This is a genomic window from Streptomyces sp. NPDC045778 (assembly GCF_056431945.1).
Map to the genome: position 1 here is coordinate 1 of NZ_JBWKJZ010000016.1, position 112,275 is coordinate 112,275.

At 69.6% G+C, this 112,275-nt stretch carries 98 protein-coding genes, 1 tRNA gene and 13 pseudogenes; 43 read left to right on the top strand and 69 right to left on the bottom strand.

Features of this window, described 5'->3' with window-relative positions:
• Positions 1–752: 752 nt before the first annotated feature.
• From AC07GB_RS21235 to AC07GB_RS21245, 3 genes are all read right to left on the bottom strand, one after another.
• Positions 753–1,862, bottom strand: coding sequence for an alkene reductase (locus AC07GB_RS21235; protein ID WP_478847664.1), 1,110 nt, complete (start codon positions 1,860–1,862; stop codon positions 753–755).
• Positions 1,863–2,119: 257 nt separating this feature from the next.
• Positions 2,120–3,115: an Lrp/AsnC family transcriptional regulator gene (locus tag AC07GB_RS21240; protein WP_478847666.1), complete on the bottom strand. Its 996-nt coding sequence runs from the start codon at positions 3,113–3,115 to the stop codon at positions 2,120–2,122.
• Positions 3,115–4,065 (bottom strand): LysR family transcriptional regulator, encoded by a 951-nt coding sequence (locus tag AC07GB_RS21245; protein ID WP_478847668.1) that lies wholly within the window; start codon positions 4,063–4,065, stop codon positions 3,115–3,117. Before AC07GB_RS21245 ends, AC07GB_RS21240 begins: the two co-directional genes overlap by 1 nt.
• Before the next feature lie 93 nt (positions 4,066–4,158).
• Here AC07GB_RS21245 and AC07GB_RS21250 point away from each other — a divergent pair, with 93 nt between their 5' ends.
• Positions 4,159–4,908: an SDR family oxidoreductase gene (locus AC07GB_RS21250; protein WP_478847669.1), complete on the top strand. Its 750-nt coding sequence runs from the start codon at positions 4,159–4,161 to the stop codon at positions 4,906–4,908.
• A 486-nt stretch (positions 4,909–5,394) separates the two neighbouring features.
• Here the strand turns inward: AC07GB_RS21250 and AC07GB_RS21255 are convergent.
• The 3 genes and pseudogenes from AC07GB_RS21255 to AC07GB_RS21265 all read right to left on the bottom strand — a co-directional run.
• Positions 5,395–5,805 (bottom strand): annotated as a pseudogene (locus tag AC07GB_RS21255) (Tn3 family transposase); the annotation flags it as partial.
• Positions 5,806–5,926: 121 nt separating this feature from the next.
• Positions 5,927–6,664, bottom strand: a complete 738-nt coding sequence (locus AC07GB_RS21260) for a 5-formyltetrahydrofolate cyclo-ligase (protein ID WP_478847671.1) — start codon at positions 6,662–6,664, stop codon at positions 5,927–5,929.
• On the bottom strand, positions 6,664–7,920 hold the full coding sequence (locus AC07GB_RS21265) for a helix-turn-helix domain-containing protein (RefSeq protein WP_478847673.1): 1,257 nt from the start codon (positions 7,918–7,920) through the stop codon (positions 6,664–6,666). Before AC07GB_RS21265 ends, AC07GB_RS21260 begins: the two co-directional genes overlap by 1 nt.
• 627 nt (positions 7,921–8,547) lie before the next feature.
• On the opposite strand from AC07GB_RS21265, the gene AC07GB_RS21270 reads away from it, so the two are divergent.
• The 5 genes and pseudogenes from AC07GB_RS21270 to AC07GB_RS21290 all read left to right on the top strand — a co-directional run bounded on the left by AC07GB_RS21270 (position 8,548) and on the right by AC07GB_RS21290 (position 13,010).
• Positions 8,548–8,955, top strand: a complete 408-nt coding sequence (locus AC07GB_RS21270) for a class I SAM-dependent methyltransferase (RefSeq protein ID WP_478847675.1) — start codon at positions 8,548–8,550, stop codon at positions 8,953–8,955.
• Positions 8,956–9,039: 84 nt separating this feature from the next.
• Positions 9,040–9,647, top strand: a pseudogene (locus AC07GB_RS21275) (transposase family protein); the annotation flags it as partial.
• A 173-nt stretch (positions 9,648–9,820) separates the two neighbouring features.
• Positions 9,821–10,783, top strand: coding sequence for a quinone oxidoreductase family protein (locus AC07GB_RS21280; RefSeq protein WP_478847677.1), 963 nt, complete (start codon positions 9,821–9,823; stop codon positions 10,781–10,783).
• Between the two features lie 54 nt (positions 10,784–10,837).
• The gene (locus AC07GB_RS21285) at positions 10,838–11,440 is read left to right on the top strand and encodes a TetR/AcrR family transcriptional regulator (RefSeq protein WP_478847679.1); all 603 of its coding nucleotides are present in this window, start codon (positions 10,838–10,840) and stop codon (positions 11,438–11,440) included.
• A gap of 368 nt (positions 11,441–11,808) precedes the next feature.
• Positions 11,809–13,010: pseudogene (locus AC07GB_RS21290) on the top strand (IS110 family RNA-guided transposase).
• Between the two features lie 109 nt (positions 13,011–13,119).
• On the opposite strand, the gene AC07GB_RS21295 reads toward AC07GB_RS21290, so the two are convergent.
• Positions 13,120–13,431, bottom strand: a complete 312-nt coding sequence (locus AC07GB_RS21295; RefSeq protein WP_478847681.1) for a hypothetical protein — start codon at positions 13,429–13,431, stop codon at positions 13,120–13,122.
• A gap of 1,075 nt (positions 13,432–14,506) precedes the next feature.
• On the opposite strand from AC07GB_RS21295, the gene AC07GB_RS21300 reads away from it, so the two are divergent.
• Complete coding sequence (locus tag AC07GB_RS21300; RefSeq protein ID WP_478847683.1) at positions 14,507–15,826, top strand: aldehyde dehydrogenase family protein; 1,320 nt, start codon at positions 14,507–14,509, stop codon at positions 15,824–15,826.
• A 99-nt stretch (positions 15,827–15,925) separates the two neighbouring features.
• Here the strand turns inward: AC07GB_RS21300 and AC07GB_RS21305 are convergent, their stop codons facing one another.
• The 3 genes from AC07GB_RS21305 to AC07GB_RS21315 are packed head-to-tail and all read right to left on the bottom strand — an operon-like array spanning position 15,926 to position 19,679.
• On the bottom strand, positions 15,926–17,014 hold the full coding sequence (locus AC07GB_RS21305; protein ID WP_478847685.1) for an SDR family oxidoreductase: 1,089 nt from the start codon (positions 17,012–17,014) through the stop codon (positions 15,926–15,928).
• Entirely contained in the window at positions 16,993–18,561 is a 1,569-nt protein-coding gene (locus tag AC07GB_RS21310) for a flavin-containing monooxygenase (RefSeq protein ID WP_478847687.1), read from the bottom strand. The genes AC07GB_RS21305 and AC07GB_RS21310 overlap by 22 nt, the downstream gene beginning before the upstream one ends.
• Complete coding sequence (locus AC07GB_RS21315; RefSeq protein ID WP_478847931.1) at positions 18,558–19,679, bottom strand: SDR family oxidoreductase; 1,122 nt, start codon at positions 19,677–19,679, stop codon at positions 18,558–18,560. Before AC07GB_RS21315 ends, AC07GB_RS21310 begins: the two co-directional genes overlap by 4 nt.
• Positions 19,680–19,919: 240 nt before the next feature.
• Between AC07GB_RS21315 and AC07GB_RS21320 the strand changes: the two genes are divergently transcribed.
• The 5 genes from AC07GB_RS21320 (at position 19,920) to AC07GB_RS21340 (ending at position 26,794) form a co-directional block, all read left to right on the top strand.
• Positions 19,920–22,109 (top strand): MMPL family transporter, encoded by a 2,190-nt coding sequence (locus AC07GB_RS21320; RefSeq protein WP_478847689.1) that lies wholly within the window; start codon positions 19,920–19,922, stop codon positions 22,107–22,109.
• Between the two features lie 415 nt (positions 22,110–22,524).
• Positions 22,525–23,202, top strand: coding sequence for a hypothetical protein (locus AC07GB_RS21325; protein WP_478847691.1), 678 nt, complete (start codon positions 22,525–22,527; stop codon positions 23,200–23,202).
• Between the two features lie 215 nt (positions 23,203–23,417).
• Positions 23,418–23,675, top strand: a complete 258-nt coding sequence (locus tag AC07GB_RS21330) for an acyl carrier protein (RefSeq protein ID WP_478847693.1) — start codon at positions 23,418–23,420, stop codon at positions 23,673–23,675.
• A gap of 36 nt (positions 23,676–23,711) precedes the next feature.
• Positions 23,712–24,932: a beta-ketoacyl-[acyl-carrier-protein] synthase family protein gene (locus tag AC07GB_RS21335; protein ID WP_478847695.1), complete on the top strand. Its 1,221-nt coding sequence runs from the start codon at positions 23,712–23,714 to the stop codon at positions 24,930–24,932.
• Between the two features lie 137 nt (positions 24,933–25,069).
• Positions 25,070–26,794, top strand: coding sequence for a hydroxysqualene dehydroxylase (locus AC07GB_RS21340; protein WP_478847696.1), 1,725 nt, complete (start codon positions 25,070–25,072; stop codon positions 26,792–26,794).
• Between the two features lie 80 nt (positions 26,795–26,874).
• Here AC07GB_RS21340 and AC07GB_RS21345 read toward each other — a convergent pair whose 3' ends face one another.
• The 4 genes and pseudogenes from AC07GB_RS21345 to AC07GB_RS21360 all read right to left on the bottom strand — a co-directional run bounded on the left by AC07GB_RS21345 (position 26,875) and on the right by AC07GB_RS21360 (position 28,793).
• On the bottom strand, positions 26,875–27,009 hold the full coding sequence (locus tag AC07GB_RS21345; protein WP_478847697.1) for a hypothetical protein: 135 nt from the start codon (positions 27,007–27,009) through the stop codon (positions 26,875–26,877).
• 240 nt (positions 27,010–27,249) lie between these two features.
• Complete coding sequence (locus AC07GB_RS21350; RefSeq protein ID WP_478847699.1) at positions 27,250–27,570, bottom strand: 2Fe-2S iron-sulfur cluster-binding protein; 321 nt, start codon at positions 27,568–27,570, stop codon at positions 27,250–27,252.
• A gap of 168 nt (positions 27,571–27,738) precedes the next feature.
• Positions 27,739–28,244, bottom strand: a pseudogene (locus tag AC07GB_RS21355) (transposase family protein); the annotation flags it as partial.
• A gap of 252 nt (positions 28,245–28,496) precedes the next feature.
• Positions 28,497–28,793, bottom strand: a complete 297-nt coding sequence (locus tag AC07GB_RS21360; protein WP_478847700.1) for a hypothetical protein — start codon at positions 28,791–28,793, stop codon at positions 28,497–28,499.
• 369 nt (positions 28,794–29,162) lie between these two features.
• On the opposite strand from AC07GB_RS21360, the gene AC07GB_RS21365 reads away from it, so the two are divergent.
• Positions 29,163–29,459 (top strand): hypothetical protein, encoded by a 297-nt coding sequence (locus tag AC07GB_RS21365; protein ID WP_478847702.1) that lies wholly within the window; start codon positions 29,163–29,165, stop codon positions 29,457–29,459.
• A gap of 146 nt (positions 29,460–29,605) precedes the next feature.
• Here the strand turns inward: AC07GB_RS21365 and AC07GB_RS21370 are convergent, their stop codons facing one another.
• Positions 29,606–29,980, bottom strand: coding sequence for a cupin domain-containing protein (locus tag AC07GB_RS21370; protein WP_478847704.1), 375 nt, complete (start codon positions 29,978–29,980; stop codon positions 29,606–29,608).
• A gap of 67 nt (positions 29,981–30,047) precedes the next feature.
• On the opposite strand from AC07GB_RS21370, the gene AC07GB_RS21375 reads away from it, so the two are divergent.
• A complete protein-coding gene (locus AC07GB_RS21375; protein WP_478847706.1) occupies positions 30,048–30,488 on the top strand; it encodes a MarR family winged helix-turn-helix transcriptional regulator in 441 nt (146 codons plus the stop codon).
• A gap of 888 nt (positions 30,489–31,376) precedes the next feature.
• Here the strand turns inward: AC07GB_RS21375 and AC07GB_RS21380 are convergent.
• Together AC07GB_RS21380 and AC07GB_RS21385 are read right to left on the bottom strand one after the other, a co-directional pair.
• A complete protein-coding gene (locus AC07GB_RS21380; RefSeq protein ID WP_478847707.1) occupies positions 31,377–31,766 on the bottom strand; it encodes a hypothetical protein in 390 nt (129 codons plus the stop codon).
• A gap of 1,079 nt (positions 31,767–32,845) precedes the next feature.
• Positions 32,846–33,396, bottom strand: a pseudogene (locus AC07GB_RS21385) (hypothetical protein).
• 423 nt (positions 33,397–33,819) lie between these two features.
• Between AC07GB_RS21385 and AC07GB_RS21390 the strand changes: the two are divergent.
• The 3 genes from AC07GB_RS21390 to AC07GB_RS21400 all read left to right on the top strand — a co-directional run bounded on the left by AC07GB_RS21390 (position 33,820) and on the right by AC07GB_RS21400 (position 35,745).
• On the top strand, positions 33,820–33,969 hold the full coding sequence (locus tag AC07GB_RS21390; protein ID WP_478847709.1) for a hypothetical protein: 150 nt from the start codon (positions 33,820–33,822) through the stop codon (positions 33,967–33,969).
• A 921-nt stretch (positions 33,970–34,890) separates the two neighbouring features.
• Positions 34,891–34,964, top strand: a tRNA-Ala gene (locus AC07GB_RS21395).
• A gap of 124 nt (positions 34,965–35,088) precedes the next feature.
• A complete protein-coding gene (locus AC07GB_RS21400) occupies positions 35,089–35,745 on the top strand; it encodes a hypothetical protein (RefSeq protein WP_478847711.1) in 657 nt (218 codons plus the stop codon).
• 121 nt (positions 35,746–35,866) lie between these two features.
• Here the strand turns inward: AC07GB_RS21400 and AC07GB_RS21405 are convergent, their stop codons facing one another.
• Together AC07GB_RS21405 and AC07GB_RS21410 are read right to left on the bottom strand one after the other, a co-directional pair.
• Positions 35,867–36,484 carry a TIGR03086 family metal-binding protein gene (locus tag AC07GB_RS21405; protein ID WP_478847713.1) on the bottom strand — a complete coding sequence of 206 codons (618 nt, stop codon included), beginning with the start codon at positions 36,482–36,484 and terminating at the stop codon, positions 35,867–35,869.
• A 179-nt stretch (positions 36,485–36,663) separates the two neighbouring features.
• A complete protein-coding gene (locus AC07GB_RS21410) occupies positions 36,664–37,428 on the bottom strand; it encodes an ArsR/SmtB family transcription factor (RefSeq protein ID WP_478847933.1) in 765 nt (254 codons plus the stop codon).
• A gap of 381 nt (positions 37,429–37,809) precedes the next feature.
• Here AC07GB_RS21410 and AC07GB_RS21415 point away from each other — a divergent pair, with 381 nt between their 5' ends.
• Positions 37,810–40,026 (top strand): molybdopterin cofactor-binding domain-containing protein, encoded by a 2,217-nt coding sequence (locus tag AC07GB_RS21415; protein WP_478847935.1) that lies wholly within the window; start codon positions 37,810–37,812, stop codon positions 40,024–40,026.
• 95 nt (positions 40,027–40,121) lie between these two features.
• Positions 40,122–40,598: a (2Fe-2S)-binding protein gene (locus AC07GB_RS21420; protein WP_478847714.1), complete on the top strand. Its 477-nt coding sequence runs from the start codon at positions 40,122–40,124 to the stop codon at positions 40,596–40,598.
• Between the two features lie 459 nt (positions 40,599–41,057).
• On the opposite strand, the gene AC07GB_RS21425 is transcribed toward AC07GB_RS21420, so the two are convergent.
• Positions 41,058–41,924 carry a GNAT family N-acetyltransferase gene (locus AC07GB_RS21425; protein WP_478847716.1) on the bottom strand — a complete coding sequence of 289 codons (867 nt, stop codon included), beginning with the start codon at positions 41,922–41,924 and terminating at the stop codon, positions 41,058–41,060.
• A gap of 441 nt (positions 41,925–42,365) precedes the next feature.
• On the opposite strand from AC07GB_RS21425, the gene AC07GB_RS21430 reads away from it, so the two are divergent.
• From AC07GB_RS21430 to AC07GB_RS21440, 3 genes are all read left to right on the top strand, one after another.
• Positions 42,366–42,722: a hypothetical protein gene (locus AC07GB_RS21430; protein ID WP_478847718.1), complete on the top strand. Its 357-nt coding sequence runs from the start codon at positions 42,366–42,368 to the stop codon at positions 42,720–42,722.
• The gene (locus tag AC07GB_RS21435) at positions 42,719–43,033 is read left to right on the top strand and encodes a hypothetical protein (protein ID WP_478847720.1); all 315 of its coding nucleotides are present in this window, start codon (positions 42,719–42,721) and stop codon (positions 43,031–43,033) included. The genes AC07GB_RS21430 and AC07GB_RS21435 overlap by 4 nt, the downstream gene beginning before the upstream one ends.
• Before the next feature lie 261 nt (positions 43,034–43,294).
• Positions 43,295–43,444 carry a hypothetical protein gene (locus tag AC07GB_RS21440; protein ID WP_478847722.1) on the top strand — a complete coding sequence of 50 codons (150 nt, stop codon included), beginning with the start codon at positions 43,295–43,297 and terminating at the stop codon, positions 43,442–43,444.
• Positions 43,445–43,579: 135 nt separating this feature from the next.
• On the opposite strand, the gene AC07GB_RS21445 is transcribed toward AC07GB_RS21440, so the two are convergent.
• Positions 43,580–44,086, bottom strand: coding sequence for a hypothetical protein (locus tag AC07GB_RS21445; RefSeq protein WP_478847724.1), 507 nt, complete (start codon positions 44,084–44,086; stop codon positions 43,580–43,582).
• A 24-nt stretch (positions 44,087–44,110) separates the two neighbouring features.
• Complete coding sequence (locus tag AC07GB_RS21450; protein ID WP_478847726.1) at positions 44,111–44,701, bottom strand: hypothetical protein; 591 nt, start codon at positions 44,699–44,701, stop codon at positions 44,111–44,113.
• A gap of 600 nt (positions 44,702–45,301) precedes the next feature.
• Between AC07GB_RS21450 and AC07GB_RS21455 the strand changes: the two genes are divergently transcribed.
• The 3 genes from AC07GB_RS21455 to AC07GB_RS21465 all read left to right on the top strand — a co-directional run bounded on the left by AC07GB_RS21455 (position 45,302) and on the right by AC07GB_RS21465 (position 46,587).
• Positions 45,302–45,562, top strand: a complete 261-nt coding sequence (locus AC07GB_RS21455; protein WP_478847728.1) for a hypothetical protein — start codon at positions 45,302–45,304, stop codon at positions 45,560–45,562.
• Between the two features lie 72 nt (positions 45,563–45,634).
• A complete protein-coding gene (locus tag AC07GB_RS21460) occupies positions 45,635–46,015 on the top strand; it encodes a hypothetical protein (protein ID WP_478847729.1) in 381 nt (126 codons plus the stop codon).
• 158 nt (positions 46,016–46,173) lie between these two features.
• Positions 46,174–46,587: a hypothetical protein gene (locus AC07GB_RS21465; RefSeq protein WP_478847955.1), complete on the top strand. Its 414-nt coding sequence runs from the start codon at positions 46,174–46,176 to the stop codon at positions 46,585–46,587.
• A 43-nt stretch (positions 46,588–46,630) separates the two neighbouring features.
• Here AC07GB_RS21465 and AC07GB_RS21470 read toward each other — a convergent pair.
• Positions 46,631–46,798, bottom strand: a pseudogene (locus AC07GB_RS21470) (acyl carrier protein); the annotation flags it as partial.
• A 909-nt stretch (positions 46,799–47,707) separates the two neighbouring features.
• On the opposite strand from AC07GB_RS21470, the gene AC07GB_RS21475 reads away from it, so the two are divergent.
• The 5 genes from AC07GB_RS21475 to AC07GB_RS21495 all read left to right on the top strand — a co-directional run bounded on the left by AC07GB_RS21475 (position 47,708) and on the right by AC07GB_RS21495 (position 51,509).
• Positions 47,708–48,058 (top strand): hypothetical protein, encoded by a 351-nt coding sequence (locus AC07GB_RS21475; protein WP_478847731.1) that lies wholly within the window; start codon positions 47,708–47,710, stop codon positions 48,056–48,058.
• A 466-nt stretch (positions 48,059–48,524) separates the two neighbouring features.
• On the top strand, positions 48,525–48,911 hold the full coding sequence (locus AC07GB_RS21480) for a GerW family sporulation protein (RefSeq protein WP_478847733.1): 387 nt from the start codon (positions 48,525–48,527) through the stop codon (positions 48,909–48,911).
• Between the two features lie 134 nt (positions 48,912–49,045).
• Entirely contained in the window at positions 49,046–49,612 is a 567-nt protein-coding gene (locus AC07GB_RS21485) for a GNAT family N-acetyltransferase (RefSeq protein WP_478847735.1), read from the top strand.
• Positions 49,613–49,748: 136 nt separating this feature from the next.
• Positions 49,749–50,804: an FAD-dependent oxidoreductase gene (locus AC07GB_RS21490; protein ID WP_478847737.1), complete on the top strand. Its 1,056-nt coding sequence runs from the start codon at positions 49,749–49,751 to the stop codon at positions 50,802–50,804.
• A gap of 171 nt (positions 50,805–50,975) precedes the next feature.
• A complete protein-coding gene (locus AC07GB_RS21495; RefSeq protein ID WP_478847739.1) occupies positions 50,976–51,509 on the top strand; it encodes a GNAT family N-acetyltransferase in 534 nt (177 codons plus the stop codon).
• Positions 51,510–51,698: 189 nt separating this feature from the next.
• Here AC07GB_RS21495 and AC07GB_RS21500 read toward each other — a convergent pair whose 3' ends face one another.
• Together AC07GB_RS21500 and AC07GB_RS21505 are read right to left on the bottom strand one after the other, a co-directional pair.
• Complete coding sequence (locus AC07GB_RS21500) at positions 51,699–52,976, bottom strand: erythromycin esterase family protein (protein WP_478847937.1); 1,278 nt, start codon at positions 52,974–52,976, stop codon at positions 51,699–51,701.
• Entirely contained in the window at positions 52,915–53,559 is a 645-nt protein-coding gene (locus tag AC07GB_RS21505; RefSeq protein ID WP_478847741.1) for an nSTAND1 domain-containing NTPase, read from the bottom strand. Before AC07GB_RS21505 ends, AC07GB_RS21500 begins: the two co-directional genes overlap by 62 nt.
• A gap of 134 nt (positions 53,560–53,693) precedes the next feature.
• On the opposite strand from AC07GB_RS21505, the gene AC07GB_RS21510 reads away from it, so the two are divergent.
• The 3 genes from AC07GB_RS21510 to AC07GB_RS21520 all read left to right on the top strand — a co-directional run bounded on the left by AC07GB_RS21510 (position 53,694) and on the right by AC07GB_RS21520 (position 56,275).
• Complete coding sequence (locus tag AC07GB_RS21510) at positions 53,694–53,972, top strand: polyprenyl synthetase (protein ID WP_478847743.1); 279 nt, start codon at positions 53,694–53,696, stop codon at positions 53,970–53,972.
• A complete protein-coding gene (locus AC07GB_RS21515; protein ID WP_478847745.1) occupies positions 53,962–55,017 on the top strand; it encodes a polyprenyl synthetase family protein in 1,056 nt (351 codons plus the stop codon). Before AC07GB_RS21510 ends, AC07GB_RS21515 begins: the two co-directional genes overlap by 11 nt.
• A gap of 97 nt (positions 55,018–55,114) precedes the next feature.
• Positions 55,115–56,275: an oxygenase MpaB family protein gene (locus AC07GB_RS21520; protein ID WP_478847747.1), complete on the top strand. Its 1,161-nt coding sequence runs from the start codon at positions 55,115–55,117 to the stop codon at positions 56,273–56,275.
• A gap of 89 nt (positions 56,276–56,364) precedes the next feature.
• Here AC07GB_RS21520 and AC07GB_RS21525 read toward each other — a convergent pair whose 3' ends face one another.
• Genes AC07GB_RS21525 through AC07GB_RS21535 form a run of 3 tightly spaced genes read right to left on the bottom strand, consistent with a single transcriptional unit; the run spans position 56,365 to position 58,804 of the window.
• The gene (locus tag AC07GB_RS21525) at positions 56,365–56,718 is read right to left on the bottom strand and encodes an STAS domain-containing protein (RefSeq protein ID WP_478847749.1); all 354 of its coding nucleotides are present in this window, start codon (positions 56,716–56,718) and stop codon (positions 56,365–56,367) included.
• Complete coding sequence (locus AC07GB_RS21530) at positions 56,715–58,001, bottom strand: PP2C family protein-serine/threonine phosphatase (protein WP_478847939.1); 1,287 nt, start codon at positions 57,999–58,001, stop codon at positions 56,715–56,717. Before AC07GB_RS21530 ends, AC07GB_RS21525 begins: the two co-directional genes overlap by 4 nt.
• A 2-nt stretch (positions 58,002–58,003) precedes the next feature.
• A complete protein-coding gene (locus tag AC07GB_RS21535; protein WP_478847751.1) occupies positions 58,004–58,804 on the bottom strand; it encodes an alpha/beta fold hydrolase in 801 nt (266 codons plus the stop codon).
• A 300-nt stretch (positions 58,805–59,104) separates the two neighbouring features.
• Between AC07GB_RS21535 and AC07GB_RS21540 the strand changes: the two genes are divergently transcribed.
• The 4 genes from AC07GB_RS21540 (at position 59,105) to AC07GB_RS21555 (ending at position 62,321) form a co-directional block, all read left to right on the top strand.
• Positions 59,105–59,986 carry an SDR family oxidoreductase gene (locus AC07GB_RS21540; RefSeq protein WP_478847753.1) on the top strand — a complete coding sequence of 294 codons (882 nt, stop codon included), beginning with the start codon at positions 59,105–59,107 and terminating at the stop codon, positions 59,984–59,986.
• Between the two features lie 49 nt (positions 59,987–60,035).
• The gene (gene ligD / locus AC07GB_RS21545; protein WP_478847755.1) at positions 60,036–60,962 is read left to right on the top strand and encodes a non-homologous end-joining DNA ligase; all 927 of its coding nucleotides are present in this window, start codon (positions 60,036–60,038) and stop codon (positions 60,960–60,962) included.
• 69 nt (positions 60,963–61,031) lie between these two features.
• Entirely contained in the window at positions 61,032–61,568 is a 537-nt protein-coding gene (locus AC07GB_RS21550) for a cysteine hydrolase family protein (protein ID WP_478847756.1), read from the top strand.
• Between the two features lie 6 nt (positions 61,569–61,574).
• Positions 61,575–62,321 (top strand): maleate cis-trans isomerase family protein, encoded by a 747-nt coding sequence (locus AC07GB_RS21555; RefSeq protein ID WP_478847758.1) that lies wholly within the window; start codon positions 61,575–61,577, stop codon positions 62,319–62,321.
• 371 nt (positions 62,322–62,692) lie between these two features.
• Here the strand turns inward: AC07GB_RS21555 and AC07GB_RS21560 are convergent, their stop codons facing one another.
• The 4 genes from AC07GB_RS21560 to AC07GB_RS21575 all read right to left on the bottom strand — a co-directional run bounded on the left by AC07GB_RS21560 (position 62,693) and on the right by AC07GB_RS21575 (position 66,605).
• Positions 62,693–63,616 (bottom strand): SDR family oxidoreductase, encoded by a 924-nt coding sequence (locus AC07GB_RS21560; protein WP_478847760.1) that lies wholly within the window; start codon positions 63,614–63,616, stop codon positions 62,693–62,695.
• Positions 63,617–63,660: 44 nt separating this feature from the next.
• On the bottom strand, positions 63,661–64,083 hold the full coding sequence (locus AC07GB_RS21565; RefSeq protein ID WP_478847762.1) for a CBS domain-containing protein: 423 nt from the start codon (positions 64,081–64,083) through the stop codon (positions 63,661–63,663).
• Positions 64,084–64,537: 454 nt separating this feature from the next.
• Positions 64,538–66,148, bottom strand: coding sequence for a phytoene desaturase family protein (locus AC07GB_RS21570; protein ID WP_478847764.1), 1,611 nt, complete (start codon positions 66,146–66,148; stop codon positions 64,538–64,540).
• Entirely contained in the window at positions 66,141–66,605 is a 465-nt protein-coding gene (locus AC07GB_RS21575; RefSeq protein ID WP_478847766.1) for an SRPBCC family protein, read from the bottom strand. Before AC07GB_RS21575 ends, AC07GB_RS21570 begins: the two co-directional genes overlap by 8 nt.
• A 280-nt stretch (positions 66,606–66,885) precedes the next feature.
• Between AC07GB_RS21575 and AC07GB_RS21580 the strand changes: the two genes are divergently transcribed.
• Positions 66,886–67,908, top strand: coding sequence for an SDR family NAD(P)-dependent oxidoreductase (locus tag AC07GB_RS21580; protein WP_478847768.1), 1,023 nt, complete (start codon positions 66,886–66,888; stop codon positions 67,906–67,908).
• 97 nt (positions 67,909–68,005) lie between these two features.
• On the opposite strand, the gene AC07GB_RS21585 is transcribed toward AC07GB_RS21580, so the two are convergent.
• The 12 genes from AC07GB_RS21585 to AC07GB_RS21640 form a co-directional block, all read right to left on the bottom strand.
• The gene (locus AC07GB_RS21585) at positions 68,006–68,854 is read right to left on the bottom strand and encodes an NAD(P)-dependent oxidoreductase (RefSeq protein WP_478847770.1); all 849 of its coding nucleotides are present in this window, start codon (positions 68,852–68,854) and stop codon (positions 68,006–68,008) included.
• Positions 68,855–68,979: 125 nt separating this feature from the next.
• Entirely contained in the window at positions 68,980–69,903 is a 924-nt protein-coding gene (locus tag AC07GB_RS21590; RefSeq protein ID WP_478847772.1) for a DMT family transporter, read from the bottom strand.
• Positions 69,900–71,231 (bottom strand): ATP-grasp domain-containing protein, encoded by a 1,332-nt coding sequence (locus AC07GB_RS21595; RefSeq protein WP_478847774.1) that lies wholly within the window; start codon positions 71,229–71,231, stop codon positions 69,900–69,902. The genes AC07GB_RS21590 and AC07GB_RS21595 overlap by 4 nt, the downstream gene beginning before the upstream one ends.
• Positions 71,228–71,833 (bottom strand): HD domain-containing protein, encoded by a 606-nt coding sequence (locus AC07GB_RS21600; protein WP_478847776.1) that lies wholly within the window; start codon positions 71,831–71,833, stop codon positions 71,228–71,230. The genes AC07GB_RS21595 and AC07GB_RS21600 overlap by 4 nt, the downstream gene beginning before the upstream one ends.
• Positions 71,830–72,651 (bottom strand): hydroxyethylthiazole kinase, encoded by an 822-nt coding sequence (thiM, locus tag AC07GB_RS21605; RefSeq protein ID WP_478847778.1) that lies wholly within the window; start codon positions 72,649–72,651, stop codon positions 71,830–71,832. The genes AC07GB_RS21600 and thiM overlap by 4 nt, the downstream gene beginning before the upstream one ends.
• The gene (locus AC07GB_RS21610) at positions 72,648–73,892 is read right to left on the bottom strand and encodes a glutamate-5-semialdehyde dehydrogenase (protein WP_478847780.1); all 1,245 of its coding nucleotides are present in this window, start codon (positions 73,890–73,892) and stop codon (positions 72,648–72,650) included. Before AC07GB_RS21610 ends, thiM begins: the two co-directional genes overlap by 4 nt.
• Positions 73,889–75,100, bottom strand: a complete 1,212-nt coding sequence (locus AC07GB_RS21615; RefSeq protein WP_478847782.1) for an aspartate aminotransferase family protein — start codon at positions 75,098–75,100, stop codon at positions 73,889–73,891. The genes AC07GB_RS21610 and AC07GB_RS21615 overlap by 4 nt, the downstream gene beginning before the upstream one ends.
• Positions 75,097–76,122 carry a peptidase gene (locus AC07GB_RS21620; RefSeq protein ID WP_478847784.1) on the bottom strand — a complete coding sequence of 342 codons (1,026 nt, stop codon included), beginning with the start codon at positions 76,120–76,122 and terminating at the stop codon, positions 75,097–75,099. The genes AC07GB_RS21615 and AC07GB_RS21620 overlap by 4 nt, the downstream gene beginning before the upstream one ends.
• A 1,286-nt stretch (positions 76,123–77,408) precedes the next feature.
• Positions 77,409–77,807 carry a hypothetical protein gene (locus tag AC07GB_RS21625; RefSeq protein ID WP_478847786.1) on the bottom strand — a complete coding sequence of 133 codons (399 nt, stop codon included), beginning with the start codon at positions 77,805–77,807 and terminating at the stop codon, positions 77,409–77,411.
• A gap of 217 nt (positions 77,808–78,024) precedes the next feature.
• Positions 78,025–78,366, bottom strand: coding sequence for a hypothetical protein (locus AC07GB_RS21630; protein ID WP_478847788.1), 342 nt, complete (start codon positions 78,364–78,366; stop codon positions 78,025–78,027).
• An 8-nt stretch (positions 78,367–78,374) separates the two neighbouring features.
• Positions 78,375–79,817: a serine/threonine-protein kinase gene (locus AC07GB_RS21635; protein ID WP_478847790.1), complete on the bottom strand. Its 1,443-nt coding sequence runs from the start codon at positions 79,815–79,817 to the stop codon at positions 78,375–78,377.
• Between the two features lie 481 nt (positions 79,818–80,298).
• Positions 80,299–83,151, bottom strand: a complete 2,853-nt coding sequence (locus tag AC07GB_RS21640) for an AfsR/SARP family transcriptional regulator (RefSeq protein WP_478847791.1) — start codon at positions 83,149–83,151, stop codon at positions 80,299–80,301.
• Between the two features lie 429 nt (positions 83,152–83,580).
• On the opposite strand from AC07GB_RS21640, the gene AC07GB_RS21645 reads away from it, so the two are divergent.
• Complete coding sequence (locus AC07GB_RS21645) at positions 83,581–84,228, top strand: hypothetical protein (RefSeq protein ID WP_478847793.1); 648 nt, start codon at positions 83,581–83,583, stop codon at positions 84,226–84,228.
• A gap of 116 nt (positions 84,229–84,344) precedes the next feature.
• Positions 84,345–84,929, top strand: a complete 585-nt coding sequence (locus AC07GB_RS21650) for an RICIN domain-containing protein (protein ID WP_478847795.1) — start codon at positions 84,345–84,347, stop codon at positions 84,927–84,929.
• A gap of 406 nt (positions 84,930–85,335) precedes the next feature.
• Here the strand turns inward: AC07GB_RS21650 and AC07GB_RS21655 are convergent, their stop codons facing one another.
• Positions 85,336–85,878, bottom strand: coding sequence for a hypothetical protein (locus AC07GB_RS21655; RefSeq protein ID WP_478847796.1), 543 nt, complete (start codon positions 85,876–85,878; stop codon positions 85,336–85,338).
• Positions 85,879–86,841: 963 nt separating this feature from the next.
• Positions 86,842–87,172: pseudogene (locus AC07GB_RS21660) on the bottom strand (transposase family protein); the annotation flags it as partial.
• Between the two features lie 137 nt (positions 87,173–87,309).
• Between AC07GB_RS21660 and AC07GB_RS21665 the strand changes: the two are divergent.
• Positions 87,310–87,753 carry an N-acetyltransferase family protein gene (locus AC07GB_RS21665; protein ID WP_478847798.1) on the top strand — a complete coding sequence of 148 codons (444 nt, stop codon included), beginning with the start codon at positions 87,310–87,312 and terminating at the stop codon, positions 87,751–87,753.
• A gap of 50 nt (positions 87,754–87,803) precedes the next feature.
• Here the strand turns inward: AC07GB_RS21665 and AC07GB_RS21670 are convergent, their stop codons facing one another.
• The 16 genes and pseudogenes from AC07GB_RS21670 to AC07GB_RS21745 form a co-directional block, all read right to left on the bottom strand.
• Positions 87,804–88,247: a GNAT family N-acetyltransferase gene (locus AC07GB_RS21670; RefSeq protein WP_478847800.1), complete on the bottom strand. Its 444-nt coding sequence runs from the start codon at positions 88,245–88,247 to the stop codon at positions 87,804–87,806.
• A 66-nt stretch (positions 88,248–88,313) separates the two neighbouring features.
• Positions 88,314–89,849, bottom strand: a complete 1,536-nt coding sequence (locus tag AC07GB_RS21675; protein ID WP_478847802.1) for a UDP-N-acetylmuramoyl-tripeptide--D-alanyl-D-alanine ligase — start codon at positions 89,847–89,849, stop codon at positions 88,314–88,316.
• Positions 89,846–90,685 carry a GNAT family N-acetyltransferase gene (locus tag AC07GB_RS21680; RefSeq protein WP_478847804.1) on the bottom strand — a complete coding sequence of 280 codons (840 nt, stop codon included), beginning with the start codon at positions 90,683–90,685 and terminating at the stop codon, positions 89,846–89,848. Before AC07GB_RS21680 ends, AC07GB_RS21675 begins: the two co-directional genes overlap by 4 nt.
• On the bottom strand, positions 90,682–91,242 hold the full coding sequence (locus tag AC07GB_RS21685; RefSeq protein WP_478847806.1) for a M23 family metallopeptidase: 561 nt from the start codon (positions 91,240–91,242) through the stop codon (positions 90,682–90,684). Before AC07GB_RS21685 ends, AC07GB_RS21680 begins: the two co-directional genes overlap by 4 nt.
• Before the next feature lie 20 nt (positions 91,243–91,262).
• On the bottom strand, positions 91,263–92,570 hold the full coding sequence (locus AC07GB_RS21690) for an MFS transporter (protein ID WP_478847808.1): 1,308 nt from the start codon (positions 92,568–92,570) through the stop codon (positions 91,263–91,265).
• A 37-nt stretch (positions 92,571–92,607) separates the two neighbouring features.
• Complete coding sequence (locus AC07GB_RS21695; RefSeq protein WP_478847941.1) at positions 92,608–93,330, bottom strand: phosphocholine cytidylyltransferase family protein; 723 nt, start codon at positions 93,328–93,330, stop codon at positions 92,608–92,610.
• A 19-nt stretch (positions 93,331–93,349) separates the two neighbouring features.
• Positions 93,350–94,534 carry a pyridoxal phosphate-dependent aminotransferase gene (locus AC07GB_RS21700; RefSeq protein ID WP_478847810.1) on the bottom strand — a complete coding sequence of 395 codons (1,185 nt, stop codon included), beginning with the start codon at positions 94,532–94,534 and terminating at the stop codon, positions 93,350–93,352.
• Complete coding sequence (locus tag AC07GB_RS21705; protein ID WP_478847812.1) at positions 94,531–95,196, bottom strand: CDP-alcohol phosphatidyltransferase family protein; 666 nt, start codon at positions 95,194–95,196, stop codon at positions 94,531–94,533. The genes AC07GB_RS21700 and AC07GB_RS21705 overlap by 4 nt, the downstream gene beginning before the upstream one ends.
• Positions 95,186–96,289, bottom strand: a complete 1,104-nt coding sequence (locus AC07GB_RS21710) for a pyridoxal-phosphate-dependent aminotransferase family protein (RefSeq protein ID WP_478847814.1) — start codon at positions 96,287–96,289, stop codon at positions 95,186–95,188. Before AC07GB_RS21710 ends, AC07GB_RS21705 begins: the two co-directional genes overlap by 11 nt.
• Before the next feature lie 22 nt (positions 96,290–96,311).
• A complete protein-coding gene (locus AC07GB_RS21715) occupies positions 96,312–97,451 on the bottom strand; it encodes a phosphonoacetaldehyde reductase (protein ID WP_478847816.1) in 1,140 nt (379 codons plus the stop codon).
• Positions 97,448–98,569, bottom strand: a complete 1,122-nt coding sequence (aepY, locus tag AC07GB_RS21720; protein WP_478847818.1) for a phosphonopyruvate decarboxylase — start codon at positions 98,567–98,569, stop codon at positions 97,448–97,450. Before aepY ends, AC07GB_RS21715 begins: the two co-directional genes overlap by 4 nt.
• Complete coding sequence (locus AC07GB_RS21725; protein WP_478847820.1) at positions 98,566–99,423, bottom strand: isocitrate lyase/phosphoenolpyruvate mutase family protein; 858 nt, start codon at positions 99,421–99,423, stop codon at positions 98,566–98,568. The genes aepY and AC07GB_RS21725 overlap by 4 nt, the downstream gene beginning before the upstream one ends.
• The gene (locus AC07GB_RS21730) at positions 99,420–100,520 is read right to left on the bottom strand and encodes an Ldh family oxidoreductase (RefSeq protein ID WP_478847822.1); all 1,101 of its coding nucleotides are present in this window, start codon (positions 100,518–100,520) and stop codon (positions 99,420–99,422) included. Before AC07GB_RS21730 ends, AC07GB_RS21725 begins: the two co-directional genes overlap by 4 nt.
• Entirely contained in the window at positions 100,510–101,631 is a 1,122-nt protein-coding gene (locus AC07GB_RS21735) for a glycerate kinase (RefSeq protein WP_478847823.1), read from the bottom strand. The genes AC07GB_RS21730 and AC07GB_RS21735 overlap by 11 nt, the downstream gene beginning before the upstream one ends.
• Before the next feature lie 4 nt (positions 101,632–101,635).
• The gene (locus AC07GB_RS21740; RefSeq protein WP_478847824.1) at positions 101,636–102,520 is read right to left on the bottom strand and encodes a TauD/TfdA family dioxygenase; all 885 of its coding nucleotides are present in this window, start codon (positions 102,518–102,520) and stop codon (positions 101,636–101,638) included.
• Positions 102,521–103,022: 502 nt separating this feature from the next.
• A pseudogene (locus AC07GB_RS21745) lies at positions 103,023–103,275 on the bottom strand (transposase family protein); the annotation flags it as partial.
• Positions 103,276–103,366: 91 nt separating this feature from the next.
• On the opposite strand from AC07GB_RS21745, the pseudogene AC07GB_RS21750 reads away from it, so the two are divergent.
• Positions 103,367–103,771: pseudogene (locus AC07GB_RS21750) on the top strand (IS110 family transposase); the annotation flags it as partial.
• On the opposite strand, the pseudogene AC07GB_RS21755 reads toward AC07GB_RS21750, so the two are convergent.
• The 4 genes and pseudogenes from AC07GB_RS21755 to AC07GB_RS21770 all read right to left on the bottom strand — a co-directional run.
• Positions 103,724–103,888, bottom strand: a pseudogene (locus AC07GB_RS21755) (transposase); the annotation flags it as partial. The pseudogenes AC07GB_RS21750 and AC07GB_RS21755 sit on opposite strands and share 48 nt — an antisense overlap.
• A 548-nt stretch (positions 103,889–104,436) precedes the next feature.
• Positions 104,437–104,973, bottom strand: a complete 537-nt coding sequence (locus AC07GB_RS21760; protein WP_478847825.1) for an RHS repeat-associated core domain-containing protein — start codon at positions 104,971–104,973, stop codon at positions 104,437–104,439.
• A gap of 5 nt (positions 104,974–104,978) precedes the next feature.
• Entirely contained in the window at positions 104,979–106,127 is a 1,149-nt protein-coding gene (locus tag AC07GB_RS21765) for a hypothetical protein (protein ID WP_478847943.1), read from the bottom strand.
• A gap of 216 nt (positions 106,128–106,343) precedes the next feature.
• A pseudogene (locus tag AC07GB_RS21770) lies at positions 106,344–106,977 on the bottom strand (IS5 family transposase); the annotation flags it as partial.
• A 36-nt stretch (positions 106,978–107,013) separates the two neighbouring features.
• On the opposite strand from AC07GB_RS21770, the gene AC07GB_RS21775 reads away from it, so the two are divergent.
• Positions 107,014–107,643, top strand: a complete 630-nt coding sequence (locus AC07GB_RS21775) for a class I SAM-dependent methyltransferase (protein WP_030565738.1) — start codon at positions 107,014–107,016, stop codon at positions 107,641–107,643.
• A 699-nt stretch (positions 107,644–108,342) separates the two neighbouring features.
• On the opposite strand, the gene AC07GB_RS21780 is transcribed toward AC07GB_RS21775, so the two are convergent.
• The 3 genes and pseudogenes from AC07GB_RS21780 to AC07GB_RS21790 all read right to left on the bottom strand — a co-directional run.
• Positions 108,343–108,948 (bottom strand): hypothetical protein, encoded by a 606-nt coding sequence (locus AC07GB_RS21780; RefSeq protein ID WP_478847827.1) that lies wholly within the window; start codon positions 108,946–108,948, stop codon positions 108,343–108,345.
• 224 nt (positions 108,949–109,172) lie between these two features.
• Positions 109,173–110,348: pseudogene (locus AC07GB_RS21785) on the bottom strand (ABC transporter ATP-binding protein); the annotation flags it as partial.
• Between the two features lie 43 nt (positions 110,349–110,391).
• Positions 110,392–112,118, bottom strand: a pseudogene (locus tag AC07GB_RS21790) (ABC transporter transmembrane domain-containing protein); the annotation flags it as partial.
• Positions 112,119–112,275: the final 157 nt, after the last annotated feature.

The window sequence follows — 112,275 nt, forward strand, 5'->3', positions numbered from 1 at the left end:
GCCACCCGGTACGACAAGACCGCCGAGTCCTACCACGCAGCAGTCACCCTCGCCTCACTCCTGATGTGGGCGTGACATTTGACGACAGAACCTAGGCGCGGATGTGGACGGAGGCGTTCGCGTGGTCTGTGGGAGCAGGGCCACGATACCGACCGCGCTCTGGATGGAGGCCCCTGCCAGCTCCCCCGCACCCGGGCTGTCCAGCAGCCAGACCAATGGCGTCGAAACGATGCCCGCCGCCGCCAGCACCACGACCGCGATCTTCCGCCCCGCGTCATGCCCCCCGCACATCCCCCTAACGGACCGCCAGCCCAGCATCCCGCTGCGTCATACGGGATCGCCACCTTGCCGTCAGACCGTCAGCACATACGGGGTTGGGGAACATCGGTACAGCCATTGACGCTAAACACTTGATCATGGTCGGCGACGACCCCACCGGCTGAAGTAGGAGGTCATCACGCGGGCCGGGGACGTCCGGGCCTCTACCGTCCGCCGGCAGGATCGGCGATCCACTCAGGAGACACAGCCGACACGGACCATCGGTGTTGAGGTGGCTGTCGTGTCCGCACCGACGGCACGGACCCGGATCCGGGTGCATCCCAGTTGCGCAACGCGGCTTCACCCCCGCTGTGCTCGCCGGTCGCCACAACCGCTCGGACGCCCATGTTCGTGCCCAGGGCGAACAGCGTGAGCAGCAGACGGCGCTGGAGTACGCCGCGTTCGATGCGCTCGCTCCTGGTCTGACCCAACCGTCAGGGCGTCGCGTGCACACCGGGTTCGGTCAGTGCCGGATAGTCCGTGTAGCCGCGGTGGTCGCCGCGGTAGAAGGTCGCCTGGTCGGCCGGTGCGACGGCGCCGCCGGTGCGGAGCCGTCGCACCAGGTCGGGGTTGGAGATGTACAGGGTGCCGAAGGCCAGGATGTCGGCCAGGCCGTCTTCGATCAGGTGCAGGTCGCCCGGCCCAGCGGGCCAGGATTCGGGGGTCTCGTGCGGGTTGAGCATGAAGACCGACGGCCAGGCGGCGCGCAGGCGCCTGGTGAGCGCCCGGTGACCGGGGAACTCGAAGATGTGGAGGTAGGCCAGGTCACCCCGCAGCTCGGACACCAGGGCCGGGTACAGGTCATCGACGTCGGTCTCGGTGAGGCCGAAGGCGGGGCAGCCGGGTGAGATCCGCAGGGCCAGGCGTCGCGGACCGATCCGGGCGGCCACGGCGTCCACCAGCTCCAGCACGAAGCGGATACGGCCCGCGATGGAGCCGCCGTAGCGGTCGGTGCGGTGGTTGGCGTTGTCGGAGAGGAACTGCTGGATCAAGTAGCCATAGGCTCCGTGTAGTTCCACCCCGTCGAAGCCGGCCCGGATGGCGTTGTGCGCGGCCCGCGCGAAGTCTTCTATCGTCTCCCGCACCTCCGTGATGCTCAGTTCGTGCGGTGCGGGGTAGGGCTTGCGGACGGCGGGCTCGGCGCCGCTGATGCGCACCATCCCCTCGGCCGCCACGGGGGAGGGGGCGACGGGGTGCAGCCCGTCGCCGAGCAGTTCGGGGTGGCTGTTGCGCCCGGCGTGCATCAGCTGGGCGTAGATCCGGCCGCCAGCCGCGTGTACCGCGTCGGTGACCCGGCGCCAGGACCTCACCTGCCGCTCGTCGTGCAGGCCGGGGGTGTCGGTGTATCCCTGGCCCACGCGGCTGGGCTGGAGCGCCTCGGCGATGATCAGGCCCGCCGTGCTGCGCTGCACGTAGTACTCGGTCATCAGCGCCGTGGCGGACAGCCCCTCGCCGTAGGCGCGGCGGCGGGTCAGCGGCGCCATGGCGATGCGGTTGGGCAGCGTCAGCGAGCCCAGGACGATGGGGGCGAAGGCGGTGGTCATGAGGTGCGATTCCTTTACGGGTGGCAGAGCCGGTGCGGCAGTCGCCAACCCTGACAACCGGCGCGCTCCACGACCAGCCAGCCCGGGAGTTCTGGCGATATCCGATGACAGCGCGTCCGACCGCGGCGTTTTCTTCCTCGCCTTCATGGAACGGTTCGTCACGGAGGAAGGGCGGGGCAAGGGCACACGAGGTCTGACACACCGACGAGCAGGGTGTCGGAGGTTCACGGCAGGCTGTTTCAGGCGATCCGGCCGGCTCAGGGTCGCTGCTGTGGCGGGCGCCGGGCGGGGCCGCCCTCCTGCGGGCGGCCGACCTGCTTGACGGTGCGTGTCGCCGGTGCGGTCTCCACCGACCGGATGCCCGGGAGCTGTGCCACCGGGCCGGTCAGGTAGGCGTAGAGCGCCTTGGTGTCGCGGCACTGCACACTGGCGTACAGGTTGGCCGGGCCGGTCGTCGCGGCGGCGAAGCTCACTTCCGGGTGGGCGGCCAGTGCCTCCCCGGCAGCGGACAGCGCGCCCGGTTCCACCGTCAGCCACAACGAGGCCAGCGACCGCAGACCAAGCATCGCGGCATCGAAGTCGATGTCGAAGTACACCGCCGAGGTACGGCGCAGTTCGGCGAGCCGACGTCGCACCGAGGTCTGCGACCAGCCCGTGACGGCTGCCAGGGTCCGGTAGCCGACGCGGCCGTCCTCGGCCAGCGCGTCCAGCAGCGCCTGATCCTGGTCCGACCACACCGCGCGGTCGCGGTCCGGGGCCGTGGCGGGCGGCCGTAGCACGGCGCACTGCGCGGTGGTGAGCGGGCCGTGCTTGACCAGCGGGCTGACGGCGCCCCCGCAGAACGTGTACAGGACGCAGTGGGCACTGACGCCCGTCAGCCGGGGTGTGCGCGGTAGCTGGGCGAGGGCCGTGGAGGCCGGGCCGATCCGCAGCATGCTCAGGATCTCCGCACCTCCGGACATCTCCAGCACCCAGGAGGTGTCCGGTCGGCGGGCCAGAGAGCGCGACAGTGCGCCGGCCGCCTCCGGAGCACACTGCACGCGCACCAACCACACCTCCTGGCCGACCGCTTCGGGCCACGTCGTGCCCCGTACGTGCACCGCCCCGCCCGCGCGCAGCGCGCGGTAGCGGCGGGCGACCGTCTGGTCCGACACTCCGAGGATCTCCGCGACGGCGCTGAACGCCACCCGCCCGTCGATCTGGAGCGCCTGCAGCAGCCCCCGGTCGATCTCGTCCAGCCCTACCCCACTCATCACGAACCGCCGTCCGAGAAATCTTCCGGGTTGGGCAGCTGTCCCTGAGCGTTGGGCTGCCAGTTGCTTGAACAGGGCTGTCGTCGGGCGGCCGCCCCGCTCATCGGAGTGCAAAGACGTGTGGCCACGCGGATCAGGTCAGCGACTGCGCGAAGGCGGCTGTGCGGCGGCCAGGCGATCACCGTCGTCACGGGCGGAGCGTCCAGGACCGGCACGGCGGCGAGGTCCCGGCGCAGGTCGCCGCCGGCCGACTCGGGAAGGACCACGGTGGTACGGCCGAGCGCGATCAGCTGGAAGACCTGAGTCAAGTTCCGTACCTCTGGGCCCGGCCCTTCCGGGTAGCTGCCGCCGGGACCGGGCCAGCGGGCTGCCGGGAGCGTTGGCAGTGAGGCGACGTCGGCCATCCGGACCTGGGAGCGGCCGGCGAGCGGGTGTGAGGCCGGCAGGATCGCGACCTGTCCCTCGGTGTGCAGGGCTTCGGTGTCGAGGCCGACTGCTGAGTCGAAGGGCAGGTGCAGTAGGGCCACGTCGGCTTGCCCGTCCCACAGGAGCTGCTGATGCTGGTGTGCCTCGCAGAGCAGCAGATCAACGGTGGCTGCGCCGGGTTCGGCGGCGTAGGCGTCGAGGAGTTTCGTCAGCAGCTCGCCTGCGGTGCCGGATTTGACGGCGAGGACGAGGCTGGGATGTGTAGTTGCGGCCCGTTGGGTACGCCGCTCAGCTGCGGTCACCGCGCTGAGGATCGCGCGCGCTTCGTTCAGCAGTACGGCCCCGGCCTCGGTGAGCGTGACCTTGCGGCTGGTGCGTTCCAGCAGTGCGATACCGAGCCGCCGCTCAAGCTGGGAAATCGTGCGGGACAGCGGCGGCTGAGCTATCCCGAGGCGCTGGGCGGCCTTGCCGAAGTGCAGTTCCTCGGCGACGGCGACGAAGTACCTCAGCTCGCGTATCTCCATGAGCCCAGGCTAGTGACGGCAGCCGCCAGATCAATACCGTTCGGGTATCGCCGCACTACCGAGAGGGTGTTGGTACCCGGCAGCGGCGCGGGCATGCTCGCTGTCATGAGCGAGAGCACGAGTGAGAGCATGGTCGCGCTGGTCACTGGCGCGAACAAGGGGATCGGATATGCGATCGCGGCCGGTCTTGGCGCGCGGGGCTGGAGGGTCGGTGTCGGCGCCCGGGACGGGCAGCGCAGGGAGGACGCCGTGGCGAAGCTGCGCGCCGCTGGTGCCGATGCGTTCGGCGTACCCCTGGACGTCACCGACGACGGGAGCGTGAGCGCCGCGGTCCACCTGTTCGAGGAGCGGGTGGGACGCCTCGACGTACTGGTCAACAACGCCGGCGTGGCCGGCGGCTGGCCGGACGAACCCACGACCGTCGACCTGGAGACCGTGCGGCGGCTGGTGGAGACCAACGTCATCGGCGTCATCCGGGTCACCAACGCGATGCTCCCGTTGCTGCACCGCTCCGAGCACCCGCGGATCGTCAATCAGTCCAGCCACGTCGGCTCCCTGACCCTGCAGACCACGCCCGGCGTCGACCTCGGAGGGATCAGCGGGGGCTACACGCCGACCAAGACCTACCTCAACGCCCTCACCATCCAGTACGCCAAGGAGCTGAGCGGCACCCGCATCCTGATCAACAACGCCTGCCCCGGCTACGTGGCCACCGACCTCAACGGATTCAACGGGACCCACACCCCCGAGCAGGGCGCGGCGACCGCCATCCGTCTTGCGACCCTCCCGGACGACGGCCCGACCGGCCAGCAGTTCGACGACAACGGGGTCGTCCCCTGGTGAGCTGGCCTTCGGATACCGAACGATGACGACTTCCTACATCAGTGCGACGGCGGGTGTGCGTAGTCGCGGTACAGGAAATCCTGGTGAGAACGATCACGGTCATGAGCTGAGCGCTGCAGCGTCCGGACGGGCTCGGGGAACATCTGCGTTCTGGAGTGCGGCGAAGTCGGCGTGGGCCTGCTCGACGGCTTCGGGGGTGCGCCTCGCGCTTGGCGTGCTCGGCGAGCGCCCGACAGACGCTCGCCACCGAGGGGCTTTGTCCCTTGCGCTTGCCGGTGGGGATGATCAGGTCGGGCTGGACCTGTTCGACGGACTCACCATCCGCCCTCCTGCGGAGCACGGTGGGGAGCATGTCGTCGGTGATGACTGACGGCCGGCCGCCGTGCTTGCCCTTGCGGGCCGCGGTGTCGAGCCCTTCCAGCGTCGACTCGCGGATGTTCTCCCGCTCGGTCTCCGCCATCGCGGCGAAGAACGCGAACAGCAAGCCAGCGCCTTCCCCATCGCGGCCGCATCCACCTTGGCGCCGGTCTCCTCGATGTGCTCCAGATCCTCCAAGAACACCTTCGAGATGCGGGCCGTGATGCGGGAGGCCTTCCCCAGCTGCGGCAGTGTGGAGAGCCGGTCCTTGTTCGTGAGCCGCTTCGCGGTGCTGATCCACTTGGTCGACATCAGCACCGTGAACAGCTCCAGCGCGTCGTCGATCGCCATGGCCTCCAGGTGCCGCTTCAGCGCGGTCAGCATCGCGGTGCGCTTCGGCTCGCTCGCCCGCTGAAGGCTCGTCGCCTTCGACCCCAGCCCGTACCAGGCCGGCGCGGCGAGCCGATACGGCGGCAGCTTGTCCAGCTTCACCCGCCCCAGTCGGTACACCGCGATCTCCTCCACCCGCTCCAGCGCCCTCTTTTCGGCCATAGCTACTCAATCTTGCGCCCCAGTTGGTTGATCTTCGAAGTGCCAGGGCCGCCCGCTCGAAGAGGAAGGGAGATGGCCCAGGCCGTCAATCCCGCCAGTTCTTGTACCGCTACGCCTGCGGACGTCGGGCGGCGCGGGCTCGGAGTGCTGGTATCGAAGCGATCTTGTCGGCCGAGAGGTGGTCCCAGAGGATCCCGGGAGGCCTGGGTGCCGGCGGGCAGGTGATTGTCTCTTCGGGCGTAACGATGAGGTCGATGCTGACGTCGTGGTCGGTGGACGGGAGGGGGGTGTCGACGACTTGGAGAGGGTGGACGGTGGTGACGATGAGGGTCTGGGGAGTGATCACGCCTGCTTCGGTCAGCAGGGCGAATTCGATGTCCGAGTAGCCGGCACCCTTGCCGATGCGTATGCCGGAGCGAGTGCAGGCCACGCTCCCCAGGACGATCATGTCAATGGGCTGCAGGGCGTCCACGTCGACCGTGGGTGCAAGGTCGGCCGCAGTCTGGCTGGAGGCGACCGCATAGGGGTCGGAGAGATCGGGCAGCTGGGCGGGGTCGAGCAGGTAGAAAGGGCGCTCGGCGGCGAGGGCGGGCACAGCCATGTAGAGGATCTTGTTGTCCGCCAAGGCGCGTGCCCGTACGGGCAGTTGCGCCTTGTCAGGGACAGCCTTGATGGTGCGGGCCGCCTCCCACGCTGCCACCTGAGCGAGGCGCTCCGCGGCTTCTTCAGCCCCCCGGAAGTGCGGGATCCGGCCGTGAGAGGTGGCAGTGTGGACCGCGCCGGCGGCGTCAAGCGCGTCCCAGACCTGCTCGCGTACCTTCGCCTTGGCTTCTTCCGTCGTCGGCATCACGAACTCCTTGGGTAGGCAGCGGCCAGCAGAGCGAGCATGCGGTCGGTGACATCGGCGACCGCCGTGTACGTGCGCCAGGGCCGCAGGTGGCGTACCGCAGTGGCGGCGATGGTCATCCCTCCCCCGCCACGCGACTTCTCCGGGTCCCCGAGGGCGGCATCCAGGGCCTCGCCGGCCCAGTCGACGTCACCGGCGCCGATATAGGCCATCGCCAGGTTCCCTTGCGCGATCGACCGTGATTTGGGGCGACCGGCGAGCTGGGCTGCGGTGCCTGAGAGGATCGTCTGGGCGCGGTGGTGCTGGCCCAGGGCCAGGTAGCAGGCGCCCGTCAGGCGCCCTACAGGCGAAGGCGACAGCAGATCAGCGTGTACGTCCGCATCGCTAGCCCGCTCGAGCTGGTAGTCCGCCGCGGTAAGGGCCCTCGTGCAGGCGCGCTCTTCGCCGAGCATCGCTTGGGCCTCGGCTGCATGGAGGTTGGCGACGCCCGCCAGAGCATGGCTGACGGGACCGGCACGGCGGGCTGCCTGCTTGGCCAGCTCGAACCCCTTGAGCGGCTGCCTGGCCCCGTAGAGTTCCAGGTAGGCAAGGCGCAGCAGCGCGTAGCCCTCCAGAGCGCGGTCCTGGAGTGTCCGGGCCGTGCTCATGGCTTCCTTGTAGTACATCGCTGCCGAGTGCGGAACGCTGCGTTGTGAGGCGTCCCAGACGAGCGCGCCCATCAGAAGCGTGGCATCGGCGTGCAGGATGTGCAGTTCTCGGCGGAGGCGACTGCGCTGGGCGTGGGCAGCGGTCGTCTCAAGCCGTGTCAGCTGTCGCTGTGCTTCGGGGAGCAGGCCGGCCGAGGGAAGGGTGTCGTAGCGGGCGGAGAGCTCCTCGAGGTCGTCACGGAAACCCCGTGCGGCCATGAGGTCGACCGACCGAGGGTGCCGCAGAACATGGTCTCGCCGGCATTCCGCGGGCGGTAACGCCTCACCCTCATCCCAGAGAAGGGCATCCAGTTCCTGCAGCGACACCTTCAGCGCCTCAGCCAAGCGGCGGAGGTGATGAGGTTGCGGACCATTCTGCCCGGACAGCCACCGTTGAACGGTATACCGACTCACGCCGACCGCCTCGGCGAGCTGAACCTGTGTCAACCCCAGTGCCCTGCGCCAACTCTCCAGGCGCGGGCGAGTCAAAGGCCACGCCGCAGTCCTTCGCTCATGTCCTCCGGATAACTCTCGCAGGTCAGCGCGCCGTGTGTGGCAAAAGTGTGGCATCTCTGTAGCCTCTGTGGCTGGTACCGAGCAGTGTTCGGCGCTTTCCTGATCCTCGTGATCGTGACGGCTGTCCGCTCCCCTCCGCGGACCGCGCCTCGCACTCGGCACGGTCCCAACCCGCGGCAGACGAGCGTACGGTCGATGGCTACCACCCCCTGCGCTCTCACCTGGCCCGTCTGCCGCACTCTTTGACCGTCGTTCGTCCTGGCCGGTGCCCCTGTGCCCGGGCAGCAGCGGTCAATCAACGGGCCCGTCCGGTCCGTCAGGCCCGGCTGTACTCCTGCTGCGGCACGGCGCTCGTCGGCTCCGGATGATTGTGGCGCCGCTGCATGTGCTTGACGCAATCCCGGCTGCGTCAACCATGCGGCTGAGCGCCCCAGCCGCCGCTGTACGACGCGAGGGACGGCGGCGGCTGGCCTCCCTCTACCTGACGTGCACCAGACGAATCGGATGATGACGATGGACGTGTCGACTCCCTGCTCTGGACAGCAGATGACGAACGCGTTGGCGGAAGCGCCCCCGGGTAGCCGGGCACCGCAGCCTCAGCGCGGCGCTCAAAGAGCCGCACCTTCGAAAGCGCACACGCGGGTCTTCGGCGCGGGCGACCAGTCGCCTGTTCTCTCGGCCATGCCGACCGCGGCTGAGTGGGATCAGCACTGGCGGACTGGGAGAGGCCGCCTGGTGACAGCGCTGGAGCAGGATCGCTTTCTGCGGCTGGTGCACCTGCAACCAGGGATGAACGCCGTCGACATAGGCTGCGGGACAGGAAAGTGGACACGGTCTTTGGCTAGTTGGGGCGTAAACGTCACCGGATACGACTTCAGCAGCGAGGCTCTACGCCACGCGCGCGCCTTCCAGCACCCCCGGCCGGCGTTCCAGCGCTGGAACATCGGGGACAGCACGCGGGCGCCAGGTCTGCTGGAGGGCGGCTCGCATCTGGTGACTGTCGTCTGCCGCTGGAGTACTTCGGCACGCACCAGTTCCTGGCCCATGCCGCGCGCTGGCTGGCTCCGAGCGGGACGTTCTACGCCCTGACCCGGGTTTTCGCAGCGGCGGCCCCGGCGAAGCGGAAGTCCGAGCTGATGCAGGAGGGTCCCGAAGCGGTGGGATGATCTTGCGGTGGCTGGTGTGATGGCGGCGCCGGAGCCGTCCTGGGTAGCCCCGTTCACCGGGCTGAGCCCGCGCGACTTCCGCAAGCTGATGACGGTGCTGCGTCGCGAGGGCGCTGACGCGGGCCGCCCCCGGCCGGCCATGGGGCCTGCCCTCGGAGGACCGGGCCCTGCTGGTCACGGCCTACTGGCGCCCCGACCTGGCCCGGCGCCAACTCGCGCCGTTGTTCGGGGTATCCAAGCCGGCGGCCGACCGCATCATCGACCACGTCGGCCCGCTGCTCGCGCTCAAGCCGCGACAACGCTTCCGCAAGGGCACCGCGCTGATCATCGACGGCACCTTTGCCCCCACCCGCGACCACCCGATCGCCGAGCAGTCCAAGAACTACCGGTCCTCCACCGACCATCAGGTGGTCATCGGCGCCCGCACCCGCCTGGTCGTCGCCGTTGGCAAGCCCCTACCCGGCAACCGGAACGACTGCAAGGCATGCAAGGACCCCGCACCGCCGACCACACGGCGGCGAACTCACCGAGTGGCAAGCCGAACACCACCGCGAGCATAAGCAGGTCCGCGCCCGCGTCGAGCACGTCTTCGCCGGGACGAGGACCTGGAAGATCCCTTAGACCAGGTTCAGCTCACTCACCGCGACCGACCGCAGAAGTCGTACCGAAACCTGGGTTTCAACGCAGAGGCGCTGCAAGAAAATCTGGACTTGTGGGTCCATTTTTGGCTGCCTAACGTGATTCGCGTTCCCTCACGAGCAAGCTGTTCAGAGAGAGGTGTTGCGCCGATGTACGCGATCCGCATCGAGGAGCACGGCGGCCCCGAGGTCATGCGCTGGACGGAGCTGCCCGACCCCACGCCCGGCCCCGGCGAGGCGTTGGTACGCCTGGGCGCCGCAGGCGTCAACTACATGGACATCGGCGCCCGCGCCCGGGGCGGCCCCGGCTGGGCGGCCCCGGCTGTCCTCGGCGCCGAGGGGATGGGCTACGTCACCGCCCTCGGTCAGGGCGTCCGGGACCTCGCCGTCGGTGACCGGGTGGCCTGGTTCTACCACCCGGGCAGCTACGCCGAACTGCTCGCCGTCCCGGCGGACTCCCTGGTCAAGGTGCCCGACGGTGTCGACGACGAGACGGCCGCCGCCGTGATGATGCAGGGCCTCACCGCCAGCCACCTGGGTACCGAGACCTATCCGATCGGACCGGGCGACACCGCCGTCGTGCACGCCGCGGCGGGCGGCGTCGGCCGGCTGCTCACCCAGCTGGCCAAGGCCCGCGGCGGCCGGGTGATCGGACTGGTCTCCCGCGAGGAGAAGGCCCCGGTCGCGAAGGAGGCCGGCGCCGACCACGTCCTGGTCCACAGCGGCGGCGGCTTCGAGGAGCGGATCAAGGAGCTGACCGGAGGCCGCGGCGCCGACGTGGTCTACGACGGCGGCGGCACCGGCACCTTCCACTCCTCCCAGGCGGCGCTGCGCCCGCACGGCGTGCACGCCTACTACGGCCCGTTCATGGGCGTTCCCACTCTGCGGCCCACCGACCTGCCGAACAGCATCCTGCTGACCTACCCGGTGGTCCACCACCACGTCGCCACCCGGGAGGCCCTGGTGCGACGCACCGGCGAGCTGTTCGACCTTGTCCTGGACGGGCGGCTCACCCCGCTGGTCACCGGCCGCTACCCCCTCGCGGAGGCCGCCCGCGCCCACGCCGACCTCGAATCACGGCACACCACCGGCAAGCTCCTCCTGCTGCCCTGACCGGTTCCGGCCCGGTTGAATGGGGCCACCAACGACCAGCATCGCGGAGGATTCGTGTCACTCACCCGCAAGGGCGCCGCAACCAGGCGGCGCATCGTCGAGGGCGCCGCTGAACAGATCCGCGAACAGGGCGTGTTCGCCGTGCGGCTGGAGGACGTGATGGCCCGCACCTCGACCAGCAAGAGCCAGCTGTTCCACTACTTCCCCGGCGGGAAGGACGAGTTGCTTCTCGCGGTAGCCCGGCACGAGGCGGCCCGGGTGATCGAGGACCAGCAGCCCCAACTCGGTTCCCTCACCTCCTGGGCCGCCTGGGACCGGTGGCGTGACAAGGTCGTCGCCCGCTACCGCGCCCAGGGCAGCGACTGCCCCCTGCACGCCTCCCTCGCCCGGCTCGGCGGCACCACCGATGCCACCCGGGCCGTCGCCGGCGAACTGATCGAAGGGTGGCAGCAGTTGCTCGCCGCCGGCATCCGCCGGATGCAGGCCGACGGTGAGATCGCCCCCGCACTGGACGCCGACCAGGAGGCCGCCGCCCTGCTGGCCGGCGTCCAGGGCGGCGTGCTGATCCTGATGACCACCGGCGGCTCCGCCCACCTGGAGGCCGCGCTCGACACGGGCATCGCCCACCTGCGCGCCTCCGCCCACCACGACCGCTGACCGCTTGTCGGCGCCGCCGCTCCCCAGAGGTCCCTGTCGATGGCAGCGGTACATTCCGCGTATTCCACACCGGTACCGACGGGGACGTCTACTACGGGACAGTTGCCGTCCAGCCCGCCGACCAGTCCCCCCATTACCTTCTTCGTAGTCCCGCAACGGGACTACCGGCCTTCGGAGTTGGCATGACTACCTCCCCTTGTCGAGTGCATGGCCCGGGGGGTGGTGTCACCAGCTCCGGAGGCGCTGACAGACCGCTGATCAGGGGCATGACCACCGGCCTTTCCCCAGGTCGGGAGGCTCTTCGTAATGTGGATGTGGCGATCGGCGCCGTGGTGAGGCCGGGTGAACAGCACCGAAGGAACCACCACGTGATCGACATCAGCAGCATCAACGTCTTCCTCGGCCTGTACGTCGGCAAGGGCGAACACCACGCCACCGCCCTCACCCCGGCAGGGAAGAAGGCCCTCGACCGCAGGCTGCCGAACAGCGAGCCCAAGCTCCGTGAGGTCTTCGCCAAGCTCCAGGCCAAGCACGGGACCGTACTCGTCATCGTCGACCAGCCGGCCTCCCTCGGGGCCCTGCCGCTGGCCGTCGCCCGCGCCCTCGGCTGCCAGGTCGCCTATCTCCCGGGCCTGACGATGCGGCGAATAGCCGACCTCTATCCCGGCGAGGCCAAGACCGACGCCCGCGACGCGTTCATCATCGCCGACGCGGCCCGGTCGATGCCTCACACCCTGCGCTCGATCGAGGCCGGCGACGAGAGGGTCGCCGAACTGGAGATGCTCGTCGGCTTCGACGACGACCTCGTCGCCGAGGCCAACCGCCTCTCCAACCGGCTCCGCGGCCTGTTCACACAAATACACCCGCACTTGGAACGGGTCCCGGGCCCGCGCATGCAGCACCCGGCCGTCCCGGCCCTGCTGGAACACTTCGGATCCCCGGCCCAGATCCGCCGGTCCGGACGCCGCAGGCTCACCAGCCTGATACGTCCCAAGGCCCCGCGAATGGCGGGCCGTCTGACCGAGGAGATCTTCACCGCGCTCGACGAGCAGACCGTCACCGCCCCCGGCACGGAGACGGCCGCACTGATCGTCCCGAGCCTCGCCCGGTCCCTGACCGCCGTGCTCGACCAGCGACGTCTGCTGGAGAAACGACTCGATGAGCTGCTGGAGGCCCACCCTCTGTCGGCAGTCCTGACGTCGATGCCGGGTGTCGGCGTCAGGACCGCCGCCCGCCTCCTCTTCGACGTCGAGCACGGCACGAGGTTCCCCTCGGCCGCCCACCTCGCTGCCTATGCGGGCCTCGCACCGACGACCCGCACCTCGGGTTCCTCGATCCGCGGCGAACAGCAGTCCAGAAGGGGAAACAAGCAGCTCAAGAGGGCTTCTTCCTCTCCGCCTTCGCCGCCCTTTCCGACCCCGCCTCGCGCACCTACTACGACAGGAAGATCAAGGAGGGCAAGCACCACACCCAGGCCCTCCTCTGCCTCGCAAGACGACGAGCCGACGTGCTCTTCGCGATGCTCCGCGACGGCACGTTCTACCAACCCCCAACCCCCGTTGCCCCTTGACCAAGGTCATAGGGGCACCCCCCGCGTCCATGGGCCGCCTGGACGTGCTACGAGAAGGGAGCGCCTGGCTATGTCGCCGATGCGGTCCCTTCCCGTGCCGGAGGGGTTGTCAGGAGAAGATGACCGAGCGGAACTTCAGGCGGTTGCCGAGGATCTTTCCGGGGTCCATGACGTAGAAGACGTCACCCAAGCAGTCGAACTCGAGGAAGACCGTGGCCGCGGAGAGGGTGGCGTTGCGCGGGTTGGAGGCCGGTTCCTCGTCCGTCGTTCCCGGGATATTGAGACACTCAGCGCTGGGCGGGTTGGTGAGGCCGGAGGGAAGACCGCTTCCGGTGCGATAGGTGAACTCGCCGACGGCGGCGTTGGCGGAGGTGGGGATGGTCACGAGGAGCGCGCCGGCGCTGACAGCGGCGACAGCCATGGAACGAAGGCGCATACGATGACGACCTTTCGAACAGAGGCCAAGGTCGACCCTGAAGAAACGATAAGGGTCTGACCCTCACGGAACTTCCTTCTCCTGCCCTCGATTACCTCTTTTGCATGAATGATGCCCAAGATGGCATACATAGCCCACACCGGGCCCTGGACGGAGGGGGCACCCGGGGAGACCTCCGACAACCCAGACCCGTATCGCCCCTGGCCCATCCGCCGCCCAGCCGCCAGCCCGCCCTGATTCTGCGCACCGTCCTCGAACCGAAGACGGCTCAGCCAACCGCGGCACCCCCCTCTCGGCCGGCCCTGCGAATGCGCCCGGGCTGACGTCCATTGACCCGGACCCGAGATCAAAAGCCAAGCTCAGGGTTGGATCCAGATCCCCGGGCGCCGCGTCAGCACGCGATATGCGCCGTTCGACGTCAGCGACCACCCCCTGCTCGCCGACCCGTACGAGGTCGATGTCGTGGGGCTCCTGGACGCCGCCGTCGCGGGGGTGAACTCGTGACCGCCGCAGCTTCGTACGAGATCGAGACCAGCGAGGGCGGCGACGGCACCATGCTGGGCTGGTGGGGACATCGGGGCGGAGCCAGTGGTTGACGTCGGCAGCGAGGACCAGGCGCCCGTCACCGGTCTGCGGCTGCGGGCGCACAGCCTGCACGCCGCCGCTCAGTGACCTCGCCGGGTGCCGTGACGTTGTGGTGGTCATGGAGCCCTGCTCGTATCTGAACACCGCTCATCGTGAGCCCGGTCGGCTTGGGCGTATGCGCCACCGCCGTGGGTTGCAGGCGAGCGGCTCACCCTTCTTCTCCCCGCGCAGAGTTCATGTCGATCCGTGTCCTGGAGCGTGTCTCGCCGATGGCCGTGGGGAAGGTCCGTGGGCCAGCTTGTGGAAGGCTGGCCCACAGGTATTCCATGGCGCCCACGAGCAGGTGAACCCCCAGGCCGGAGCCGTCGGCCGCGCGGGCGAGCACTATGGGTGCAGCCGTGTTGCCGCCCACGCGCCGCTGCCGGGGCAGCCTCGCGCAGTCGTCCCTGCCTCAGCGCTCGCCGACTGATCCGCGATGTCCGCAGATGCAACCTCCCTGGACCAGCTTGGTTTCATTGTGGGCGACCTTCGCCGGCTCCAGTACGGGGTGAGCGGGTTTCCCAGCGCTGGCGGGGAGGTGGCGTCAACTGCCGCCAGAGACCTGCCCGACGCGGTGTCCAGAGGCCGAGTCACCCAGATGAGATGGCGCGGCAGCATGCTGGAGCACCGGTTGACGGTGCTTGGGGCCCTGGATGGGGGGTTGCGCAAGGCCCGGCCTCTGATGATTGCCGCTCTGGCACGCGGATGCGGCCTGGGGCCGGCCGATGCGGCCGCGGAGCAGCGGGCCGCGGAGCGTCTCCTTTCCTCCTATGGGCGGTCCGTGCGACGGCGGTTGCGGCAAGGCCGGTGGCGGGGCCGTGGCGTGGCGGGCACGGATGTGTCGCCCCAGGCGGCGGCCACGGCGTTGGGTGCTGATAGAGCCCGGCCTTTGGTGTCCATGCTCGAGGGCCTGGTGCCCGCTCTGCTGGCCGGCAGCAGCACCATCGCCCTGGTCGGTGCCGGGAGTGCGGAGGTGGCTGTGCTTCTGGCCCGTGTGGCGCGGAGCGCGGGCGTTCCTGAGGGGCTGTGGCAGTGGGCCGTGTCGGGCGATCTGTCTGCACATGCCGCCTTGCAAGCGGTCCTGGCCGAGCATGTTGAACTCTGGCTGCCCTCCTGCTGTCAGGACACGGGTCCCTCGCCGGGCGCTCTTGCTGCGGTCCGTCATGACGGATCGGTCGGCAGGGCCGCACGGTCGGTGGCTTTCGCCTGCTTCACCCGTGCTGGCCGGTTGTGTACCAGCCCTTCGGTCATCACCGTGCACCACCAGCACTGGCAGGAGTTCCAAGACACCTTCCGTCAGGTGCTCCTGCGCATGACTGTCCTCGCCCCGCACGGGTGTGTGGTGCCGGAGGATGAATACGGGCGGGCCGGAGCCTGGGCGCGGGAGCTGGTGGGGGCCGGTGCTCGTCCGCTGCTCGGGTCCCAGGGCGGCCGGGCGCGATCGGGAGGCGCGGGGGCCCCGGCCGTCGTGGTTGCTGACACCTGGTATCAACTGCCGCTGGACAGCATCCCGCGTGGCCCGGTCGTGCTGCTGCTGCGCAGCAGGGCCTGGTCGGACACTCTGTATCTGGCCCAGCGCGCCAACCGGCACGTCGGGATTTTCACCCGCACCCCTCCAGAGCATCTCCTGCCGCAGTTCGCGACCTTGGGGAGCGATGTGCGGTTCAACAGCCTGGCAGAGCCGGGGATCGGCCTGCCGGCCCTCCTGAAGGGCTCCAGGTGGCGAGATGCCAGGCAAGGGCCCCTTTGGGGGTAGGCAGCTCAGGCTGGCGAGAAGCACTGCGCGGGGCCAGTGCGGGCTTGGGCGGCGAGATGGTCTCCGTGAGGGTACGTCGCCGGCTCAGCGTCCGCCGGCTCAGCGTCCGCGGGGGCCTGCGTGCTCCATGGTGGGCCTGGGCTGGGCGGAATGGGAGCGCGCGGAGGGCAGGCGGGCAGCTGCCTTGCGGGCCAGGCAGGTCAGGGTCGCGCGCACCGCCGAGTCGATGTCGCCCGGCTGCGGCGCCGGCAGGCCCGGCACGTTGGTCTCGGGGAAACCGGATGCGTTGTGGATGGCTGTGGCGCTGATGAGCATGTGGGCCAGCCGGAAGCGGATGGTCGCGGTGCCCTGCTCGGCCTCCAGTTGGGCGATACGACGAAGGGACTCGACCGGTTCGACGCACTGCGCGTCGGGCCGTCCCGTGATGCCGTGTGCGGGCCGCAGCCGGTTGATCAGGTCGGTGGTAGCGCTGCAGGTCGTCGAGGAGGCGCCACTGGTCAGCCAGTAGGCGCCTGGCGGGGTGGCGGGGTTCATGGAGACATCCACCGCCTCGGCGACCCGGTCCGAGGCGACGACGTCGAAGACCGTGCTGCCGGCCAGCGGGACGAACGGTGCCTGTCCGCTGAGGGTATGGAGGAACCCGGCGCACAGTCCCTGCACCTTGGGCAGCTCACCGCTGCGGGTATGTCCGATGACCATTGATGGCTTGAGTACGACGGCGTTGAGGCCGCTGCCGGTGACATACCGCTCGGCGGCGATCTTGGTGTCGATGTAGTGGGCGACGGGCTGCGCGGCTCGCCCGGCGTAGGCGGTGATGTTGTCGCGGACGGTGGTGGAGCATGCGGTGAAGGCGCTGGAGAGGTGGATCAGCCGGGCGCGGGCCTGTTCAGCGAAGCAGGCCACGTGTTCGGTGCCGGTGATGTTGACACGGCTGGTGTGGGCGGGGTCGGTCCGCCACCCGGTTGCGGCGGCGCTGTGCACGACGGTGTCGACACGGCGGGCCAGGTTGTCGTAGGTGTCGGGGTCCAAGCCCAGGAGGGGTTGGGTGATGTCCCCGGCCACGGTGCTGCCGCCGAGGGGTGTGGAGCGGGTAAGAGCGACGACGTCGTGGTGTCGGTGCAGGTGGGGCAGCAGGGCGGCGCCCACGGCGCCGCTGGCTCCCGTGATCAGTACTGTGTGGCGGGCCATCTGTTGCTTTCGTCCTCGGGAGTGCGTGTGGGGGGTACGGCTCCGGGGCCAGGGACGTGTCCCGGACAGAGCGCGGGGGTCAGGAGGTGATCCTGTGGGCGGAAGTTACCCATCAAGCGCCGGTAGGCGTGGACGGAGCGCGGCCACACGGCGGTGTTCTCACCGGTGCGCTCGTCGAGGTACCAGTTGCCGCAACCCGCATTCCAGGGGGTGTTCTCTGTGTGCGCCCGCAGATAGTCCCGGTAGCGGGAAAGCGCGGCGGGAGAGGCTTCGATGGCCTGTGCGGCGTGTTCCCGGGTGTACTGCAGGCAGGTGGTCATGTACTGCAGCTGCGCTTCCAGGAAGGGGATCTGCGAGGTATGCGCCAGGCCGCTGTTGGGCCCCAGCAGCAGGAACAGGTTGGGGAAGCCGGGCACGGTGACGTTGTTGTAGGCAGCCATTCCTGCGCTCCACGTCTTGGCCAGCGTCGCTCCGTTTGCCCCGGTGATCAGGTGTGCGACGGGAGGGTTGCTGACGCGGAACCCGGTGCCGAAGACGATGACGTCGGCCGGGCGGGCGGTGCCGTCCGATGTCGTGATGCCGTGGGCAGTCACTTCTCGGATGGTCTGGGCAACGATGGTGACGTTGGGCTGCGTGAGGGCGGGAAGATAGTCATTGGCCAGGATGAGCCGCTTGCAACCGATGCTGTAGCGGGGGCGCATGCGGGCGCGGAGGGCAGCGCTGTTGATCTGGAGCCGTCGGAGCAGGCCTGTGATGGCCCGGGGCAGGGCCATGCTCCACCGCATCCGAGGACGGAATCCAAGGCCCCAGACCTCCCGGCCCCAGAACGAGGCGTGGTATAGGAGCCGCTGCAGGCGGGGCGAGCGCCGCAGCACGGCACGTTCGAGGGGGGTCGTGCGGCGCTGCAGGCGCGGCAGGACCCACGGTGGTGTGCGCTGGTAGATGTCGGTGTGTGCGGCCTGCCGCTGGAGGTGGGGCACGCACTGGGAGGATGACGCCCCGGTGCCGATGATCGCGACCCGTTTGCCGGTCAGGGCGAGATCGTGGTTCCAGCTGGCGGTGTGGAAGGCTGTCCCCGCGAAGCGGTCCAGGCCCGGCAGATCGGGAATGCGGGGTGCGCCGAGCAGTCCGGTGGCCGCCACCAGGACCGACGCGGTCAGGCGGCCTCGCGAGGTCTCGATCTCCCAGCAGCCTTGCTGCGTGTTCCAGGTGGCGGCAGTGACGTCGCATCCCAGGCGCAGGCGGGGTTTGAGGCGGAAGCGGTCGGCGCAGTCCTCGAGGTAGTCCAGGACTTCCCGCTGGGTCGGCAGGCTGGTGCGCCAGGCCGGGTTGGGGGCGAAGGAGAAGGCATACAGGTGGCCGGGCACGTCGCAGGCGGCACCGGGGTAGGTGTTGTCGCGCCAGACGCCCCCCAGCCGGGCGGATCTCTCCAGGATGAGCACGTCGTCGCATCCGGTCCGCATCAGTTGGATTGCGGCGCCGATACCGGAGTATCCGCTGCCGATGATGACCACCTCACTGTGGGCGGGAAGCAGGTGTTCGGTCACGAGTTCATTCCTGCTGTGAGGTGTCCCATGCCGCGGCGCAGGTAGCTTTCGGTGAGGGGTGCGGGGGGTGGGACGAGTTCGATGGCCTGGTGCAGCCCGGTGGTCTCGTAGGACCGCGTGGTGTGCAGATGCGGTACCAAATAGCCGAGGAAAAGGTTGAGGTGCTGGGGAGGCGCGAGGAATTGGCCGTCACCGGCTGCGGTGCCCAGGCGCACGTCGAGCCAGTCCAGGTGGCGCGTCGCCGCCTGGGCCAGGTCCTGCACTCCGAACTCTTCAGGGTGGGTCACGTGCAGGGTGCGCATCGTGTCTGCCGTGTGCGGACTCGACGCCGCGGCCCACATGGCGCGGGCTGCCCAGTGGACTTGGAGGATGTTGGTGCGGGCCTCCGGTGTCCCGGGCAGGAGGAGGGTGCCTGCCCCGTTGTCCGGCCAGTTGAGCCCCATGCCTTTCATGGCCTGGATGCCGAACCGGGAGAGGAGCGTGATGCGTTGGGCGAGCAGCGCCTGCCAGTGCTCCGGTGCGCCCTCCCGGTACGGCTGATCCGTCACGAGCAGGCTGGGCCTGAAGACGGTCACGGCCTGTTCGTGCTCTACGGCCCAGTCGCGGACCAGGCGTTCGGACCGGTACTTGGATTCCTCGTATGGCGTCATGAACCCGGCCGCGTCACTGAGTTCGTTCTCGCGCACGGTGCCAGTGCGGCGGGCGCCGGCCACGAAGGCCGTACTCAGGTGGCAGAACGAGGCGTGCGGTGGGGCCTGCGCGGCGAGTTCGAGCACGCGTGCGGTGCCGGTGACGTTGACGGCGTGCAGCCGTGTGCGATCGCCGAATCCATCGGTGAACGCCGCGCAGTGCCAGATCTGGTCCGTCTGGGCGGCGATCTTTTGGAAGAGAGCCGGTTCCAGGCCGAGGCGCGGGGCGTCCAGCCGGATGAGCACGGGCCGCACCCGTGCAGCGATCTCTTCAGCGGGTACCTCCGCGCCGGTCGCGGCAACGGCTGCCGCCAGCCGGTCCACGGTTGTAGCGGGATCATGCCCGACCAGGGCCGTCGCCGTCTCCTGGCTGTTCTGCAGGAGTTCGGCCATCAGGTGCGCGCCGACGAACCCGGTCGCCCCCGTCATCACGATCACCGGCTGGTTCCGTGGTGCTCGGACTGTGCAGCGGGGCGGGACGGTGCAGAGAGACCGGCTGCCGGGTGTTCAGCGAAGATCATGGAAGGGGATTATGGCCGCAGGCGCCGTGTTGCCTGCTCTCTGCTTGGTGCCCTCGGGTGACAGCCGGTGGCTTGTCCACTCGGGTGGCGCAGCCCGTGATCTTGCGACCCGCCGGGTCACCAACTGGTGTGGCTACGTTACATGTCCGTGAAATCAATCGCGTCCACCGCGCACTCCGATCCTGCCCGGCACCGGGCGATCCGGGTCCTGCTCCTGTCAGCCGTCACTCTGCTCATTTCGGGCATGTCCTGCATCGGGGTGTGGGACCGGCTGATCCAGGGCGGCTTCGAAGTACGGGGCTCCGCGGTGGAACAGAGCGACCGGTCAGCAGCGGCACTGGGGGGCGGCACCCAGCACTTGACCTTCCTGGTAGCCGGCCGCGCCGCGGCCGACTCCCCCGAGGTCGCTCAGGCGGGGATCGCCCTGACGGCCCAGCTGCGCGCCGAACCCACCGTGCTGGCGGTGCACAGCTACTGGGACACGGCAGCCAGCCCGCTGCTGCGCGCACGCGACGGCGATGCGGCTTTGATCAGCATGGCGCTGGTCGGCGATCCTGCCGCGCGTGCGAAGGAAGCCACCACGCTCGTCCAGCGATACGCCGAACAACCTCCGCAGGGTCTGCGGATCACAGCGACCGGCCCGGCGATGGCCGATACCGAGGGCACGCTGCTCGCCCGCACCGACATCATCCGCGCGGAAGCCCTCGCCGCGCCACTGGTCTTTGCGATGTTGGTGTGGGCCTTCGGCTCCGTACTCGCCGCGCTCGTCCCCATGGCCGTGGCGGTATGTGCCGTCACCGCTACCGTGGCTCTGCTCAACGCCCTGGGCCACGTCATGGCCCTATCGGTCTTCGCCGTCAACCTCACCGCCGCCCTGGGCACCGGTCTGGCCGTGGACTACGCCCTGTTTTTGACCACCCGCTATCGCGAGCAGTTGCACCGCGGGGACGATGTCGCCGGTGCGCGCTCCGTCATGCTGACCACCGCGGGGCGGGCCATGTGGCTCTCCGCGGCCACCACCACAGCAGCCCTCAGTGCCCTGTTCGTCTTCCCTCTGGACTTCCTGCGTTCCATGGCGATCGCCGGGATGCTGGTGACCGTCTTGTCCGCAGCGTGTGCGCAGGTGCTGGTTCCCGCCCTCCTGGTTCTGATCGGGCCGCGGCTGGCCCGGGAGGACCCGGCGCGGCGCGAGCGTCGCGTCAACAGCGCGTTCTGGAGGCGGATCGCCCGCACGGTCACCCAGCGTCCCCTGGTGATCGGCGGGGCCAGCTGTCTGGCCCTGGCCGCGATGTTCCTGCCGTTGTTCGGGATCCGTTTTGCTCTCTTCGACGAGCGCGCTCTGCCAAGTGACGCTGTCACCCGCGTCACCGCTGAGCAGATCAAAAGCCGCTTCGCGCTCCGTCCCCAGCGTGACGTGCAGATCGTCCTTCCCGGGCTGGACCGCGAGCGTGATGCCCGGGCGCTTGACGCCTACGCAGAAAAGCTCTCCCGGCTGCCGGATACCGCGATGGTCCGCAGCCCGGTCTCTGTGTATCTGGGGCGCATGCACATCGAAGTTCCTGGCGTGCCAGACAGCTTCCTCGCGGCAGGCACACCGGAGCGGTCCTCGGGAGCCGTGATCGTGGTGACGGGCACAGCAGCGCCCGAGACCGCCGCCGCCCAGTCGCTGCTGGCGGCCATCGAGAAGGTAGCCGTCCCGGGGGGCGGGGAAGCGCAGGTGGCGGGGGACTCGGTCCGGTTCAGGGAGACAACGGGTGCGCTGGCCGCGCTTCTGCCGCAGGCGATCCTGACGCTGTTCGCCATGACGTTCCTCACGATCGCGCTGGGCACCCGCAGCCTCCTCGTGCCGGTCAAGGCCGTGGTGATGGCCACGCTCAGCCTGGGCGGTGCCTGCGGCCTGCTCGTCCTCGGCTTCCAGAACGGCCATCTGGCCGGAGTGCTGCAGGCCGCCGCCACAGGGACACTGGATCCGGCCATTCCGCTGGTCACGTTCTGCATCGCTTTCGCACTCGCCGTCGATTACGAGGTCTTCTCGGTCTCCCGCATCCGTGAGGAACACCAGGCCGGCGCCACCAATGAGGAGGCGATCGTGACCGGAGTCGCCCGCACCGGCCGGCTGATCAGTGCCGCAGCGTGCTCCCTGGCACTGCCGATGCTGGCCATGGCCGCCTCCGGGGTGACGCTGCTGCAGCAGTTCGGCATCGGCCTGGCACTGGCCGTGCTGGTCGATGCGACCGTGGTCCGCGGGATCCTCGTCCCGGCGGTGATGACGCTGGCCGGCCCCGCCAACTGGTGGCTGCCCACTCTGCCCGGGGCCCGCCGCCTGCGCTCAGCGTAGGGCCGGTCCCTGGGCCGGACACCCGGCAAGGCCAGTGCTCCCCTTCGGGAGGGAGCAAATGCGCGCATTGCGGCTGGGGGCGACCTCCGGTTCACCGGGCACCCGGTGCAGCGGCGGACCGGACCAGTCGGGCTGCGGGGCATGGGCCGCAGATCGCGCCCATGCCCATGTGCCGCTTGGCGTCTTCCATGGCTGCAGAGTTCCGTGACGCAGGTGGTATCCGCAGACTGCGGCCGACCAAGAAGACGCTTCGAGCTGTCGTGGTAGCGCAAACAGGCCTAATAAATGGCGCAATGGCGTGTTCCCTTCGAAACACACGATCACCACCCGCCCTTATCGCCGCTTTCTGTGCACCAATTCCCCCGACTCTGCACGGATTTCCCCCTTCGGGGTGCCGAGAGAAGGATTCAGAAGCATGCCATTGAAGCGCTTTATGATTTTCGGACTGTGCGCGGGAGCGGCCGTCGCCGCCGGCGCCCTGGGCAACAGCGCCCTTACCGGGCCGGCGCCCGAGGCCTCGGCGCAGCGTGTGCACGCACCGGCTCAGCCACAGGCCGAGCCGGTGCAGGACAAGCCGGGTGAGCGTTCCGCGCCGGCCGCCGCGAAGATCCACCTCATCTGCAACGGAAAGGGCAACGTCACGTCTGACCCGGCCGTCAGCACCACGCCACGCGTCATCAAGGTCAAGGGCTCCGGAACACTCCAGGACTGCACGTCCCCGGACGGTTCCCACGAGAACATCAGGTCGGGCCGGTTCTCCATCACTGGGAAGGGCTGGGGGTCGTGTACCAGCGGTGGCGGGAAGGGCACGATGAAATTCACGTGGTACTCCGGTGACAACCAATCCGGGCACGAACTCGGGCGCTCGGTCATGCACGACGACTTCACCGCCGGCCCCGACGAATGGAACCGGCGCTCCCCCATGACGCGTGACAGCGCCCTCTTCCCCGGTGCTGCGGTCAGCATGGGCGGCGTTCCGTCCCACGGGAACTGCACGGCCTCCTCACCGGTCTCCTCCGGAGAGCTGGTCGCTGCCAGCCTCACGGTGTCGAGCAGGAAGCTGACGCCTGACGTCGGCATCCTGCCCAGCTGAACGCCTCACCCCAACTCCAGCCGACTGCCCCGGCACGGTCGCCCGCCTACCGTGCGGGCCGGAGCCGCAGACCGCTGATGCGCTGGGATGACGAATGGGCCGGACGACTCCACTTTGGGATCTTCCGGCCCATGTGCGGTGTCAGCGCGCGCGGTTGAGGTGAGGTCTGCGGGAGTGTGGGGCGCCGAAGATTTCCGTCCCCAAGGAGCCCGGTGGTGTACGAGAAGCTGGCTGACATCCTGATCAGTGATTTCGGCCTGGACGCCGAGAAAGTCCTTCCCGGTGCCACTCTGCAGGGCCTGGGAATGGACTCCTTGTCCCTCGCTGAACTCGGCGTGATCATCACCACCGCCACGGGGAAGCCGCTGCCGGCCATCGGCACTGACATGACCCTCGCGGAGCTGGCGGACGCATTCGAAGCGAGTGCGCACCGCGATGGTCCGCTTCCCGCGCTCGAGGAATTGTCCGCGTGAACCGGCAGCCGTCGGCTGTGAGCGGAGGGGGCGGGCATGGGTGAGGTCGCCGTCACCGGTCTGGCTATGACCACACCGGGGGGCCTGGACGCCGAAGCCAGCTGGGAAAGCGTCTGCGCGGGTCGGGGACTTGCCCGCCGTGATGCGCAGTTGGCCGGCATGCCGGTGGACATCTCCTGTCGCGTCGAGGCACTGGACCCCTTCGCGGAGCTGACCCGGCCGCTGGCCCGGCGTCTGGACCGGAACGCGCATCTGGCGCTGGTCACCGCCCGGCAGGCCGTCACGGACGCCAAACTGGATCCTGCGGCCTGGCCAACGGAACGGGTCGCCGTGGTGCTCGGCGCCGGGGGCAATAGCCTGGAGACCTACGCCAGGGAGTTCGCGTGGCTGGCGCGGGGCCAACCGAAGGCGGTCTCGCCCCTGGCACTGCCCCGCAGCGTGCCGAACATGATCGCCGCGGAGATCGCTCTCGATCTGCAGGCGCAGGGGCCGAGTTTCACTGTGGCCAGCGCCTGCGCCAGCGGGGCCACCGCGATCGGTGTGGCCCGCGATCTGCTGTTGTCGGGAACCTGCGACATCGCCTTGACGGGCAGCGCGGAAAGCGCACGCAACCCGGTAGGCGCGGCATGTTTCTACCAGCTGGGTGCGCTCTCGAAACGCGTTCAGGATCCCGGTGCCGCATCGCGGCCCTTTGACCGGGAGCGCGACGGTTTCGTTCTCGCCGAGGGGGCGGCCGTCCTGGTCCTGGAACGTCGAGAGTACGCCCTGAGGCGCGGTGCCCAGGTCAGGGCTCTGCTGCGCGGAAGTGCCTGCACCAGCGACGCCCATCATCCGGTGGCACCGCAGCCCGAGGGCCGGGGAGCCGAACGGGCCATCCGGGCTGCCCTGGCCGACGCCGGCTGTACACCGCGAGACGTGGGGCACGTCAACGCGCATGGCACCTCGACCCCGGCCGGCGACACGGCCGAGGCGCTCGCGCTGCTCCGGGTCTTCGGCGCGCACAGCCCGCCCGTCACGGCGGCCAAGGGCGTCCTGGGCCATGCGCTGTCCGCCTCCGCCGCGATCGAGGCGGCGCTGACCGTCCTGACCCTGCAGCGACAGTGCATCCCTCCCACAGCCAACACCCGCGCCCAGGACCCTGGCCGGCCCCTCGACCTGGTCACCGCGGAGCCGAGACCTGCCTCGTTCGAGGTCGCGGTGTCCAACTCCTTCGGCTTCGGCGGCCAGAACACCGTGCTGGTCTTCACCACCCCCTGAGGCACGCCGGAGAAGAACCTGCAACACCGTCGGCCTGCTTGGCACTTGCCGACCACGGACCTACAGACTGGGACGCTGGAATGGAACGCCTACCTCTCCCCCGCCGCAGCGTGCTGCGCTGGGGAGCCGGAGCCGCCATGGCCGGCACCGCCGGCATGGCGCGGCCGGACTCCCGCGCCCCGCGCCTCGCCCGCGGTACCCGCGGCCGGGTCGCCGTGCTCGGTGCGGGTATCGGCGGATTGACGGCCGCCCACGAATTGGCCGAGCGCGGTTTCGAGGTACATGTCTATGAGCGCCGCGGCGAAGCCGGCGGCAACGCCCGGTCCCTGCACGTCCCGCACAGCGCCACCGGCGGCCGTCGCGATCTGCCCAGCGACTACGCCCCCCGGGGCGTCTTCGGCTTTTACCACAACCTTCCCGACACCCTGCGCCGCATCCCCCGTCCGGGCGGCGGCAGCGTCTACGACAACCTCACTGCCGTCTCCTCGGTCGAACTGGCCCGCTCGGGCCGCCGCCTCAGCACACCGCTCCCGCTCAAACCCTGGCCGACGGGGCAGGGAATGGGCCTCACCGACCCCACCCGGACCATCCACGCCATCGCGGGCAACCTCAGCGCGATGCTCCACTTCCCGTACGAGGAAGCGGTCTTCATCGTACGGCGGCTGATGATGATGTTCACCAGTTGTACCGAGCGCCGCTTCGGCCAGTGGGAGCACATGGACTGGTGGCGCTACATCCAGGCAGAGAGGATGTCCACCGACTACCAGCGGCTCTGGGGCAGCGGCACCCACCTGCTCACTTCGTTCGCCCCCACGGTCATCAGCGCCCGCACGGTCGGTGAGAACACCGAAGCGATCCTCAGCAGCACCATAAGCCGCGGCAGTGACGGAGCAGTCGACCGCATCTTCAACGGCCCCAGCAGCGAAGCCTTCCTCGAACCCTGGACCGCCTACCTGCGCTCTGTGGGCGTGCGCTTCCACTTCGGCTGGAGCATCGAGGAACTGGAAGCGGGCAACGGCACGATCACCGCCGCCAGGGCCCGCAGCCAGGACGGCGACACCATCCGGACCGAGGCCGACTGGTTCGTGGCAGCCCTGCCCGCCGACCACGCCAGCCGGCTGTGGAGTCCCGCCCTGCGCGCCATCGATCCGCGCCTGGCCTCCATGGACCACCTCCAGCACACCTGGGTCAATGGCGTCCAGTACTACCTGCGCCGCCCCTCTCCCCTCATCGCCGGCCACATCGCCCACATCGACTCCCCCTGGAGGATCCTCTCCATCAGCCAGTCCAAGCTCTGGCGTGCTCCGTTCGCGCGGACCTGGGGCGACGGCCGGGCCCGGGAGGCACTGGCCGCGGTCATCGCCGACTGGGAAGCCCCCGGAATCCTCTTCGGCAAGCCCGCACGCGCCTGTAGCCGGGATGAGGTACGGCGTGAGGTGTGGGCGCAGATGCGGGCGCACCTGAACAAGCGGGGCAAACGCCTGCTGGAGGAGGACATGGTGCACTCGTGGCACATGGCCGGCGACCCTTCGCAGGGGCCACGCAGCGGCAACTCCTACTTCGTCAACGCCCGCGGCTCCTGGGACTGCCGGCCCGAGGCCGCCACAGGTGTCGCCAACCTGTTCCTGGCCGCCGACTACGTGCGCACCTACAGCAACGTCGACAACACCTCCATGGAAACAGCGAACGAAGCCGCTCGCCGCGCCGTCACCGCCTTGCTGAGCGCAGCCGGCGCCTCCGAGACCAAGCCCGTCCCCACCTTCAGGAAATACCAGGCACCGGAATTCACCTCCTTGAAGGACAAGGACCGCGAACGCTGGGAGGCCGGGCTGCCCCACCTCCTGGACACCGGGCCGCATTAAGCAACCGGAGCTGACTGCGTCGCCACCTTCGGCGGCCCGGCGCTCTGCGCGCCGTACCGGACCGGAACCCTCCGCAAGGATCAGATTGCCTGCGCGAACAACCGGGCTGCTTCATCGAGCGTCGAGGCGGAGGGCAGCTCCAGCACGGGCTCGGCCTCAACGATCAGGTCGAAGTACTCGCCCTCACCCGCTTCTTCGGCCCCGACGCGTCGCACCGGCAGGCGACCGTGGCCCGTGCACGGCGAGGGCTGCACTGGTCCGGGCCGACCGGGCGACGGTGTCCGTACTGTTCCGCGCGACCAGGGCGCACCGTGCCGGGCCGCGGCCGTGACCCACCCCGTCCCGTCGGCTGGTCGCTGCCCCGACCACCAGTGCGCCCACGCAGCGGCGGCGGCCGGTGAGCGCACCGCGCTCGGGGCCGGCGGCCGAGGCGGCCCGGCCGGAGGGACCACGGCTCACACGTCGATCTCCAGCACGGTGCCGGCGGCGGCCCGCGACACGCAGGGCAGCATCACTCCGGCCTGCTGATCCTGAGCGGTGAGCCGGCTCTCGTGATGCCGCGGGCTGCCTCTGCGCACACGTACCCGGCAGGTGCCACAGATCCCCCGGTGGCAGACGTAAGGGTGCTGCGGCCGCGCCCGCAGCAGGGCTTCCAGGCGACGTGCGCTGCGCGCATGGGCCGCGGCAACCGTCACGCTCTCCACCCCGTCGAGGGTGTTGAGCACGCACGCGTAGAAGCCTGCGATCCGACCCGCGCCGATGAGCCCCAGCCGCATGGGACAGTCCCTTCCCCACCTCGGCAGCAGTCCCAGGAGCATCCACCTCTTAGTTTTGGCCGCGCCCATGCCACCCGCAATCCCCAAACCCGCCAACTGGAAGGGGTTTCCCGCGCTCAGCTCGGCCTCAGAGGACGTCTGGTTCACGTAGTTTGTGACTAGTTGCGTTTATGGGTATCGCCAGGTTGGGGTGGTTTCGCCGGTTGTTCGTCTGGCGCAGTTCGAGATCATCGCGAGTCGGATCATGCTTTCGGAGTGCTCTGGTTTGGTCCCGTAGTCGCGGGCCAGTCGCCGGTGCATCATGATCCAGCCGAAACTGCGCTCCACCACCCAGCGCCTTGGGGTTACCGAGAAACCTTTGACCTGGATGTTTCTGGGGACGACGTCGCCGTCGACGGCGGGGGGGCGCCGTGTTCGATGGCCTGGTTCTTGTAGCCGGTGTCGACCCATGCCTTGGTGATGGGGTCAACGACGATGCTGCGTTTGCGGCCGACGATCTTCTTGCAGGCGTCGATGCCCTGAGGGCTGACGGGGACGCTGGGGTCCGTCTTGACGCTCTGGGCGTCGATTGCGCGGGCGTTCGGCCCGGCCTTGCGTCCTTCCTGCTCGCGGACCAGATGGTGCAGGCGGATGCCAAGAATCTCGATGGTGCCGTCGGTACTCCAGGCGCTGTACCGCCGCGCGCGTGGGCGGCAACCTGGCCATCACCCACGCCGGCCCCGCCGTCCACGAAGCCCCGCACAAGGCCGGACTCCACGAGGCCCTTCCGGCCACGGCGCCGTGAACTCCACGGGCCATGCCACGCCGAGGCAGCACCTGAACCCGCCCGGCAGCCGCCGACGCAGGAGTGAGGTGCCGCCCGAATCGCTGCGGGCGGCACCTCGGCTCTGATATCCGTGGGCTCTGATATCCGTGAACGGCTGGACTCAGTCGTCGTCGCCCCGGTCGTGCCGCTTCTTGGCCTTCATGGTCTTCTTGGCCTTCTTGGGGTGCTTCACCTTCTTGCTCTTCTTCCGGTCGTCGTCTTCCCGGTCGGCCAGCGCCGACTGCGGCAGCAGGGACGATGTGGTGACCGCGGTCTTCGTCGGGGTCGAGACAGCCGATGCGGAGGCCGCGGGCAGGACAGTCAGGGCGAGGCCGGCCACAACAGCGGCGGCAACAGAGTGCTTGATCACGTCGTATGCAACGACGGGATATTGCTGAAGATACGACAGATCACGCATCGGAGTGGCTGCACCCCGGATCAGGCCAGGGCAACACCGGCCTGGTCACGGGATGAAGCCGCATCCGGCAAAGGGCGACAAAGAAGCCCAGCACGCGGACAGCGCCTTGCGCTCGCGGCCGCCCCCAGGCACCGGCTCCGAGTAGCCGGTCGATGTGTTCCACCTGCTCGAGCCCGGACCACAACTTGATCAGTAGTCATGTCCTACGAAGGTCACTCAGGGCGGCGCCGGCCAGTGTCTCCAGCTGCGGCCGTGGCCGGCTGGTGCTCGCAGGCAGAGGACGGCAACCAGGTCCCCGTGGTCCGCAGGTGGACAGGGGCGTGCACGACGTGCCACGGCAGTGGGCAGAGCTGACGGAAGCGGAGAGCCATGCGATCGATCTACGTGTGCATCGGGTGCGCGGCCATCTACCTGCCCCCCGAAAACATGGCCTACCCCTCGCTCGGTATGACCGCATCGCCCGCGCACTGCACCCAGCCGGGCTGCGCCGCCGCCGTCCGTGAGGCCGTCGCTCTGTCCGGCCTGTCCGAAGACAAACTCGGCGAGCTGGCTCGGCGCGCCATCGGCCTGGAGGGAGAGCCGCTCCGTCCTCGGCTGAACCGCCGTGCCGCCCGCGGCCGGCGGGCCGCCGCCACGTCCGGAGGCGGACGCGGCAAACTGCGGTAGCAGCATCTCGGCGTGCTGTCCTGCGGCGCCGACACCGCGCCACTTCGCCCGTGTACGTACCCTCACCCAGCAGCAGAAGACGGACGGTGCGGTGGTGACCGAGACCGCGCCGATCCGGGAAGTGTGACCACCGGCCCTCTGCGGGCCTAATGAGTCCAAGGCGGCGTGAGGGTGCTGCCGTCGGCCAGCTTGGCGCTGAGCCCCACCCGTGTGGTGACCCACATGTGCGCGGGCTGGTCGGTGGTATTGGCAACCGCCAGCTCGGAGCCTGCCGGAGCCACCGCCGCGTCACCGACGCCGAGTTCGGCGCTCTCGCCGTCGACGGTGAGCCGGAGGCGGCCGGACAGAATGTAGAACGTTTCCTCGTGGCTGATCACGTGTGCCGGACCCACCGTTCCGGCCGGGATCTCGCCGCGCCAGGCGGCGAGGTCCCGACTGCCCGTGCCCGGACGGACGTAGGAGACGAAGCGGGCGCCGTGGATCTCGTGCACGACGGTCTCGTCACTTCGGATGAAGGGCATACCAACTCCTTATAGACAAGCTACTTGTCCATAAAGGCAAGCAGCTTGACGAGTTATAGTCAAGCCCATGGATGACGCTCTGGCCTTCTCCGCACTCGTGCTGACACTTTCCGGACAGTTGGTGCAGGAGATCCACGCTCGCGTGTCCCAGCGGGGATTCGAGGACCTGCGGCCTGCACACGGCTTCGCCTTTGCCCGCATCTCCGTGGGCGACGCCACTACGGCCAACCTGGCCGAGCACCTGGGGGTGACCAAGCAGGCCTCCGCCCAGCTGGTCGATGAGCTGGTCCGCAAGGGGTACGTGGTGCGGCACCCGCACCCCCACGATGCCCGCGCCCGGCTCCTGGGGCTGACCGAGGCCGGCTGGGCCGCCACTCGCGCCGCCGACGAGGCGGCCCGGGCTGCCGTCGCACCTTGGCGAGAGGCACTGGGCGAGGCGCGCTTCAGTGAACTCGTGGCCGATCTGACCCGGCTCACACCACCGGGGCCGATCCGCCCCCCTTGGTGAGCCTGCAAACCACTGGCCCGGACTGTCGCACATCACCAAGGAGGAGCCGGGACAACGGATTCGCGCATCCCGTGACGGGGGTGCGCAGCAAGTCGTGGGCCCCGCAACCGCCGAAGCCGACCGCTGAGGAGCTACGTATCCGCCCCGGCGGGCGCGCCAGAGCCTCGCCATGGCCCGTTCGGCGTCACCGTCGGGCTGGTGGTAGGGGACGGCTATCGCATCAGCCTCACCGAAGCGCTCGCCCGCTGATCCGACATGGCATGACGAGACATCGGCGATGACGCGCCTCATCGGCAGACCACGACCGGCTCACGGCAACTGCTCCGCTCACGCCGTGGTCCGCAGCTGCGGAGACTGCGGCACAGCGGCCACCGTCCCGGCCTGACGGGCAGCGCGTTCGCACGGGCCTGGCGCCAGGCCCGTAGCGTAGGAGACGTCGGCCTCGCGGCGGCGCTGGACGCGGGCCCCCTCGATCGGGGTCGGCTGATCGTCCAAGTTGGGGTGGTCGGCGATCAGGCCCTGGAGTACGGCGGCAAACCCGGACCGCTCCCGGTCACCACGCTCCCCGGCCCGAGCTGGGCGGCGGCGCGGGGTGCGGGTCTCGCTCCGGCCGCGCTTCGTAGCGGCCTCGGGCGGGCCTCGACACCTGCGCACGCCGGGGCGCCGAGCGCACGGGCCCCCTTCACGTACTCGCGGCGGGCCTTGCGCTGTGCCGGGAGGGGTGGCCGTGGCCCCCGGGGCGCCGTGGAGAGACCGAGGCGTGGGTGCCCGGTCCGTCGAAACCGAGGTCCTGACGAACCGGGCCGGACGGCGCCGCGGTCGGCCATGGCGGGGAGCTTGGTGCCGATGACGTCGTCGAGGAAGGGGGTCGGGTTGCCGCGGCGCGCGTCAGTATGCGATCTGGCCGGTACTCGCGTTCACGTTCCGGAACTGAACGTAGAACTGCTTTCCGGGTATCGCGTTGTGAGCGATCACCGTCCATACCTCCTTCTTCGCCTCCTTCCAGGCATTGCAGGCGCTCGGGGTGCAGACTCTGACCGTGCGGGTGTGGTAGGTCATCAGACCGATGCTGGGGCACCCGCTGTTGACGGTCGCCCAGTGTCCTGTGGCGGGCCAGTGAGCGTCGACACCGGGCCATCCCGCTTCAGAGGTGTAACCCACCACGTTGCAGCCATCGGAAGAACCCGAGGGCGAGGCGCCTGCCCCGGGAGCGGTGGCCAGTAAGGACGAGGCGGTGAGGGCAAGGACCGCAACTGCGGGCGTGATCATCTTCTTCATGACTGTGACTCCTTGAGCGTCGGCGAAGTAGCGACCGAAGGGCCGAGTTGACGGCACTCCCTGAAGATCGCTCCCGCATTGTGCGGCACGGGGAGGGGGCGAGGATTGCGGTTTGGCGCATTCCGTGTGCCCCTTGGGTGCGGTGCGTTTCGAGTGAGTTCGGCGGCCATCCAGCGTGGTCATGCGGCCTCCGACACGCGCTGTACAGCCCGGCTCCCGGGACCCGTCAGTTGCCCTCGTGCCGCTCACGACAGGCCGGATCTCCTCGATGCGCTGACGGCGTACCGCATCCTGGACGGCCCGCCCACGGGCCACCGCCTCGGCCCGCTTCACCGGGGAGTCGACTCCTTGCTTGGCACGCTGCCGTCCTTACCTCTGTGCCGGGCTCTCCCCCCCGGCTCCGAGTACTACGACGGCTTCACCCCGCTCGCCCCATCGGCAGGTATCGCGCCTATCCCCTCGTCTCCCGGCCGGGCTGGCCGGAGCGCGGGGAGCGGACACGAGCGATTCCCATGTTCACCGCTGTTCCCACAACCCCCCGACAAGCTCAGTTCCACCAACTGGCCGCCGGTGGGGAGTTCCAACCGGCCATCTACAGGCTGAGTCCGGCGCCCTGGGACTGGTCCAGTAGGAAAGGTGGTCCGGGGGCTTCGGGCATCCAGCCTTCCGCACGGGCGGTTTGAATAGCGTCGGCGACGCTGGAGGGCAGAACCGGGAGGGCCGCCGCGCCCATCCAGTTACCGGGATGCGGGTGATCGGTGCGGACCGTGAGCAGGGCTCCCGATGTCTCAGCGCACTCGACCGTGTAGGTCAGGGAGGACCAACACATCCCCTGGTCGTAGGTCGGCCGTCTGCGGACCCTCCAGCGGTACGTGACACCGTCGACAACGATTCGCCGTGAGCCCTTCTTGGGCAGTGCCATGTTCTTCGCCTTCCGCCTCGCGCCAGCCAGCGCATGATGCCGGTATGAGCAATGATCACTACCGATGAACCGCAGGCCGCATCTGCTGTGGAGCCAAGGCCGTCCCGCAAAGGTCTTGGCTCCGAGTGCGGAGCAGCCTGTAGCGCTGGCGAGGTGCTCAACTGGTGGTTCGTGAGGTGTCCAGGGACCGGGCGAAGTCGGCGAGCGCGTGGAAGTCGCTCTCTTGTAGGCCGTTCCGCGGGTTGACGTGGTGCAGGAGCCCGGGCCCTTGGTGATGAGCGGTCGCGTAGGTCTGATCCAGCTCGCTCTGTTCGTCGTCCACCCAGACGAAAGGATGGCCGCCTGCGTAGTCCGCCAGCAGCTCGGACTTCCAGTGGGCTCCATCAGTGCGTTCTCGGAGCAGGGTGTCGCCGAAGTTGACGAAGGGCAGTTCTGGAAGGCCCCCAGGACCGGTGCGATCCACTGGTTGGCGTCGTCCATCCATGTGGTGGCCCAGCACAGCTCGAAGCCGAGCTGGAGCAGGAGCCGTCCGTGCCCTGGGTTGAGCCAGATCCGCAGGGGTCGTCGGGACGCGAGGCCCCTGTCGTCCCGGTCGGCGTCGTTTCGGCGGACTCTGAGTGTGGTGCAGCCGTCGGGACGCTTCTCCGGCTTGGCCGCGTATGGGTTGAGCGGCCCGTCCACGTCAAGGAACAGCAGCGGTCGGTTCACGGTTTTTTCCCCGGGCCTGCGCACTGTGGACTGCCCCGATCAGCGTAGCTGTAGGGGGTGCCTCGGCACTGGGCCGGCCTGAGTGATGATCATGGTGGGACGAGGTGGCGCCGGCCGTGCCAGGTACGGCCCTTGAGGTGGCCCGGGCACAGGCCGCGTTTGAGTTCTCGGTAGTCATGCCGGATGCATCAGCGCATCTTCGCCGCACTTCGTGACCGTTCTTACCCGATGGCGTATGTGGACTCCCGAACGCAGGCAGGCGCTGTTACGTTGATGTCGTTCAAGCCTGATGAGTTCGGTCGGCCCCTGGGCTTTCCAGCCCCCATGTTGTGCAACACGCGGCAGCGGCGCGCCGGTTGGATCACGCGCTTCAGGCGGTGAACGATCACTCCCACTGCTGGTCTCGCACCATGGGAGGAATCCATGTCCCGCACGATCCGCCGTTCCGTCACCACGCTGGCTGCCCTCGCCTTCGCCGCCTTCGCCTGGTCCTGGGTCAATGGCCAATCGGAGTCACAAGCCCACGACACCACCGCCGCGTGGATCAAGCACGACGAACATCGGGTCCTGTAGTCCCGCTCCGAGCACGCGTCTGCCGACGGCGTACGACGTGAGCCATGGCGTGATGCCGAGCGGACGGGGGGCCGGTACTTCGGGGGCAGTTCTTTCGGAGGCCTGCGAACTCCTCCAGGGCCTGGCGCAGTCTCTGGCGCCCGATGCCCCGCGCGCCTCGTAGTGCGGGCCCCGGGCCTGTCATGGTGACAGCCCTGGGGCCCGCCGTGCACTTCTCCGTGAAACCCAGACCACGCCTCCCCCTCCCTGCGCTTATGGCAGGCGGTCGCGTTGTGATCAGGCTGTGTGGGGATGTTCGAGCACGCTCCGATACGAGGCGTTGCGGAGGGAGAAGAGGCCGGGACACGGCCGTTGCCTGGATGGGATGCTCCGTCCGTGCCTCGCAGTGACAACGACCAGCCTCCGTGCGCGTACGTAGTGAAGGGCGAGTGGCCGCACATCGCCTTGGCCGATGACACACCAGTCAGTGCCGTCTACGGGCACCTCACCCAGGCCATAGGCTGAGGTGCCTGGGCGAGAAGGCTGGTGTCGCGCACACCAGCATCGGACGCGTCCCGCGCGGCCAAGTACTGCCTGACATCGGGAGGTTGGCCCACCAGGAGCAAGCGCTCGACACCAAGCTGTGGCCATGGTGAGTCTGGCGCCTTGCAGCCGTCCCGCCTTGAGGGGCCACCACACCAGAAGCGACGCTCTGGACCGGGCCCGAGGCCGCGCGCGTTAGCTGTTCGCCGGGCTCACGCCCCGGGAAACGGGCATGCGGACGGCCGACGAGATCCCCGAGAAGATCCTGGCCGTCTCCCACCGCTGCCAGGACGACGGGCCGCCCGCCCACGGAGATGCATCCGTCCGCGCTAAGTGATCAGCCCCCTCGCGAAAATCAGAGCGCGGAAGTCAAGGTGCTCGTAGGATCGCGGATGGGAGGGGGCTCGTAGCGCAGCGGTTGTCGCGCCTTCACTGCATGTGGGAGGACGCCGGTTCGAATCCGGCCAGCCCCATCCCGCCCTGGCTCCCAACCCGCGGGCTGCGGTCGGCCTGTGTCCCAACCCGCGCGAGCGCTGCCGGAGAGCCTGGCGAGCCGGGCCGCGGCGCGGAGCCGAGTGCCCGAGTTAGGGTGTCGACATGCTCAGCAATCGGGGATCGCTCACAGCTGCCGCCGTCATCTCTTGCCTACTTGTCACCGGCTGCGGCAGTAGCGACAAGAAGGGCGCGGCCGGCGAGCCCTCGGTGATCGGCTCACCGGTAGGCCAACCCATCTCCTCGCCGAAACCGGCCCCCTCCACCGGCGCCGAAAGCGTTCCGGACCCGGCAGCCGATGCTCCCTACGTGGAACACGTCAAGCACGAACTGCGCACCCGCACAGTGAAGATGGCGGGCGCGCCCGGCAAGACGAGCGCCCGCTGCGACAAAGACGACGTGAAACCGGCCAAGGGCGCCGCCATCACGTGCACTGTGACGTATGAGGGCATCGACGTGACCTGGCCCGTGAGGTTCACGGGCGAACCGGGATTCGGTGGCATGGGCGACGGCTACGAAGCACAGCCCAGCACCGGCATCCTCACCCGCGAAGGCGTCACCCGCTACTTCTGGGGCAACAACCACGACGCGGGCAAGGACTTGCGCTGCGAGACGATGCCCAGAGCCAAAAAGGTGCCGCTTGACCGGAAGTCCGGATACCGGTGCACGTACTTCACGCCCACCGCCAGTACGGACGGCCGGGACATGTGGATCACCCAGGACGTGTACATCACCATGAACGGGCCGCGGGCACGAGTCTGACGTCAGCGACGTCAGCGACTTCTGCGACCTCGACGCCACTTCGGCGGAGGATGTCCGCGGAAAGGGGCAAGCCGGCAACCAGGTAGAGGGTTTCCTGTACCGCGCCTGCTCACACCCGGGTTCAGGGCCTGCGGCCAACGAAGCACAGGAATGCGGTCTGTGCGTCGGCGCCCGGGGGGACGGGCGTCTTCGGGCCGAAGGCCCAGGGCTGGCGCAGCGCTTCGTCCATGGGCTTGAGGTGGGCGTGGACGTGGGCGACGGCTTCGGGGTCCAGGCGCTCGTCCCCGCCGGTGGCGCGGGCCAGGTCCCAGGTGTGGATGAGGACGTCTTCCGGCAGGGTCTCGACGATGTCGGCGAAGGGCATGGGGCCGGCGAAGGTGGGCATTTCGGCTCGCAGGCATGCGGGGTCGTCGATCGCGGCGGTGAGGCCGTCGGCGATCTCCTTCCAGGCGGCCTGCGGGTCGGCGTCGGGGGTGAAGTCCGGCAGGCCGCCCATGTCGGCGACGGCGATGCCGTGCAGCGGTGCGGGTTCGGTGCCGTGGACGGTGGCGAGGATGCGCCGGGACTCGTTGATCACGTGGGCGGCGATGTCGCGGGCGCTCCAGTCGGGGCAGGGGCTGGGCGCGTTCCAGCGGTCGGCGGGGACGGTGGCGAGGCGGGCGGCGAATCCGTCGGCGGTGCGGCGGAAGCGGTCGGCCGGGGCGGAGGTGGGGGCGGGGGTGAGGGTGGAAGGGGACATGATCGTGTTCCTCGGGGGGTGTTGCGGGGTGGGGATGGAAGTGGCTTGGGGCGCAGGGGGTTGCAAGGTGCAGGGGCGCCTCGGGGGTGGTGCGGTGCCTCAGGGGGCGGTGGGGCGCCTCCCGGCGGTGCAGCGTCTTGGGGGCGGGGCGCCAGTCGGGGGTTGTGGCGGTGCTGGGGTCAGGACCAGGCGGGCAGCGGCAGGAGTTTGCCGGTTTCCAGGTAGGTCTTGAGGTTGGACAGGACCGCGGACCAACCGCCTGCGGCCTGGCGCCGCTCGGCGTCGTCGCGCAGGTTCTCGTGGGTGACGGTGAGCTGGACGGTGCCGCCGAGGGGCTTGAGGTCGAAGGTGACGGTGGAGGGGCCGTCGGGGCGTTCCTCGCCGGGGCTCGCCCAGGTGACGACCAGGCGTGTGGGTTCGGTGGCCTCGATGACGGTGCCGGTGATGTCGGCGGTGCCGCCGCCGTCGGTGCGGCGGTGTTCCCAGGCCGAGCCGGGCTGCCAGTCGGAGACGTTGTGGTGTCCCCAGTAGGCGGCCGTGATGTCTGCGTCGGTCAGGGCCTGCCAGACCTTTTCGGGGGTGGCCTCGATGTAGGTGGTGTACACGAAGTCGGGTTTGGCGGTGTGGGGGGTGTTCAGGGCGCTTTCCGCTTCCTGTTTCAGGGCGCCCAGCGCGGTGAGGCGGGGGCGGTCGAACTTGCTGATCCACCGTTCCTGGATGGCGTGGATCGGGACGGGGTTGAGGTAGTGGAGTTTTTCCCGGCCCTGTTTGACGGTGGTGACGAGGTTGGCGGCTTCCAGCAGTCCCAGGTGCTGGGTGGTGGCCTGGCGGGACATGCCGAGGCCGTCGCACAGCTGGGTGAGGGTCTGGCCGTTGTCCTCGCGCAGGCGGTCCAGGAGGAGTCGGCGGGTCGTGTCGGACAGGGCCTTGAAGGCCTTGTCCATGTCGTCGTTCACCCCTCCAGTAACGCAAGCATTTACTTGCATGTCAGCTGGTGATCGCCTCGCTACTCGCAGTGGTCGTCCCGGGTCTCTCGGATGCGGCGGAACCCCGGCCCGCCCAGGCCTTGCTCCCGGCGCCTTCCGGGTGCACGCTCGGTGACCGGGTCGGCGACGTAGGGTTCGTCTTGATCTTTTTTCGAGGAGCGCGGGTGCCGGCCGTGCGGCCCGGTGCGGACGTTCGAGATGGGGTGCGGGATGGGGTTACGCCGGCAGGCAACAGCCGGGGACGGGGCGGGAGTTGAGCCTTCGCAGGGGCCGGATGCGGGTGAAGGCGGTGTGGGGCGGCGCCGGTTCCTCGGGTTCGTGCTGGCCGCTCCCACACTGATGACCGCCGCCGAGCTGGGGGCGGCGCCGACGGCCGCGGCCGCGGCGGGCATCGCCCCGCCGGAGATCACCGACCTGGTGGATCTGAACGACGTGATGACGGCCGCGGCGCTGCCGACATCGCATCTGGTCACGGTGGAGGTGCACGAGGACGGCACGGTCTCCTTCGCGCTGCCGCGGGCCGAGGTCGGCCAGGGCATCACGACGTCGACGGCGATGCTGATCGCCGAGGAACTGGGGGTGCCGCTGGAGCGGGTGCACATCACCCTGGCCGACGCGCGGCCGGAGCTGGTGTTCAACCAGCTCACCGGCGCGTCCAACACCACCATCTCGACCTACACCCCCATCCGGGTCGCCGCCGCCGTGGCCCGGGAGCGGCTGCTGCGGGCCGCGGCGGACGTGCTCGGCTCTCCGGCCGGAGGGCTCCGGCTTGAGGCGGGCGTCGTCACCGACCGTGCGGGCGGAAGCGTGGGGATCGGGGCGCTGGCGAAGAAGGCGGCGAGCGTCACGGTGCGGCGGGTGGCGGTGGAACTCAAGGAGCGCGGCCAGTTCACGGTCATCGGCCGTCCGCACAACCGGATCGACGCGCTCGCCGCGGTGACAGGACGCAAGAAGTTCGCGATGGACCTCGATGTTCCCGGGGCCCTGCCCACCATGGTGTGCCGGGCCCCGACGCTCAAGGGCCGCGTCGGTTCGGTGGCCAACCTCGATGAGGTCCGGGCCATGGCGGGCGTCACCGATGCCGGGGTGGTCTCCACCGGTGTAGCGGTGCGCGCGCGGACCTTCGGGCAGTGCATCGAGGCCGTACGCGCGCTGCGGGTGGCGTGGAAGCCCGGCAGCGCGGAGGGCGCGTCGGACGAAACGGTACTTGAGGAACTGCGGGCCGCGGAGCTGCCGCTCGGCCTTCCGCCGCTGACGAAGTCGGTGGAGGCCCGGTTCACCTTCCACTTCCGCGGCAACAGCGCGCTGGAGCCCAACTGCGCGATCGCCGACGTGCGGGCGGACCGGGCGGAGATCTGGTCGGCGCTCAAGGCACCGATCGTCGCCAAACAGGCCATCGCGGCACGGCTGGGCCTCGCGCCGGGCACGGTGCGGGTGCATGTCACCGAGGGCGGCGGGTCGTTCGGGCGCAAACTGTTCTTCGATGCCGCACTGGAGGCCGCCGAGATCTCCCAGAAGTTCGGCAAGCCGGTCAAGCTGATGTGGCACCGGGCCGATGACGCGCGTCAGGGGCGGACCCACCCCATGGCCACGTCCCGGGTGCGGGCCGCCTACGCCGGAGGTGCCGTGCTCAGCTTCAAGCAGCGGCACACCAGTGTGGCCACCGACTTCGGCCACGGGCTGGGTGAGGTGTTCACCGCGCTGGCGGCGAAGCTGCCGGTGGGCGATGCCGCCTTCTCCCAGACCTTCTTCCACCTCACCCAGTCGATGCCGTACGACTTCGGGGTGCACAGCCAACTGCTCAGCGAGACCGGCAAAGGGTTCAACACCGGCAGCATGCGCGGCGTCTACTCCCCCGACGTGGTGTGTGCGCGGGAGCTGATCGTCGATCAGCTCGCGGCGCGGATGGGCAAAGACCCTCTCGGCTTCCGGCGGGACGCCCTGCGGGACGGCCGCGCCCGGGCGGTGCTGGAGAAGGCGGCCGAAGTCGGCGACTGGGGGCGGCCGTTGCAGGACGGGGTGGCCCAGGGGATCGCCTTCCACGGCGAGTACCGCGCGACCTGTGCGGTGCTCGTCGAGATCGACTGCCGCCCCGAGACCGTCGGGCGGCCCGTGCGGGACGGGGTGAGCGGGCCGCGGGTCACCAGGGCCGTGGTCGCCGTGGACGTCGGCCTGGCCGTCAACCCGCGGGGCCTGGAAGCGCAGATGATGGGCGGTGTCATGGACGGGATCGCCCAGGCACTGACCTCCAGCCTGCATCTGCGTGAGGGGCACTTCCTCGAGGCGAGCTGGGACAACTACTTCTACACCCGCCAGTGGAACACCCCGCTGGAGCTGAAGGTTGTCGTCATGCCACCCACCACCGGCGAGCCCGGCGGTGCGGGCGAGCTGGCCGTCGCCGCGTCGATGGCCGCGGTGGTGTGCGCCTACGGGCGGGCGACGGGCAGCATGCCCACGCGTTTCCCGGTCAACCACGGCGCGCTCTCCTTCGTACCGAAGCCGACGGTGCCGCCCGTTCCCGCCTCACCCACCGACGGACTCGACCATGTCCGCTGACAGCCGCCCCGGCAGATCCGCCGCAAGGGCCCGCCCCATCCGCCGCACCGCCCGGACCCGTGGAGGTCCCGGGGCCGTCGCTACGAGGAGTTGCAGTGCCTGAACACACGTTCCGTCTCAATGGCGAGCAGGTCACCGTCGAGGCCGCCGACGACGAGAGGCTGTTGTGGGTGCTGCGTGACATCCTGGGCGTGACCGGGCCGAAGTACGGCTGTGGCATCAACGTCTGCAAGGCCTGCACCAGCCACCTCAACGGCAAGGCGGCCAACCCCTGCGCCATCCCGGTCAAGGACCTGCGGCCCACCGACGAGGTCACCACCATCGAGGGCCTGGCCGACACGGTCGACACCGAGCTGCACCCGATGCAGCAGGCATGGCTGGAACAGGACGTGGTCCAGTGCGGCTACTGCCAGCCCGGACAGATCATGGCGGCGGTGGCGCTGGTGCGCCGTATCGCGCAGGAGGGCCGTGAGATCACGGATGCCGACCTGGACAGCATCCGCAACATCTGCCGCTGCGGTACGTACTTCCGCATCCGCGAAGCGATCCGGGCGGGGGCCGCGCGGATGTGACCCTCCTGGCCTCCCCTGGCCTCGGCCGGTCGCCGACCGTGGTGTCCGCCGCGCGGGTGGGGGCAGTGTCGCGCGGCACGCTTGACGTATCGGGTGGCCAGGCCGCGCCATTGCCCCAGCCAGTCGAAGCAACGCTCGGCCACTTTGCGGTGGTGGTAGAGGCCGTGGTCGAAATGAGTCGGTCGGCCGCAGCCCCGAGCTTTCTGGTCAGCACGCTCGGGGACAGTGGCGGCGATCCCGCGCGGGGGTAGGCCTGCGCGGGTGAACGGATGTGAGGAGGCCCTGCCGACGACGACCCGATCCGGCCGCGACCGGGGGCGCCCCGGCCCCGGCCGGGGCACACGGATTGCCTCCCGTGAAACACCCGCCACCGGCCACAACGCCCGTGAGACCGCCTTCATCCCCGATCGCCCTGCCCCATGCCCTCAACGAGCGTGCGGCCGCGGCTGCCGTCCATTTTCAGGCGGGCCGGACGACGTCCAGCCGTTCGGGCGACGGCTCGTATCCAGCCGCCTTATACGTGGCGACGGCGCCGGCGTTCGAACTCTCGGCGGCAACGAGCGCGCTGGACGCACCCATCTCGCGCAGCGCCGCCGCGGCGGCGACGCTGATCGCCCTCCCGTGGCCGCGACCGCGATGGTCGGCGTGGACACCCATCGGCTCCAGAAGACCGGGCCTGCCTGGCCCGGCCGACCATACCGTCGCCGCGGCCACCGCGTTGCCCTGGTCGTCGTAGCCGATCAGGCAGCGGGCATCGGCGTACACCGGCCCGGCCGCCAGGACGTGCCAGACCTCCTCGGTGAACTTCGGGCTGGCGAACGCCGAGCGGTGCACTGCGGTCCGCGTCGCCGCCGTCTGTGGATTGGCCACCTCGATACGCAGTCCGGAGCCCTCCACCGGCTCGGAGAGGTCGCGGCGCAGCGGCGTCCACGGCTCGTCCAGGTGCCAGCCCGCCTCAAGGAGGACCTCGCGGAGCAGGGCTCCGTTGGGGACCTCGAGGCCGACCTTCCCGGGTGGCAGGACCCCCCGCTCCGGATCATCGAGGTCCGCCAGCAGCTGACGCGCCAGAGCCTCGTCCTGTCGCAGGTCCGGCGCGGTCGTAAGCCGCAGTACATCGGGGCCGTCCAGGTAAGCGACGGCGACGATCCGCCCGTCCGCGCTCCAGGTACGGACAGCACCGGCCAGCCTCGCCGCACCCAGCGCCCAGGCCCAGCCGAGGTCCCCCGGGTGGAGCTGCAGCGGCGTCCGGTCGTCCTGCCATGCGCGGAGCGCGTCCACGGCCCCGGTCAGCCCGTCGACGCCGGGCATGTTCAAAACGATCGTCATATCCCCGTACCCCACACCACTGCGGCGACCGGCCGCACCCGATTTTTCACTCCCGAACTCACCTTGAAACGGCACTCCAGGGAACGCACAGTCACCAGGCGCCAGGGGCGGCGGGCTTCTGGAAGGTGTGCGGCCGGGCGGCCGGGCCTGACCGGGGAACCGGCCTGGCGTCTGGCCGGGCCTGGATGCCGTGCTCGGGTGCCGGCGCCGCAAGCTCTACGCTGCCGGGCATGACCAGCGGCAGGATTCCTCTCCGCAGGGCAGGAAGGGCCGGCAACACCCGGCCACCCTGATGATCTGCGCTCCTCCACGGTGCCGCCCGCCTCACCGGCGATGGGGAGCCGGGCCGACGGCACCGAGGGTCCAGCTCGAGCGCTGGCGCTACAAGGACCGCGCCCGACCCTCTACTCCCCCCTCCCCATCCGCGTCCCGGTGCCGGATTTGGCGCGCGACACCACCAGCACCGCGTCGCTGCCCGACGGCATGACGGCCCACGACGGGCTCGAGGCCCCGCTCGCCTGGGCGAAGATCCACCCCGCCGCCAGCGCTGCCCGTATCCGCGGGGAACTCGCCGCGCTGACCGGGCGCCGCACCACCGACGCCGCCCAGGACGCCTACGACACCGCCCACCGCAGCACCAGCCTGGCGGGGCTGGCTGTTGGCGTCGTTGGACTTGGTGGACGACGTGAGGGTGCCTGCCCAGCTCAACAGCCGCCGTCTCACCCCGAGTACCTCACTGCGGCACACAGCGCGGCCGGCGAGCGGCTCGCCCGCTGGGAAGGGGAACTCGTCCCGTGACCGCTGCCGAGGACCTCGACACCATCACCGAACGCTGGAGCGCGCTCCAGGAGGCCGCCGGCACCCGACCGACGACGAGCTGGACTCCGGCCATGGGCATCGCCCGATTCCTTGAAGACGACGAGCGGCAGGCCCTCGTCGAAGAGCGGGCCGACACCGACCCGGATGCGCCCGGCCCGCGCCCGGCGTCCGTCAACGTGGACGTGCTGGACGTCATGACAACCATCGAGACGGGTCTGCTGACGACCGCGGACTGGCTGGGCCTCGCGCGTGCAGCGGCCCGTCGTTACGTCCGCGACGGGGGCGGCTGAGGGGGGGACGAGTTGCACCGCCAGGTCGCGCTCCTCGCCGCGCGCCACAGCGCGGACCACCTCGGCAGGGCGCTTCACCGAGCAGCGGGACGCGCCGGCCGCCGCGGAGTGGCTGGCGCTGGGGGTGCGCGCGGCGCCAGGCCCGTTCCACGCGCTCGACGAGGGCGAGCACCAGGCCGTTGCGCGGGTCGCCGCGATGGGCGCCGAGCTGATCCGGCGCACCCTCAGCGAGGCTCGACGGAAGGAGGCCGTGCCTCAGCCATGCCCTGCCTCGAACGTGAGCGGATCTTGTTGGATGCACAGAACGCCGGAAGCGTCTGGGGATCCTTCGAGCACATCGCCGTCCATGCGCTCGACACTCCTTTCTCCAACATCGCCAAAATGTTCCGCAGGCGCACCTGCATCGCCTGAGCCGGGCGACCTGCTCCTCTTCGTATGCCTGATCGGCCGCAGTGACAGCTCCTCCAGCGATTCCCGCTGGCTGGCGGAGTAGGGCGCCTGGTAGGCCACCGGGCGCCCCGTCAGATGTCCGTTCTCGCGGAACTGCTAGTCCTGCCCTTCGGATTCAGGCTTGTTGATCCGTGGCACAGCCTTGAACGGTCCGAACCGGGGCCGCTGGCGCTTCGCCAGATGTCGATGCCACTGCCTGACGCACCACCAGGCGAACACTAGGGGCACGAAAGACAGCACAGTGGGAACCAACGGCGGCAACCCCGACCACAGGGGCATCGGCCACGCGACCCCGATGACGATAGGCGCCACGACGGTCAGGCCCACCAAGAGCGCGCCCCACGCGTCCTCAACCCGTTTCCACCACGATCGGCTCTCAAGACCTGACTGAACCGCCATCAGCACACCTGCTACGAAGGCCACGGCCGGGGCGATCAACCAGGGCGACGCGGGCATGCCTCGATTGCCGAAGAGTTCGCCGATGAAGGTGGCCGGGATGTACGCGATGAGCAGGAACGTAAGGGTAGAGAGAACGCCGCTGCCCAAGTTGCCGAGCTCGTCGTCAGTAGAGCTCTGCTCGGGTGGGCCCAGGTTCTGCGTCACTGGCAGTCCCCTTTCCTGATGGGCCTACATGCATGCGTGGGCCAGGTCGGGGAGCCCCGTGGAGTTGACGATGAGGTTCACGATGTCGTCGTCAAGGCCCTTCGGAACGGTACGGTGCTTGATGAACGACCAGACGGCGTTCCAGACCTTCTTGCCTTTCTTGACGAGCTTCCATGCCTTGGCGATGCCGATTCCGTTCTCGGCGGCGAACTTCGCCACCCCGGCAGCACAGCCGAACCAACCAAACGCCACTATCGCACCCTGGGCATGCTGCTTCTGGTTCAGGAAGTCGCTGACCTCACGGAGCGCGTCCTGGTCGCCAGCTTCGACTCTCGTGATCAGCGGCTCGGGGATCGAAGCGATGAGATCGAAAGCACGCTCAACCGCGGCTTCCCCTTCCTCATCGCTGACTCCGGCCAACCTGGGGTCAACATCATTGGACGCGGCGCTGGTCGAAGCCTGCGCCACGACAGCGGATATCGAAGCCTGTGCCGCGTCTTCGTGCATGCGGTCGGCAGCAACTGCCGATCCAGACAGTCCCGTGCCAACGATTGCTGCGGCGACAAGGCCGGCAACTGCTGTGCTGATCCTGCGTCGTTGAGTGATGTTCTGCACGCGCTGTACTCCTTTAAGTGCATATTGTGTTTGCTTGAGGACATGGCTCACAACCCAACCCTTTTGGGAGAGGGGGGTGCTTAACCGACCTCATGGGCAAGGTTGACTTCATCATGCACCTATCGAGCAGGCCGTGACGGAAGCCATAATTCCACCTCAGATCTCCCTCAGATCAGTGGCGTTGGCGCATTCGCACCCGTGTGAGCACAGGCCTGAAGAGCGGAAGACCTGCAATGCCAAGGTTTACGCGACAAGGCGCTCGAAGCAGCAGCGACGATCTTGGCTGAATCCGTTCCGCTCAGTCCTGGGTGCCTCACCGACCGCAACGACCGGAGGCCGATGCCCCATGCCAGGACCTGAGAGGCGGCGATTGTCGCCTCTCGCGCCAACTTTTCACCCCAGCGGCACATGAGATGCTTGCCAGCCGCCCCACGACCATGGATCACGGGTGCCAAGTCCCGTGTGTTCGGCGGCAGATGGGTCCGCCGAGTGCGGGCCTTCGTCATGTCACGGAACCGCGACACACCAGCGAACGATCACGCCTCGCTGACACTCTGAACCCTTCTCATCTCCTTCATCACGGGCACCAGGGGGGTACACATGGGGTTCATCAACAACGCCAAGGCCGAAGTCGCCACGCAGGAAGCCAAGAAGGCCTACCAGCAGGGCAGACACGTCCTCACATTCAAGATCATCGAGGCGAACGTCAGCCACCGCACCACCGGCGTCATGACGGGCGTCGGTGAGCAGATCGAAGCCATCGAGGCCGAAGGATGGTCCCTCTACAACATGTGCGCCGCCGAGGGGAAAGCCCTGTCCGGCGACCGCTCCGCACTGATCTGCCTCTTCCGCCGCCGCTGACCCCGCACCGCCCGGCCCGGCCCCGCCCGCGCGAGGCCGGGCCCACGCACGTCCGGACAGGGGGTGGCCGCCATGGGCAAGGCCCGCCCCGTCACCGACGCCGACCGCGAAGCCGTCCGCCGCCTCCACGCCAACGGCAAGGACCGCAACGAGATCGCGCGCGAGCTGCGCCGCTCCGGCCGCACCATCAGCGCCCTCGCCGACGAGCTGGGCATCAGCTTCGACCGGGCGACCGAAGTCCGCACCGCCACCGAAGTCCGCCGGGCCGACCTCGCTGACCGCCGCGCCCGCTTCGCCGAGATGCTCCAGGAGGACGCCGAGCACACCTTGCCACCCCGCCGAACGCCGAGGCCACCCAGATTCTGCGCGGCATCGCCATCGCCGTCGACAAGTCCCTGCGCCTGGCCCCGCCGAAGGACGAGGACGGCTCTGGCGAAGTCGGCTCGCTGCTGACGTCGCTGTTCGACCGGTTCCGGAACCAGCATGGCGACAGCTGAGGCTCAGCTCTCGGAGAAGCAAGGCGCTCCATCGCCCACTCCACCGCGTGGCTGAACGTCTGGGAAGGCTCCGTACGGTCCGGCAAGACCATCGCGAGCCTGCTCCGCTGGCTCATGTACGTGGTCGCCGCCCCGCGCGGCGGCGCCCTGGTCGTAGTCGGAAAGACCTGCGACACCGTGGGCCGCAATGTCTTCGAGCCCTTCCAGGACCCGAGCATCTTCGGCGACGCCGCCAGGCACGTCAGCTACACCCGCGGCACCCCGATCGCCTGGATCCTCGGCCGGAAGATCGAGGTCATCACCGTTAACGACGCCAAGGCCGAGGCGAGGCTCCGCGGCCTCACGGGCGCCAGCACCTATGTCGACGAGATGACGCTGCTCCCGAAGGAGTTCTTCAAGCGGCTCACAACCCGGGGCACTGGCTGCGGAAGGACTGGCTCAACCGCGCGGATGAACTCGGGGTGCGGACCTGGCACTTCACCTTGGAGGACAGTCCTGCGCCGAGTGCCGAGTACGTGGCGCGCATGAAAGCCGCGTTCACCGGGCTCTGGTACCGGCGGTGCAACAGCTCGCGCACAGTGCTCCGGGCAGTCAGCTGCACCTCCTCCAGATCGATGTCCAGCTCGTCCTCGAGTACCAGCCGCAACTCGTCAAGCGCCAGCGAGTCGATGTGCAACCGGTGAATCGGCGCCTGCCCGACCACCGACTTCGGAGCCAGCCGGTACCTCGCCCCCAACAAAGCCGTGACCCGATCAACGGCATCTGCCGACTACCGCTCTGACGGCGAAGCTGCTCGTCGTCCTGGCGGTGGCCGTGGCGGGCGCGCTGTTCGTCGGCCGTATCGCCGCCAGCCGGGATCACCTACCTGTGCCGGGACGCGGTCCGCTCCGACAAGGAGGTGCCGTCCGCCACAGTCCGGCGGAGTGGTGGGTGCAGGGCCGGGCCGAGATGTTCGAAGGTCTCCTGCTGGGTTCGGCGGTGACTGCCGACATGGTCAGCGCGGCCGGCGCGGTCGCCTCGCCCCGGGGGGGGCGGCCCGGTCCCGCACCACGGCGGCCCACGGCCGCGGTGCTGCGGCTTGCCCGAGCCGATCGGTTCTCCGGGGCGGCGGCCTCCTCTTTCGACAAGCGATGTCATGCTCGTTGCGGTGAACCGTGGGCCGCTGACTCAGGTGCCGTAGATGAAGCGGTCGGCGTCGGCGGCGGCGAGTACGGCTTGGAGTTGTTCCCCGGCCAAGTCGCCTCCGCAGGCTGTGCGCAGGACGAGCGACCGCTCATTGGCGGCAGCTGCGAAGGCATGGCGGCAGTCCTCTCAGCGGGAAGAGCCTGCGCCCACAGGGGGCTGGGACATCAACCCGAACGCGATCCACGCCCCGGTCCAGTGGACACGAACGTGCGAACCTGGCGGACGGCGCCTGCGCGGAGCCGCGGCGGAGGGTGGACGTGCGGGTGAGTGCCCCCACGTTCCGGGTGGTCGACGGCGGCGCTTGGCACGGCCGGTTCCGCACGGTGTGGCACTCGCATCGCTTGCCGGTCCGTAAGCGCGCTGTGAAGCTCCCGAGGTGCGCTCTGCGGGGCACGGCCAAAGCCCGGCCACTGCCCCACTGATCGGTTCTGTCACAAGGACGACCCACCAGGAGAGCAATCACATGATGCGATCGAGACTCCGCTCCCTGCTGCTCGGCTTGGTCACCGCGGCCGCCATGCTGGGCACCACCCAGGCCTCGGCCACGGCGAGCGAAACCCCAGCTCCGTCTGCGCAGAACAAAGCTCCCACCTACTGGGCCTGCTCGGTCCCGCCGGGCTACACCTACGTCAAAGTGACGGTCACCAGCGACTGCTCCGACATCGGTACTCGCCCCTACTACGACGTGGCCAGGCCCAGGACGGGCCTGTGGGCGTGCAGCGTCCCGCCGGGCTTCACCTACACCCAAGCGAGAAGCACCCGGGACTGCTCCACCATCTCAACCGGCTACAGCTACCTTCTCCAGGCGGTGTGAGGCCGGTCCGCCGACTCCCTCCTCCAGCACCTGGCGGGGAACGGAGTGAACCGGCGTCCCGCACAGCCCCGTTGGGGCGTGCGGGACGTCGTCGTTGTTCCGTACAGCGGCGGAACAGCGTTCCGCCGGTCGCTCCTCTCCCCTCGCCTTCAAGAGGGATGATGCCGGGCCGGCGGAGCCGCGCGCGGGCCTCAATGCCGGACATACACCTCGCCGGCCTCTTCCGGATGGTCGGGGACCAGGTTCGGGGAGGACGAGCTGAAGCCCAGCAGACAGCCGCCCAGTGCCGGGGCCGGGGCACTCGCCTCGCGTGAGGGCCCGTTGACCGCTTCAGCTCTGCCCTGACCACCGCCGCGTGTACCCTCGCTGTGGTGGACTGCTTCGCCTGTGCCGAGATTCGAACGTCGTCCCCGGCCGCCATCGACCTTCTGAGCCCGGCCGAACGCCCGGCTGAGGGCGGCCCCCGATGACCGCCTCAGAGAACGCACCGCTGGAAGCGAAGACGGCGGACCATGTCTCTGCCGCCCTGCTGGAACAGCTGGCCGACAAGCTCGGCGGCCGGGCCCCGGGCACCGTCGTGTTCGGCGAGCCCGTCGTGACGCAGGACGTCACCGTGATCCCCGTGGCGCGCATCGGGTTCGGCTTCGGCACCCCCGGCCAGGAGGCCGGTGAGGACGTCGTGGTCGGCGGCGGAGCCGAAGCAAGGCCGCTCGGCTTCATCGAGATCAAAGAGGGCAGGACCACATACAAGCCCATTCGCGATCCCTGGGTGAGCGTCCTCGTACCACTGACGGGCGGCCTCCTGGCCGGGGCGGCGATCCTGCGCTACCTGGCGCGTCGCGGGACGCACTGAAGCGGCGCACGTTCCGCGTGCCTGCGATCACACCACAGCTGCGCGTTACCCCCAGTGGCGCCATGGACCGATTACCCAGCCATGGCTGACGAGCCACTGGCTAGGGTTGGCGTGATCTGGCGCGGTGAGGAGGCATGGTGATCACGTGGCGGAGGGTGGCCGAGGGGGACCTCGGGCTGTTGCGGGAGTGGCTCATGCAACCGCATGTGGCCCGCTGGTGGAACCACGACACCTCCGTGGAGGCGGTCGCGCGGGACTTCGGGCCGGCGACGCGAGGCGAGGAGCCGTCCGAGGATCTCCTTGTCATGCTGGACGGCGCGTCGGTCGCCTTGGTCCAACGGTGCCGGTTCGCGGACTACCCCGACTACCTCGCGGAGGTGGCCGACCAGGTCGAACTCCCCGACACGGCGGTCACGATCGACTACCTGCTCAGCGACCCCGCACGGGTGGGGCAGGGACTGGGTCCCCGCATCATCCGGGCGATCGTGGCGGCCACATGGGCCGACTATCCGGACGCGTCCGCCGTCGTCGTCCCGGTCCACGCGGCCAACCGTGCGTCATGGCGAGCCTTGGAGAAGGCCGGACTACTCAGGATCGGCACCGCCGACCTGACCCCTGACCATCCGGACGACGACCGCACCCATTACGTCTATCGCATCGACAGGCCCGTCGGCGAAACCCGACACGACAGCCCTGGCTGACCGCGGCTGACGATCCCCGCAAACACCCCGCCCGCACCGCTACCCGTCCCCAAGCCGGGCGCGTGCAAGTGGAGCGGTCGCCCGGCCGTTCAACACAGAGCGTAGACCCGCGGGCACCCGGGCTTTCGGGAGTGCGGTGTCGCGGACGCGGACGAGTCGACGGCCTGGCTCGCCGAGCACGTCGCGGTCGAGGGGAGGCGGCCGGAGCAGGGGCACCCCCGACGGCCCTCTGCGGTTCGTCGACCCCACGCGGCGCCCCCGGGAGGCCGCCGACCTGCTGCGCGGCGATCTCGCCTCGGGCCGGGACCTGATGGCGCTCGGGCTGCTGAGCGCACGGGACGTCCTCGGCCCGGTACGTGCCGTCAAACACCGCCCCGGTCGCACGACGCTGACCGCGCTCGCCGAGGCCGGTGTGTCCTCGCACCTGATCGAGACGTTTCTGCGGCCGTTCCTGTCCGGTGTCTTCGTGGAGGACGAACTGGAGACGTCATCTCGCTTCTTCCACCTGGTGTGGAGCAGCATGCTGCGCGGCACGTTGTGCCTGCCCGCCGAGGGCATCGGCGCCGTCCCCGCCCAACTCGCCAAGGCCCTGCCGCCCGACTGCCTGACCCTGGGCACCGCGGTGGAAGCCGTGACCGACTTCGGTGTGCACACCGTGGACGGCACCATGTGGCGGGCGCCCATCGTCGTCGTCGCGACGCAACCGTCGGTGGCCGCACGACTGCTGCCGGGCCTGGCCGTGCCCGCCACACGCACGGTCACCACCTACTTTCACGCGGCCCCCGCTTCACCGCTCGGCGCGCCCACGCTGCTTCTCGACAGCCGCCGCCGGTTCCTCAACACCTGCGTGGTGAGCGACGTCGCCCCGACATACGCGCCCCCGGGCAGCGCCCTGGTCTCCACCTCGGTACTGGCAGCCGGCCGACCTGAGGACGACCAGGCGCTGCGCGCGGCGCTCAGCGAGGTGTACGACACCGACACAGCACGATGGCGCCTCCTGCGGGCCGAGAGCGTGCCCGAGGCGCTGCCCGTCATGACCCCTCCCTGGCCGTGGAGCCGTTCCAGCTACGTGGCGACAGGCCGCTACGTGTGCGGCGATCACCGAGCCACCGGCTCGGTGCAAGGCGCGCTGGCCTCGGGAGCACGTGCCGCACGCGAAGTACTGGCCGCGCGGGTGGACAACCGTCTGTAGCGCGCCTTTCGACAGCGCGCACCTCGACGACTTCACCGGTGCTCGAACAGCCCCGAGCATGCCTGTTGATCACGCCGCCGGCTTGCTGGCTCTGCTGCCTCGCGGTCCCGGCCCGGCCGCGGCCGGGCGCCGGATTACCGATATGGCCGTGGCTTGGGCAGGATGGGCGTCATGACCGAGATCCGCACACCCCGCCTCCTCCTGCGTCGCTGGCATGACGACGACCTCGCGCCGATGGCGGACATCAACGCGGACCCGCGGGTCATGCGCTGGATCGACGACGGCTCGGTGCGTGACCTGGACCACACCGCAGAGGCAATCGAGCGGTGGGAGGAGGAGTGGGACGAGGAGGGCTTTGGTCTCTTCGCCGTCGAGTTGCTGGCCTCGGGTGAACTGGCGGGCTTCACGGGTCTGTCGGTGCCTGAGTTCCTGCCGGAGGCAGGGTCCGCCGTGGCCATCAGCTGGCGGCTCGGCTCACCCTTCTGGGGCCAGGGATACGCCTCCGAAGCCGCCCACGCCACACTGGAGTTCGCGCTCCAGGACCGCGGCCTCGACCGCATCATCAGCATCCACCGGGTGGGTGACCACGCCTCCGAGAACATCAGCCGCAAGCTCGGCATGGTGCCCGAGCGGGAGACGACACACCCGCAGTACGCCTACCCCCTTCAGGTCCACAGCATCGACCTCACCGAGTACCAAGCATGAACCAACCGCACCACACGCTCGCTCTGGGAGAGCACGCATCACAGCGCGCGGTCCGCTCCCCACAACCTCTCGGGCCATCACTCTTCACGTAAGAGATGTACAGGCACTGTTGGGCTGGCCGGGTTTCCGGTCACGAGGCCCACTACGTGTACGACCTCCCCCGTATCCGCCCCGGGGGCTTGGCCCGTGCTACTTGAGCAAATGGGCTGCCCGCACCCGCTGGAGGTGGATGACGACGTCGTGCGTCTTGGCGAGACGGATCTGCGGGGCGTCCGCGATCCCGGGGTAGGTGGCGCCGATGTTCTTGACGGTGTGCGGTGCGGCGAGCCAAGCGCGGGCCGCCGCCGGGGTGTCGCGCAGGTCGACCAGGAAGTCGCGGTAGCGCACCTGGTCCAGGGTGTGCTCGACGCTGCCGGGCGCGGCCGGGCCCACGGTGAAGCGGTGGACGCCGCCGTCGTGGCCGAGGGCGTTGAACGAGCCCTGGTCGAAGGTGAGGCCGACGCTCAGGTAGCCCCGTCCCAGCTGCTCGCGCAGGAAGTCGCCCTGCACCTGCGGATGGCTGCGGGGGGCGTAGGTCTTGAGGGCGACGTGGCTGTTGTGGGCGCCCAGCATGATCTTGTCACCGGTCTGCCGCTGCCACCAGGTGACGTTCTGGGCCATGACGCGGTCGCGGTAGCGCATGGCGTCGGGGATGGCCTTGGGGTCGTCCCAGTCGAAGGCGTACAGCGTGGTCATCTGGTGGATCGCGGTGGCGTGCTGGAGGGCCCAGGCGTGCGCGTCGGCGCCCTTGGCGGGCCGCTGCTTGAGCAGGTCCAGCGCCCGGCCGGTCCGCTCGGCGAGCTGCTTGCGTTCGGCCAGGGGCTTGGCCAGGTATTGGTTGACGTACGTGTCGGCGTCGGTGGTGGGCCGCAGGCCTCGGTACAGCTTGGTGAGCCGCGAGGTGAGTTCGGGGCGGGCCTTGGCGGCGTAGGCACTGACCTTGTCGTACAGCTCGGCCCCGGCGAATCCGTTGTCATCGCCGACGAAGCGGACCGGACCCTTGGGGTGCTTGACGTTGTACGCGCGCATCCACCGGAACAGATCGCGGTACTCCGCGGTGTTCCAGAACCGGTAGGTGCCCTGGAACTCCTCGTCCATGATCTGCTTCAAGTCGCCCTCGCCGCGCGTGAGGTAGGCATCCAGGCGCAGTCCGCTGCTCCAGGGGGCTTCCAGGGCGAAGGCCCTGAAGCCCTTCTCCTCCACCAGGTACCGCAGGAGGCGGTGCTTGAGGGTGAAGAACTCGTGCGAGCTGTGGGTGGCCTCGCCCAGGCCCACCACCCGGGCGTCACCCACCATGGTGCCGAACGGGCGCAGGTCGGCCAGGCCGCCACGGGGCTCGGTGGTACGCAGCGGGTGTGCCGCCCGGTCAAGGGCCGCCTCGGGGGAATTGAACGCGGCGTGCGTGGCCTGCCCCGGGCTGAGGGCCACGGCAACGGAGGCCGGTACGGCGGCGGGGGCCGACGGGTTGGCAGCGGAGGCGGCCGGGGCGAGGGCCAGGGTGGCACCGAGCGGGGCGAGGAGGACGGCGAGCAGGGCCTTGTGCGTGTTCATGGGCCCTACTCTCGCCGCACCGGGCACACCGGACCATCCGCTGAACCCCCCGGTCGGCCCGGGGGTTAGCCACACCGCCGCTGTGGGACTCGGCTCCCAGGCCGGGGCCGGACATCGCGCCGCCTCCGCGATCTGCGCCGGCTCGAGCAGAACCCCGCGGCCGGCGCAGCCGATGACATCGGTGGTGTTCGCGGGTGTGGGCGGTGCGACTGGGGGTCACGATCGAGCGCTCGATGCTGGTGAGCTGGGCCGGGTCGGCCGGCTGTTGCTCTGCCGCGGCCAGGCGGGTGCCGCGGTCCAGGGCTCCTGGGTGCCGGGCCGGCTCGTTCCAGGCGCGGGCCGCCTCGGTCGGGCGGCGTTGGGTCGGCAGCCATTCACGTTTCTCTTCGCTCCATCCCCGCAGCCTGGGCCATGCGGTGACGAGTGCTTCGTGTGCGGGGTCGGTGGTGTCGTCATCCACGGTGATTCGTACAGCCGCGCAATGTGCTCACTCGATCGTGAGTTCTTCCGCTCGCGCGCCCGATCCGGCGCGATGCTCGAACGGACGGCGCGCGACCGGCGCCGACCGGACGTGTGCTGGGGGCGGGGCAGAGCATGAGGCGAGAAGCGGGACGTCCAGGACGCCTGGACGAGCAGGCGGTGTTGTTGGTGGCCGGGCTTGCCGATCTGGCGGTGAGCACGCTGGGTTCAGCCCTGGGAACGGTACGAGGGCTGTTGCGCCGGTCGGACGCCGCGGACCTGGCGGCGCAGGCGGAGCACGATCTCGCGGCGCGCGGGCGCCTGGTCCTTGACCGGTACGCGGCCGTGCCACCGGCTCACTTGGAGGTCCTGGCCCAGCACGCGCTCGCCCGCAGGGCCGCTGATGAAGGCTGACCGGTGGGAGCCGGAGATGTTCAAGAACCGCACTGATGACGTGCTGCGCCGGTTCGTCGCCCAGGAGGCCGACCAGTTCGCCGCGATCGATCCGCTCCTGACCCCGGTGGCCGAGCAGTTGGAGGCCGCGGTCGCGGACGGCAAACGGCTGCGGGCGGCGTTCTGTTACTGGGGCTGGCGCACGGTCGGACAGCCGGACAGCGACGCGCTGGTGCGGGCGGCGGCCTCCATGGAGCTGGTGCACGCCGCCGCGGTCGTGCACGACGACCTCATCGACGACAGCCCGCTGCGCCATGGCCGCCCCACGGCCCATGTCGCGCTGCGCGGCGCCGTGCGACGCCGCCCGCGCGCCGAGGCCGCCGCCAGGTCCCTTGCGATGCTGGCGGGAGACCTGCTGATGGCAATGGCCGGGCAGCTGTTCGCCACCAGCGGTCTGCCGGCCGCCTATCTGGCCCGCGCCCGCCCCCTGTGGGCGGTGATGGCCCGGGATCTGGTCGCGGGTGAGTGCCTGGAGATCCTGCGCACCGGTGCCGGACCGGACACCAGCGCGTCGCTGAAGGTGATCCGGTACAAGACGGCCAAGTACACCGTTGAGCAGCCCTTGCTGATCGGCGGTGCCCTGGCCGGAGCGGGCGCGGCCCTGCGTGAGTGCTACTGCGCGTACGGGCTGCCGCTGGGCGAGGCGTTCCAGCTGCGGGACGACCTGCTCGGCCTGTTCGGAGATCCGCACCGTACGGGCAAGGCCAACGCCGACGACGTACGCGGCCAGCGGCCCACGGCCCTCCTTGCGGAGACCTGGCGCCTGGCGGGCGCCGAGGACCGCGAGCGGCTGCGCGTTCTGCTGGGCCGGCGCCGCCTGGACACCGACGCCCTGGACGCGGTCCGCGAGGTGATGCGCCGCCTGAAGGCGCCCGATCGCATCGAGGACATGATCAGCGCGCGGGTCGAGGAGGCCCTGGGCGCCCTCCACGAGCTGGATGTACCCGCGCACGCCGCCGCGGCGCTGGCCGCGCTGGCGCGGTCGGCGGCGGTCCGCCCGTACTGAACTCCCGCTCCCGGGCGGGCTCGGCCCGTGCCCTGCCGGCCCTGCGCTCGTGGGCGGTCGCCCGTGGACGATCCCGTCAAACACAAGGAGCCCTGCCATGACCCGCACCGAGGCATCGATGGACGTCCTGCGGCAGGCCGGTGACGAACTCGCCGACGCCACCGTCGCCACCCTCTTCGAGCGCGGTCAGGTGGGTACGTTCAACACCCTGATGCGCTACGTCTCCACCGCCGGCGCTCCCCTGCCGGACGGGCTGCCCGACGTCGCACGGGAGTACCTCGCAGCCACCTGTGTCCCTCCGTCCTGGGTGGACTGGTCGGAGATGGAGAGGGCGCGGCTGTTCTTCATCGACAACAACGTGCACATCTCGACTGCCCTGTCCTTCGCCTCCATGCCCGCCTGCTACGTCGTACCGCATGTGGCGAAGCTCCTGTCGGCCTCCCACGGGTTGAACTACCCCTCGAAACGGATGGCGGAGACGGGCCAGTTCACGGTCTATCTGATGCAGCCCGACGCCTTCGAGGCCGGCAGCCGCTTCATCCCCGCCGCCCAGAAGGTCCGCCTGCTGCACGCCTCCATCCGCCACCATCTCACCCGCGAGAACCGGTGGGACAGCGCGGCGCTGGGGGTGCCCATCTGCCAGGAGGACATGATCGGCGGGCAGATGTTCTTCTCGCTGCTCGTCCTGGACAGCCTGCACCGCCTCGGCATCCACATGACGCAGGAGGGCGCGGAGGCCTACTACTACGCCTGGCGCGTGGTCGGCGCCATGCTCGGCGTCGACCAGGACGCCGTCCCCACGTCCCTCGACGAGGCCCGGCAGTTCCTGGACCTGTACATGGTCCGGCACATGGGCCCCTCCGAGGAGGGTGTGCATCTGACCCGTCAGCTCATCGACCTCTACGAGGAAGTCGTGCCCGGCACCTTCTTCGACCCGATCGTCTCCGCCCTGATCCGCTACCTCGTCGGCGACACCTGCGCCGACTGGCTCGGCGTACCGCACACCCCGTGGGACACCGTCGTCAAGGCCGTGCCCCACCTCCTCGGCGTCCTGGAAACCCTTGAGGACCGCTCCCCCCTCAGCGCCTGGGCCCTGGACCGGCTCGGCCACCTCACCACCGTGCTTGAGCTGTCCTCCCTCACTCGCGGGCGTGTCATGCACTACGCCATCCCCGAACAGCTGAAGAAGGACTACGGCGTCTCGCATACGGTCCCCCGCACCCGCCGGTGGGCCCCGCCGGCCGCGACGGTCTCCTGATCAGCACGCGTCCGGACCCGGGCCACCGGGCCGTGTGAAAGCCCGGGCACCGGAGCGGACCGGCCGCTACCGGCCCAGGCCAGTCGCCGTCAGCCGGCGACGGGGCCGCGGGCGGTGGCGGTCGCGGTGTCCGGGTGGACGGCGAAGACCTGGTCCAGGCCGACGATGCGCAGGATGCGGGCGGTGTTGGCGGGGACCGCGGCCAAGGCTATGCCCGCTCCCTGTCCGGCAGCCAGGCTCCGGGCCGACAACAGAGCGCTGATCCCGCTGGAGTCGCAGAACTCCAGACCTGACAGATCCAGGACCAACAGCTGCCCTACGGCAACAGTCATGCCGTCTACGGCCTTGCGCAGTTCGGGCGCCGTGACATGGTCGAGGTCACCGGCGATCTCCAGTACGGGACCGGTGGCGGCGTCTCGGGCGGTGATCGTCAGTGGGCTCATGACAGGTCTTCACTCGCGGTGGTGGAAAGGGTGGCGGGCACGCCGAGGGCGAGCAGCGCGGTGTCGTCGTCGAGTCCGTCGCCGAAGGAGGCCAGTAGCGTGGACAGGGCGGTGGTCAGGGCCTGCGGGCCCGCCGGAGCCTGGGCGGCGGTGAAGGCGCGCAGGGCGTCCTCGCCGTACAGCTCTCGCTCGGGCCCGGTGCGGGCCTCGGTCAGGCCGTCGGTGTACAGCAGGAGGGTGTCGCCGGGCAGCAGGTCGGTGCGGGCGGCGGTGAACGGCGCCTGGGGCAGGACGCCGACGAGCAGCCCGCCGGGGGTGGGGAGGTAGCCGGCGCTGCCGTCCGCGCGCTGGATCAGCGCGGACGGGTGGCCACCGGAAGCCAGGTGGAGGCTGAAGCGGCCGTCGCCGACCGGTTCGAGGACGCCGAATATGGCGGTGCAGTAGCGGCCTTCGCCGCTGGCGTGCCGCTCGTGCAGGACGGTGTTCAGCGTGGTCAGCACGGTGACGGGGTCGGCGTCGTGGAGGGCGGCGGCTCGCAGGGTGTATCGGGCCAGCGAAGTGACCGCGGCAGCCTGGGGGCCCTTGCCGCACACGTCTCCGAGGAAGAACGCCCACCGGTCGCCGTCCAGGGGGAACAGGTCGTAGAAGTCTCCGCCCAGCAGGTCGGGGGAGGCCGTGTGGTAGTAGGAGTCGGCCTCGAGTCCCGGCACCACGGGCAGTGCGGCGGGCAGCAGGCTCTGCTGGAGGACGGCGAGCGCTTCTTGGAGTCGGGCCCGGTCGGCTTCGGAGCGCCGGCGTGCTTCTTCGGCCGCTTTGCGGCCGCGCAGCAGCTCGGCCTCGTACGCGCGGCGGTCGCGGGCGTCGAAGACGGTGGTGCGGATCAGCAGCGGCTCGCCCTCGGCGCTGGTCTTCACCTTTGAGGTCACCAGCACCGGCATGCGCTGCCGGCCGACGGCCTTGATGTCCATGGCGATGCCGCTGACCTCGCCCTTCATGTGCAGCAGCGGTGCGAAGTGCGTCTCGTGATACAGCTTGCCGCCCACGGTCAGCAGGTCCGTGAACCGCATCCGCCCCACCACCTGGGACCGCTCCAGGCCCAGCCAGTCCAGCAGGGTGGTGTTGATCTTCACGATGGTGCCGTTCATCAGCGTCGACAGGTACCCGCAGGGGGCCTGCTCGTACAGCTCCTCGGCGCTGTCCTCCAGCAGCGAGGTGAACACCGCGTCCGTGGCGTCCACGGTCTGCTCCTCGCCCGGCTCGGGCGCCTGGTCGGTGCGGCCCATCATCAGGCGGCTGCCATGAAGTCGGTGATCGCCTCTGCGGTGGCTTGCGGCGCGCTCAGCTGCGGGCAGTGCCCGGTCGCCTCCAAGGTGACCAGGTGGCTGCGGGGAATCGTGTCGCGGACGTAGGCGCCGACCTCCCGGGGGGCGATCACGTCCTGCTCGCACTCCAGGATCAGCGTCGGCACGGTGACCGTCTTGAGGTCCTGGCGGCTGTCGGTGAGGAACGTGGTGCGGGCGAAGACGCGGGCCATGTCCGGGTCGGTCGCGCAGAACGAGGTCGTCAGCTCCTGGCCGAGTTCGGGCCGGTCCTCGTTACCCATGATGACCGGGGCCATCGCCGCCGACCAGCCAAGGTAGTTCGACTCCAGCGACTCCAGCAGTTCGTCGATGTCCTGGGCGCTGAACCCGCCCCGGTAGCCGTCGTCGTCGATGTAGCAGGGCGAGGGAGCGACCATCACCAGCCGGGACAGACGCTGCGGCGCTCGCGCCGCTGCGAGCACGCCGACCATCGCGCTGACCGAGTGCCCCACGAACGTCACGTCCCGCAGGTCCAGCTCCTCGCAGACCTCCAGCACGTCCCGTGCGTAGCCCTCCAGGGAGCTGTAGCGCCGCTCGTCCCAGGCCGAGGGGTCCGCCTTGCCCGAGCCCACGTAGTCGAAGAGCACCACTCGGTGGCTTGCGGCCAGCGCGGGAACCACCAGGCGCCACATGTTCTGATCACAGCCGAACCCGTGCGCAAGCACGACCACCGGCCCGTCCGCGCGGCCGGTGACGTTGACGTTGTTCCTGCGCCGGATATCCATACCCGCCAGTTTCCCATCCCCCCGCCCCGCCCCGGGCAGGGGCCCGGCGCATCGCCCCGCCCCTGCGGCAGGCCCGACCGTGGCGTTCACCGAGAATGCCCGGTGGTGCCGCGCGCCTGCCTCGTCGCCGTAGGAGCAGCGCAGTCTCCTCCCGCAGGTGTGGGGCCGCGGATCACGGGACACCCGAGGCGGAGGAGACATGCGTCCACGCAATGCGGTCACCGCGGGCGGTGGGCGCTCGCGCCACCGTCAGGTACAGCGCAAGCTGGTGACAGTGGACCCGAGGAAGGAGCAGCACTGATGGGCCAGACCCCGCAGGACCCGACGAGCAAGCACCCGCAGCCGGAGTTCGCTCAGCAGGACCAGGAGCCGCCGGGCTGGACCGGTCCGATGGATCCGCCCCCTGACCACGGTGAGGACTCCTACCGGGGCAGCGGGCTGCTCCAGAACCGGGCGGCGCTCGTCACCGGCGGGGACTCCGGCATCGGGCGGGCCGTCGCTCTGGCCTTCGCACGCGAGGGTGCGGACGTGCTGTTCACCTATCTGCCCGAGGAGGCGGAGGACGCCCAGGGGACGGCACGCCTGGTCGAGGAGGCAGGGCGGCGGGGTCTGGCGGTGCCGTGCGACATCCGCGAAGAGGAACAGTGCCGTCGCCTCGTCGATCGGGCCGTCGCGGAGTTCGGGCGCATCGACGTGCTGGTCAACAACGCGGCGTATCAGATGTCCCAGCCCGAGGGCATCGAGGACATCACCACGGAGCAGTTCGACCGGGTGGTGCGCACGAACCTGTACGGGATGTTCTGGCTGTGCAAGATGGCCGTGCCGCACATTCCCTCGGGCGGGTCCATCATCAACACCACGTCGGTGCAGGCGTACCAGCCGAGTCCTCATCTGCTCGACTACGCGATGACCAAGGGCGCCATCGTGACGTTCACCCAGGGGCTCGCGCAGATGCTGGTCGAGGACGGTATCCGGGTCAACGCCGTGGCTCCGGGACCGGTGTGGACTCCGCTGATCCCGGCGACGCTGCCGGACACCAAGGAGTTCGGCAAGCAGGCCCCGATGGGCCGCCCTGCCCAGCCCGCCGAGATGGCGCCCGCGTATGTGTTCCTGGCCTCGGAGCACGCGAGCTTCATCACCGCGGAGATCATGAACGCCACCGGCGGCACGCCGATCCCTTGATCCGGGCGGAAGGTCAGGAGCAGAGCAGCGGTGTGAAGGAGGCGGTGGCGTGAGTCCGGACGTCGAGCTACGGATCGGGCGACGCAAGGTCGACGTCAAGCGGGCCGACAAGGAGTTGTTCCCGCAGGACGGCATCACCAAGGCCGATCTCGCCGAGCACTATCGGCGTGTGGCGCCACGGATGCTGCCCGAGCTGCGCGGCAGGCCCCTGATGCTCGAGCGGATGCCGGACGGCGTCGACGGAGAGCGCTTCTATCAGAAGGAGGTCTCCGACTACTTCCCCGACTGGGTCCATCGCGCCACGGTCGCCAAGGAAGACGGCGAGGTCACGCATGTGGTCTGCGACGACGCGGCGACCTTGGTCCATCTCGCGGGCCAGGCGTGCATCACCTTGCACCGGTGGCTGAGCCGTGCCGACAAGCCGCGCAACCCGGACCGTCTGGTCGTCGACCTCGACCCGCCCGCCGACGACTTCGAGCCCGTGCGCCGAGCGGCGCACCGCCTGCGCGAGCTGCTCGATGAGCTGGACCTTCCGTCGGGCCTGATGACCACGGGCTCGCGCGGTCTGCACGTCGTCGTGCCGCTGAACCGCCGCGATGACGCTGACGACGTGCTGGCGTTCGCCCGCGCCGTCGCTCAGGAGCTGGCGGCGCGGTATCCGCAGGAGCTGACGACCGAGCCCCGCAAGGACTCCCGCGAGGGGCGGCTGTATCTGGATGTCGCGCGCAACGGCTACGCCCAGACCGTGGTCGCTCCGTTCGCCGTCCGGTCCAGGCCGGGCGCCCCCGTGGCCGTGCCGCTGGACTGGGACGAACTGGACGCGCCCGAGCTGACCGCACGCCGCTGGACGGTGACCGACCTCGGCGACCGTCTGGAGAAGGACCCGTGGGACGGGCTCGCGCGTCACGGCCGCGGCGTGCGTGCGGCCAGCCGGCGCCTGCGAGGTCTGGCGCGGAGCGAGGGGGGTGGGACGTGACGGGCAGTGGGCCGGCTGCGGGGGCGTACCTTCGTGGCAGCTCCACGCACCCGGGGCGACGATAGGTCCATGGGTAAGAACGCGGTCATCGTCATCGACATGATCAATACGTACGAGCACCCTGACGCGGACCTGCTCCTTCCCGGGGTTCGCAAGGCCGTGCCCGCCATCGTCCGGCTGTTGGAGCGGGCCAGGGCCGCGGGCGTTCCGGTGATCTACGTCAACGACAACTTCGGCGAATGGCGCTCCCACCACGGAGAGATCGTCGAAACCGCGCTCGCCGGGCAGCATGGCGAGCTGGTCGAGCCGCTGCGACCCGATGAGGAATCACTGTTCGTACTCAAGGCCCGGCACTCGATCTTCTACGAGACACCCCTGGCGTATCTCCTTTCCCAACTGGGCGTGCAACAGGTGATCCTCTCCGGTCAGGTCACCGAGCAGTGCGTGCTGTACTCCGCGCTGGATGCCCACATCAGGCATCTGGACGTGATCGTCGCCCAGGATGCTGTCGCCGCTATCCACGAGGACCTGGCGCACGCGGCGCTCCAGATGATGCGGCGCAACATGGGCGCAGAACTCCTGAACGTGGATCAGATCAAGGTGTGAGGGACAGTGAGCAGCGATCGCCCGGTGCCATCAGGGGAAGGCAGGCGACACGTCGGGGTGGTCGCCTCCTACGACTTCACCCGTCAGGAGGAGCTGCGCCGGTGGGTTCCGCCGAGTGTGGAGTGGACAACGACCTACACCGCGGAGGTCCCCTACCGGAATAATCTGGAACTTGTCTCCCGTCTCGGCAGGGCGGCCCTGTTGGCAGGGCCCGTCCGTGAACTCGTCGGGCGTGGAGCGGAGGCTGTGGCGTACCTGTGCACGGCTTGCAGTTTCGTCGATGGCGTGAGGGGAGAGCGGCTGCTGCGGGAAGCGATGTCGGCGCACGGTGTGCGGCAGGCATGGACGACCAGTGGCGCGGTGGCCGACGCTCTCCGTGCCGTCGGCGCCCGTCGGCTCGCGGTGGTGCACCCGTACCAGGAGCCGGTCGATCGGCTGCTGGCCGCTTACCTCGACGCCTCCGGCTTCGACGTCGTGGCCCTCACAGGGCTGGGGCTCGATACGGTCGAAGACGCCTACGCCGTGGCGGAGCGACAGGTCGTGGACACCGTCATCAGGGGAGATCACCCGCGGGCCGACGCCGTGTTCATCAGCTGCACCACGCTTCCCACCTACGACGCGCTTCCCCGCCTCGAAGAACGCCTCGGCAAGCCCGTCGTCAGCGCGAACCAAGCGACCGTCTGGGCGCTGCTCAGTGCAGTGGGTGAACGCGCGCAAGGCCCTGGCCAGCGGCTCCTCGACCGAGTTCCCTAGGCCCCGCACAAAGACGGGGACTGTCTGACCGCCGTTCATGGACCAAGGCAGCGCAGGGGGGCGTGGGCCTGCTGCCGGTGCCGTGGCCGAGAGGCTCACGGACCGTACCGGCATCGACCGGCTCAACACCCTCGACGCGGCGATCGACATCGTCCGGCGCGAGGGCACCGTCGGTGCTCGGCGTCTGTGGCGGCACGGTCGGCCCAAGGCTACGCAGGGGCAGGCCGACGTGAAGCACTTGGGCAGCCCTGAGCCCGGGACGGGATGTGGGCCCGGCCACGGACATCGGTGGACCCGGCCGGCCCCCTCAAGATCCATCGGGGCCGCCCCCGCCCCAGCTCCCGGCGGGGTCACCCCGGCCCGTGCCGTCCTCAGCGGGAGTCCGTGTATCCGCCCGTGGCCGCGATGGTCTCGCCGATGGTGTAGCTGGAGTCGGCGTCGCAGGCGAGATGGACGTAGGCCGGTGCGATCTCCTCCGGCTGGGCCACCCGCCCCAGGGGCGTCTGGGCGCCCAGGTTCGTCAGGTAGTCGTCGGTGAAGCGCTGACCGGCCAGGTTGAGCGCGCTCCACGTAGGTCCCGGAGCGACGACGTTGGCCCGTATGCCCTTCTTCGCCAGGTGCGGGGCGATGGACTTGGTGAAGACCACGACGGCCGCCTTGGACGCGGCGTAGTCCATCATCAAGTCACTGCCTTTCAGGGCCTCTTCCGAGGCCGTCGCGATGATCGAGTCGCCTGGGGACATGTGCGGGACGGCTGCCATCACCAGGTGGAAGTACGCGTAGACGTTGGTCTTGAAGACGCGGTCGAAATCCTCAGCCGTCAACTGGGCCAGTTCCGTCTGGCTGTTGAGATACGCCGCGTTGCTCACCAGGATGTTCAGCCCGCCGAGTTCCTCGACCGTACGGCGTACCGTCTCGGCGCAGAAATCAGGATCGCGCAGGTCACCGGGCAGGAGAAGAGCCCGGCGTCCCAGAGCGTCGATCTCGCCCTTGATGTGCGTGGCATCCGATTCCTCTTCCGGCAGGTGGACGATCGCCACGTCGGCGCCCTCGCGGGCGTACAGCAGGGCCACGGCGCGGCCGATTCCGGAGTCCCCGCCGGTGATCAGCGCGACCTTCCCTGCGAGCTTGTCCGCCGGCCGATAGTTCTTGGCCTGGTAGCGGGGAGCGAATTCCATCTCGGACTCGAGCCCCGGACGCCGCAGACGCTGCAAGGGGTAGGGCGGGAAGAGTTCGGCCGAGACCTGGGCCGAGGCGGACGCGGCATGGGGAGCGCTGTTGGTGCGGTCAGTCATACGGGACACTCCAGTGAACGATGTGCCAGTCTGTCCGGCGGGCCTCAGTCGGTGGAGAGCGCCGCGACCAGGCGCCCCGCGTCGGGGGCGTCGAGAGCCCGGGCGGCGTCCGCGAGCGCGACCATGCCGACCAGGTCGGTGCCGTCGATCACCGGCAGGCGCCGGACCTTGTGCCGCGTCATGGTCGCGAAGACCTCGTCGACGCCGTCGTCCGCGCCGATCGTCACGGCCTCCCCCTGCGCCAGGGTGCCCGTCTCCACCTCCGCCGGGGCGAGCCCCGCGCCGAGGACCCGCACCACGATGTCCCGGTCGGTGACGACGCCGATGAGCCGGTTGTTCTCGCCGCAGATGGGCAGGGCGCCCACCTGCCATTCCGTCAGCTTCCGTGCCGCGTCGAGAGCGCTCTCGTGCGCCTGCACGCACTGGGCGCCGCCGGTCATGATGTCCCGTGCCGTCGTGGTGGCCATGGCGAATCGCCGTCCCATCTCTGCTCTCGGATGCTCCCGCACGTCTTTGGTGCCGGAACTGTTCCGCTTCGGGTGACCGGGGCCGGAGCCGGTGAAACAGGTGGGTCGCAAGTTCCTCACGAATCGGATGATTTCTGTCCTTGAAACGTGAAGGAGTGCGCGTGAGCCCGTGGAGTCGGGACCTGGGGGCGCGATCTCCTTCGCCCGGGTGAGAGGCCCGCCGGAGGGTCCGCGGAAGGTCGTCCGGCAGCCCGCCCGGTGAACCGCGTCCGGTGGACCGCGTCCGGTGAACCGCGTCCGGTGAACCGCGTCCGGTGGACCGCGTCCGGTGGACCGCGTCGGGTCTGGAGGGAGTACGTCCCGCCGCAGGGTTCCAGCGAGAAGCGTGAGCGCCCGTACACGTACACCAAGGAGGGCACCGAGGATCGGCGCACCTCCGACGGCCGTGCGGTGTTCAGTGTCGCCGCTGGGCCAGGGCTCGCTGGGCCGCGACGGCCGCGGTGCGCAGGGGGCCGCGTGCGCGCAGGGCGGCGCGGGCGGCATTGGCCCCGGGTGCCCCATGCACTCCCCCGCCGGGGTGGGCGGAGGCCGAGGCGAGGTAGAGGCCGGTCACCGGGGTTTCGGGGCGGCCGGTGCCCGGCAGGGGGCGGAAGAGGAGTTGCTGGTGGAGGGCGGCGGTGCCGCCGTTGATCGCCCCGCCGTGCAGGTTGGCGTCGGCGGCTTGGAGGGTGGGCGGCGCGAGGATGCGCCGGGCGCGGATCCGGTCCCGGAAGCCCGGTGCGTACCGCTCGGCCTGCTGCTCCATCCGGTCCGCCATGGCCTCCGCCTCGCGCTGGTCCCAGCGGCCCGTGAGGCCCTCCTCGCCGGCGTCGTCTCGTACCTCGTGCGGTACGTGGGTGTAGGCCCACGCGGACTCCGTACCGGCGGGTGAGCGGGTCCGGTCCGCGGTGGTCATCTGGCCGAACAGCAGGAACGGGTGGTCCGGGACCGTGCCGGTGGCCAGCTGGGCGGCGAAGCGGGTGAGCGCGTCGACGCCGTCGGCGAGATGTACGGTTCCGGCGCCGGCGGCCTCGGGAGCGGTCCAGGGAACAGGCCGGTCCAGCGCCCAGTCCACCTTGAACGTCGCGAAGTCCCAGGTGAAACGCCGCAGGTCCGCCCGCACGCGGGAGGGCAGATACCGCTCGGCGACCAGGTCGCGGTAGAGGTGGGGCGCCGAGACGTCGGCCAGCACGGCGTGCCGGGCGCGCACCGCGTCACCGTCAGCGGTGCGCACGCCCAGAGCCCGGCCCCCGCGCACCACCACTTGAGTGACACGCTGCCCGCAGCGCAGGGTGCCGCCGCGGTCCCGCAGCCGTGCCACCAGGGCATCGGTCAGCGCTCCGGCGCCGCCGACGGGCACGGGGAAGCCGTGGCTCTGGCCGAGCATGGACATCAGCCAGCCGAAGCCTCCGCTGCCGGCGGCCTCGGGAGCCAGGTCGGCGTGCAGCGCGTTGCCCGCGAGCAGCAGCCGGCCGCCCTCGCCTGCGAACCTTTCCTCGCCAAGGCGCCGTACGGGGAGCAGCAGCTCGCGTACGAACCGCAGCCCTCCCGCGGCCCTTACCCGCGCGGCGAGAGCGAGACCGGCGCGCACGGGCGGGAACGGTGTGAAGAGCGCGTCGAGTACGGGGCCGCCCACGCGGGCCCAGCCCCGGCACAGATCCAGCCAGGCCTCACCGTCGCCGGGGGCGAAACCCTCCAGGTTCGCCGCCGTCGTCGCGCGGTCGCGATCGAGCACGGCGCACCGCCCGTCCACCTGCGGGTGCGCCAGGACGTGCGGGGCGTGGCTCCAGTGCAGGCCATAGCGGTCAAGGCCGAGGGAGGCGATGATCGGCGAGGCGGCGGCCAGCGGATAGAACGCGCTGAACACATCGCTCACGAACTCCGCGTCCACCGCGCGGTCGCTGCGCACCGCGCCTCCCGGCTCGGCCTGCTCCTCCAGAACGGTCACGCCCCAGCCGGCGTCGGCCAGCAGGTTCGCGGCCACCAGCCCGTTGGGCCCACTGCCGATCACCACCGCGTCAGACATCGACGGCCCTCCCGCCCCTGTCCGGCGTCGACTCTTCCACGACGCGGGCCAGTCGTCCCAGCATGCGGCGGTGCCGCACCTGCAACAGGGCGTCGAGCGCGGTGTTGTGCAGGGCGCCGCCCACGCCGCGCAGCGGGTGCTCGTCCAGGATGACCAACGTGTGCTCGCCCCAGAGCCGGATGTCGAAGGCGATCCGGGCGGTGCCGAGTGGCCCGCTGTGCGCCTCCAGCTCCAGGGCGCGCGGAGGCTCGTGGCGGCGTACGACGGTGAACCCCTCGAACTCCTTGGGCCCCAGCCGGACGGTGTAGTTCAGGGTGGAGCCCTCTCTCGGCCAGACGCCCTCCCCCGGATACGAGGAGTGAGGGCCCACCACCCATTCGTGGAAGCGGGAGGCGTCGTCGAGCACCGCCCACAGGGCTTGCGGCGGGCGGCGGATGAGCTGGTGCCGTACTGCCATGGCTTCTCCCGGGGACGTAGCCGGTCGTCTGGGGGCGGCGCTTCGTTGATCGCCTGGTGGCGCTTCGTTGGTCGCCTGGTGGCGCTTGGTTGATCATCTGGGGGCGGCGCTTTGTTGATCGTCGCGCAGAGGCCGAGTGACCGCCTGTTCACGGTTCACACCCTTCCGCCGATTCGGCCGGCCGCCGGTGTGGCCTCGGCCGGGCCGGGGTACTCCAGACGCACCGCGTCGTCGGAATCGGAAGAGGACGCGGTCCAGCGCAACGAAAGGAGCCGTGCGGGTGGCTGCTGACCTGGGCAAGGTCGTCGTGATCACAGGCGCGTCGAGCGGAGTCGGCCGCGCCTGTGCGCAGGCGTTCGCCGCTCGAGGGTGCGCTCTCGTGCTCGCCGCACGACGGGCGGACGTACTGGAGGAAGTCGCCGAGGACTGCCGTACGCGCCACGGTGCCCGCACGCTCGTGATGCCCACCGACATGACGGACACCCAAGCGGTCGATCACCTCGCGCGGCAGGCCGTCGCGGCGTTCGGGCGGATCGACGTATGGCTCAACGCCGCCGCGGTGGCGGCCTTCGGAGCGCTGGAGGAGGTCCCGCACGCAATGTTCCGGCGGGTCCTGGACGTGAACGTCCTCGGCTGCGTGAACGGGGCCCGCGCCGCGCTCGCGGTGATGCGCGCACAGCGTCACGGCACGGTCGTCAACGTGTCCTCCGTGGTCGGCGCCGCGGTCGTCCCGTACAACACTCCCTACGTCCTGTCCAAAGCGGCCGTACGGGCCCTGGGCGGCACCCTGCGCCAGGAACTGCGGCTGGCCGGGCAGCCCGGCATCCACGTCTGCACGGTGCTCCCGGCGACCATGGACACGCCCTTCTTCCGCGACGCGGCCAACTACTCGGGCCGGGCGGTGACCCCCATGGGCCCCGTCTACACCGCGCAGCGTGCCGCGAAGGCCGTGGTGCGGCTGGCGGACAGGCCGCGCAGGGAGGTGTACGTGGGGCCCGCCGGCCGGGCTCTCGGGGCCCTGTCGAAACTGGCACCGCCGCTCGTGGAGCGCGTACTGGCGTACGAGATGGACCGCTCCCACCTCTCCCGCAAGCACACCGCGGAACCCACCGAGGGAAACGTCCTGCACCCCTCCGCCGGTCCGGCCTCGGTAGGAGGCGGCTGGCACGGCCGCACGCGCACGGTGATGCGCAGGTTCGGAACGGCGGCGCTGGTGGTGGTGGCAGTGGGGGCGGCTGGAGGCGCCCGCGTACGCAGGACAGGCATCAAGGGCGGCATCCGTACGCGGCGACGTTCGGGCTGACCAGGGCCTGGCCGGTAGCACGTGGGGCCCCGGCCCGGCGGCGCCGCGGAGCGCGGACCTCGCTCGCCTCGTACGCCAAGTGGGGCAGAGCCCATGCTCATCGTTGTCGATCCGGCGCATCGGCGCTGGACGACTCCCTGGTGCGCGTTGAAGCGGCATCCGCGGAAACCGGCACACCCGGATTTCTCCGGATCAGCCGCAGGAGTGCCTGTTCTGAGGCGCTGGACATCTCGCTCGGGACACCCAGGGAGTCCAGATAGGCGACCGTCGCTCGCATCTCGGCCGACCGGCGTTCGGCGTGTCGCGGGGTGCCGGTGAGGAATCGGTCGATCATTGCCGGTCCGTCGGCGCCCAGTTGGTCCGTGATCTGCTGGCGCATCCACTCTTCGCAGCCCGCCGCGCGAGCGGCCTCCACCGCCTCGCAGATCACCAAGGCGAGCGGTTTCATCAGCACGCTGCGCAGCAGTTTGCGGGCGGCGGCAGCGCCGGGAGGCGATGTCAGCAGTTCGACGGGGGCGCCAAGTCCTCGCAGGACCCGGGCGACGGCGGGGCCGCCGGGGCCGCTGGCGACCACGGCCGTCCGTGCGCCCGTGAGCGGTACCGGGCCGAGGATCGCGACATCGGCGAAGGACACCGGCGCATCGGCGAAGGCCTCGGCGGCCGCGGTCATCGTCTCCGGGGAAGCCGCGGTGAGGTCCGCCCAGCAGGTGCCCGGGGCGAGAGCGGGGCGGGCCTGCGTCGCGAGGCGGACGCTCAAGGACGCCGGGGTGAGCAGCAGCACCATCTCGGCGTCGCGTACGGCGTCGGCCAGGTCTGCCACGCGGTGGACACCGCCGGGGGTGGCGGCGGGGCCGGGGTCGAATCCGGTCGTCCGGTGTCCGGCGGCGGCCAAGGCCGTCGCGTAACGGGAGCCGGCCTCGCCGAGGCCGATCACAGCGATGTGCATCGTCGTCTCCTTGAGCGGTGGTGAAGCGGCGCTCCCCAAGCGGGGCCCGGGCGGCCTCCCGCCACGGCACCGGTTCACCGTTTCGCCACAGCGCTTCGGGGTGGTTGCCGTCAGGAGTCGTGGTGTCAGGCATCGACGCGTCCACGCTCCTGCCGGATCACCGCACGCTCCGGCGGGTCCGGTACGGGGTCCGTCCGGCTCGTCGCGCTCAGGACCACGCCCGCCAACGCCAAGGCTCCTCCGACGAGTTGGGACCAGATCAGCGGTGTCCCGGTCAGGACCGCGAACAGGTAGCCGACGGCTGGGATGCCGCCGGTGAACGTGCCTGCCACGGATGCCGGCACCTTGCGCAGGGCGAAGGTCCACAGGAGCAGGGTGAGGCCGGACGCCACGACACCGAGGTAGGTGATCGCGAGCCAGCCGTCGGTGGAGGGCGGCCGGAACCCCTTCTCACCGATCTCCCACCCCAGCCACGGTGCCAGGAACACCAGGCCCCACAGGCTGGACGCCGACGCCAGTACCACTGGCTTGAGGTGCGTGCAGAAGCGCCGTACGTAGGCGGTGTAATACGCGTACGCGGCGACACCGCCGAGCACGATCATGTTGCCGAGCAGGTCGAACCGGGGCCCGCCCTGCCCGACCACGAGCAGCACGCCGAGCACCGCGAGCACCAGTCCCAGTGCCCGGCCGGCCCGGAGCCGCTCGCGCAGCCACAGCAGACCCAGCAGCACGGTGAGCACCGGCAGTGCCGCCTGCAAGAGCGCGGCGCTGTCGGGTGAGGTGAACAGCAGTCCCACGTTTTGCAATCCGTAGTACAGGGCGACGCCGGTGAGTCCGCACACCACGTACGCGGATCTGAACAGGTCACGCGCCCGCAGGCCACCGGCGATGCCGAACGGCAGGAGCACCAGGGATCCGATGGCGAACCGCAGGAACGTGAGCTGGGCCGGCCCGGTCTCGGCCAGCACGCGGTCGCTCACGACGAAGGTCGAGGCCCAGATCAGTACGGTGGTCGAAAGGGCGAGCAGCGCGGAACCCCGACCCTTCACGCGTCCTCCGGCACCAGTCGCAGCTCCCGGCGCACGCGCGTCACCGAGTTCCGCAGCTCGACGAGGGAGGTGCTGTGCAGATGGAGCTGCGCGAGCCAGTACGGCTGTTCGTGCACCCGGTCCTCGACGACCCAGCCACGCTCCCGCTCCGCGTAGCCCGCGATCCGCACCGCCTGGTCCAGGAGTTCGGCCGGGTGTACGGCGAAGCCGCCGAACCGGACGGGGGTCCGATGGGTGCCCAGGCACTCGCTGCCGTAGAGATAGAGGGTGGCCGCGGCCCGCGACGGCTCCGCGTCGGGATCGAAGCGTTGGGTGGTGCACGTGCCGTGCAGCAGCGCGTCCGCGAGGGCTCCGACCAGGTCGCAGCCGTGGGCGAAGTCCGTCTGCGGGATGATCGTACGGCCCGCGTAGCGAGCCGCGATCTCCACCACGGCGCAGCTGCCGTCGGGCATGAGCTTGAGTTCGACATGCGTGCCGCAGGTGTCGAGGCCCAGTGCGGCGACGGCCCGTTCGGCCGTGTCGATCACCCGGCGGCGGGCGTCCGCGTCCATGGACGTCGGTGAGAGGTGACCGCTCTGGGTGAGCGGAGGCACTTTCGGCGTCACGTCGGTGATGGCGACCGGTACGTACGCGCCGGCCACCACCAGGCCTTCGACACAGACCTGGTCACTGAAGCCCGGTACCGGGTACCACAGGTCCGGATCGCCATGGAGCAGTTCCTCCACCAGGAAGGCCCCTTCGGCGTCGGCCGGAACGTCGAATCCGGCCAGCGACTCCCGTGCCGAGGCGAACGCCTGCCGCGCCTGCTCGGCGCGATCGACCCGCTGGATGCCGGCGGCGGACATACCGCGCCGTGGCTTGATCAGCACGGGACCACCCACTTCGGACATCAGGGTGACGATGTCCTCCTCCGACCGCAGCGAGCGGTAGCGCACGTTCGTCAGTCCTCCCACCGTGAGGGCGTCCCGCATCAGGAGTTTGTCCCTGGCGCGGGCGGCACCGGCCGCGCCGGGACCGCGCAGCCCGAGCTTCTCCGCAGCGCCGGCCGTCTGAGTGGCATACAGCTCGCTGAAGCACACCACGGCGTCGGCACGCCAGTCCTGCGCGGCCACGACGACGCGCTGTTCGGTCTCCTGCTCGTCCCGCCGGTCCCAGGTACCGTCGTCCAGCAGAACACGTTCCGCTCCGGCGGTGAGCAAGGCGCGCTCCACCGCATCGAGGCGTTCGGGGCGCGGCACGTAGACCGCGACGCGGGCCCTGGCTCGCAGAACGGGCAGAAAGTAGGGCAGCGGCGGGCCGCCGTAGTCGTAGACGATGAGCACCCTCATGACGCGCCCCCCGGAGAGTAGTAAAAGGCTCGTTCTTGCGGCGCGTCCGGGAACAGTGCCTCCCGCATCACGTCGTAGGTCGCCCAGTCCGCCCAGTGCACCAGCGCCGACTCCTTGCTGCGCTTGGTGTGTTCCCCCTCGACGGAGTGGGTCGCGATGATGTGCACCACCTCGGTCGGCAGGCCCATCTCCTCGGCGAGCCGCGCGCCTGTGTACGGGTGGCGCAGCAGCAGCGGTCGGCGCAGCACCGGCACCGCCGGTTCGGCCTGGCTCTTCGGACCGAAGAGTTCGAACAGGCCGACGTCGTGCAGCAGAGCGCCGGCCAGGACGTGGTCCACCGTGGTGCGGGAGCCCACGATCCGGTTGCACTGCTCCGCCATGTCGGCCGCGGCGGCCGCCACCAGCCGCAGGTGATCGACCAGCTTCACCTGCGGGCGGACGACCGGTGGCGCTCCGGACGCGGTCTCCTCGACGTAGCACATGATGCCCGGGTCGGCCCAGCCACCGCGCCGCGCGGCCTCGGTCAGCACGTCGACCGTCCCGTCCCGCAGGCCGTCGTCACCGATCCTGGTGAGTTCGGGCAGCCACTCCACCCACTTCACGATGTCTCCCTGGGGGCGGACAAGGTGACCTGTGACCGGGTCGCGGCCACCTCGTCGTCGATGACGGACAGCTGATTGCAGAGTTCGGGCAGGAAGTATCCGGGTCCTCGGCCGGTGGCCGCCGCCAGCTCACCGGCGATGCCGTAGGCGCAGACCCCGGTGACCGTCGCGGTGAACATGTCCTCACCCGCGACGGCGGCGAAGGCGCCGAGGACCGCGGACCGCGCGCTGCCTGTGCCGACCACCTGCCCCATGACCGGATGTCCGTTGGCGATCGCGGCCAGCCGCCGTCCGTCGCCGACGTGGTCGGTGCGGCCGGAGACGGCGGCGATGACCTGAGCGGACTCCGCCAGCTTGCGGCACACCTCATCCGCCGCAGCTGTGGCGCTGACGGCGTCGGCGCCACGCATCACCGACGGGACACCGCACAGGTCCGCCAGCTCGGCGACGTTGCCGGACACCACGCGGACGGCTCCGGTGTCGAGCAGCGACCTGGCGAGGTTGGAGCGGAACCGGCTGGCGCCGGAGCCCAGCGGGTCGAGGACGACGGGGATCGACCGTGCCGCACAGGTCTCGGCCACCTCCAGTACGGTCCGGTCCATGCCCGGCACCGAGGTCCCGACGTTCAGCACGACCGCGTCGGCCGTCCGGGCGATCTCGGCCGCCTCCTCGGCGGCGTGCGCGAAGATGGTCGCGGCGCCCAGCGACTTCACGGTCTGCGCACAGGCTGCCATCGACACCAGGTTGGTGATCATGTGTACGAGCGGACGGCGCTCGCGGATCGTGGCGATCAGCCCGTCGTCCTCCGGCCCGCTCATGGCGCCGTCCGCAACTGACCGGCACCCGTCACGACGAACTTCCTCGACGTGAGATCGGTGACGCCGATCGGCCCTCGCGCGTGCAGCTTCTGCGTGGAGACGCCCAGCATCGGGCCGAGACCGAACTCGTAGCCGTAGGTGAACCGGGTCGACGCGTTGACGAAGACGGCGGCCGCGTCCACCGCGTACTGGAACGCGCGGGCGTTGGCCAGGTCGGCCGTCACGATCGCCTCCGAGTGCCCGGTGCCGTACGTGTTGATGTGGTCGACGGCGGTCTCCAGGTCCGGCACCACGCGCATGGCCACGCTCGGGCCGAGGTACTCCGTGCTCCAGTCCTTCTCGTCGGCCCGGGTGGCCTCCGGGGCCGCCGCGCACACCTGGAGGCAGCCGTGCACGGTGACCTCGGCCCGGTGCAGTTCGGTGACCAGGCTGCTGACGTAGTCCGGCGCGTGGGCGGCGTGCACCAGCACGGTCTCCACCGCGTTGCACATGGTCGGCGCGGAGAGTTTCGCGTTGAGCACGATCCGGGTGGCCGATTCGAGGTCCGCCGACGCGTCGACGTAGATGTGGCAGTTGCCGCCGCCGGAGGCGAGGACCGGCCAGGGAGAGCGCCGCCGCACCTCGGCGATGAAGGCGTCGCTGCCCCTGGCCACGACCAGGTCGATCCGGTGGTCGCCGCTGAGCAGGTCCCACAGTGCCTGCCGTGACGGATCGTCGACGTACCGGGTGATGCCCGGTGGGACACCGGCGTCCGTCAGGCAGTCCTGGATGATCCGCACCAGGAGCCGGTTCGTCCGCGTCGATTCCCTGCCACCGCGCAGGACGATGGCGTTGCCGCTCTTCAGCGCCATCGCCGAGGCCTCGAGGGTCACCTCGGGACGGCTTTCGTACACGGCGGCGATGACTCCGAGCGGTACGCGCATCCGGCCGACCAGGAGGCCGTTCGGCTGCGGACGGAGTTCAGAGATCTCTCCCACCGGGTCCGGGCACTCGGCGAGCCACCGGACACCGTTGATGATCCGGTCGAACCGGGGCCGTTCCACCAGCATCCGCCGCAGCGCCTTGCCCGTGACCGAGCCTGCCCGCTCCGCCCGTGCGAACTCGTCCTTGTTGGTCTCGGCGATCTCGCCGAACCGCTCCTCCATCGCGTCCGCCACCGCGTGCAGGGCGGCGCGTTTCTCGTCTCCTGTCAGCCGCGCCGCTGCCGCCGCGGCCCGCCTGTCGACCATGTCCCCGGTCATCGGCGCACCACCTCGTCGAACACGGCGAGGGTGGTGCTCTCCAGGAGCTTGAGGTCTTCGGAGGTGATGTTCAGCGGCGGGGTGAGACGCACGACCGAGCGTTGCTGGCCGCCGACGCCCACGAGGACGCCGCGCGCCATCATCCGGCGCCGGAACGCCATGGCCTGATCGGGCGACCGCCACGCCAGGCCGATGAGCAGCCCCTGCCCGCGCACCTCGACGTCCGCCGGTGCCGCGGAACGCAGCGCGTCCATCAGCTGGTTGCCCGCTCGTTCCGCCGCGTCCGCCAGGCGGCCTGCGGTCAGCTCCCTGAGGACCGTCTTGCCCACCGCGCCCACCAGGGCTCCGTTCCCGCCGAACGTGGTCGAGTGGTCGACGGGTGCCCAGCATGAGCCGATGTCGTCCGGGGTCAGGACGGCGCCGACCGGCAAGCCGGCGCCGAGCGGTTTGCCGACCACCAGGATGTCCGGCCTCACTCCGGAGCGTTCGAAGGCGAACGTCGTGCCTGTCCTGCCGAGGCCGGTGAAGACCTCGTCGAAGATCAGCAGCGCGTCCCGTGCGTCGCACAGTTCGCGTAGCGCGCGGAGGAACCCGTCCGGAGGCACGATCACCCCGCCCACTCCAAGGACCGGTTCCGCGACGACGGCGAGCAGGTCGTCCTGGGACCGCGCGTCCAGTTGGCGTCCCAGCTCGTCGAGGTCCACCTCGCCGGTGCGGGGCACCGGCAGGTGCACGATGCCCGGGTAGAGACTGAAACCGGGCAGACCGGTCTTGTATATGTTCATCCCGGTGAGCGCGAGCGCTATGCCGGACCTCCCGTGATAGCCGTTCTCCAGCGCGGCGATGGAATGGCCGAATCTGCCGCGAGAGGCCTGGAACTTCTTGGCCAGCTTGACCGCCGTCTCGATCGCTTCGGAGCCGCTGTTGGCGAAAAAGACGCGCTGGAACGAGCCCCCGGCCAGTTCGGTGAGCTGTTCCGCCAGTTCGATGACCGGTTCGTTGAGCTGAAAACTCGAATGGACGAGTTCGCCCGCTTGCCGCTCGATCGCCGAGATCACCGCCGGGTGACCGTGGCCCAGCAGATGCACACCGGGCCCCGCGACACAGTCCAGATAGCGGTTTCCCTCGATGTCGACGAGCCAGGAGCCGCTGCCGCTGCGCATGACCGGGCCTTCGAGCAGGGTGGCCACCAGCGCCGGATGCGTCATCGGATGCTCCCGGCGGGCTCCTCGTTCGCGGCCCGGCCGGCGACCGCGTCTCCCGGTGCCGGTGAACCCGCGGGGCTCTGCCTCACTTCGGGTGCGAACCGCTGTACCGTCTCCAGCGTGATGGAGGCCTGGTCCGCCATTCTCTCGCCGTCCTCGGCCCCGGTGAATTGGCCGTGCGCACCGACCACTGAATTGCCCGTCTTCAGATACACCGGCCGTGCGACGCGCACGATGTCGGGTGCCTCGTACGTTCTGATGAACCCGCCGGATGACGGCGGATTGTCCGTATGCACGTCGAGCGGTACGGCCAAGTGCTGCCGGACCGCCGCGATGGCGGGCAGCGGGAGGTCCCTGACCGGGTTGATGCTGTCCGCGCCGAACTCCTCCAGCAGCGAGATGCTGATGGGATTGGCGTAGCCGAGGTGCGCGGAGGCCTTGAACGTGGTGTCCGCCGGCAGCAGAGCGGCCTTCCTGGCCTGCCCGAGAATCTTCAGCAATCCCTCGTCGTACACGACGAACGACCGGCAGCCCAATTCGAGGCCGCGCAGCACGTCGTCGAGCGCGCGCCGGATCTGGTCGACCCCGCGCAGCCGGTACCCGATGAAACTGCCGTGCTGAGTCAGCCGGGTGGGGCACGTGTCGTACGTGGCCCGCGGGCCCACCGAGAAGACCGCGGTGATGCCTTCGTCCGCGGCAAGCCTCAGATAGTCGGCCAGTTCTTCCCTGGTGTGCCGGAAGAGGCCGACCGTCTCGGTCACTCGGTTCACGGTCATGCCTCTGCGCCGGGCCTGATCCACCAGTGCTCGGAAGGTGCTGAAGCTGTTGACCACCGGTACTTCGATCCGGAAGTCGGCTCCATCGGGGAAAGAATGCGGTGAAGGACTGAGGCTGTAGTCGTCCTGTTCTGGAAGTCCAAGGCTGCGTAATAACTCCACGCCTAACATGAGCATTCCCTTCGCGAGCCCGAACCGGGGCTTGGCGGATGATGGAGAGACACCGATGACCGCGCCGAACCAGGACACCGGCCGTGACCGGATTCTGTCGTAAGCGCTTTCACGTGGTGGTACTCGATGCGACATGATGTCGGGCCGCGTGAATTCGTCTGTCGCACCGGTTGGTTCGTGACGAACTGCGGGGGCCGGCCGGTCCTTTGCTGCCTTCCTTCTATTCCATCTGCTCCACCCGTCCGCCGGGCGGTGGGGCCGCGCCGGTCGATGGGGGCCGCGCCGGTCGATGAGCGGGCGCTGCGCACGGCCGTGGTGTACGTCCTCACCGGTGGGTGCGCCTGGCGTCACCTGCCGGAGTTCTTCGGGGTCTCCCCGGCCGGGGCACATCGCCGGTGCGCCGTCCGGGCCGAGGCGACGTACGTGGGGCGGGGGCTGCGTCGGAAGGTCTTGGAGGGGCTTGGCTCGGGGCGCCCGCCGCATGCTCTCGGCGCAGGCGCCACAGGAGCCGCGGGCGCTGCGGGCGCTGCGGGGGCTGCGGGGGCTGCGGGCGCCGCCCCGGCGGCCGGCTCCGCTCCGCGGAGTACCTCGCCTGACTGCGAGAACGCGACTTCGTCCCGCACGTCAGCCGCCCCGGGATCGACTCCAGCGAGCGGCGCGGTGACACCGCTGGAAGGTCGAGCGGTCGCTCTCGTGGCTGTTCGGCTACCACCGCCGCACCGTGCGATACGAGCGCAGGGGCCAGCAGTACGGCTCCAGGCCTGAATCCCATGCACTTCCTCCAGACGGCGTCAAGGTAGCTGGGGAACGCCGCCCTCAGACCTGCTTTTCTGGCCATCACGACAGACATCGAAATTGAGCCAGGGAAACGGCACCCAGCGCACCATGGTCACGACAACGAGGAAATGTGCGTGTGAGATCACTGACGCGCAGGCGTTGATCGAGAAATGGGGGCGCTATCACCTTCCCTCTCCACATGATCCGGAAGGAAATGCAGGGGAACACCTTCTGCTGGAAGTCGGGTCGCGGACATGTACCCGTCCTTGGACGGGCGCCCGTCGGTGCCACCGGGCGAGCTGGCTCGCGCGGTCGTGGTGGAGGTGCTGCCCGTGCCCGGCCCGCCGGACTTCGAGGCCGTCCAGCGTCTGCGGTGCGATCCGCGGTGCGATCTGCGGTGCGATCTGCGGTGGAAGGCCGCGTGTGAAGTGGGCCTGAACGATTCGGCATTCGACCCGTCGCCGCTGGCGTACTTCCGGCGCCGGGGCCAGGCCCGAGGCGCCCTGGTCTCTTGCCCACGGGCAGCAACGGCTCCGGCCGAGCCGTTGTCCGACCGTCAGGCCCGGGCGTTTCCCACGCCGAGATCGTCACAGACCCCGGTCAGGAGTTTCCTCCGCCGGGAACACCGGGTTTCCGCCCTCGCCCGTGAACGGCGGATGGGGCGGCAGGTGCCCCACCGCTTGCCAGACGGCGTGGGCGGCGGCGAACTTCACGTCGCCCGGACCGGTATCCGCAGGAGCGATGGCGATCTCTGTGATCTCCACCAGCAGGCTGCGCAGGCCGGCGGGCAGTCCCCTCAGTGCGTACCAGGCGCCCTCTCGTGCTTCCGCCTCGGCACTGCCGTCGGCGGCTGCCGGGTGACTCCAGCGGAATACGTCCGCACGCACCACGACCCCGGCACTCGCCGCCGGAGCCAGGCGCACGCTGACCTCAGCGAAACGGGCCCAGCGGTTGGTCTGGCGCCGCAGTCGAAAGGTCCCGTCCATGACCTGAGTCTCCCGTACCGCCACCACGGCGCCAACCGCCCCATCCACAACAGGCCCCAGGGGCGCGGCGGTCGTGGGAGGAAACCCGACGTAGTCGCGGAATCGGTGTGACGCGTCCGCGTAGGTAGCCGGGTCGAGTTAAGCGGTGTCGAGGCGATCGGCGGGGGCGGTCACCTGGTGGGCCGTGACGCATGAGATCGGGGAGGGCCGGCACTGTTCAGGGCCTGCGGCGGTCGTTTCTGAGTACCAGGCCGGCGAACGCGGCCACGCTCGCTCCGAAGACTCCGGCCGCGTAGGCCGGGGCGTCATGGTCCACCAGGTATTTCGTGAGCCAGAAGACGCCGGTGATGCCGGCCGAGCCCAGCACGGCGCCGAAGATCCTGAAGCGGATCTCCACGCGGTCCATCCAGCGCCGGTGTTCGTAGTCCGCCTCGACCTGGCGCAGCATGCGCTCGGCGCTTCCCTGGACGGCGGTTTCCCAGGCGGTGACCTGCTGGTCGACGGGGAGGTCCTGCCAGGTGCTCCTGGCTTGGGCTGTTTCCGGCTCGGGTGCGGGCATGGGGTCGCTCATCGGGGACCTCGTCCCGTCGTGCCGTTGGTGTTCAGGGGCGGTGGGCCGAGGCGGTTGTAGGCCTGATGCAGATACGCGTCCTGGGTCCGGGGCTCGGGCGTCACCGGGGTGCGGGGTTTCATGAAGAGTGCGGCGTCTGCCAGACCGGCCAGGAAGGCACTGCCTCTGCGCGGGCCGCTTCGGATGCGGGGTGACTCCGATCCCGCGGTTTCGATGGGCAGGTCGGTCGGCGGGACGGTGCCGCGGCGGATGTTGACCAGTGCCGTGGCGACGAGGACCACTCCCATGACGGCGAGGAGCGCCGTGGCCCACCACACTCCCTCGGGAGCTGCCAGTACGACGCTGAACAGGCTGATCAGCAGTCCCATGGCATAAAGGTTCATGCCTGGCACGCCTCGTGCGTGTGCCTTGTCCTCCCGTGAGCCTGTGCGGGGCGGCTCCGCGGCTGCCGCCATGCCGGGCCGCGCAGGCGTGAGCGGCTTCGCCATGGGGGCGCGCGGGCTTCTCCGTGGGGGGAGGGCTGTCTGACGGCTCCGGTCGACATAGGCAGCCACTGCGGGCGGAAGCCAGTCGTCGGCGCGGTTCGGTTCGGGCATCGTGGTGACGCGCGTGCAGACGTCGATCACCGCGTCCAGCGAAGGCCGGCGGGCAGGGTCCTTGTCGAGGCAACTCGCTACCAGGTCCCGCAGTTCCGCTGGAACACCTGACAGGTCGGGTTCTTCATGAACGATGGCGTAGAGCAAGGCGTGTATCGAGGTGCCGTCACCGAAGGCAGACGTACCGGTGGCGGCGTAGACGGCGACCAGGCCCAGAGCGAAGACATCCGTAGCGGGCGTGATGCGATGACCCAGGGCCTGTTCGGGAGCCATGAATCCCGGCGTGCCAACCATCGCGCCCGTGCGCCGAAGACCTTCGTCAGCGACTGCTTCCACAGCGCGCGCGATGCCGAAGTCGATGACCCGCGGCCCGTCACCCGTCAGCAGGACGTTGGACGGCTTGAGGTCGCGGTGCACGAGCCCCACCCGGTGCATCTCCTGAAGTGCTTTGGCGATCCCTATGACGATCACGGCGACGGCGTCCACCGGCAGCGGCCCGTATCCGGCGACGACATCGCGCAGTGAGCGGCCGGCGACATAGTCGGTGGCGAGCCAGGTCTGCCGGTCGTCGGAATCGCTGTCGACGACTGCTGCGGAGTACAGGCTGTCAGCCCTTCGCGCAGCCTGAACCTCCTGGCGGAGGCGGCGGCGGAAGCCCTGGTCGCGGGCCAGATCCTGGTGGAACAGCCGGACCGTCACCCGCCGTCCATCAGGTGTACGCGCCAGGAACAACACGCCGGTGTCGTCCTCACCGAGCCGACCGAGGATCCGATGCCCGGCCACGGTGGCCGGGTCGCCCGCGCGCAGCGGCCGAAAGGCTCGGCGCACCTCTTCAGCGACCACGACGCCTCCCTCCTGCTCGTGCCTGCCTGCCGGCGCGCATCGGCCGACCCTCCTTGGCCCGCCGATGAGTTGAGCCGCCACTAACCTTGTACCCGCGTTGCATGAGGATTCCGCACAGTCTGTGACCACTTTCCTTCCCTTCGGGCTCGGTCAGCCCGGTCGCGAAGGGGCCAGGGTGTGGTCGAGCCCGTCGCAGAAGAGGGCTTGACGGCTGCCCTGTGGGTGACGCAGGCGGCTCTTCCGTTCCTGCGCGGGCACGGGGCAGCGGGCACATCGTGCAGGTGTCGAGCCTGGGCAACTCGCCGTCTTCCCCACCCTCGGACTGTCGAGATGGTCGCGGACGGCCATGGCGGTGGTGCCGTGGGGATGGCTGGCGCGGGTGGGCTTCACCGTCGCGGCTGCCCCCACAACCCAGGCTCTGCTTCTCTGCGGGGCGGCAAGGGCGCCGGGGCCCGCGCTGGCTGGAATGGGGCCTTGGGGGTCAGACGGCGGGCGGTGTGTAGCCGAGCCTCTTGAACAGTGGGCGCAGGCCGACGAAGTGGGCTTCGGGCAGGGCGTCGAACAGTTCCCGCGCCTCCTTCCAGGTGCGTAGGGAGTCCGTGATGTCACCCCGCGCGTGCTGCGCGGCCGCCAGGCAGGCCAGGATCGTGGCGCGGCGGCCCGGATAGCCTGCGCTGTTGCCGATCCGCAGCGCCCGCCGGTGGAACGCGATCGCGCGCTCGGGGTCGCCGAGCGCGTGCCGTACGACGCCCAGGGCGGACACCGAGAAGCTGACGAACCCGTCGTTGCCGAGGGTGCGGTGGAGGGCCATGGCCCTGCGCAGCGGGTCGAGTGCCTCGGCGAAGCGGCCCATCCGTAAATGGGCGGTGCCGATGTTGGTCTCGAAGACCGAGGTCGCCCATGGGTCCCCGGGTGGGGGCAGGTCGCGTAGCACGGTCAGTGCTTGCTCCAGGTGGTGTATCGCGCGGACGTCGTCGCCGGTGTACCCGTGGTGCGCGCCGAGATTGCCCAGGACGTGCGCCTCGCCGAACCGGTCACCCGTGCGGCGCATCAGCTCCAGGGCCTCGGTGAGGCAGGGGAGAGCCGAGGCCGGATCGGTCTGACCGTCGTACGCGGAGCCGAGGTTGTTCAGTGACAGCGCCTGTGCGTGGGGATCCTCGATGCGGCGCGCCGCATCGACCGAGACGCGGCCGACCAGGATCTGGTCCTCGCGCAGGGGATGGCCGCGCAGATAGCTCCACAAGAGCGCGGGCAGTTGCCAGGCGACCTCGTCGTCCCTGTGCGCATACGCGTCATGGATCGTGGCCAGGAGGTTCGCGCGCTGCGCCCCGCACCACAGGACGGCCTCGTCCTGCGTGGTGAAGGGGGAGAGCGTCAGCCACTGTGGCCGAGGGGGCAGTCGTACGGTACGCCGGTGGGGTGCGAGGATCCGGTCGGCGGCGTCCGCGTGGTGCAGGCACCAGGCGTACCAGCGGGAGCGCGCCGCGCGCCGCGCCACGGGCGTCTCGTCGGCTGCCGCGCGCTCGGCGGCGAAGATCCGCAGCAGGTCGTGGAGGCGGTAGAGGCCGGGGCCGCGCTCTTCCAGGAGGTGGGCGCGTACCAGTCGGTCCAGCAGGGTTCGGTCGGGCGTGCCGGAGCCGTCAAGGGCGGCGGCGGCCGCGAGTGTGATGTCGGGTCCTGGGAACAGTCCGAGGCGGCGGAACAGCCGTTGCGGGGCGGGGTCGAGGGCGGCGTAGGAGTGGGCGAACGCCGCTCGTACTCCCGTCGTGCTGTCGCCGTCGATCCGTAGGAGGCCCAACCGGTCGTCCGAGGCGGCCAGTTCGGCGGCGAGCCCGGCGATCGAGTGGTGCGGCTGGTCGCGCAGCCGTGCCGCCGCGATGGCGAGCGCGAGGGGCAGGCCGCCACAGGCCGCGAGGAGTGTGTCCAGGGCCTGAGGCGGTTCGGCCGTGGTGCGCTGTGGCCCCAGCATTCTCGTGAGCAGGGCCCTGCCGTCGCAGGGGGTGAACCCGGCCAGGTCCAGACGCCGGGCCCCCTCCCGCGCGGTGAGGCCGGTGAGGCGCTCCCTGCTGGTGACGAGGACGGTGCAGCTGGGGCTGCCCGGCAGCAGTGGCCTGACCTGCTGGGCGTCGCGTGCGTCGTCCAGGACGATCAGTACGCGCCGGTCGGTCAGCAGTGTGCGGTAGAGCGCCGCCGCTTCGTCCTGGTCGGGGGGTATGCGCTCGGCGTCCTCGCCCAGGGCCCGCAGGAAGGCGGCGAGTACCGTGCCCGGGCGCCGGGGGCCGCCGGGCGCGTGCCCGCGCAGGTCGGCGAAGAGCTGCCCGTCGGGGTAGTGGTGGCGATGGCGGTGGGCCCAGTGCAGTGCCAGCGTGGACTTCCCTGTGCCGGGCACGCCGGAGACGACGGTGACAGCCGTGCCCTGTTCCGGTGCGGCGGCGGTGGGGGCGGGCGGCGCGGATCCCAATCGGCGCAGTTCATCGGAGCGGCCGACGAACGTGGGCAGGTCGGAGGGGAGCTGGGCGGGTGCGGGCCGGGGGCCGCGGCCCGTGACGGGAGCGTGCCGGTCGGCCTCCGGCCGCAGCAGTGTGTCGCGTAGCGCCCGCAGCTGCGGGCCGGGGTCGAGGCCCGTCTCGTCGGCGAGCCGCGCCGCGTGCCTGCGGTACACCTCCAGCCCTTCGCTATGGCGTCCGGCCCGGTGCAAGGCCGTCATCAGGTGCCGTACGAACCCTTCGCGCAGCGGGAACTCGGCGACGAGCGACGCCAGTTCGGGGATCACGGTGACATGGCGGTGCAGGGAAAGCTCCAGCGCGAAGGTGTGTTCGAGCGCGCAGAGCCGCTGCTCCTCAAGGGCTGTGGCGGCGGATCTGAGCGGCCAGCTCGGCAGCCCGTCAAGCGCGGGCCCGCGCCACAGGGCGAGTACGCGCCGCAGGCCGGTCACCGCGCCGGCCGCGTCCCCGGCGCTCTCGGTGGTGCGCGCGGCGGCCACCCCGGCGGTGAAGACATGTGCGTCGACGGCGGATTCGGGGACGGCGAGACGGTAGCCGGGCCCGTCGCTGACGATGAGCGGTGCGGGACGCTGTTCATCGGCCGTCCCCGGCCCGGTCGGCTGCGCCTCGGCGAGGCGGCGGCGGAGCAGCCCGGCCATGTTGCGGACCTGGCGTTCGGCGGTCACCGGGGGGTCTTCGTCCCACACCGCGTCGATCAGCCTTGCCAGCGGCACGGCACAGTTGGGGCGCAGCGCCAGCGCCGCGAGCAGGCCGCGCTGACGCACCCCGCCGAGTTCGACGCGCTCGCCGCCCGCCCGGGCCTCCAGCGGGCCCAGCAGCCTGAACTCCACACGGCCTCCGTGGCGCGGGCGCGAACAGCGGACAGCGAACAGCGGACAGCGGACAGCGGACAGCGGACAGCGAGCAGTGACGCGGGACGGCCTGGATCCGGCGGCCCTCAAGAAGATCATCCTGAACGGGTCGGGCCGCGCGGTCCAGGGGCATTCGCGCCAGTCGTGCGGGAGGAGGGTGCGCGGTGACGGGCCGGAGCGCGATGCCCACGGGGCGCTCTCGTGACCGGGGCGTGAAGAAATCGTGTCGCGCCTTGGCATGCTCAAGTCCGTTCCCGCCCGGCGCACAGCCACCGCTCCCCGTACGCCGGTACGTCGGGCACTCCTCGTACACCTCGTATTCCTCGTACGTCTCGTACACCTCGTACTTCAGGCACTTCAGGCACTTCAGGCACTTCAGGCACTTTCGTGCACCTCAAGGAGAGAACCGTGAGACGCATCCTCGTCACCAGACGCCGTACCGTTCCCGTCGTCCTCGCCGCCGCGGCGGTGGTCGGCGGACTGACCGTGGCACCCGCGTACGCCGCGCCCCCGCCGCCGCCCACGGGCAGCTGCAACCCGGCCGTCAACACGATGTACTACGACGTCACGACCAAGGTCACCCCGGTGATCACCGACTTCCAGGCGATCACGATCGCCGAGGGCAGCACCGCGCAGAAGACCGTGTCCCTCAAGCAGGAAGACTCGGTGACCACCACCGTCGACCGGCAGACCGAGATCACCGCATCGGCTGCCGCGCTGTTCGCCAAGGTCGAGGCCAAGGTCCGCTTCTCCGTCTCCAAGACCACGTCCTCGACGAAGACCCATCAGATCACCGACACCTGGAACTTCAACCGCGCGGGGCAGTACGCCCTCTACCGGGGCACCCGCAACGTCGAGGGCGAGTACGTGAAGTACGTCTGCGCCCAGACCGGGCCGACCACCGGCGTATGGGTCAACGCCATCCGCGACGGGGCCCACGGCACCTTCACCACCTTCGAGACCCCTGAGATCGGCACCGCTGTGCGCAACTGCGCCGCCCTGGAACCCCTCGGCACCGTGCGCCGCGCCGCGCAGGACCGGCTGGACGCATGCTGAACCGCGCGCCGGGCACGACGGGCCGGCGACCGCCCGCGCCGCCACGCTCGTACCCCCGCCATCTCCGTTCGACCGCGACTCACAGCACCCAGACCGAGGAGAGCCGAGTGAGCCACATGCCCCGACGCGCACCGCGAAACCCCCGCCGCCGGCTGCGCTACGCCCTGGCCACCGCGGCGGCAGCGCTCGTGACGCTGCTCCCCACCGCGTCCCCCGCGACCGCAGCGACCTCCGCGTCCGGCACCAACTGGGACGGGTGGATCTGCGAGCCCGGCTACTACCGCATCAACACGCCGAAGGGAATGGCCGTCGACATCTCCCAGGGGCCCGAGAACCCCGGAGCCATCATCCAGTACCCCTACTGGGGAGGGCACAACCAGCAGTGGCAAGCATGCAGATGGCCGAGCCCGACCCACAGCACGGACTGGGTGTTCAAATCGCGGCTCACCGGCCAGTGCATCACGATGGTCGGCTACAAGCCCGACGACGGCCAGGCCTTCCAGCAGGGTGACTGCGGCGACTACATCGGCACCAACCAGAAGTTCTGGCTCGACCACCACCCCGCCAACGGCCCCTTCGCGATGCAGGTCCTGCACTCCGGGGCCTGGGTGTCGATCCAGAAGGACAAGTTCGCCCAGGAACGCGCGCTCCTCGTGCAGTACTCCGACAAGGCGATGATGTTCTCTCTGCAAGGGGCCTGAGCGGGTGGGCCCTGTGCACGCGCTTCGGTACGGGGCCTGGCAGGAGGCCGCCGGGGCGTCGGGCCCGCCCCGGGCACCGGACCGCAGCGCCGCCGCGCTGGACGTCGCTGCGGTCCGGTGCCGAGGTTGACCCCGGCCTCCCCCCGGACCGCGCCGGTCAGAGCAACGGGCCTGTGCGGGGCTGCGTATCCCGGCAGCCTGTCTCTGACGAGGGGCCCGCACACAGGGTGCGTGGGGCCTGACGGCGGAGGTCCAGGAGTCCCAGCGGCCCATCGCGACCTGCCGGGACGCAGTCCTTCCGGGCAGTGTGTCCGCGTTCATACAGGCCGCTCCTGCCCGGCCCGCGTACATGTGCCGTCGCAGCCGAGGCGGGCTGGCCCCGGCCAGCGTGCCAAGCTCTCGGCAGTCACGACGTAATGCGCGCCGTGGGTACTTCGCCGGCCGTGACCGATCGGATGCGCTGCTCCAGTACGCGTGCCCAGGATTCCGCTGTGGGACTTCCACCCCCTCGAGGGGCATTGATGGACACCTCCACGACGCCCACACGCATGATGATGTGCTCGAACCGCGCGCTCTCGAAACTGAGACCGCTATCGCCTACGTCGGCATCAGCAGGGTTGTAACAGGAGTACAGCGAGCGGTCGAGTTCAATATTCTCCTGGACGGACGCAATTCGCTCGTCGCGCGTGGGCTTGCTGTCCGTCCCTCCAGAACCCATGCGTACGGTCAGCGCGAAGTGGGCCCCGCCCCCTTGCGCCCCGTTACCGGCACTCTTATGCATCGCGTACTCACTGGTGTTGATCTCAGCGGCCCGCTGCGGCGTGGCTCCGCAGACAGTGCCATAAGTCGCCTCGATCGAGGCCGCGGCGTCTTGCCAGCCCACGAAGTCCGTACCGGACAGGCGCCAGCCCGGCGGTAGTTCCTTGGCTGTGGGGAACGCTGCTTGCAAGCCGTCAAGAGTGGGCACCCCGCCTTCAACCAGGGAGTCCTCGTTTTCCTCAGAGGGGCTGGACGTGTTTCCAGACGCCTGAGGAGCAGCTGTCGTGCTTCCAGATCCGCGCGGCGCGGTCGCCTTGTCGCTCGCGTCGCTCGAACACCCTGAGACGACAAGCACCGCCAAGGCCGCCCCACTGCAACGTAAGACCGCGCCACATGCGCCATGCTTCATCGGTAAGTCCCCCATCTTTGCCGCGACTTACCGACCGTAACGTTGCGGCTGAGCCATGGGAATGGGGAGGGGCCAGCCGGGGCATCTGCCAAGAGTTGCGCCCGTGCCCCACGTCCAGGTCCGCGCCGCACGAGGCCTCCGGGCGCCGCCGACAGCACAGTTGAGCGCCGTCAACGGCCCCGGGCCCCGCTGCTCGATGAGGTGATCCGCTTGCCGGGCAGACACACCGGGCCGCACCGACAACCCAACTCCCCACAGCGCGCTCGTCACCCTGCCGCCGCGAAATAGGCGAGGAGCACGGCCGGGCCGGGCTCGTCTCGTCCATGCCAATCAGCCTGCCCCACACATGGGCGGCAGGGCATGAGTACAGGTGCTCACACCCGCCCCTCCCCCGGCGTCCTGGCGAAACCTGGGCCACGGCCTCCGGGTGCCGTCAGCGGGCCGCGGCCGCCGTCCCGACCGCCACCCCCTTGTGCCCCTGCCGGTGCGAACGATCCGCATCACGGCGCCGACGCGCGACCCCCTGGGACAGACACAGTGCTGCGCGGAGTCACCCCCAAAGAGGCGCCCTTCCGGGTGCGAGCCGTCGTACGGGAATGGAAGGAACGCTCCTGCGCGACACCCTGCCCGACGCGCCTACCGGCCTCTTCGAGGGGGTCGCGGACAGCGGACCCGCGCCCGCCAAGGCCCGGACGCCCTCGCGCCCGCGCACCGCCGACCTTGAGGTTGCGCAGGGGGGCGACAAGCGCGGACGGCGTGGTGGAGTCCGTCGCCGCGCTGTCGGCAGTCGCGCAGGATCCTGTAGTTCTTCAGCGCCGCCAAGGTGTGTTCCCACCCGTGCTCGCACCCGTCGATGCTCTGCGTTGTCCGCCCCTTCGCCGGGCGGCAGGGCCAGCCGCTGTCGCTTGCGGTGCGGCATCACCAGGCCGGTGTTGACGTACACGCCGTCGCCCAGCACGGTGACGCCTTCGCAGTGACGGGCCAGGCCGGAACTCCTCCACACTTGTGCGTCGGCCTTGTTGTCCGAGGCCGGCCGGGCGGTAGCCATCGCCAGGCAGGTGTCGGCATCGATGATGGTGCCGTTGCCTCCGCGCTCGCGAACCACCAAGAACGCCCCGTTCCGGCCTTCTGCAACAGGCTTCGGTCGCGCCTCCGCTGTCGGAGTGCCTATTGGTCAGAACCCAGCCCACAGGTGCCGGGTAGGCTGCCCGGATGGCGATCGCGATCAGACCCGCAGCCGAGTCCGACCTGCCGGCCCTGCTGGCGCTGTACGCCGAACTGCACGCCGACGACCCCGTGCTCCCCCGGCCCGCCGCACTGCGCACCTGGCAGGCCATCCTGGAGCAGGCTGGCCGGACGATCCTGCTGGCCGAGTCCGACGGCACACCCGTCGCCACGGCCGACTGTGCGACGCTGCCGAACCTGACCCGCGCGGGCAGGCCGTTCATGCTGATCGAAAACGTGGTCGTGACAGCGGCGCTACGCAGGTCGGGCATCGGTACCGCGCTGATGGACGCCGTGCTCGCCCTGGCACGGGACGCGGGCTGCTACAAGATCCAGCTCCTGTCCCGCGCCAGCCGCCACGGAGCACACGCCTTCTACGAGGCGCGCGGATTTCGCACAGTGGCGCAGGGATACCGGCTCTACCTCGACTGAGCTGGTCCCTGCCCGGGGCCGCGACCGCAGAGTGCCGAGGCACCGGCGGCTCAACCGGAGAGGTCCTTCCAATAGCGTGCGGAAAGCTCACAGCGGTCGTCGTAACCGTGGTGCTGGTAGAAGGCATTGGCATCGAGCCGTGAGCGCAGCGTGGTCACTTCGACGGCGGAGCAGTCCCATTGCCGCGCCAGCTCCTCGGCGGCGCTGATCAGCCGGCTGCCCGCCCCCGTGCGGCGGGCCGCCTCGTCGACAACGAGGCTCTCGATACGGGCCCAGCGCCCGGATTTCTCCAGGTACGGGACGGCGTGCAGGGAAAGGCAGCCGACGACGCGTCCCCTGTGCTCAGCCACCAGGACCGCACCGAACGGGTCGTCGAACCACAGGGTGAAGCGCTTTTCGACCTCCTGTGCCGTACTGGCGTACCCGAGTTGGCCCAACAGGCCGGCGATCTGGTCGGCATCCGCGAAAGTGGCTCGGCGTATGGTGACTGTCACCTCGTCAACCTACCGCAGCTTCAGATTGCGGCCCCTGCGACCGCCCGGCAGGCCCCGTCGGCCCCTTCACCGAGGGCCCGGACTGCCGCCAGGCGTCACGACATCGAAGTCGCTGTCCCACCCCGTGCTGGGGGCATCCGCCGGAAGGAGCGCGTCGGCTATCCGCCAGAGTGCGGCTTTCCGGGAGCCCTTGAGCAGTACGACGTCGCCGGCGCGCAACTCGTCACGCAAGAGCGCCATCGCGGCTTCGACGTCCGGCACCAGTTCGGTACGGGTGTCCTTGCCCGCGCTTCTCGTCGCGGCTTCATGGATCTGCCGGGCGTCCTCGCCGATCACCACGATCCGGTCGGCGGACTGCGCGGCGAGCCGTCCCCAGCTGTCGTGCCTGGCGTCTCCCGAGAAGCCGGGTCCGTGTGCCGTCCCGAGCAGCGCCCACTTCCGTGAAGCGCCGGTATTGGCGATCGCAGCCAAGGTACGCAAGGCCGCCCGCACCGATCCAGAACTCACGTTGCGCGCGTCGTCGATCACGGTGATCCCCTCCGGCGTCCGATGGACCGCCATCCGGTGCGGGGGTGCCGAGCGGTCGTTCTCCAGACCCGAGATGACCTCGTCGATCGTGGCACCGAACTCCAGCGCGACTGCCGCGGCCGCCAGCGCGTTGTCGATCTGGTGCTCACCGTGCGTCGGCAGGGCGACGCGCGCGGAACCACGGATGCCGGGCAGGTCGAGCCGCATGGTGAACCGCGGTCTCGCTTGACTGTCGAGCCCGATGTCGGTGGCGCGCAGGTGTGCGCCGGGTTGCCGTCCGGTCAGCACGACTCGGGCCGAGGTCCGATCCGCCATCGCGGCCACGCGCGGGTCGTCGGCGTTGAGCACGGCGACCCCGCCGGCGGATGCGTGCGGCAGTGCCTCCACGAGTTCGCCCTTGGCGGCGGCAATGGCGTCCTGGGAACCGAAGCTGCTGAGATGCGCGTCACCGACGTTCAGCACGACGCCGACACGGGGCGGCGCCGTCGCGCAGAGCGTCGCCAGGTGACCGATGCCCCTGGTGCCCAGTTCGAGGACGAGGTGCCGGGTGTCTTCCTCGATCCGCAGGACCGTCCACGGTTGTCCCAGCTCGTTGTTGAACGACCGCGGTGACGTGACGGTCGGACCGAGCCGGGCCAGCAGGTGCCCGATCAGGTTCTTGGTCGAGGTCTTCCCGACCGACCCGGTCACCCCGACGACGGCGCAGCCGGGCACTTGACGCAGCACATGGCTTGCGAGCTTCGCCAGCGCGGCCAGCACCGCCGCACCGAATCCGTCGCTGTCGCCCGCCAGCGCGAGCACATCGGAGGGCACGTAGCTGCCGAGGGATGGCACGACGACAGCCGGCGCTGTCACCTCGCGCGCCGTGAGCACCGCGACGGCTCCCCGCGCGACCGCGTGCTCGACGAACTGGAGGCCGTCGGAGCGCTGCCCCGGCAGTGCTACGAAAAGCGATCCTGGCCCTACCTTCCTGCTGTCGAACTCGACGGTGCCGTGAACCTGCCGTGAGCCGTCCGCCCTGTGGAGGCGACCGCCCACCACTGCCGCGACGGCGTTGAGATCGAGCGAGATCATTGTTCCTCCACGGAGTCGACGTGCCGTGCCTGCGAAACGTCGGCCAGCCACAGGGTGGTGTCCTCGGGCCGTGGCGGCTGGCCGGCGTCGAGGTAGGACGGATGGTCGAACAGGTGCTGACCGCTCAGATCCTTCTGCCGGCTCAGGAAGAGCCGAAGTCTTTCCCGGTCGCCCGACCAACCCAGACCATCGAAGAACTCCATGCCGGTGAACCTCGTCTTGTACCGGGCGCCCTCGTAGTAGCACGTGCCCAAGTACGCGTGGGAGAGGCCACGGCGTTGCAGCTCGCCGATCACACAGCTCATCAGGTACGAGCCGACACCTGTCTTCCGGTACCGCGTGTCGTAGAAGGCCAGGGCGTAGTAGGCGATGGGTGGTTCGACGTACAGGGTGGCCAGCGCTGCGGGCGCATCATCGGAGGTATCCGTCAGGGTCAGCAGATGTGTCGTCAGGGGCGAGTCCAGCCGGGCCATCAGGTCCGCGGTGCGAAACGGGCGCCCGCGCCGCTCGGTCCACCACGAGCTTTCGTTCATATAGCGCACACACATGTCCGACCAGTCGTCCGACCCGGTGAGCTGCGCGCGCGAGAGAAATGCGCGGCGGAGCGTTTCGCACTGTCTCCTGACGTAGCGTTCACGTCTGCTTTCCGTGTATTTGCCGAGGTCGACGCGCACGCTGCGGGCCAGGTAGAACCTGGTCAGCTCGCGGTTGCTCGGCAACATGCCGAGGCCGAAAGCGGTGGCGGCCGACTCGCCGTCCTCCGGAAAGCCCAGCACCTGGTACGGCGCGAGATGGGCCTCATAGTCAGGGGTGCATTCCGAAAAGGCCAGTCTCATGGCAGATATCCATCGACGTCGAGACCGCTCTCGATGAGATCGAACAGGTGCGCCGGATTGGCGCTTACGCGGCCAGCGTTCGGGTGGTACTGGAAATGCAGGTGTGCTGCCCTTGCAAGAATCGACCTGCCGCCGGCGACAGCGCCGCCCGTGTGGCCGAGGTAACCGATGACCGTTCCCGCGGTGACGGCAACCGGCCGTTCGCTCTTGCCGATGAATTCTGGCGGGAATGCGTCCCTCGGGTCCGCGGGATCGGTGCCCAGGTGCAGGTAGTGGTAGAGGGCACCGCTCGCCCCGGTCAACCGCACGCGATGACCCCCGCTCCGGCCTTCCTCGGCCAGGATGAACTCCGCGGTTCCCCCTTCCACGGCCAGCAACGGGGTGCCGATCGGCGCCTTGAGATCGATGCCCTTGTGTACGTGGCTTTCGCTCCTCCGGTAGTACCAGCCGCCTCGGCCCGGCTCACCGGCATCCGCTCCACGGAGTTCCGGCCGCTCCCGGAAGTCTGCCCAGCTCATTCCCGCCACCGGGAACACCAAGTCCGGCACGTACGTCACACCCCTTCTTCGAGTCTTCTTCAGTCGACTCGGCTGCGGAGACCCTTGGCCCGGTTGGCCGGGGCCGCCACCGCCGTAAGCACACAACAGAGCAGAAGGACGGCTGCCGCTACGCCCCAGCCGACGATGCCCAGGGCGGCAACGACGCTGGCCAGAACCGATCCGGCGATGTTGCCGATGGTCCGGCCCAGGGCGAAGATCGACTGGTACCGGCCGTGCATCGCCGGGTCCGCCAGCTCGTAGCTGTAGGTCCACGACGCCGCCGCGGTCCACATCTCGCCCAGCGTGAACAGCACGGTGCCGGTCACCAGCATCGCGACCGCGACACCGGTCCCGGTCGTACTGGCGAAGGCGATGAAAGCGAACGCGCCGACAAAGGCAGCCCCGCCGAACAGCGTCACCCTCGATGCGCCGGCCAGATCGGCCGCGCCACGGGAGAAGCGCACCTGGAGCAGGACCACCACGGCGGTGTTCAGGAACAAGAGAAAGCCGGTGAGGCCTGCCGGCGCGTGCGTGTGCGCGACGGCCCACAGCGGGACCGCCACGGTGAGTATCCTGGCGCGCGCGGTGAGGAGGCCGCACAGCACGGCCATCACCACGTAGCGCACGTCGGCGATCGCTGTTCGGGGCGACTTCCGCTCGGGAGCTTTTCCCGGATAGGGGCCTTTGACGGTGCACGGGATGGTCGCGGCGATGGCGAGCGCCGTGCCCAGGAAGATGGCCGTGTAGGCCGCGCGGGTGTCGGCCTGCAGCAACGGCACGACGGCCAAGGTACCGATCGCGTACCCCACGTTCGAAAGAGAGCGGCTGTAAGCCTGGAACCGGACTCGGTCCCCTGCTCCCAAGACGCGCCCGACCAGTGCGCGTTGCCCGACCGACATGCCGAGCAGTGCAGAGTTCGAAATGCTCTCGAAAAGGATGAATGTGAAAAGAGAGCTGATCCAGACAAAACACGTCGTTGCCGTGGCCGCGAGGGCAGTCGAAACGACGATGACCGTGCGCGGGCCGAAATGGTCCACCGCCGGGCCGATCGCGAACAGCGCGGCGAAGCTGATCACCCCGACCGCGGCCATGCCGATGCCCACATCGGTTGCCGGAAGCTGCACGGAACGAACGAGGAAGATGGCTGCGGTGGCCAGGATCGCCCCGGTGCCGATGGAGGTGAAAAGCTGCCCCAGAAGCAGGTAGTTGGACTTTCCGAACGAGGTCAACGGCACAGCTTTCTCATACAGCCTTGTCCCACGCATGAGATGAAGTTCGCCCCCCATCGGCGCGCGAATCCGCAGCCAATTGTCGACATCGACGACAAGGCTGGAAATCTCCAACAACCTGGTCAGCTGAGGAACTTGATGAAGCCCTGGCCAGTCAAGAGAAGTTCACCTCGTCGCGTTCGACGAGGGCGGCCGCCACGGGGACGTCCTGGGCGGAGTCGACTTCGGCCCAGTCATCGGAGGTCGCGTCCAGCACGTCCAGCCCATGGGCGATCGCCAGCTTCCGCATGGCGAACTCGTACCAGTCGCCGACCCGGCCTGCCGCGAGCATCTCGTCGATCGCTGACGAGAACCGGGCTGCATTGTCCCCGCTCCACCGGCTTACGCCGAAGAACTCTCCCTGGAGCGGCGAGGGTTCGAGGTCCTTTCCGAAGTCGACGGCCTTGCCGTCCTGGATCCGGACCTTCATGTCTATGTCCGCGTAGGCCTTGCTCGTGTCGACCGCCAGGACGTCTCGCGGGGAGTCGACCATCCGCTGCAAAAGGCCGCGGCCGACCAGCACGTCCCCGTCGATCAGGCAGAACGGCTCGTCCCAGAACGCTCTGGTCAGCGCGAGGGACACGATGCTGTTGGTAGTGGCGAAGTCCGGGTTCTCCACGAACCGTATCGGTGGCGCCTCCGGGCAGGCACGCAGTGACGTCCGGAGCATCTCGGACCGGTAGCCGCAGACGACCACCACCTCCGAGACCTTCACCTTGGCCAGCCGCCGCATGGTGTGCCAGATCAACGGCGTACCGCTGACCGGCACCAGAGCCTTCGGTGCCTCGTCGGTGTACGGCCGCAACCGCGAACCGACCCCGGCCGCCAGAGTGATCACTCTCAACGCCTGTTCCATGTCAACCTGCCAGCCTCTCCAGCGCGCGGTCGAGTTGCCCCGGACCACCCGCGAACGACATGCGGACATACCGTTCGCCCGCCCGGCCGAACGCCGAGCCGGGCACTACCGCCACACCACACTCGTGAAGCAGGTACTCGGCCACGGCGGAGCCGATCGAATCCTTCACGTGAATGCCGCGTAGCCGAGCGAACTCACCTACGTCGACGAAGGCGTAGAACCCGCCCTCGGGAAACGCCGTCTTACCCAAGCCGGGGATCTGGGCGACATCGGCCAGGAACAGCTCGCCGCGGTGCCGTAGCTCCGCGGCGTGAACGGACAGCTCCCCGTCCGCTTCCGGGTCTCGCAACGCTGCCGCGGCCGCCAACTGGACCGCATGACTCACCGCGAGCATGAAGAACGTGTGCGCCTTGGCCGCTTCGGCGATGACCGCTGGACTACCGGCCATCCACCCGATCCGCCATCCCGACATGCCGAATCGCTTGGAGAGGCTGTTGACCGCGATGCCGTGGCCGTGGTGGTCCAGTGCGGCGACCGAGCGGTGCTCCACTCCGTACGCGAACCGGTCGAGCACCTCGTCATGGACGACGTACAACCCGTGTTCGGCCGCGAAGGTGCAGAGATCCGCCAGCTCGCCTCCCGCGGTCACGTGCCCGGTCGGGTTACCGGGCGAGTTCACCACGATGACCCGTGAGCGTTCTGTGAGGTGTTTTCGCAGGTCCGGCACGCGCAAGGCGAAACCGTCAGCCGCGCTGGTCGGGATGCGGACAACACGTCGGCCGAGCAGCTCGATCATCGGTGGGTAGATCATGTAGGCCGGATCAGCGAGGAGCACCTCGTCACCGGGCTCGGTCACCGTGAGGACCGCGATCCACAACGCGCCCGCCGCCCCGTTGGTGACCAGCAGCTGCGTGTCCGGATCGAGATCGATTCCCTGTTCCGACCGGTATACCTGGGCGATCGCCGCACGAAGCTCGATCGCGCCCCTGGAGTGCGCGTACTGGTCCTCGGGCCGAGCGTTTTCTCCGGGGCTGCCCGACAACACGGCCAACCGCTCGCCGAAGGTCCGCGGCGGGCCGAACGAGGGAAGGCCGACGGTCAGGTCGATCGTTCCCGGATGACGCTGAACGTACTCCGAGATCCGCTTCGACGAATGTGGCGCAAGTGCACTCAACACACCGTTCACGACTGGTCTCCCCTTGCCATCGAATGCACCCGGTATCCGCGGATCAGCAGATTCAGGCCTATCGCGCCGGCCTCAACCCAGAGCACCGCCAACGCGGAAGCCGGGCCCCAGACCGTCCACAGGACAAGGGCGATCGTCAGCACCAGCAGCCGGGCGTCGCTGCCCGCGCTGATCAAGATGAAAGGCTTCTCCGCATGCTTCTTCGGATATCGCCTGCCGAACGCGGAGTGGAACTTTTCGGAACTCACCGCGAGCAACAGGGCACCGGCCAGGATCAGGAGGCCGGCCCAGAGTGCCTCTGCGCCGACCGACCAGGACAGCCTGACGGCTATAGCGATGGTCAAGGCCGTTTCGGCGATCCGGTCGGTCATCGTGTCGTAGAAGTCGCCGACCGCCGACTGCGCTCCCCGGATCCGGGCGACCTCTCCGTCGCAGCAGGACAGCACGCCGAAGATCTGCACCAGCAGCCCGCCGACCAGCAACTGGCCGGTCAGAATGCAGGCGGCGGCCGCAAGGCCCGCGAGGAGGTCGAACGTGGTGACCGCGTTCGGCCCGAACCGGCGCGCGAGCGCCGGTGAAACGAGGCCGGACAGGCGCCGTTGCACGACTTGGCAGTACACACCGTCCACGGCAGCCTTCGAAACGTCGGCTTCACTGCCCATTCCGCGCTCCTCCCTCGCTAAACACGGAGCCGAGCGCGGCCAGCACATGCGTGACGTCACTGTCGCCGACGTATCCCATGTGGCCGATCCGAAGCGCAGTGTCCTTCCAATGCGCTCGCCCGGACGCGACGTGCACCCGGTGTTCCGTCGCCATCCGCTCCCGGACATCGCTCGCCCGCACCTCGGCCGGCACGAAGAAGGACGTCACGGACGGAGAGGCGTACGACTGATCGGCCGCGAGCGGCAGCCCCAGACCGGCGAGCCCGCTGCGACATCGGCCGGCAAGCCGTTGGTGCCGGGCGAGAACCAGGTCCCAGCCTTCGTCCGAGATCATCCGCAACGACGCCTGGAGCGCGTGGAAGACCGGGATGGCGGGTGTATAGGTGGTCGTGTTCTCCTCGACGGCCCGTGCCATCGTGCTGAAGTCGAAGTAGTACCGCCGAGCAGGGTTCGCCGCAGCCGCATCCAGGGCTCGCGTGCTCACGCCGATCAGCGCCAGTCCCGGCGGTGCCATCAGGGCCTTCTGACTCACGCCGACCGCTACATCGATCCCCCAGTCCCGCATGAGCACCGGTGTCGCCCCGAGGCTGCTGACGACGTCGACGATCAGCAGTGCGTCACTGCACTCACGTACCACGCGGCCCAACTCGGGCATCGGGTTCAGCACACCGGTGGACGTCTCGTTGTGCGTGATCAGGACCGCCTTTACGCCACGGAGCCGACGGAGCACGATCTCCAGATCCCGGGGGTCGACCGCCCGGCCCCACGGCACCTCGACCAGTTCGACGGCGAGACCGACCATCCGGGCGATCTCGGCCATGCGCCGGCCGAAGTACCCGATCGACACGACGACGACTCGCTGCCCCGGGCTCACCGTGTTGACGACGGCCGCCTCCAGTCCGCCGGTACCCGAGCAGGTGAAGGGCAGGATGGTCGCCGGACCCCCGAAAACAGGGGCGAGACCGCCCAGGACTTCCGCGGCGAGGTCCCGGAACCTCGCCGATCTGTGGCTGATCATGTCAGTGGACAGGGCCGTCCGAACCTTCGGCGGCAAGGGTGTCGGCCCGGAGATCCGGAGGTTCACGGTGTGCACCCGTATGTCTCCCCTCGATCGCTCACAACCGGGACCGCAGCAACCCGAGAACCGGGTCCTTGCGGAGCGCGACCGGATGGTTTTGCGCGCGGTCGCTGCTCAGCGCGTCGTCGAACATCGGCTCCAGGTCCGAGGCGCCCACCCCGACCTCGCCGAGCCGGGTCGGGCAGCCGGCCAGAGACAGTAGCCGCGCGAGGGCGGCTCCGGAGTCGGCAACTGTTCGAGCACCGAGAAGCGTGAGCATGTGGTCGATCTCCCCCTTGGCCATACCGGTACCTGGCAGCTCGCGGTCGAGTTCACCGAGCGTCAAAGGCAGCAGCCAGACCAGATGCAATGCGCACGCGAGTCCGTGCGGCACCCCGAACTGAGCGGTGGTGGGGTATGCGAAGGCATGTGCCGCTGTCGTGCGGGTCAGATCGATCGCACGACCGGCCATGACCGCGGCGTTGCTGAGCAGCTCCCGTTGTCGGGCCGTGGTGTCACGAAAGCCCGTTCGCAGGATGGGAACCAAGTGTGACAGCGCCCCTCGTGCGAGCGCCCGCGACGACGAGTCGGCGCGTGGCGACCACCACGACTCGATGGCGTGCGCGGTGGCATCGAGCGCGCAGTGTGCGGTCAGCGCCGGCGGACACGTCCGCGTGAGCACGGGGTCGATGAGCGCCACATCCGCCCGCACGGCCGGATGGTCCAGTGAGTGCTTTCGCTTGCGGAGGTAGATCGTGGCGAACGTCGTGACCTCGCTGCCCGGGCCGGCCGTCGTGGGGATCACCACGAGCCTCGGTGGTCTCGTCACCCGCACCGGATCCACGCCGCGGAGGACTCGCTCGGCTTCCGCACCGACCGGCGGCAGCAACCGGACCGCCTTCGCCGTGTCCAAGGTGGAACCGCCACCGATGCCGAGCACGACATCCGGCCGGTATCGCGCCACGGCACCCGCACCTCGGACGACGTCCGCAGCTTGGGGATTCGACACGATGTCGTGGAAGTAGTCGTGGTCGTGCCCCACCAGCCACCCTTCGGCGCCGGTCCGGAGCACCGCGTTCCGCGTCGCGACCACGAGAACTCGCTGGGCTCGCATCCTGCGAAGCACCTCCGGTAGCTTCGCGGCGATTCCGGCGCCCTCCATCACCTCGACCCGGCGCTGCTCGTCCCCTTCGGTCACCTGAGCTCTCCTCCGTGCGCGACGGCCAGCTCTCGCTCGAACCTGGCCCGGATTCCGGGGAGCGGCAGTTGCGCACTGGCCCGCGGCGGCACATCGTTCTCCGCCGCCTGAATGCGCACGGCGGCCAGGCACGGGCCCGGTTCCGTCACGGCCCTGTCCAGCACGGTCTGCAGCTCGGAGCCGTCGGCGCACGACCAGGCATCGCGATAGCCAGTGGCGCGGGCCAGCCCCGGCCAGTCGACCGTGGCGGAGGTGGTCGGCTGGCTTCCGGTGGAACCGTAGGTCCCGTTGTCCAGCACCACGTGCAGCAAGTTCGCCGGAGCGAGGTGGCCCACGGTCGACATGGTGCCCAGATGCATCAGGGCCGCTCCGTCGCCGTCGAGGACGACGACGCGACGATCGGGCCGGCGCAGTGCTGTCCCCAGCCCCAGGGCCAGCGCGTGTCCCATCGAACCCTGCATGTAGAAGTTGCCCGGCCGATCGGCGGCAGCGAACAGCTCGCGTGAGGTGTAGCCGGTCGTGCCGTAGATCGCGGCGTCCGGAACCTGCGCCGACACCATCCGGACGGCCTCGGCACGGGTCAGCATCCTGTCAGGACCGGCGGGGACCGGGACCGGCTCAGCCGCTCCGACCGTCCCCTTCGGCACCAGCAGGAAGAACGGCTTGCCGGCCGCCTCGGCCTGCCGTGCGCACGCCAGCGCTTCCTCCAGCGAGGCCGGCGACGGCTCGAGAAACATGCTCGGCACACCGTGGATGGCAGCCGTGGACTCGGTCGTGCGTCCCATGACGTCGTGCTGCGGTTCGTCGGTCCCCACCGGCCAGCCGCGGAGGCTCACCACGACGAGCACCGGTATCTCGTAGGGCAGCACCAGGGAGGCCAGCGGGTTCACCAGGTTTCCGAGACCCGAGTTCTGGATCAGGACGGCTGCGCGGGTGCCGGCCATCCGTGCGCCGGCGACGACGGCCAGGGCGGCACCCTCGTTGGCCGCCGGGACGTAACGGCCTTCGTGGCGGGACAGGACGGAGACCAGGCCCGCCAGGCGGGAACAGGGAACACCGGAGAAGAACCGGTAGTCCCGTGCCAGCAGCGCTGCGGCGAACTCCTCCGCGCCGATCACTGTTTCTCCAGGTGCAGCCACTTGTCGAGGTGGGTCAGCTCGAACAACTCGGAGACCGGAGAGATCAGGTCCTCGACCGCGGTGGACGTGCCGGACGACTCGATGCTGGTCAGCACCTGGTACATCGACCTGACCGCGGCTCGCAGGGCGTGGTTGGCATAGATGACCAGGGACACTCCGGAATTCTCCGCGTCAGTGAAGTGCCAGTCGTGATAGGTGGTGGGCACCACGACCACCGGCGCTCTTTCCTGCCAGGCGTCGAGGAATTCGATCACCTCGCGGGGCGAGTTCTTCTTCGAGTGCACCAAGATCATGTCGGCACCGGCATCGACGTAGGCGTGAGCACGGCGCAGCGCTTCCTCTACGTCGTGTCCGGCGATCAGTGCCTCCGTGCGCGCGACGAGCACGAAGTCGGGGTCGCGTTGCGCGTTCTTGCCCGCTTCGATCTTCCGGGCGAACTCGCCGACGTCGAGCAGCTCCTGGCCCTGGTCGACGAAGCTGTTGGTCTTGGGGAAGATCTTGTCCTCGATGCAGACCCCGGCGACGCCGGCCGCTTCGTAACGCTGGACCAGGTACGCGACGTTGGCGGCGCCACCGAAACCGGTGTCGCAGTCGGCGAGGACCGGTACCGAGCAGCCCGCCGCCATCCGCCCGGCCGCCTCCAGGAAGTCGGCCATCGACAGCAGGCTCATGTCGGGCAGGCCATTGACCGCGGAGATGGTGAAGCTGGAGGCCCACACCCCGTCGAAGCCGCTGATTTCCACCAGGCTCGCGCTCAGCGGATCATGGGCTCCCGCCAGCCTGGCGATCTGCCGGCCGGCGATCAGTTCGCGAAGCTTCGTAGTGCTGTTCATCGATTCCCCGCTTCGGTGTTTTCGACAGGCGTGCCGAGCGGTGCCACACCACACTGCTCCGCGACGCGAACCAGGTCCGTCACGACAGCGGGCCTCAGCGGAATGCCGGCCTCCAGCCTGTGCTGTTCGATTTCGTGCTCGCGCTCGCCGGCGATCAGGATGCGGTCGTGCCCGCGCGCCTTGGGCGACGCCCGCAGTTCGTCGAACATCCGGTTGGCCTCGGCTTGGAAGTCCGCCACCGCGGTCAGTGCGGCCACTTGGCCGCAGAGGAAGAAATGACCGAGGCCGGCTCCTTCGGCCCCGTACACATGGCGTCCCCAGCGAGCACCCGCAAGCGGTCCGCAGAACAGCTCCACCACGGTGGCGAGGCCGTATCCCTTGTGCCCGCCGTGCGACTCCCCCGAGCCCCCCAGCGGAAGCAGGGCATAGCCCTCGCGGGCTTTCAGGCCGTCCACGACCCTCGGGATGTCCGTGGTCGACTCGCCGTTCGGGTCGACCGCCCACCCGGATCGCATGTCCCGCCCTTCTCGATGCAAGCGTTCCAGCTTCCCTCGCGGGACGACGCTGGTCGCGGCGTCGAACACGAAGGGCTGGTCGGCGTCGGTCGGGAAGGCGATCGCGAGCGGATTCGTCCCGAACATGGGCGTGGCCCCGTTGGTCGGCGCCACCTGCGGTGACGCGTTGGTGCCGACGATGGCGAACAGGCCCTGCCGGGCGGCGCGCAGGGCGTAGTAGCCGGCGATGCCGAAGTGGTTCGACCGGCGTACGGTCGCCATGCCGATGCCTGTCTCGACGCCTTTCGCGACGGCCATGTCCAGCGCAGCGCACGAGGCCGGCTGGCCCAGGCCGTTGCCGGCGTCGAGGGCCACGGTCGCCGGCGTCTCGGCCAGGACGGTGGTCTGGGCATCGGGGAGGATCTTGCCGTCCCGCACTCCGTCGACGTACCTGCGCAGTCTGGCCACGCCGTGACTGTCGACACCGCGCAGGTCCGCTTCCGTCAGGACGTCGGCGACCAGCGCCGCGTCCTGCTGGGACACGCCCACGGCGAGCAGGCACCGGCACGTGAAGTCGTGCAGTGATCGGTGGTCAACTCGCATGAGGCATCGCTCCATGGTCGAGGGCCGACAGTGCCGCACGCTCGAACGCGCGTCGGCGCTCGGCAGTCTCCGCGTTGCCCGGTGTCGGCGGTTCGAGCCCCAGTTCCACGCAGTGGACTCCTGAGGGGAGGTCGCCGACAGGCACCGCAAGCTCGCCGGTGATGATCACGACACGCTTGCCCTGCTTCCTGGCCATGGTGGCGACCAGTCCCGGGATCTTGCCGTCCCACGACCCGCGGTCGAACCGTCCCTCGGCCGTCAGCACCAGATCCGCGCGCTCGATCTGACCGGCGAGCCCAGCGCGCGAGGCGAAGAACTCGCCTCCGTGGGTGACCGGCGCGGCAAACGCGGCGCGCAGACCAGCGGCCAAGCCACCGCCGGCACCGAGTAGCGGCTCGGTCAGCAACGCGTCGTCCGGCCAGCCGAACGCGGCCGGAAGCGCCTCCAGCATTCCGTACAGCACCACCGCGTCCGGCGGGGTGATCCCCTTCTGGGCACCGAACCGCTCGATGTTGTGCCGAAGCGGAGTGCGCACGTCACTCAGTACTTCGACGCGCACGTCGCGGAGCAGCTCCACGGCGGGACCGGTGTCTACGCGTCGCACGTGTACCAGGTCACGCGGCGTAGGCGTGAGCAACCGGCCGGCGGAGTCGAGAAAGCGAACCCCCAGGGCGGCAAGGGCGCCTGCACCGAAGTCGACCGAGGCGGTTCCGCCCGCCGTGACGACCACCCGGGTCGCTCCGCGCCCGACCGCATGCGCGATCAGTTGCCCGGTGCCTGTGGTGTTCGCCACGAGCGGTTGCCGGGGACGGGTGGCGACCAGCTGCAGTCCGCTCGCGCGAGCTGTCTCGACGAACGCAGTTCCGTCGTCCGTCAAGAGGTAGTCCGCCGAAACCGGTGCGCCGAGGGGATCCTCGGCCATCGCCTGGACGCGAGTGCCGCCCGATAATTCGGCAGCGACGTCCAGTGCGCCGTCACCGCCGTCCGACAGCGGGATCGTCACCACGCTGTCCACCGATCCGGTCCGCACCAGTCCGCTCGCCAGTGCTTCAGCCACCCACCGTGCACCCGGCCCTCCACGAAACGCATTGGGTGCGATCAGAACTCTCATTCGATCACTGCCCGGCGGTGTGGTGGGCTGCCGGCGTTCGCCGAATCCACGTCCGGTAGAGCAACCGCGATCGCCCGGGGTCGTGGTGGTCGTCGAACTCGGTCCTGCCGTGCAGAATCCGCAGGTTGTCGAAGACCGCGAGTTCACCGGCGCCCATGCGGCCCTCGATCGCGCTGGCCGGGTCCTCGAGTGCCGAGTCGAACGCGTCCAGTGCACCGCGTTGGGCGGGCGTCAGTGGGTCGGCACCGGGCTGACCGTGCCCGATCTCGATGTACTGCCGGAGATAGGTCGCGGCATGCCTGCCGTCAGCGGTCGTGAACAACACGGGTTTGCGCACCGTGGCCGGCTCCCCCGGCGCCTGGTCACCCCGTCGGTCGAAGTGGAAGTCCCCTTCCAGCACCGCGAGCACGTCGGGCCGGTCGGCCAGGAGAGCGCGGAGGCGGTCCACCGGAACGAGCCTCAACGTGCCGCCGGCCTTCGCAGGCCGCACGCACAGGAGGGTGAAGTAGTCCGGCAGCGGGAATGACCGCTCCGCGCCGTCGGTGTGCAGGTGACCTCCGTGCCGCGAGTCCGCATAGCGAGCCGATCTGCCCTCGCCGACCGCAGTTCCGCGGTTGCGCACGGATCTGATCCGGGTACCCGCTCTATCCTGTTCCATCACGGTGCCCAGCGTCTCGGAAGCCCACAGCAGCACCTGCTCGCAGGTGTTCTGTTCGGTCACATCGAGGCCCGTCATGACCAGAAACCCCGCGCCTGCGTCAACGTTGTCCCGCACGAGCGTCCGCACTCTTTCACGCTCGGACTGGGCCGCGCTGCCGTCGAACTTCCCCTGCCGGACAGCGGTGAGAAAGCTTTCCGACCACCTGTGTCGTTGCCGATCAAAACCCATGCGCATTCACCTCCGAAGGTGATGGCGTACACGACCGTGGAGCCGCTGGGGATCTAAAGGAACGGCTCACTCCGTCACGTTCCACAGTTGTTCCGGTGTTGTTGCCGTGAAGGTTGGGTTCCCCAGCGTATTCCGGGCACCGGGTCGTCCACAAAGACGAAGTTGACGCTGCACCTGCGTACCCACGACCCCGGCCACCGGCACTGCCGCCTTTACGAAGTGCCCGTCTGGGCAGGCCCGTTGCCGATGAGCCATGCGTCGGTGCGGACGAGGCTGAGAGCGGTGGCGGGTCAGTACGAGCGCGAGGTGGGTGCGGGCGAGCCCGTGGTGGCGGACCCGGTGGACGTCGCAGCGGCTGCGCCTGGGCCATGGCGCCCTCGACGCCAGCGCGGGGGCCGCAGCGTGCTTTGCGGAAGGTGCGCCAGGTCTTCAGGCGGCGACCCCTGCTGGAGGTTGAGTTCCTGACGAGAGCGGAGTCGTTGCGGGGTGGAGAAGGTTCCGTCGGCGCCGAGGTAGCCCAGATCGGCCAGAACCGGCAGGCCAAGATGGGTGCAGGTGGAGATGATGCGGTGCCGACGCGCCGCTGTGAGGTCATGCGTGCGGCCGGGGAACATCCGTGAGATCCACTGGATCCTGCCGCCAGAATTGGTGACAAGCTGGAGGTTCACTCCGTGGCGGCGGTGCTCTCCGGAGGGGGCACCATTGTTGTCACCGACCCGGGCGCATTCCGCCAGGGTGCCGTCCACCAGCACATATGCGGAATTGCGATTGATCGCTCTGCAGGGAGTTGACAGCGACGTCGTCTGTGGCAAGGACCTTCAGCAGCACATCGCACGGTGGCACCACATGACCGCGTTCTGGGCCGACGCCGACGCGGGCAGGACGCACCACCACTGTGTCGCAATCGACGAGAGCGGCCGACAGTTGCTGTCGCGACGCGTCGCTAACGACGAGCCCGAACTGGTCGAACTCCTCGCCGACGTCTTGGCCTTGGGTTACACGATGACGTGGGGCATCGCTCTGGTCGATGGCGGAGCGGCCCTGGCCATCGCGATCCTCCTCAGCCACGACCAGGCGGTGCACTACCTCTCCGGCCGGGCCATCGACCGCGCCGGCGAGAGCTACCGCGGCGAGAGCAAGACCGATGCCAAGGAGACTGCGGTCATCGTCGACCAGGTCCGTGTCCGACGCGATCTGTACCTCTTAGAGGCCCAAACAAAGGCGTTGGACGTGTCGGTGGGTGATGAGACAGGTGGCGAGGCCGAGGAAGGCTTCGTGGATGTCATCTCGCTGTTCCCAGCGGACGCGTAGTCTTCGGAAGCCGTGCAGCCACGCGATGGTGCGCTCGACGACCCACCGGTGCGCCCCGAAGTCCCAGCCGGATGGCGGTCTTCGGGTCCACGGTGCGGCGGCATACGAACGCCGGTGTCTGACCGCACTGCCCCCTCCCACACTCCCGTAATCGAACCTGGCGTTGGCGGTCACCTCTCGGTCGAGCCGGGCGAGGTGCTCCTCGATGGCTGGGGCGAACTCGCTGCGGCAGGGAGACAGCTCTGAGTGGTGTAGGCGCGGACGGTGCTGGCCGTCACCCGAGTTCCACAGCTCAGGTGAACACCAGTCCTCAGCGTCTGGACTTTGAAACCCAGCGGTGAATCATCATGAGGATCAATATCGCACCGCTACCAAGTGTCAGGATGCCGGCGCCCAGCAGCCCATAGTTATCGCCTCGAACTCCTAGGAATGCACACAAAGCCCCAATCACCATCCCTACCGCCACAAATGCAGTGAATTTGATTTCAGGCCTAGTTGGCATCGGTTCTCCTCGCGACATCCTTCCGGGCAGTGCCGAGTGCGCACTGCCCGGAAGGCCATAGTCTGCTCTCAGTAACGCGGCGCTCGGTGCAGTTCTTTGAATGTCATCCGTAGGACAGTATGTCCGCGTTCATATAGGCCGCTCCTGCGCCTATGCCGCAGGAAAAGGCTCCAGCAACTATCGTGCCCGGCGTGCCGAAGAAACCAGTCGCCGCTGTGAGGACGCCGGACTCTCCTGCCGCCCCGATACCGGCCAGGCAGCCTGAGACTCCGGTTACTACCTTCTCTCCGATGTCGAGTACGTCGGAGAAGCTGAACAGTCCGGTGGGGTCGATGCGGTTGACGGGGACGCCTTCGGCGTAGAGGTAGGGGTTCTTCTCCTGGCCGGAGGGGTCGGGCTGGGTGAAGCGGGTGATGTGCGGGTCGTAGTAGCGGGCCGCGAAGTGGTACAGGCCTGTGGGGTCCTGGTAGCCGCCGGCGAAGCGGTAGGGCTGGGGGACCTTCTCCGAGGTCGCCGCGCGGGCGACACCGCGGGGGCTGTAGCTGTAGGTGTTGACCTGCACGCCTGCTTCGTCGATGAGGGCGACGACCGAGCCCAGCGCGTCGGTGAGGTAGTAGTACGCCTTGCCCCCGGTCGTCATGGAGTTCAGGGTTCCCCCGGGTTCCGGTTGAATCCCATGTCCACGCCGCCCGTGCTCTTGGCCGACAGGCCGAGCGGCCCGTTGTGGAAGAAGGTGTCCCCGAGGCGGATGCGTTCGCTTTGGTCGGTGGAGCCGTACTGGCCCTCATAGGTGGTGCCGCCGACCGTGATCGAGGTGAGCTGGCTGAAGTCGGACCAGGTCCCACCGGTGCGGGCGCCTTCGGCACTCGAGGCTCCGGCGGTCTCGTTGCCGGCCGCGTCGTAGGACCAGTTGGTGCTGTCGCCGTTCTTCGCAGTGATCTGCTGCGCGTCGTTGACGGTGAACTTCGAGTCGCTGGGGCAGCCCTTGCCCGTGCCCTGGGAGGTGAGGTTGCCCGCCTGGTCGAAGCAGTACTGCCAGGAGTAGGTGACCGCGTCGCCCTTCTCCTCCTTGGCGTAGGAGAAACGCCCCGCGCTGTCGTAGGTGTAGCTGATCGTCGTGCCGGTGACGGCGTCCGTGCGGGCGCGGATCTTCGTGCTGTCCTTGCCCGCGTTCTTGTAGTCGTAGGAGAGGTTGACCAAGGTGCCCTTGTGCGAGGTGGCCTTGATCCTCTCCGGGCGGCTGGACTTGTCCAGGGTGACCATCTGCTCCGTGCCGCCGGGATAGGTGGTCCTGGTGCGGATGTCGTTGTTGTTGTACTCGTAGGTGGTGGTCCGGCCTGCCGGGTCCTTCAGTTTGTCGAGCTTGTTGACCTTGTTCCAGATGTAGTCGGTGACACCGGCCGGGTCCTCATACGTTTCCACGTTCCCGGCGGGGGTGTAGGTGAGCTTGGTCTGCGAACCGTTCTGCAGGGTGCGGACCGTCTCCCGCGAGAGCGGGTCGAAGGCGTACTTGATCACGCCGGTGCCGTCCGAGCGCTGGGTCAGGTTGCCGTCGCCGTCGTAGGAGTACGTCACCGTGGCCTTCGACGACGAGGTCACCTTGGTGACGCGGTCGCGCTCGTCGTACGTGTACTCCGTCTTGACGCCGCGGCCGTCGGTGACTGTTGCCGGGCGGCCGAGTGCGTCGTAGGTGTAGGTGGTGGGCTTCATCGGGGCCGGCGGGGTGGCCGTGGCGAGGTTGCCCTTCCCGTCGTAACGGAACGACGTGGACACCGACTTGGTGTCGCTCATCATGGTGGTGGCCTTGCAGCGCTGGCCCTGGAAGCCGCCGCAGTCAGGAGTGGCGTCGTTGTAGTCGAAGGTGCGCTTGCCACCGCCGGTACCGGTGACCGCGACGGATTTGGTGTTGCCTGCCGTGTCGTAGGTGAAGTCGGTCTTTTCGTCGTCCGCGCTGGTGAAGGACTTGGGCAGGTCCGTGCCCGCGATCGTCTGATAGCCGGTGAGCGAGGCCCTCAGCAGATGGCGGATGGCCCTGCTGGAATACGCCTTGTCACCCAGCACGCGGTCCGGTGTCGTGCGCGGGCGGCCCGTGCCGAGGCGCGGGGTGCGGATGCCGTCGAGGACCTGGCCGAACGCCGTCGCGTCGTTGACGTTTCCGGGCGTGAGCACAATCGACAGGGGCAGGCCCCGGCCATCGACGGCGAGATGGACTTTGGTGGTCAGTCCGCCTCGGGAGCGGCCGAGGGCCTGGCGCTCCTGCGAGCGGCCCGGATCTTCCAGTTCGTCCCCGTTCACATCCCCCTTTTGCGGGCGCCGACTGCGTGCTGGTGGGCTCGGTTGATGGTGGAGTCGACGGAGACGGTCCATTCCACCCGGCCCACCGCGTCATCGCGGACCTGAACGTGCTCCAGAAACCGTGCCCAGGTGCCGTCCGCCTCCCAGCGGGCGAACCGCTCATAGACGGTCTGCCACGGCCCGAACCGGTCGGGAAGATCCCGCCACGGAGCCCCGGTCCGCAGCCGCCACAGCACCCCGTTGACCACCTGCCGGTGATCACGCCACGGACGGCCCCGTCCGTCCACCTGAGGCAAAAGGGCTCTATCCGCCTCCATGCCGCATCCGTCAACTCACCTCGACCTGCCACAAGATCAATTATCAGACCGGCTATAGAGTCCTGCCCGTGGCGAATCATCAGGACGAGACCAGGACGGCCTATGACGGTGTCGTCGAGCTGTACGCATCGCTGTTCGCAAACCGGCTGGAAACACAGCCTTTCTCCCGGGCCATGATCGGCACCTTCGCCGAACTGGTGCGCGCGACGGGCAACCTGCGGACAGCGGACGTCGGGTGCGGGCCCGGACATCTGACAGCCATGCTGCACGAACTCGGCCTGGACGCCTTCGGACTAGACCTTGCCCCCGGCATGGTCGACCACGCCCGGCAGGCCCATCCGGCGCTGCGCTTCCAAGAGGCGCGGATGGAATCCCTGCCGATCGAGGACGCCGCGCTCGGCGGCGTGCTGGCCCACTACTCAATGATTCACACCCCTCCGGGGGAACTACCGGAGCTGCTCGCCGAACAGGTACGCGTCCTGGCACCGAACGGTCTGCTCCTGGTCTCCTTCTTCGGGACCGACGGACAAGTACCGGTCCGGTTCGACCACAAGGTGGCGCCCGCCTACAGCTGGCCGGTGGATCGCCTCGCCGAACTGCTGGGCGATGCTGGGCTCGATCCCTTCGCTCGGCTGCTCCACGATCCATCCTCTGATCGGGGCTTCCTCGACACCCATCTACTGGCCCGCCGTTCGTAGCCACTGCCCACTCCCCCCAGCCGATCGGCGCACCTCCGGATTGCCAGCTCAGCCGAATCTCGCTGATCAGACCGGAATTGTCAGACACCCCCTAATGCCTGCATGGGCAACCACGCGCGCGTATAGCGCATCTGACGACTCGGCAGGACGCCGATGTAGAAGTGGATGGACGAAGCACGGTGGGTCGCTCGATATCGCTCGCCAGAGCCGCAGCAGCGCTGGCCGCCCTTGTCTGCGCCCTGACCGCCGTCCCGCTGGCCGTGGCAGACGACACCTCGGACGCACCGTGGCCGCAGTCCGCCACCGACATTCGCTCCGTCCACCGCGGAGGCCACGTCACGCCCTCCGCCTCGGACGGCGAGGCCGTGGACGGGAGGACGAAGGTCTCTTCCCCGGCGTTCACTCACCCCGTCACCCTTCGGGGAGACAAAGCAGTTCTGGAGGCAAAGGCCGCCATCCGCTGCGACATCAAACCCGGGGTCTACCCCGTGTACCTGCACAGCCCGATGCTGGAACCAGGTCAGGTCTGGGGGCGCCTGAAGGTCGAGCCCGACGGGGGCGCCGTTCCCAAGTCCTGCCGTGACCAGCAGCAGGCTGCCGCCGGCTCCGCTTCAAGCGACGACGCGGGGAACAAGCAGGCCCTGATCATCGCTGGCGGGGCCGCCGGGCTGGCGGCAGCTGGGGCAAGCGGCTACCTCGTCAGACGGCGTTCGCGCCGTTGGCCGCGGCGCGGGGGGCCCGCTGCGCGCCGACCCTAGATGCCCTGTACACGGCAGCAGCCGCCTGCGGGCGGGCGCGGTGACCGCATTCGGATTGCGGCAGGACCTTGTTGTCCTGGCCGAGGGGCGAGTCCGCGAGTCCGGCTCCTGACCAGTAGACCGCGACCGACGCCCGTGGTGTGCCTTCGGGGGCGGTGACGAAGAATTCGGTGACGTAGCGCTGCCCGCCCGCGGTCCTGCCTTCGATCTCCAGCACCCTGCCGCCGGCCGACTCCTCCGTGTTCCGGACCACCGCGGAGCGCAGCACACGCGGCTTGGGGCCGGGCTTCAGACAGAAGGCTTCAGCCTGCTTGCGTGTGTAGGCGCATGCCCTTTCCTGATAGGCGAGTTCCTTGCAGAACTGTGCCGCGGTCAGCTTCGGCGCGCGGTTCACCACGCGGTCCAGGACGTGCTTCGCCTGCTTCTCGCTCACCGCAGCGGGCGGATGAGAACCTGAGGTATCGCCGTCGCTGTCGCCGGAGCAGGCACTCATCGCCAGCAGGAGGGGTACGTACAGCAGAGCGAGGGGCGTGGTTGATCGTCGCATGGGTGCCTTATGAGTCAGCGGGCGAGCGGAGAGAAGCCGGGCAGGGGCGGAAGCGCGGCGGAATGCGGCTCCCGTCCCCGTGTGATCAGATGGGCCGGAGGGTTACACGGTTGCACCGACGTTGATCCAGGCCAGTAGCTACTACGGGCCCGAACGGGGGGCGCTTCGCGCCTAGACATGGTGCGTCCGGTCGGCACGTGGGCGTTCTGTCCCGGGGGGCGATATCACGGTGGGGGCTGGTCACCGTGCCAGGTGCGCCAGAGCGCGGCGTAGGTGCCGTTGGCCGCGACCAGGGTGGCGTGGGGGCCGAGTTCGGTGAGGTGGCCGTCCTCCATCACGGCGACCCTGTCGGCGTCGGACGCCGTCTGTAGGCGGTGTGCGATGGCGATGACGGTTCGGCCTTCGAGGACGGCGGCCAGAGCCCGCTCCGCGTGGCGGGCGGTTCGTGGGTCCAGGAGTGCGGTCGCCTCGTCGAGGATGAGGGTGTGCGGGTCGGCCAGGACTACGCGCGCCAGGGCGAGTTGCTGTGCTTGGGCGCCGTCGGGCCGGTGTCCCTCGTGGCCCAGGTCGGTGTCCAGGCCATCGGGTAGTTCGTCGGTCCAGTCGGCGCCGACGGCGGCGAGTGCCGCGCGTAGTTCGGCGTCGGTGGCGCGAGGGGAGGCGATGTGCAGGTTGTCGCGGACGGTGCCCAGGAATACGTGGTGTTCCTGGGGGATGAGGACGATGTGCCCGCGTAGCTGGTCGGGCTCCAGGTCGGTGACCGGGACCCGCCCTACCGTCACCGTGCCGGTGTGCGGGGTGTCCATGCCGGCCAGGAGCCTTCCCAGTGTGGTCTTGCCCGCGCCGGTGGGGCCCACGATCGCCAGCCGCTCGCCGGGCCGGACGGTCAGGTCGATGCCGTGCAGGACGTCGTCTCCTTCGTCGTACGCGTAGTGGGCATCGCTCACCTCGATCCGGTGGTCAGCTGGTGTGGCGGCAGTGGTCGGTGGTGTGGGCGTGGCCAGGCCGAGGCCTTCGACGCGGGCGAAGGAGGCACGGCTGCTCTGTAGTTGTTCCATCTGCTGGAGGATGGTGTTCAGGGGCTGGGACAGCTGGCGCAGGTACAGGGCAGAGGCGACCACCGCCCCGAGGCTCAACGTGCCGTGGGCGTGCAGCGCGCCGCCGACCAGCAGGACACTGGCGACCGGGATGACGTACGAGATGTCCACGGCCGGGAAGAGGACGCTGCGCAGGAACAGCGTGTGGTTCCGTGTGGTCCGGCATTCTTCGATGTGCTGCTCGCATGCTGTGATGCGGTGCTGTTGCAGGCTGAGGGCTTCGACGGTACGGGCTCCGGCGGCGGTGGTCGCGAGCTGTTCCCACCGCGCAATCGCGCCCTCCGCTGTCCACGCCGTCCGCGCGGTCGCGGCCACCACGGTCCACCTCGACCCCGCAAACGCGACCTCCACCGTCCGCGCCGTCCGCGTCCACCGCGCCACGGGAGACCAGGAGGCGGTAGCCGGGCTGCCTGGTCAGGAGTTCTCGGTGGCTGCCCGAGTCCGTGACGCGGCCGTCTACCAGGTAGTGCACGGTGTCGGCCTGGTCCAGCAGGAGGGGGAGGTGCTGGTGACCACCGTGGTGCGGCCGGTCCGTGCGGCGTGCAGCCGGGTTGCGATGGTGGCCTCGGTGTGTGCGCCGACCGCGGAGGTCGGCTCGACGGCCAGGAGCACCTCGGGGTCGGCCAGCAGGGCCCGGGCCAGGCGCAGGCGCTGGCGCTGGCGCTGGCCGCCGGAGAGGTTGCGGCCCTGTGCGGTGACGGGTGAGTCGAGGCCGTGCGGGAGGGCCTGGACGATGTCCTGCGCGACGGCCGTGTGGAGGCACCGGCTGATGGTCTCCTCGTCCTGGGCCCATGGACCGGAGATCACCTCGTGCAGCGTGCCGGCGAACAGGTCGGCCTCGTTGTCCGCGACGAGGATTCGCCGGCGGACCTGTGTCGGGTGGATGTCGTCGAGACGTATCCCGCCCCAGGTCACCGACGATTCGACGAAACGGCCGAGACGGTCGATGACCGTCACCGTCTCCGCGGGGCGGGCGCTGACCAGTGCGGTCAGCCTGCTGGGCTGCACCTCGACGCCGGATGCGGGATCGTACAGCGCGGCCGCGGACCCGGGCCCGTACGAGATCGACTCCCGACGAGGGGAGTCAGGTTCCAGAGCCAGGAAACGTACGACCCCGCGGGCGGCGACCAGGCCGCGGCTGAGGTCGTATCCGCCCTCGATGAACGACGAGACCGGTACCACCAGCACCGCCGCGTAGCCGTAGACCGCGACCAACTCGCCGACCGTGATGGCTCCTTGTGCCGCCATCCGGGCCGCAAGCCAGGTCACGGAGCCAAGGAACAGGGCGGGGAGGCCGGCGCCCAGGGCCTGGATCCAGCTGGTCACCGCGCCGACCCGGTACCCCTTGGCCCGCAGTTCCTGCGAGCCGCGCCGGTAGCGCTCGGCGTACACCTCCTTTCCGCCGATGCCGTTGAGGACGCGTAAGCCCGCGACGATGTCCGTGAAGCGGGCGGCAAGGCTGCCCTGCTGTTCCCGGTAGGCCGCTTCGACGCCCTGCAAGCCTCCCAGCAGCGGGCCGAGGACCACTGCGAGGAGGGGCACCCCGAGCAGGACCACCACGGCGAGCAGCGGTGACACGGTCAGCAGCAGGACGGCCACGACGGCGTAGGCGAGGACCGCGCCGACGCCGGGGCCGGTGGTGGTCAGGGTGTTCGCGATGACCGCGACGTCGCGGAACCCGATCGTGACGACGCCCCCGGCCATGACCCGGCGTGGCAGCGCCCCGCCCAGTCTCGTGGCGTGGCGGACCACCACCCGTACGGAGCGGAAGGCGGCATCCAAGCGCACCTTGGTCATGGTGCGGTGCCGCATGACGGCCAGCCAGGCGTTCAGCACTCCCGCCCCCAGCAGGGCCGCGACCCAGCCGGCGAGCACGGGCCCCTGCCCCCGCTCCAGGCCGTCGTCGATGGCGTGTGACAGCAGATAGGGAGGCAGCGCCAGACAGACCATCCAGGCGCTGCCCAGCAGCGCACCGGCAGCGATCCGAAGGCGCTGGCTGGTGATCAGCCACCACAGGTACCGCGCGGCACTACGGCAGTCAGGGGTCCCCGGTTCTGATTCCGAAGCCGTCATCTGGAGCAGATTAGTGATCGCTGGTCGGCTCGTTCAGGGGACTGGTCTTCGCGCTGATTGTCCTGGAAGGTACGAAAGGCTATGCGATCTTCGGTGGTCGCCGCGTCTGTCACTACCGCGGACGTATCCCTGCCTGATACGACTTCCTCGAACCGGC

What these genes read in the sequence shown, in the direction of transcription:
- AC07GB_RS21460 (WP_478847729.1), top strand. Translation starts at nt 45,635, where the DNA reads ATGGGCAAGGCCCGCCCCGTCACCGACGCCGACCGCGAAGCCGTCCGC.
- AC07GB_RS21235 (WP_478847664.1), bottom strand. Translation starts at nt 1,862, where the DNA reads ATGACCACCGCCTTCGCCCCCATCGTCCTGGGCTCGCTGACGCTGCCC.
- AC07GB_RS21575 (WP_478847766.1), bottom strand. Translation starts at nt 66,605, where the DNA reads ATGGCAGTACGGCACCAGCTCATCCGCCGCCCGCCGCAAGCCCTGTGG.
- AC07GB_RS21535 (WP_478847751.1), bottom strand. Translation starts at nt 58,804, where the DNA reads ATGGATATCCGGCGCAGGAACAACGTCAACGTCACCGGCCGCGCGGAC.
- AC07GB_RS21375 (WP_478847706.1), top strand. Translation starts at nt 30,048, where the DNA reads ATGGATGACGCTCTGGCCTTCTCCGCACTCGTGCTGACACTTTCCGGA.
- AC07GB_RS21265 (WP_478847673.1), bottom strand. Translation starts at nt 7,920, where the DNA reads ATGCCACACTTTTGCCACACACGGCGCGCTGACCTGCGAGAGTTATCC.
- AC07GB_RS21560 (WP_478847760.1), bottom strand. Translation starts at nt 63,616, where the DNA reads ATGACTGACCGCACCAACAGCGCTCCCCATGCCGCGTCCGCCTCGGCC.
- AC07GB_RS21625 (WP_478847786.1), bottom strand. Translation starts at nt 77,807, where the DNA reads ATGGACGGGACCTTTCGACTGCGGCGCCAGACCAACCGCTGGGCCCGT.
- AC07GB_RS21485 (WP_478847735.1), top strand. Translation starts at nt 49,046, where the DNA reads ATGGTGATCACGTGGCGGAGGGTGGCCGAGGGGGACCTCGGGCTGTTG.
- AC07GB_RS21280 (WP_478847677.1), top strand. Translation starts at nt 9,821, where the DNA reads ATGTACGCGATCCGCATCGAGGAGCACGGCGGCCCCGAGGTCATGCGC.
- AC07GB_RS21465 (WP_478847955.1), top strand. Translation starts at nt 46,174, where the DNA reads ATGTACGTGGTCGCCGCCCCGCGCGGCGGCGCCCTGGTCGTAGTCGGA.
- thiM (WP_478847778.1), bottom strand. Translation starts at nt 72,651, where the DNA reads ATGAGCGGGCCGGAGGACGACGGGCTGATCGCCACGATCCGCGAGCGC.
- AC07GB_RS21410 (WP_478847933.1), bottom strand. Translation starts at nt 37,428, where the DNA reads ATGGACAAGGCCTTCAAGGCCCTGTCCGACACGACCCGCCGACTCCTC.
- AC07GB_RS21725 (WP_478847820.1), bottom strand. Translation starts at nt 99,423, where the DNA reads ATGAACAGCACTACGAAGCTTCGCGAACTGATCGCCGGCCGGCAGATC.
- AC07GB_RS21565 (WP_478847762.1), bottom strand. Translation starts at nt 64,083, where the DNA reads ATGGCCACCACGACGGCACGGGACATCATGACCGGCGGCGCCCAGTGC.
- AC07GB_RS21525 (WP_478847749.1), bottom strand. Translation starts at nt 56,718, where the DNA reads ATGAGCCCACTGACGATCACCGCCCGAGACGCCGCCACCGGTCCCGTA.
- AC07GB_RS21440 (WP_478847722.1), top strand. Translation starts at nt 43,295, where the DNA reads ATGCCCTGCCTCGAACGTGAGCGGATCTTGTTGGATGCACAGAACGCC.
- AC07GB_RS21425 (WP_478847716.1), bottom strand. Translation starts at nt 41,924, where the DNA reads ATGACGATCGTTTTGAACATGCCCGGCGTCGACGGGCTGACCGGGGCC.
- AC07GB_RS21520 (WP_478847747.1), top strand. Translation starts at nt 55,115, where the DNA reads ATGACCCGCACCGAGGCATCGATGGACGTCCTGCGGCAGGCCGGTGAC.
- AC07GB_RS21340 (WP_478847696.1), top strand. Translation starts at nt 25,070, where the DNA reads ATGGCCGGCACCGCCGGCATGGCGCGGCCGGACTCCCGCGCCCCGCGC.
- AC07GB_RS21455 (WP_478847728.1), top strand. Translation starts at nt 45,302, where the DNA reads ATGGGGTTCATCAACAACGCCAAGGCCGAAGTCGCCACGCAGGAAGCC.
- AC07GB_RS21240 (WP_478847666.1), bottom strand. Translation starts at nt 3,115, where the DNA reads ATGAGTGGGGTAGGGCTGGACGAGATCGACCGGGGGCTGCTGCAGGCG.
- AC07GB_RS21475 (WP_478847731.1), top strand. Translation starts at nt 47,708, where the DNA reads ATGATGCGATCGAGACTCCGCTCCCTGCTGCTCGGCTTGGTCACCGCG.
- AC07GB_RS21740 (WP_478847824.1), bottom strand. Translation starts at nt 102,520, where the DNA reads ATGGGTTTTGATCGGCAACGACACAGGTGGTCGGAAAGCTTTCTCACC.
- AC07GB_RS21550 (WP_478847756.1), top strand. Translation starts at nt 61,032, where the DNA reads ATGGGTAAGAACGCGGTCATCGTCATCGACATGATCAATACGTACGAG.
- AC07GB_RS21415 (WP_478847935.1), top strand. Translation starts at nt 37,810, where the DNA reads ATGACCGCCGCCGAGCTGGGGGCGGCGCCGACGGCCGCGGCCGCGGCG.
- AC07GB_RS21480 (WP_478847733.1), top strand. Translation starts at nt 48,525, where the DNA reads ATGACCGCCTCAGAGAACGCACCGCTGGAAGCGAAGACGGCGGACCAT.
- AC07GB_RS21510 (WP_478847743.1), top strand. Translation starts at nt 53,694, where the DNA reads ATGAGGCGAGAAGCGGGACGTCCAGGACGCCTGGACGAGCAGGCGGTG.
- AC07GB_RS21305 (WP_478847685.1), bottom strand. Translation starts at nt 17,014, where the DNA reads ATGGCCCGCCACACAGTACTGATCACGGGAGCCAGCGGCGCCGTGGGC.
- AC07GB_RS21300 (WP_478847683.1), top strand. Translation starts at nt 14,507, where the DNA reads ATGTCCGCAGATGCAACCTCCCTGGACCAGCTTGGTTTCATTGTGGGC.
- AC07GB_RS21405 (WP_478847713.1), bottom strand. Translation starts at nt 36,484, where the DNA reads ATGTCCCCTTCCACCCTCACCCCCGCCCCCACCTCCGCCCCGGCCGAC.
- AC07GB_RS21245 (WP_478847668.1), bottom strand. Translation starts at nt 4,065, where the DNA reads ATGGAGATACGCGAGCTGAGGTACTTCGTCGCCGTCGCCGAGGAACTG.
- AC07GB_RS21765 (WP_478847943.1), bottom strand. Translation starts at nt 106,127, where the DNA reads ATGATGAGCGACACCAAGTCGGTGTCCACGTCGTTCCGTTACGACGGG.
- AC07GB_RS21585 (WP_478847770.1), bottom strand. Translation starts at nt 68,854, where the DNA reads ATGCACATCGCTGTGATCGGCCTCGGCGAGGCCGGCTCCCGTTACGCG.
- AC07GB_RS21680 (WP_478847804.1), bottom strand. Translation starts at nt 90,685, where the DNA reads ATGAGACTGGCCTTTTCGGAATGCACCCCTGACTATGAGGCCCATCTC.
- AC07GB_RS21390 (WP_478847709.1), top strand. Translation starts at nt 33,820, where the DNA reads ATGTCCCGCACGATCCGCCGTTCCGTCACCACGCTGGCTGCCCTCGCC.
- AC07GB_RS21780 (WP_478847827.1), bottom strand. Translation starts at nt 108,948, where the DNA reads ATGCGACGATCAACCACGCCCCTCGCTCTGCTGTACGTACCCCTCCTG.
- AC07GB_RS21705 (WP_478847812.1), bottom strand. Translation starts at nt 95,196, where the DNA reads ATGGGCAGTGAAGCCGACGTTTCGAAGGCTGCCGTGGACGGTGTGTAC.
- AC07GB_RS21400 (WP_478847711.1), top strand. Translation starts at nt 35,089, where the DNA reads ATGCTCAGCAATCGGGGATCGCTCACAGCTGCCGCCGTCATCTCTTGC.
- AC07GB_RS21295 (WP_478847681.1), bottom strand. Translation starts at nt 13,431, where the DNA reads ATGGCTGTCGCCGCTGTCAGCGCCGGCGCGCTCCTCGTGACCATCCCC.
- AC07GB_RS21260 (WP_478847671.1), bottom strand. Translation starts at nt 6,664, where the DNA reads ATGCCGACGACGGAAGAAGCCAAGGCGAAGGTACGCGAGCAGGTCTGG.
- AC07GB_RS21365 (WP_478847702.1), top strand. Translation starts at nt 29,163, where the DNA reads ATGCGATCGATCTACGTGTGCATCGGGTGCGCGGCCATCTACCTGCCC.
- AC07GB_RS21325 (WP_478847691.1), top strand. Translation starts at nt 22,525, where the DNA reads ATGCCATTGAAGCGCTTTATGATTTTCGGACTGTGCGCGGGAGCGGCC.
- AC07GB_RS21735 (WP_478847823.1), bottom strand. Translation starts at nt 101,631, where the DNA reads ATGAGAGTTCTGATCGCACCCAATGCGTTTCGTGGAGGGCCGGGTGCA.
- AC07GB_RS21315 (WP_478847931.1), bottom strand. Translation starts at nt 19,679, where the DNA reads ATGACGGGGGCGACCGGGTTCGTCGGCGCGCACCTGATGGCCGAACTC.
- AC07GB_RS21515 (WP_478847745.1), top strand. Translation starts at nt 53,962, where the DNA reads ATGAAGGCTGACCGGTGGGAGCCGGAGATGTTCAAGAACCGCACTGAT.
- AC07GB_RS21530 (WP_478847939.1), bottom strand. Translation starts at nt 58,001, where the DNA reads ATGGGCCGCACCGACCAGGCGCCCGAGCCGGGCGAGGAGCAGACCGTG.
- AC07GB_RS21675 (WP_478847802.1), bottom strand. Translation starts at nt 89,849, where the DNA reads ATGATCTCGCTCGATCTCAACGCCGTCGCGGCAGTGGTGGGCGGTCGC.
- AC07GB_RS21360 (WP_478847700.1), bottom strand. Translation starts at nt 28,793, where the DNA reads ATGCGTGATCTGTCGTATCTTCAGCAATATCCCGTCGTTGCATACGAC.
- AC07GB_RS21370 (WP_478847704.1), bottom strand. Translation starts at nt 29,980, where the DNA reads ATGCCCTTCATCCGAAGTGACGAGACCGTCGTGCACGAGATCCACGGC.
- AC07GB_RS21270 (WP_478847675.1), top strand. Translation starts at nt 8,548, where the DNA reads ATGCCGACCGCGGCTGAGTGGGATCAGCACTGGCGGACTGGGAGAGGC.
- AC07GB_RS21630 (WP_478847788.1), bottom strand. Translation starts at nt 78,366, where the DNA reads ATGCCCGCACCCGAGCCGGAAACAGCCCAAGCCAGGAGCACCTGGCAG.
- AC07GB_RS21250 (WP_478847669.1), top strand. Translation starts at nt 4,159, where the DNA reads ATGCTCGCTGTCATGAGCGAGAGCACGAGTGAGAGCATGGTCGCGCTG.
- AC07GB_RS21380 (WP_478847707.1), bottom strand. Translation starts at nt 31,766, where the DNA reads ATGAAGAAGATGATCACGCCCGCAGTTGCGGTCCTTGCCCTCACCGCC.
- AC07GB_RS21610 (WP_478847780.1), bottom strand. Translation starts at nt 73,892, where the DNA reads ATGACCGGGGACATGGTCGACAGGCGGGCCGCGGCGGCAGCGGCGCGG.
- AC07GB_RS21595 (WP_478847774.1), bottom strand. Translation starts at nt 71,231, where the DNA reads ATGAGGGTGCTCATCGTCTACGACTACGGCGGCCCGCCGCTGCCCTAC.
- AC07GB_RS21730 (WP_478847822.1), bottom strand. Translation starts at nt 100,520, where the DNA reads ATGCGAGTTGACCACCGATCACTGCACGACTTCACGTGCCGGTGCCTG.
- AC07GB_RS21350 (WP_478847699.1), bottom strand. Translation starts at nt 27,570, where the DNA reads ATGCGGCTGGGGCTCATCGGCGCGGGTCGGATCGCAGGCTTCTACGCG.
- AC07GB_RS21570 (WP_478847764.1), bottom strand. Translation starts at nt 66,148, where the DNA reads ATGTCTGACGCGGTGGTGATCGGCAGTGGGCCCAACGGGCTGGTGGCC.
- AC07GB_RS21540 (WP_478847753.1), top strand. Translation starts at nt 59,105, where the DNA reads ATGGGCCAGACCCCGCAGGACCCGACGAGCAAGCACCCGCAGCCGGAG.
- AC07GB_RS21650 (WP_478847795.1), top strand. Translation starts at nt 84,345, where the DNA reads ATGCCCCGACGCGCACCGCGAAACCCCCGCCGCCGGCTGCGCTACGCC.
- AC07GB_RS21495 (WP_478847739.1), top strand. Translation starts at nt 50,976, where the DNA reads ATGACCGAGATCCGCACACCCCGCCTCCTCCTGCGTCGCTGGCATGAC.
- AC07GB_RS21335 (WP_478847695.1), top strand. Translation starts at nt 23,712, where the DNA reads ATGGGTGAGGTCGCCGTCACCGGTCTGGCTATGACCACACCGGGGGGC.
- AC07GB_RS21665 (WP_478847798.1), top strand. Translation starts at nt 87,310, where the DNA reads ATGGCGATCGCGATCAGACCCGCAGCCGAGTCCGACCTGCCGGCCCTG.
- AC07GB_RS21615 (WP_478847782.1), bottom strand. Translation starts at nt 75,100, where the DNA reads ATGACGCATCCGGCGCTGGTGGCCACCCTGCTCGAAGGCCCGGTCATG.
- AC07GB_RS21760 (WP_478847825.1), bottom strand. Translation starts at nt 104,973, where the DNA reads ATGACGACCGGGGGCAAGGCGTACTACTACCTCACCGACGCGCTGGGC.